General features: G+C 66.0%; 96 protein-coding genes, 1 tRNA gene, 28 pseudogenes and 1 riboswitch (2 of these 126 cut by a window edge). Of the genes and pseudogenes, 50 read left to right on the forward strand and 75 right to left on the reverse strand.

Annotated features, from left to right (window positions below; all coding sequences use genetic code 11):
- A protein-coding gene (locus tag OL239_RS15195) for an RDD family protein (protein ID WP_268909610.1) crosses the window boundary here: on the forward strand, window positions 1-174 show its 3' portion. 630 nt of this gene lie to the left of the window's left edge; only the last 174 of its 804 coding nucleotides appear in the window; its start codon lies off the left edge, out of view; the stop codon is at window positions 172-174.
- 4 nt (window positions 175-178) lie between these two features.
- Here the strand turns inward: OL239_RS15195 and OL239_RS15200 are convergent, their stop codons facing one another.
- The 4 genes from OL239_RS15200 to OL239_RS15215 all read right to left on the reverse strand — a co-directional run bounded on the left by OL239_RS15200 (window position 179) and on the right by OL239_RS15215 (window position 3,786).
- Complete coding sequence (locus OL239_RS15200) at window positions 179-1,423, reverse strand: L,D-transpeptidase (protein WP_268909611.1); 1,245 nt, start codon at window positions 1,421-1,423, stop codon at window positions 179-181.
- 199 nt (window positions 1,424-1,622) lie between these two features.
- The gene (gene ahcY, locus OL239_RS15205; protein WP_268909612.1) at window positions 1,623-3,101 is read right to left on the reverse strand and encodes an adenosylhomocysteinase; all 1,479 of its coding nucleotides are present in this window, start codon (window positions 3,099-3,101) and stop codon (window positions 1,623-1,625) included.
- An 8-nt stretch (window positions 3,102-3,109) separates the two neighbouring features.
- Entirely contained in the window at window positions 3,110-3,310 is a 201-nt protein-coding gene (locus tag OL239_RS15210; RefSeq protein ID WP_268909613.1) for a Trm112 family protein, read from the reverse strand.
- A gap of 95 nt (window positions 3,311-3,405) precedes the next feature.
- Window positions 3,406-3,786, reverse strand: coding sequence for a DUF3499 domain-containing protein (locus OL239_RS15215; protein WP_268909614.1), 381 nt, complete (start codon window positions 3,784-3,786; stop codon window positions 3,406-3,408).
- A gap of 106 nt (window positions 3,787-3,892) precedes the next feature.
- Here OL239_RS15215 and OL239_RS15220 point away from each other — a divergent pair, with 106 nt between their 5' ends.
- Both OL239_RS15220 and OL239_RS15225 read left to right on the forward strand, forming a co-directional pair.
- Window positions 3,893-4,252, forward strand: coding sequence for a hypothetical protein (locus OL239_RS15220; RefSeq protein ID WP_268909615.1), 360 nt, complete (start codon window positions 3,893-3,895; stop codon window positions 4,250-4,252).
- Window positions 4,249-4,407, forward strand: a complete 159-nt coding sequence (locus tag OL239_RS15225; protein ID WP_268909616.1) for a metallopeptidase family protein — start codon at window positions 4,249-4,251, stop codon at window positions 4,405-4,407. The genes OL239_RS15220 and OL239_RS15225 overlap by 4 nt, the downstream gene beginning before the upstream one ends.
- A gap of 49 nt (window positions 4,408-4,456) precedes the next feature.
- Here OL239_RS15225 and OL239_RS15230 read toward each other — a convergent pair whose 3' ends face one another.
- The 5 genes from OL239_RS15230 to OL239_RS15250 form a co-directional block, all read right to left on the reverse strand.
- Entirely contained in the window at window positions 4,457-5,020 is a 564-nt protein-coding gene (locus OL239_RS15230) for a DUF5719 family protein (RefSeq protein ID WP_268909617.1), read from the reverse strand.
- Window positions 4,921-6,102 carry a DUF5719 family protein gene (locus OL239_RS15235; protein ID WP_268909618.1) on the reverse strand — a complete coding sequence of 394 codons (1,182 nt, stop codon included), beginning with the start codon at window positions 6,100-6,102 and terminating at the stop codon, window positions 4,921-4,923. The genes OL239_RS15230 and OL239_RS15235 overlap by 100 nt, the downstream gene beginning before the upstream one ends.
- A 141-nt stretch (window positions 6,103-6,243) precedes the next feature.
- Window positions 6,244-8,280: a hypothetical protein gene (locus OL239_RS15240; protein ID WP_268909619.1), complete on the reverse strand. Its 2,037-nt coding sequence runs from the start codon at window positions 8,278-8,280 to the stop codon at window positions 6,244-6,246.
- Window positions 8,226-9,626 (reverse strand): glycosyltransferase family 2 protein, encoded by a 1,401-nt coding sequence (locus OL239_RS15245; protein WP_268909620.1) that lies wholly within the window; start codon window positions 9,624-9,626, stop codon window positions 8,226-8,228. The genes OL239_RS15240 and OL239_RS15245 overlap by 55 nt, the downstream gene beginning before the upstream one ends.
- 29 nt (window positions 9,627-9,655) lie before the next feature.
- Complete coding sequence (locus OL239_RS15250; RefSeq protein WP_268909621.1) at window positions 9,656-10,189, reverse strand: WhiB family transcriptional regulator; 534 nt, start codon at window positions 10,187-10,189, stop codon at window positions 9,656-9,658.
- Between the two features lie 315 nt (window positions 10,190-10,504).
- Between OL239_RS15250 and OL239_RS15255 the strand changes: the two genes are divergently transcribed.
- The gene (locus tag OL239_RS15255; RefSeq protein WP_268909622.1) at window positions 10,505-11,269 is read left to right on the forward strand and encodes a TIGR03089 family protein; all 765 of its coding nucleotides are present in this window, start codon (window positions 10,505-10,507) and stop codon (window positions 11,267-11,269) included.
- Between the two features lie 221 nt (window positions 11,270-11,490).
- Here the strand turns inward: OL239_RS15255 and OL239_RS15260 are convergent.
- Window positions 11,491-11,859: pseudogene (locus tag OL239_RS15260) on the reverse strand (GtrA family protein); the annotation flags it as partial.
- Window positions 11,860-12,091: 232 nt separating this feature from the next.
- Here OL239_RS15260 and OL239_RS20285 point away from each other — a divergent pair.
- From OL239_RS20285 to OL239_RS15305, 7 genes and pseudogenes are all read left to right on the forward strand, one after another.
- Window positions 12,092-13,214 (forward strand): annotated as a pseudogene (locus OL239_RS20285) (5-(carboxyamino)imidazole ribonucleotide synthase).
- Window positions 13,211-13,737, forward strand: a pseudogene (gene purE / locus OL239_RS15280) (5-(carboxyamino)imidazole ribonucleotide mutase). The pseudogenes OL239_RS20285 and purE overlap by 4 nt, the downstream one beginning before the upstream one ends.
- Before the next feature lie 7 nt (window positions 13,738-13,744).
- Window positions 13,745-14,293, forward strand: a complete 549-nt coding sequence (locus tag OL239_RS15285) for a hypothetical protein (RefSeq protein WP_268909626.1) — start codon at window positions 13,745-13,747, stop codon at window positions 14,291-14,293.
- A complete protein-coding gene (locus OL239_RS15290; RefSeq protein WP_268909627.1) occupies window positions 14,266-15,453 on the forward strand; it encodes an LCP family protein in 1,188 nt (395 codons plus the stop codon). The genes OL239_RS15285 and OL239_RS15290 overlap by 28 nt, the downstream gene beginning before the upstream one ends.
- Before the next feature lie 94 nt (window positions 15,454-15,547).
- Window positions 15,548-16,573: a mannose-6-phosphate isomerase, class I gene (manA, locus tag OL239_RS15295; RefSeq protein WP_268911788.1), complete on the forward strand. Its 1,026-nt coding sequence runs from the start codon at window positions 15,548-15,550 to the stop codon at window positions 16,571-16,573.
- A complete protein-coding gene (locus OL239_RS15300; protein ID WP_268909628.1) occupies window positions 16,546-16,797 on the forward strand; it encodes a hypothetical protein in 252 nt (83 codons plus the stop codon). Before manA ends, OL239_RS15300 begins: the two co-directional genes overlap by 28 nt.
- 430 nt (window positions 16,798-17,227) lie before the next feature.
- On the forward strand, window positions 17,228-18,439 hold the full coding sequence (locus OL239_RS15305) for an IS30 family transposase (protein ID WP_268908791.1): 1,212 nt from the start codon (window positions 17,228-17,230) through the stop codon (window positions 18,437-18,439).
- Window positions 18,440-18,629: 190 nt separating this feature from the next.
- Here the strand turns inward: OL239_RS15305 and OL239_RS15310 are convergent, their stop codons facing one another.
- Window positions 18,630-19,658 carry a lipid II:glycine glycyltransferase FemX gene (locus OL239_RS15310; protein WP_268909629.1) on the reverse strand — a complete coding sequence of 343 codons (1,029 nt, stop codon included), beginning with the start codon at window positions 19,656-19,658 and terminating at the stop codon, window positions 18,630-18,632.
- A gap of 77 nt (window positions 19,659-19,735) precedes the next feature.
- Here OL239_RS15310 and OL239_RS15315 point away from each other — a divergent pair, with 77 nt between their 5' ends.
- Both OL239_RS15315 and OL239_RS15320 read left to right on the forward strand, forming a co-directional pair.
- On the forward strand, window positions 19,736-20,593 hold the full coding sequence (locus tag OL239_RS15315) for a TspO/MBR family protein (protein ID WP_268909630.1): 858 nt from the start codon (window positions 19,736-19,738) through the stop codon (window positions 20,591-20,593).
- Window positions 20,594-20,642: 49 nt separating this feature from the next.
- Entirely contained in the window at window positions 20,643-20,906 is a 264-nt protein-coding gene (locus OL239_RS15320; protein ID WP_268909631.1) for a hypothetical protein, read from the forward strand.
- Between the two features lie 323 nt (window positions 20,907-21,229).
- Here the strand turns inward: OL239_RS15320 and OL239_RS15325 are convergent, their stop codons facing one another.
- Together OL239_RS15325 and glpX are read right to left on the reverse strand one after the other, a co-directional pair.
- Window positions 21,230-21,538, reverse strand: coding sequence for a hypothetical protein (locus OL239_RS15325; protein WP_268909632.1), 309 nt, complete (start codon window positions 21,536-21,538; stop codon window positions 21,230-21,232).
- Between the two features lie 294 nt (window positions 21,539-21,832).
- Window positions 21,833-22,872: pseudogene (gene glpX / locus OL239_RS15330) on the reverse strand (class II fructose-bisphosphatase).
- A 165-nt stretch (window positions 22,873-23,037) separates the two neighbouring features.
- On the opposite strand from glpX, the gene OL239_RS15335 reads away from it, so the two are divergent.
- The 5 genes and pseudogenes from OL239_RS15335 (at window position 23,038) to OL239_RS15355 (ending at window position 28,374) form a co-directional block, all read left to right on the forward strand.
- A complete protein-coding gene (locus tag OL239_RS15335) occupies window positions 23,038-23,631 on the forward strand; it encodes a DUF4245 domain-containing protein (RefSeq protein ID WP_268909634.1) in 594 nt (197 codons plus the stop codon).
- Between the two features lie 42 nt (window positions 23,632-23,673).
- Window positions 23,674-24,330, forward strand: coding sequence for a carbonic anhydrase (locus OL239_RS15340; protein ID WP_268909635.1), 657 nt, complete (start codon window positions 23,674-23,676; stop codon window positions 24,328-24,330).
- Between the two features lie 100 nt (window positions 24,331-24,430).
- A pseudogene (locus OL239_RS15345) lies at window positions 24,431-25,851 on the forward strand (class II fumarate hydratase).
- Window positions 25,852-26,002: 151 nt separating this feature from the next.
- Window positions 26,003-26,659: a TetR/AcrR family transcriptional regulator gene (locus tag OL239_RS15350; RefSeq protein WP_268909636.1), complete on the forward strand. Its 657-nt coding sequence runs from the start codon at window positions 26,003-26,005 to the stop codon at window positions 26,657-26,659.
- On the forward strand, window positions 26,656-28,374 hold the full coding sequence (locus tag OL239_RS15355; protein ID WP_268909637.1) for an MDR family MFS transporter: 1,719 nt from the start codon (window positions 26,656-26,658) through the stop codon (window positions 28,372-28,374). The genes OL239_RS15350 and OL239_RS15355 overlap by 4 nt, the downstream gene beginning before the upstream one ends.
- A 226-nt stretch (window positions 28,375-28,600) precedes the next feature.
- On the opposite strand, the gene OL239_RS15360 is transcribed toward OL239_RS15355, so the two are convergent.
- From OL239_RS15360 to OL239_RS15375, 4 genes and pseudogenes are all read right to left on the reverse strand, one after another.
- Window positions 28,601-29,071 carry an NUDIX hydrolase gene (locus OL239_RS15360; protein ID WP_268909638.1) on the reverse strand — a complete coding sequence of 157 codons (471 nt, stop codon included), beginning with the start codon at window positions 29,069-29,071 and terminating at the stop codon, window positions 28,601-28,603.
- Window positions 29,072-29,075: 4 nt separating this feature from the next.
- A complete protein-coding gene (locus tag OL239_RS15365) occupies window positions 29,076-29,537 on the reverse strand; it encodes a prepilin peptidase (protein WP_268909639.1) in 462 nt (153 codons plus the stop codon).
- A 117-nt stretch (window positions 29,538-29,654) separates the two neighbouring features.
- A pseudogene (locus OL239_RS15370) lies at window positions 29,655-31,012 on the reverse strand (PhoH family protein).
- Window positions 31,013-31,198: 186 nt separating this feature from the next.
- Window positions 31,199-31,960, reverse strand: coding sequence for an isoprenyl transferase (locus OL239_RS15375; protein WP_268909640.1), 762 nt, complete (start codon window positions 31,958-31,960; stop codon window positions 31,199-31,201).
- 286 nt (window positions 31,961-32,246) lie between these two features.
- Here OL239_RS15375 and trhA point away from each other — a divergent pair.
- A pseudogene (gene trhA / locus OL239_RS15380) lies at window positions 32,247-32,869 on the forward strand (PAQR family membrane homeostasis protein TrhA).
- A gap of 40 nt (window positions 32,870-32,909) precedes the next feature.
- Here the strand turns inward: trhA and OL239_RS15385 are convergent.
- From OL239_RS15385 to mca, 3 genes are read right to left on the reverse strand one after another with little or no spacing between them, the layout of a single operon-like run.
- Window positions 32,910-35,087: a thioredoxin domain-containing protein gene (locus OL239_RS15385; RefSeq protein WP_268909641.1), complete on the reverse strand. Its 2,178-nt coding sequence runs from the start codon at window positions 35,085-35,087 to the stop codon at window positions 32,910-32,912.
- A 9-nt stretch (window positions 35,088-35,096) separates the two neighbouring features.
- A complete protein-coding gene (locus OL239_RS15390) occupies window positions 35,097-35,474 on the reverse strand; it encodes a hypothetical protein (protein WP_268909642.1) in 378 nt (125 codons plus the stop codon).
- A gap of 48 nt (window positions 35,475-35,522) precedes the next feature.
- On the reverse strand, window positions 35,523-36,440 hold the full coding sequence (gene mca, locus OL239_RS15395; protein ID WP_268909643.1) for a mycothiol conjugate amidase Mca: 918 nt from the start codon (window positions 36,438-36,440) through the stop codon (window positions 35,523-35,525).
- A 59-nt stretch (window positions 36,441-36,499) separates the two neighbouring features.
- Between mca and OL239_RS15400 the strand changes: the two genes are divergently transcribed.
- Together OL239_RS15400 and greA are read left to right on the forward strand one after the other, a co-directional pair.
- Window positions 36,500-36,961 (forward strand): DUF4307 domain-containing protein, encoded by a 462-nt coding sequence (locus OL239_RS15400; protein ID WP_268909644.1) that lies wholly within the window; start codon window positions 36,500-36,502, stop codon window positions 36,959-36,961.
- A gap of 279 nt (window positions 36,962-37,240) precedes the next feature.
- Entirely contained in the window at window positions 37,241-37,732 is a 492-nt protein-coding gene (greA, locus tag OL239_RS15405; RefSeq protein ID WP_268909645.1) for a transcription elongation factor GreA, read from the forward strand.
- A 58-nt stretch (window positions 37,733-37,790) separates the two neighbouring features.
- Here greA and OL239_RS15410 read toward each other — a convergent pair whose 3' ends face one another.
- The 8 genes and pseudogenes from OL239_RS15410 to OL239_RS15445 form a co-directional block, all read right to left on the reverse strand.
- Window positions 37,791-38,393 (reverse strand): rhomboid family intramembrane serine protease, encoded by a 603-nt coding sequence (locus OL239_RS15410; protein ID WP_268909646.1) that lies wholly within the window; start codon window positions 38,391-38,393, stop codon window positions 37,791-37,793.
- 3 nt (window positions 38,394-38,396) lie between these two features.
- Window positions 38,397-39,638, reverse strand: coding sequence for a threonine ammonia-lyase (gene ilvA / locus OL239_RS15415; RefSeq protein ID WP_268909647.1), 1,242 nt, complete (start codon window positions 39,636-39,638; stop codon window positions 38,397-38,399).
- A 2-nt stretch (window positions 39,639-39,640) separates the two neighbouring features.
- Window positions 39,641-40,865 (reverse strand): annotated as a pseudogene (locus OL239_RS15420) (AI-2E family transporter).
- Between the two features lie 63 nt (window positions 40,866-40,928).
- The gene (locus OL239_RS15425; RefSeq protein WP_268909648.1) at window positions 40,929-41,903 is read right to left on the reverse strand and encodes an aldose 1-epimerase family protein; all 975 of its coding nucleotides are present in this window, start codon (window positions 41,901-41,903) and stop codon (window positions 40,929-40,931) included.
- Between the two features lie 19 nt (window positions 41,904-41,922).
- The gene (locus OL239_RS15430) at window positions 41,923-42,201 is read right to left on the reverse strand and encodes an ANTAR domain-containing protein (protein WP_268909649.1); all 279 of its coding nucleotides are present in this window, start codon (window positions 42,199-42,201) and stop codon (window positions 41,923-41,925) included.
- Window positions 42,202-42,882: 681 nt separating this feature from the next.
- Complete coding sequence (locus tag OL239_RS15435; protein WP_268909650.1) at window positions 42,883-43,731, reverse strand: Bax inhibitor-1/YccA family protein; 849 nt, start codon at window positions 43,729-43,731, stop codon at window positions 42,883-42,885.
- Between the two features lie 149 nt (window positions 43,732-43,880).
- Window positions 43,881-44,159, reverse strand: coding sequence for an ATP-binding cassette domain-containing protein (locus OL239_RS15440; protein WP_268909651.1), 279 nt, complete (start codon window positions 44,157-44,159; stop codon window positions 43,881-43,883).
- Complete coding sequence (locus OL239_RS15445; protein ID WP_268909652.1) at window positions 44,156-45,169, reverse strand: LacI family DNA-binding transcriptional regulator; 1,014 nt, start codon at window positions 45,167-45,169, stop codon at window positions 44,156-44,158. The genes OL239_RS15440 and OL239_RS15445 overlap by 4 nt, the downstream gene beginning before the upstream one ends.
- Before the next feature lie 150 nt (window positions 45,170-45,319).
- Here OL239_RS15445 and OL239_RS15450 point away from each other — a divergent pair, with 150 nt between their 5' ends.
- Window positions 45,320-45,607, forward strand: a complete 288-nt coding sequence (locus tag OL239_RS15450; protein ID WP_268909653.1) for a hypothetical protein — start codon at window positions 45,320-45,322, stop codon at window positions 45,605-45,607.
- A 3-nt stretch (window positions 45,608-45,610) separates the two neighbouring features.
- Here OL239_RS15450 and OL239_RS15455 read toward each other — a convergent pair.
- The 19 genes and pseudogenes from OL239_RS15455 to OL239_RS15540 all read right to left on the reverse strand — a co-directional run bounded on the left by OL239_RS15455 (window position 45,611) and on the right by OL239_RS15540 (window position 65,346).
- A tRNA-Leu gene (locus OL239_RS15455) sits at window positions 45,611-45,683 on the reverse strand.
- 111 nt (window positions 45,684-45,794) lie between these two features.
- Window positions 45,795-47,177, reverse strand: a complete 1,383-nt coding sequence (locus tag OL239_RS15460; RefSeq protein ID WP_268909654.1) for an NAD(P)/FAD-dependent oxidoreductase — start codon at window positions 47,175-47,177, stop codon at window positions 45,795-45,797.
- Between the two features lie 31 nt (window positions 47,178-47,208).
- Window positions 47,209-48,555, reverse strand: a complete 1,347-nt coding sequence (locus OL239_RS15465) for a S8 family serine peptidase (RefSeq protein ID WP_442864310.1) — start codon at window positions 48,553-48,555, stop codon at window positions 47,209-47,211.
- 56 nt (window positions 48,556-48,611) lie between these two features.
- A complete protein-coding gene (locus OL239_RS20290) occupies window positions 48,612-49,604 on the reverse strand; it encodes a Ppx/GppA phosphatase family protein (RefSeq protein ID WP_442864311.1) in 993 nt (330 codons plus the stop codon).
- 81 nt (window positions 49,605-49,685) lie between these two features.
- Window positions 49,686-50,273 (reverse strand): annotated as a pseudogene (locus tag OL239_RS20295) (DUF501 domain-containing protein); the annotation flags it as partial.
- A gap of 123 nt (window positions 50,274-50,396) precedes the next feature.
- Window positions 50,397-51,218, reverse strand: a complete 822-nt coding sequence (locus OL239_RS15480) for an FtsB family cell division protein (protein ID WP_268909656.1) — start codon at window positions 51,216-51,218, stop codon at window positions 50,397-50,399.
- A gap of 101 nt (window positions 51,219-51,319) precedes the next feature.
- Window positions 51,320-52,602 (reverse strand): annotated as a pseudogene (gene eno, locus OL239_RS15485) (phosphopyruvate hydratase).
- Between the two features lie 159 nt (window positions 52,603-52,761).
- Window positions 52,762-52,923 (reverse strand): hypothetical protein, encoded by a 162-nt coding sequence (locus OL239_RS19685; protein WP_329609428.1) that lies wholly within the window; start codon window positions 52,921-52,923, stop codon window positions 52,762-52,764.
- A gap of 245 nt (window positions 52,924-53,168) precedes the next feature.
- Window positions 53,169-53,525 (reverse strand): annotated as a pseudogene (locus OL239_RS19690) (MazG nucleotide pyrophosphohydrolase domain-containing protein); the annotation flags it as partial.
- Window positions 53,446-54,597 (reverse strand): adenosine deaminase, encoded by a 1,152-nt coding sequence (locus OL239_RS15495; RefSeq protein WP_268909657.1) that lies wholly within the window; start codon window positions 54,595-54,597, stop codon window positions 53,446-53,448. The gene OL239_RS15495 and the pseudogene OL239_RS19690, both read right to left, overlap by 80 nt.
- Window positions 54,598-54,641: 44 nt before the next feature.
- A complete protein-coding gene (locus tag OL239_RS15500) occupies window positions 54,642-55,331 on the reverse strand; it encodes a DedA family protein (RefSeq protein ID WP_268911790.1) in 690 nt (229 codons plus the stop codon).
- A gap of 118 nt (window positions 55,332-55,449) precedes the next feature.
- Window positions 55,450-56,738 (reverse strand): annotated as a pseudogene (locus tag OL239_RS15505) (thymidine phosphorylase).
- Entirely contained in the window at window positions 56,735-57,160 is a 426-nt protein-coding gene (locus tag OL239_RS15510) for a cytidine deaminase (RefSeq protein ID WP_268909658.1), read from the reverse strand. Before OL239_RS15510 ends, OL239_RS15505 begins: the two are co-directional and overlap by 4 nt.
- A 46-nt stretch (window positions 57,161-57,206) precedes the next feature.
- Window positions 57,207-58,495 (reverse strand): annotated as a pseudogene (locus tag OL239_RS15515) (ABC transporter permease).
- Entirely contained in the window at window positions 58,492-59,859 is a 1,368-nt protein-coding gene (locus OL239_RS15520) for an ABC transporter permease (RefSeq protein WP_442864157.1), read from the reverse strand. The pseudogene OL239_RS15515 and the gene OL239_RS15520 overlap by 4 nt, the downstream one beginning before the upstream one ends.
- Window positions 59,792-61,399 (reverse strand): ABC transporter ATP-binding protein, encoded by a 1,608-nt coding sequence (locus tag OL239_RS15525; RefSeq protein ID WP_268909659.1) that lies wholly within the window; start codon window positions 61,397-61,399, stop codon window positions 59,792-59,794. The genes OL239_RS15520 and OL239_RS15525 overlap by 68 nt, the downstream gene beginning before the upstream one ends.
- Before the next feature lie 135 nt (window positions 61,400-61,534).
- Complete coding sequence (locus OL239_RS15530; RefSeq protein ID WP_442864158.1) at window positions 61,535-62,647, reverse strand: BMP family lipoprotein; 1,113 nt, start codon at window positions 62,645-62,647, stop codon at window positions 61,535-61,537.
- A gap of 265 nt (window positions 62,648-62,912) precedes the next feature.
- Window positions 62,913-64,078: pseudogene (locus OL239_RS15535) on the reverse strand (amidohydrolase).
- A 128-nt stretch (window positions 64,079-64,206) separates the two neighbouring features.
- Window positions 64,207-65,346 carry a mannose-1-phosphate guanylyltransferase gene (locus OL239_RS15540; RefSeq protein WP_268909660.1) on the reverse strand — a complete coding sequence of 380 codons (1,140 nt, stop codon included), beginning with the start codon at window positions 65,344-65,346 and terminating at the stop codon, window positions 64,207-64,209.
- 214 nt (window positions 65,347-65,560) lie between these two features.
- Between OL239_RS15540 and sdhC the strand changes: the two genes are divergently transcribed.
- From sdhC to OL239_RS19700, 6 genes and pseudogenes are all read left to right on the forward strand, one after another.
- Window positions 65,561-65,941 carry a succinate dehydrogenase, cytochrome b556 subunit gene (sdhC, locus tag OL239_RS15545; protein WP_268909661.1) on the forward strand — a complete coding sequence of 127 codons (381 nt, stop codon included), beginning with the start codon at window positions 65,561-65,563 and terminating at the stop codon, window positions 65,939-65,941.
- A gap of 3 nt (window positions 65,942-65,944) precedes the next feature.
- On the forward strand, window positions 65,945-66,424 hold the full coding sequence (locus OL239_RS15550; RefSeq protein ID WP_268909662.1) for a succinate dehydrogenase hydrophobic membrane anchor subunit: 480 nt from the start codon (window positions 65,945-65,947) through the stop codon (window positions 66,422-66,424).
- Between the two features lie 74 nt (window positions 66,425-66,498).
- A complete protein-coding gene (gene sdhA / locus OL239_RS15555; RefSeq protein WP_268909663.1) occupies window positions 66,499-68,265 on the forward strand; it encodes a succinate dehydrogenase flavoprotein subunit in 1,767 nt (588 codons plus the stop codon).
- On the forward strand, window positions 68,265-69,041 hold the full coding sequence (locus OL239_RS15560) for a succinate dehydrogenase iron-sulfur subunit (protein WP_268909664.1): 777 nt from the start codon (window positions 68,265-68,267) through the stop codon (window positions 69,039-69,041). The genes sdhA and OL239_RS15560 overlap by 1 nt, the downstream gene beginning before the upstream one ends.
- 275 nt (window positions 69,042-69,316) lie before the next feature.
- Window positions 69,317-69,541, forward strand: a pseudogene (locus OL239_RS19695) (alpha/beta fold hydrolase); the annotation flags it as partial.
- A 41-nt stretch (window positions 69,542-69,582) separates the two neighbouring features.
- Window positions 69,583-69,924 (forward strand): hypothetical protein, encoded by a 342-nt coding sequence (locus OL239_RS19700; RefSeq protein ID WP_329609249.1) that lies wholly within the window; start codon window positions 69,583-69,585, stop codon window positions 69,922-69,924.
- Here OL239_RS19700 and OL239_RS15570 read toward each other — a convergent pair.
- From OL239_RS15570 to OL239_RS15595, 6 genes and pseudogenes are all read right to left on the reverse strand, one after another.
- Complete coding sequence (locus OL239_RS15570) at window positions 69,921-70,499, reverse strand: 2'-5' RNA ligase family protein (protein ID WP_268909665.1); 579 nt, start codon at window positions 70,497-70,499, stop codon at window positions 69,921-69,923. The two genes, OL239_RS19700 and OL239_RS15570, sit on opposite strands and share 4 nt — an antisense overlap.
- Window positions 70,500-70,502: 3 nt before the next feature.
- A complete protein-coding gene (trpS, locus tag OL239_RS15575; protein ID WP_268909666.1) occupies window positions 70,503-71,537 on the reverse strand; it encodes a tryptophan--tRNA ligase in 1,035 nt (344 codons plus the stop codon).
- Window positions 71,538-71,547: 10 nt separating this feature from the next.
- Window positions 71,548-72,407 (reverse strand): annotated as a pseudogene (locus OL239_RS15580) (exodeoxyribonuclease III).
- A 71-nt stretch (window positions 72,408-72,478) separates the two neighbouring features.
- Window positions 72,479-72,994 (reverse strand): hypothetical protein, encoded by a 516-nt coding sequence (locus OL239_RS15585; RefSeq protein WP_268909667.1) that lies wholly within the window; start codon window positions 72,992-72,994, stop codon window positions 72,479-72,481.
- 71 nt (window positions 72,995-73,065) lie between these two features.
- Window positions 73,066-73,428: a VOC family protein gene (locus OL239_RS15590; RefSeq protein ID WP_268909668.1), complete on the reverse strand. Its 363-nt coding sequence runs from the start codon at window positions 73,426-73,428 to the stop codon at window positions 73,066-73,068.
- Window positions 73,428-74,258: an SDR family NAD(P)-dependent oxidoreductase gene (locus tag OL239_RS15595; RefSeq protein ID WP_442864159.1), complete on the reverse strand. Its 831-nt coding sequence runs from the start codon at window positions 74,256-74,258 to the stop codon at window positions 73,428-73,430. Before OL239_RS15595 ends, OL239_RS15590 begins: the two co-directional genes overlap by 1 nt.
- A gap of 162 nt (window positions 74,259-74,420) precedes the next feature.
- Here OL239_RS15595 and OL239_RS15600 point away from each other — a divergent pair, with 162 nt between their 5' ends.
- Window positions 74,421-74,942: an O-acetyl-ADP-ribose deacetylase gene (locus OL239_RS15600; RefSeq protein WP_268909669.1), complete on the forward strand. Its 522-nt coding sequence runs from the start codon at window positions 74,421-74,423 to the stop codon at window positions 74,940-74,942.
- A gap of 30 nt (window positions 74,943-74,972) precedes the next feature.
- On the opposite strand, the gene OL239_RS15605 is transcribed toward OL239_RS15600, so the two are convergent.
- The 5 genes and pseudogenes from OL239_RS15605 to glyA all read right to left on the reverse strand — a co-directional run bounded on the left by OL239_RS15605 (window position 74,973) and on the right by glyA (window position 80,070).
- On the reverse strand, window positions 74,973-75,821 hold the full coding sequence (locus OL239_RS15605; RefSeq protein WP_268909670.1) for an ABC transporter permease: 849 nt from the start codon (window positions 75,819-75,821) through the stop codon (window positions 74,973-74,975).
- A complete protein-coding gene (locus OL239_RS15610) occupies window positions 75,818-76,717 on the reverse strand; it encodes an ABC transporter permease (RefSeq protein ID WP_268909671.1) in 900 nt (299 codons plus the stop codon). Before OL239_RS15610 ends, OL239_RS15605 begins: the two co-directional genes overlap by 4 nt.
- Window positions 76,710-77,675, reverse strand: a complete 966-nt coding sequence (locus tag OL239_RS15615) for an ABC transporter ATP-binding protein (RefSeq protein ID WP_268909672.1) — start codon at window positions 77,673-77,675, stop codon at window positions 76,710-76,712. The genes OL239_RS15610 and OL239_RS15615 overlap by 8 nt, the downstream gene beginning before the upstream one ends.
- A 176-nt stretch (window positions 77,676-77,851) precedes the next feature.
- Entirely contained in the window at window positions 77,852-78,679 is an 828-nt protein-coding gene (locus OL239_RS15620; RefSeq protein WP_442864160.1) for a bifunctional methylenetetrahydrofolate dehydrogenase/methenyltetrahydrofolate cyclohydrolase, read from the reverse strand.
- Between the two features lie 109 nt (window positions 78,680-78,788).
- A pseudogene (gene glyA / locus OL239_RS15625) lies at window positions 78,789-80,070 on the reverse strand (serine hydroxymethyltransferase).
- A 104-nt stretch (window positions 80,071-80,174) separates the two neighbouring features.
- Window positions 80,175-80,262: riboswitch (ZMP/ZTP riboswitch) on the reverse strand.
- A gap of 132 nt (window positions 80,263-80,394) precedes the next feature.
- Between glyA and OL239_RS15630 the strand changes: the two are divergent.
- A pseudogene (locus OL239_RS15630) lies at window positions 80,395-81,472 on the forward strand (NAD(P)-binding domain-containing protein).
- A gap of 18 nt (window positions 81,473-81,490) precedes the next feature.
- Here the strand turns inward: OL239_RS15630 and OL239_RS15635 are convergent.
- Window positions 81,491-82,027 (reverse strand): GNAT family N-acetyltransferase, encoded by a 537-nt coding sequence (locus tag OL239_RS15635; RefSeq protein WP_268909673.1) that lies wholly within the window; start codon window positions 82,025-82,027, stop codon window positions 81,491-81,493.
- Window positions 82,028-82,109: 82 nt separating this feature from the next.
- Here OL239_RS15635 and purU point away from each other — a divergent pair, with 82 nt between their 5' ends.
- The 4 genes from purU (at window position 82,110) to OL239_RS19710 (ending at window position 84,781) form a co-directional block, all read left to right on the forward strand.
- Window positions 82,110-82,964: a formyltetrahydrofolate deformylase gene (purU, locus tag OL239_RS15640; RefSeq protein ID WP_268911793.1), complete on the forward strand. Its 855-nt coding sequence runs from the start codon at window positions 82,110-82,112 to the stop codon at window positions 82,962-82,964.
- A gap of 48 nt (window positions 82,965-83,012) precedes the next feature.
- Window positions 83,013-83,552 (forward strand): gamma carbonic anhydrase family protein, encoded by a 540-nt coding sequence (locus tag OL239_RS15645; protein ID WP_268909674.1) that lies wholly within the window; start codon window positions 83,013-83,015, stop codon window positions 83,550-83,552.
- A gap of 132 nt (window positions 83,553-83,684) precedes the next feature.
- The gene (locus tag OL239_RS15650) at window positions 83,685-84,545 is read left to right on the forward strand and encodes a Gfo/Idh/MocA family protein (RefSeq protein ID WP_329609250.1); all 861 of its coding nucleotides are present in this window, start codon (window positions 83,685-83,687) and stop codon (window positions 84,543-84,545) included.
- Window positions 84,536-84,781: a hypothetical protein gene (locus OL239_RS19710; protein WP_329609251.1), complete on the forward strand. Its 246-nt coding sequence runs from the start codon at window positions 84,536-84,538 to the stop codon at window positions 84,779-84,781. The genes OL239_RS15650 and OL239_RS19710 overlap by 10 nt, the downstream gene beginning before the upstream one ends.
- Window positions 84,782-84,946: 165 nt before the next feature.
- Here the strand turns inward: OL239_RS19710 and OL239_RS15655 are convergent.
- The 3 genes and pseudogenes from OL239_RS15655 to OL239_RS15665 all read right to left on the reverse strand — a co-directional run bounded on the left by OL239_RS15655 (window position 84,947) and on the right by OL239_RS15665 (window position 86,749).
- Window positions 84,947-85,542: pseudogene (locus OL239_RS15655) on the reverse strand (DUF3618 domain-containing protein).
- Window positions 85,539-85,958, reverse strand: a complete 420-nt coding sequence (locus OL239_RS15660) for a phage holin family protein (protein ID WP_268909675.1) — start codon at window positions 85,956-85,958, stop codon at window positions 85,539-85,541. The pseudogene OL239_RS15655 and the gene OL239_RS15660 overlap by 4 nt, the downstream one beginning before the upstream one ends.
- The gene (locus OL239_RS15665; protein ID WP_268909676.1) at window positions 85,958-86,749 is read right to left on the reverse strand and encodes a hypothetical protein; all 792 of its coding nucleotides are present in this window, start codon (window positions 86,747-86,749) and stop codon (window positions 85,958-85,960) included. The genes OL239_RS15660 and OL239_RS15665 overlap by 1 nt, the downstream gene beginning before the upstream one ends.
- Window positions 86,750-87,028: 279 nt before the next feature.
- Here OL239_RS15665 and OL239_RS15670 point away from each other — a divergent pair, with 279 nt between their 5' ends.
- The 4 genes and pseudogenes from OL239_RS15670 to OL239_RS15680 all read left to right on the forward strand — a co-directional run.
- Complete coding sequence (locus tag OL239_RS15670) at window positions 87,029-87,568, forward strand: hypothetical protein (RefSeq protein ID WP_268909677.1); 540 nt, start codon at window positions 87,029-87,031, stop codon at window positions 87,566-87,568.
- A gap of 149 nt (window positions 87,569-87,717) precedes the next feature.
- On the forward strand, window positions 87,718-88,515 hold the full coding sequence (locus tag OL239_RS19715; RefSeq protein ID WP_329609252.1) for a hypothetical protein: 798 nt from the start codon (window positions 87,718-87,720) through the stop codon (window positions 88,513-88,515).
- Window positions 88,466-89,173 carry a hypothetical protein gene (locus OL239_RS19720; protein WP_329609253.1) on the forward strand — a complete coding sequence of 236 codons (708 nt, stop codon included), beginning with the start codon at window positions 88,466-88,468 and terminating at the stop codon, window positions 89,171-89,173. Before OL239_RS19715 ends, OL239_RS19720 begins: the two co-directional genes overlap by 50 nt.
- A 179-nt stretch (window positions 89,174-89,352) precedes the next feature.
- A pseudogene (locus OL239_RS15680) lies at window positions 89,353-89,746 on the forward strand (Hsp20/alpha crystallin family protein); the annotation flags it as partial.
- Between the two features lie 272 nt (window positions 89,747-90,018).
- Here OL239_RS15680 and OL239_RS15685 read toward each other — a convergent pair.
- From OL239_RS15685 to OL239_RS15695, 3 genes are all read right to left on the reverse strand, one after another.
- Window positions 90,019-91,239, reverse strand: a complete 1,221-nt coding sequence (locus OL239_RS15685) for an NADP-dependent isocitrate dehydrogenase (protein ID WP_268909678.1) — start codon at window positions 91,237-91,239, stop codon at window positions 90,019-90,021.
- A gap of 176 nt (window positions 91,240-91,415) precedes the next feature.
- Window positions 91,416-93,029, reverse strand: a complete 1,614-nt coding sequence (gene purH, locus OL239_RS15690) for a bifunctional phosphoribosylaminoimidazolecarboxamide formyltransferase/IMP cyclohydrolase (protein ID WP_268909679.1) — start codon at window positions 93,027-93,029, stop codon at window positions 91,416-91,418.
- Window positions 93,030-93,159: 130 nt separating this feature from the next.
- Entirely contained in the window at window positions 93,160-94,998 is a 1,839-nt protein-coding gene (locus OL239_RS15695; protein ID WP_268909680.1) for an HNH endonuclease, read from the reverse strand.
- 378 nt (window positions 94,999-95,376) lie between these two features.
- Here OL239_RS15695 and OL239_RS15700 point away from each other — a divergent pair.
- A pseudogene (locus OL239_RS15700) lies at window positions 95,377-96,727 on the forward strand (MFS transporter).
- On the opposite strand, the gene purN reads toward OL239_RS15700, so the two are convergent.
- On the reverse strand, window positions 96,724-97,302 hold the full coding sequence (gene purN / locus OL239_RS15705) for a phosphoribosylglycinamide formyltransferase (protein WP_268909681.1): 579 nt from the start codon (window positions 97,300-97,302) through the stop codon (window positions 96,724-96,726). The pseudogene OL239_RS15700 and the gene purN sit on opposite strands and share 4 nt — an antisense overlap.
- Window positions 97,303-97,341: 39 nt before the next feature.
- Here purN and OL239_RS15710 point away from each other — a divergent pair, with 39 nt between their 5' ends.
- Entirely contained in the window at window positions 97,342-97,779 is a 438-nt protein-coding gene (locus tag OL239_RS15710) for a hypothetical protein (RefSeq protein ID WP_268909682.1), read from the forward strand.
- Window positions 97,780-97,821: 42 nt separating this feature from the next.
- Here OL239_RS15710 and OL239_RS15715 read toward each other — a convergent pair whose 3' ends face one another.
- Both OL239_RS15715 and OL239_RS15720 read right to left on the reverse strand, forming a co-directional pair.
- Entirely contained in the window at window positions 97,822-99,105 is a 1,284-nt protein-coding gene (locus OL239_RS15715) for a cell division protein PerM (protein ID WP_268909683.1), read from the reverse strand.
- Window positions 99,106-99,212: 107 nt separating this feature from the next.
- A complete protein-coding gene (locus OL239_RS15720) occupies window positions 99,213-99,965 on the reverse strand; it encodes a sulfite exporter TauE/SafE family protein (RefSeq protein ID WP_268909684.1) in 753 nt (250 codons plus the stop codon).
- A gap of 23 nt (window positions 99,966-99,988) precedes the next feature.
- On the opposite strand from OL239_RS15720, the gene OL239_RS15725 reads away from it, so the two are divergent.
- The 4 genes from OL239_RS15725 to OL239_RS15740 all read left to right on the forward strand — a co-directional run bounded on the left by OL239_RS15725 (window position 99,989) and on the right by OL239_RS15740 (window position 102,042).
- The gene (locus OL239_RS15725) at window positions 99,989-100,624 is read left to right on the forward strand and encodes a DUF1684 domain-containing protein (RefSeq protein ID WP_268909685.1); all 636 of its coding nucleotides are present in this window, start codon (window positions 99,989-99,991) and stop codon (window positions 100,622-100,624) included.
- 60 nt (window positions 100,625-100,684) lie between these two features.
- Window positions 100,685-101,236 carry a GNAT family N-acetyltransferase gene (locus tag OL239_RS15730; RefSeq protein WP_268909686.1) on the forward strand — a complete coding sequence of 184 codons (552 nt, stop codon included), beginning with the start codon at window positions 100,685-100,687 and terminating at the stop codon, window positions 101,234-101,236.
- Between the two features lie 12 nt (window positions 101,237-101,248).
- A complete protein-coding gene (locus OL239_RS15735; protein ID WP_329609254.1) occupies window positions 101,249-101,698 on the forward strand; it encodes an MSMEG_6728 family protein in 450 nt (149 codons plus the stop codon).
- A 119-nt stretch (window positions 101,699-101,817) separates the two neighbouring features.
- Window positions 101,818-102,042: a hypothetical protein gene (locus OL239_RS15740; RefSeq protein WP_268911828.1), complete on the forward strand. Its 225-nt coding sequence runs from the start codon at window positions 101,818-101,820 to the stop codon at window positions 102,040-102,042.
- Window positions 102,043-102,326: 284 nt separating this feature from the next.
- On the opposite strand, the gene OL239_RS15745 is transcribed toward OL239_RS15740, so the two are convergent.
- From OL239_RS15745 to OL239_RS15760, 4 genes and pseudogenes are all read right to left on the reverse strand, one after another.
- Complete coding sequence (locus OL239_RS15745; RefSeq protein WP_268909687.1) at window positions 102,327-103,010, reverse strand: DUF6318 family protein; 684 nt, start codon at window positions 103,008-103,010, stop codon at window positions 102,327-102,329.
- A 288-nt stretch (window positions 103,011-103,298) separates the two neighbouring features.
- Window positions 103,299-103,790, reverse strand: a complete 492-nt coding sequence (locus OL239_RS15750) for a DUF6318 family protein (protein WP_442864161.1) — start codon at window positions 103,788-103,790, stop codon at window positions 103,299-103,301.
- A gap of 959 nt (window positions 103,791-104,749) precedes the next feature.
- On the reverse strand, window positions 104,750-105,085 hold the full coding sequence (locus tag OL239_RS15755; protein WP_268909688.1) for a hypothetical protein: 336 nt from the start codon (window positions 105,083-105,085) through the stop codon (window positions 104,750-104,752).
- Window positions 105,082-105,522, reverse strand: a pseudogene (locus OL239_RS15760) (DUF6318 family protein); the annotation flags it as partial. The gene OL239_RS15755 and the pseudogene OL239_RS15760, both read right to left, overlap by 4 nt.
- A gap of 1,320 nt (window positions 105,523-106,842) precedes the next feature.
- Between OL239_RS15760 and OL239_RS15765 the strand changes: the two are divergent.
- Window positions 106,843-108,352, forward strand: a pseudogene (locus tag OL239_RS15765) (stealth family protein).
- Here OL239_RS15765 and OL239_RS15770 read toward each other — a convergent pair.
- Both OL239_RS15770 and OL239_RS19725 read right to left on the reverse strand, forming a co-directional pair.
- Window positions 108,353-108,730, reverse strand: a complete 378-nt coding sequence (locus OL239_RS15770) for a FadR/GntR family transcriptional regulator (protein WP_268909689.1) — start codon at window positions 108,728-108,730, stop codon at window positions 108,353-108,355.
- A gap of 164 nt (window positions 108,731-108,894) precedes the next feature.
- Window positions 108,895-108,957 (reverse strand): annotated as a pseudogene (locus tag OL239_RS19725) (GntR family transcriptional regulator); the annotation flags it as partial.
- A 291-nt stretch (window positions 108,958-109,248) separates the two neighbouring features.
- Between OL239_RS19725 and eat the strand changes: the two are divergent.
- The 5 genes and pseudogenes from eat to OL239_RS15795 all read left to right on the forward strand — a co-directional run bounded on the left by eat (window position 109,249) and on the right by OL239_RS15795 (window position 115,024).
- Window positions 109,249-110,682, forward strand: a complete 1,434-nt coding sequence (gene eat, locus OL239_RS15775) for an ethanolamine permease (protein WP_268909690.1) — start codon at window positions 109,249-109,251, stop codon at window positions 110,680-110,682.
- A 49-nt stretch (window positions 110,683-110,731) separates the two neighbouring features.
- Window positions 110,732-112,112: pseudogene (locus tag OL239_RS15780) on the forward strand (glutamine synthetase family protein).
- A gap of 22 nt (window positions 112,113-112,134) precedes the next feature.
- Window positions 112,135-112,827 (forward strand): annotated as a pseudogene (locus tag OL239_RS15785) (gamma-glutamyl-gamma-aminobutyrate hydrolase family protein); the annotation flags it as partial.
- A pseudogene (locus tag OL239_RS15790) lies at window positions 112,824-114,223 on the forward strand (aldehyde dehydrogenase family protein). The pseudogenes OL239_RS15785 and OL239_RS15790, both read left to right, overlap by 4 nt.
- Before the next feature lie 22 nt (window positions 114,224-114,245).
- Window positions 114,246-115,024, forward strand: a pseudogene (locus tag OL239_RS15795) (3-oxoacyl-ACP reductase).
- 93 nt (window positions 115,025-115,117) lie between these two features.
- Here the strand turns inward: OL239_RS15795 and OL239_RS15800 are convergent.
- A protein-coding gene (locus tag OL239_RS15800; RefSeq protein ID WP_268909691.1) for a catalase crosses the window boundary here: on the reverse strand, window positions 115,118-115,343 show its end. It continues 1,448 nt past the right edge of the window; 226 of the gene's 1,674 nt are visible here — the last part of the coding sequence; the start codon falls outside the window, past its right edge; it ends in the stop codon at window positions 115,118-115,120.

Consider the following 115,343-nt stretch of genomic DNA (forward strand, 5'->3'; position numbering starts at 1 on the left):
GCCGAGGTTTCGGCCTTCGTGTCACCCCAGCCGCCGGCTGGAACGTTGCCGGAGGATTTCCTCTGCGCCGTGACCGCCGAACGCCGGGACCGCGACTATGCGGCTCTGTCCCGGCAGCGGGACCGTACCGAACAGCTGGGCCGGAGGCTGCACCGGCTGCCGTTCAGCCGGTAACCGGCTACTGCTTGGGCTGGCTGACCCACTGCTCCCAGGGCAGGTTCCAGTCTCCGAAGCCGTCCCAGACATACATCGGCCCGTAGCCGGTGTTGAGCACCTGCACGACGTCGCCGGCGTCGAAGTTGTCGTAGATGTATTTCGCACCCTCCGGGCTCATGCCGATGCAGCCGTGCGACACATTGGCGACGCCGAGCACCGGCTGAGCGGACGGCAGGGCCTCGTGGATGAAGGCTCCGCCGTTGGAGATCCGGGAGGCGTTCTTGGCGTCCACGGGTTCGTAATAGTGTTCGTCGCCGGGTTTCAGCCCCAGCGACTCCGCCCGGAAGGGAATGCTCTGATGCTGGTCCATGATCACGTGGTAGCCGATCGTGGAGGGCCAGTCCTGGGTGCCCAGCGTGACCGGGAAGGTCCGGGTGAGCACGCCGTCGATGTAGACGCGCATCATCTTGTCCGCATTGTCGACGACGGCCAGCCGGTTGTTGTGGGTCGTGAAGGATGCGGTGTCGTTGAAGTTACCGATCATTCCGTTGCCGAAATCCACCCCGAAGAGCTGCATGTCGACGGTGATGGTGCTTTGCGGCGCCCAGAATTCCTCGGCCCGGTAGCGGACCTGGGTGTCGCTGATCCAGTAGAAGGCCCCCACCTGCCCGGAAGTGGAAGTGACGGTGATGGCGGCTTCGACGTCAGCCTTGTTCAGCACCGGTTCGCTGAACCGCAGTTCGATCGGCTGCCCGGTGCCCACCGTCGATCCGGACGCCGGATACATCACGGCGTTGGCCTCATTGGGCGGCGTAACCGTGGTGAACCTGCTGGTCCCGGCAGTCGTTTCACCGTTGGCATCGGCCAGCGTGTAGGTCAGTTGATACGGCGTGTTGAAGGCCAGCGGGGCCGACGCCGTCCATACGGTTCCATCGGCGCTGACCTCGCCCGGAACAGGCTCGCCGCCGGCCTCGGGCGCCAGTTTGGCTGATTTCACCGTCCCCTGCTGCACGGTGAGCACGGGAAGGGACGCCGGGTTCACTTCCACCGCGTCAGCTTCCGGGGTCACCACGGCAACAGGTTTGGGCACATCCGGTTTTGATTCCGGGGACTTTGAGGCTGCGGCAGGCGCATTTGATCCGGAGCCTGTGGCCTCTCCGGCAACCACCGAACACGAGGTGAGGGCAGTGCCTCCGCCCAGTAGGATCGTTCCTGCCAGCACAGGACCAATGATCCAGCCCTTGCGCCTTTTTGTGTCCTGTGCCATGACTGCTAACCAATGCTTCCCGGTGCTCTCGACAGATGTTGGAGCGACCATAGCCCCCCCAGCGTCAGTTTACGGTACGGCTCCTGCAAAAGATGCCACATCGTTGCCTGTGCGCGCTCCGGCCGCGTTGCGGTCCGGACCGCCAAAGGGACGGCGCCCCTGCGGGGCGCCGTCCCTTGCCATGCTTCATCATGCGGCGTTAGTAGCGGTAGTGCTCGGGCTTGTACGGGCCGGCGGCGTCCACGCCGAGGTACTCTGCCTGGCTCTTGGTCAGTTCAGTCAGTTCGACGCCGAGGGCGGCCAAGTGCAGGCGGGCCACCTTCTCGTCCAGGACCTTGGGCAGCACGTACACCTGGTTGGCGTAGCCGCCGTCCTCCACCGGTTTGCCGTGCTTGGTGAACAGCTCGATCTGGGCGATGGTCTGGTTTGCGAAGGAGTTGGACATGACAAACGAGGGATGCCCGGTGGCGTTGCCCAGGTTCAGCAGCCGGCCCTCGGAGAGCACAATGATGCTGCGCTGTTCCCCGGTCCCCTCGTCGAAGATCCATTCGTGCACCTGCGGCTTGATTTCGACCCTGTGGATGCCGGGGATCTTCGCGAGCCCGGCCATGTCGATTTCGTTGTCGAAGTGTCCCACGTTGCCCACGATCGCCTGATGCTTCATCCGGGCCATGTGCTCGGCCATGATGATGTCCTTGTTGCCCGTGGTGGTGATGAACAGGTCGCCCTGTCCCAGCACCGATTCCAGCTTCGCCACCTGGTAGCCGTCCATGGCTGCCTGCAGGGCGCAGATGGGATCGATTTCGGTGACGATCACCCGGGCGCCCTGCCCGCGGAGCGCTTCGGCGGCGCCCTTGCCGACGTCGCCGTAGCCGCAGACCACAGCCACCTTGCCGCCGATCAGCGTGTCGGTGGCCCGGTTCAGGCCGTCCGGCAGGGAATGCCGGATACCGTACCTGTTGTCGAACTTGGACTTGGTCACCGAGTCGTTGACGTTAATAGCCGGGAACAGCAGCTGGCCCTCGGCAGCGAGCTGGTAGAGCCGCAGCACTCCGGTGGTGGTTTCCTCCGTGACGCCGCGGATTCCCTCGGCAATGGCGGTCCATTTGCCGGGTGTTTCCGCCAGCGAGCGGCGCAGCACGTCCAGGATGACGGTGTATTCGTAGGAGTATCCCGGATCCCCTTCCTCCGGGTTCTCCGGCACTGCGCCCGCCGCCTCGAACTCGACGCCCCTGTGCAGCAGCAAGGTCGCGTCGCCGCCGTCGTCCAGGATCATGTTCGGTCCGCCGGAGCCTTCAGGCCAGGACAGGATCTGCTGCGCGGTCCACCAGTAGTCCTCCAGGGACTCGTTCTTCCAGGCGAACACCGGCACGCCGGCAGGTTCCTCCGGGGTGCCGGTGCCGACGACGACGGCGGCCGCCGCCTCATCCTGGGTGGAAAAGATGTTGCACGAGGCCCAGCGGACCTCGGCGCCCAGCGCGGTGAGGGTTTCGATCAGGACTGCCGTCTGGACGGTCATGTGCAGGGATCCGGCAATGCGGGCGCCCTTCAGCGGCTGGGCGGGGCCGTACTCGCGGCGCAGGACCATCAGGCCGGGCATTTCGTGCTCGGCCAGGCGGATCTGGTGGCGTCCGGCCTCAGCCAGGGACAGGTCTGCTACTTTGAAGTCGAAACTCATGGCGATCCTCAGTTCGAAGTGGCGGGGGCGGACGCGTCCGTTGCGGAAGACGCCAGCAGGACCGGAATGCCCTCGTCCAGGACGTAGCGGACACGGCGTCCGGCGGCGTCAGGGGCAGTCGAAACCAGCTCGCCGTTTTCCTCTTCCAGCGGAGAACCCGTTACGGGGCAGCGCAGGACCGCCATCAGGTCGGCAGTGAGTGTGGCCATGGATAACAGCACTTCCTTGGATACGTCGATGCCGTGCTCGGTAAACGCGGCGCAGGCCCCCAGACTATCCCTTCCGGGTACCGGGTTCGCGGTGCTCAGACCTCTTCACGGAGCACCCGCAGGTGCGCACGCCGGCTTCCGGGGATCTCCGCCGGTGGTTCCAGTGCGTGCTTGCCGGCGCGTTTGGGCGCCTCAGCCGCAGGCGCCTGGGCCGCTTCCCGCACTGCATCCACGAGGGCGGACAGGTCGTCGCGGCTCGGGGTGCGGGCCTGGTCCGAGAGGTCCAGCCGGACCACTTCCCAGCCCAGGGGAACAGTCAGCCGGGCCGCGTGGCCGCTGCACAAATCGTAACAATGCGGTTCGGCGTAGGTCGCCAGCGGCCCCAGCACCGCGGTGGAGTCGGCATAGACGTAGGTCAGGGTGGCGACAGCCGCCTGCCGGCACGCTGATCTGGAGCACAGTCTTAAGGAATCCACGGAGCATCACTTTACCCGGCCCGGCGGCCGGAGCCGGGCAGGCTCGCCGAAAGGCGGCCGCCGGGAAACAGTGCCTGCGGCGGGCCCCACCGGTTACAGTGCTTATATGTCCACCGGACCAACTCTTAGGGTGATTCTCGGCCCCGGCGATGACGGCGCCCGCTCTCTTCCGGCCGGCGCCGGGCGGCAGCGCCCGTTTCACCGGCGGCGCCGCAACCGGCACGGGCGCGGCCTGCGCGGAGAGCTGATTCCGGCACATCTGGCCGGGTCCCGCTCCCGCTCGGAGCGCTTTGACGCATGGGTCCTGGAATCGGCGCAGCGTCTGGAACGGTTGTGGGGCGAGGACATCCAGACCTACCAGTTCGTGGTCCAGGACATCCCGCCCGGCCTCGAGGAGCTGGCCGCGTCCGGCGGGCACCTGCCGTTCGGTGCCGGTGCGCCCGCGGCGGGCCCCGGCCGGCGGTGATCACTGTATACCGCCATCCGGTGGAGGCGGCGGCCCGCGGCCTCGTGCCGGTCAGCGAGCTGATTCACGACGTCGTAGTGGAACAGCTGGCCAGCCTGATGGGGATGGATCCGGAAACCGTGGACCCGGCCTACGGGCGGTTCCGGCCGCTGTAGCTGCGCCGGGTCCGCCCGTAGGCCGCGCCGAACCACAGCCGCCGTTCCGCTAGTAGCCCAGGCCCACCGGTACGCTCAGCCCGCCCACGTTACCCCGGGGCAGCGGCAGCACCGAGACTCCGGGGCCGTCCGCGGACGTAACCACCTGCGCTCCGTAGACGGCGTCCCCGGTGGTGCTGACCAGCACCGCAACGAGGCCCGAACCCACGTCCGTGGCCGGCACCTCGGCCGTGGTTCCCGCAGCGACCGCCACGACCTGCTCGTCCTTGAGGGCCCCGTCCTTTCCGACGCCGGTCAGGCGGACTTCGGCAGCTCCCGACGGCGCGGCAAAGGTGAGCACCGAATTGGCGTTCGGCAGCACTGCCAGGTGTTCGCTGCCCAGCCGCTCGCCGCTGGGGGCGACGGCGATGTCCACCGGCTCGTCCACCTCGGTTCCGCGGCTGGTGACGGCTCCCGCGACCACTGAGACATCGGCGGATACCTCCACCGTGTAGGTGCCCTCGGCCAGGTCAGTCAGGGGCAGCTGGCCGACGCTGCCGGCCGGGACGGTAAAGATGCCGCCGCCCTCAATCGCTTCCTCCCCCTGCGGACCAAGGACCCGGACGGAAACCACGGCGTTGGTGCTGCCGGGAACGGCCACTTGGACAGCCGGCGCCGCGAACTCGAAACCGCGCTGCGCGGCCACCTTGTGGTGGCGGCGGGATCCTGGATACGGAGCCCGCTGATCACCTGCCGGGGCGAGGCGGCAGCGGCGGGCTGCAGCAGCTCCACACCACCGGGGGTGAGGCCGCGAAGAATGCTCTGCTGCACGAGGGCCGTGACCGGGCCGCCGGAGCTGCGCACGCGGACGGCCGCCGCCGGTTCGTTTGCGGCCAGCCCCGCCATGACAATCGATTGTGTTTCCCCGGGCGGAACCAGGATCCCCCGGGTGCCCGTGCCCTCCACTCGCCCCTTGGAACCATAGACTTCCAGGTCAACGGTGGCCGCGCTCGCGGAGGAATTGGTCAGCCGCAGGACGGCAGTGGCCCCTACGGTGGTGCGCACTCCCGTGATCCACATGTCATTGCCCGGGGCCTGGCAGTTGGCGGCAGCGAGGCCGGACAAGTCCCCGTCTCCGGCGGCGAACGTGGTCACCGCGTTGGCCGTGGCCTGCAGGGTACCCGAGGGTTCAGCGCTCAGGACGCTGACATCGGAAACATCAAAATGGCTGACGGCGCCGGCGCTGCGGACCCCCGCCAGGGGCGCAGCGTCCGGAGCGTCCTCGGCGATAGTCTTGAGGGCTGTGGTGCCGTCCGCCCCCAGCAGCGCGGACGCGGGCACCGGATTGCCGGGCCCGCTGAGCACCGCAGCACTCAGCGAGGTCCGGGCCGATGCCGACAAGGGGCTGAACTCCGGATCCGTTCCGGCGACGTCGCCGGAGAGCAGCCGCAGCGGTTCCGGGCACACCGCGGTCAGCGGGCCGGCGGGAACCTCGGCGGCCGGGACGCCGACCCTTCGGTCGGCTGCTCCGGCATCCAGCACGTGGGGTCCAACTACTGCGGCCGCAGCCGCAGCAAGGATCAGGACGCCGGCAGCGGCAGTGGCGGCCCGCTGCCGGCGCCGCTGCCGCCGGACCCGGGTTTCCGCCCGGCCGGCCGGAGCGGGCTGGGACGCAGCCGCTTCCGTGCGCTCTTTGTGTGAATCCCTGCGGCTCATCGGCGTCGTCCTTCCGCTGCGCCGGCTTCGCCGGAGGCATTGACTCTGTTGTCCGGCTCCGCCCGGAGGGCTTCTGTTCCCGAAACATTGACAGGCTGCGTTTGCCGCGGAGCTTCCGCCGGACCGGCCGGAGCGGAGCTTTCAGCCGGAGCCGGCTCCGCTGCCGCCGGCTCCGTGCGGAGCGGTCCCTGCCGGCCGGGCAGCCGGACGACGCCGGCGCGGCTGCGCGTTGGCAGGGCCAGCAGCACCGTCAGCACGATGACCAGGACCTGCAGCGTGCCCAGCCATGGTTCCCAGCCGGTGGTGTAGCCCGTTTCCAGCTCTCCTCCCCGGCCGGCAGCTCGAAGGCCTGGGCCCAGCCGTCCGCCGTCGCCGGCAGGGTGAACCGTTCAGGCTTGCGCGCCACCCGGGATCGGAGCGCTCGGCCAGGACCAGCAGGCGGCCTTCTTCGCCGGCGGGAATGGATGTCCGGACACCGGTGCGCCCCGATGGAACAACAGACTCCACGGTGCCGTCGGCCGCCACGATGCGGACCCGGCCGGTCTGCTCCGACAGGCCTTCGGTGCCCTGACCGTCCAGCTGCCCGGCAACCCGCCACAGCCAGCCGGAGCCGGTCTGCCCCACCGGGGTCAAGCCGGGAACCGAGTCAATCTTGCCGGCAAGGAGTTCGGCGGAGGTATCGGACTGCTGCAGGACGACAAAGCCGACGCCGAGGCGGGCCAGTTCCCCGCGCGGGTCCACGCCGGTTCCGGCGGTGATCACGGCGACGGCGCGGCGCAGGTCCGCGTCGGCGTCGTCGTCGTCCGCAAGTTCCTCCGCGTTGACCGGCCCGGTGACTGTGCGGGCGGCATAGACCGCGGACATGCTGTCCAGTGTGGTGCCGCCGTTGCGCATCAATGCTGCCGTGACGTCGTCGTTGGCGTCGGTGCGCAGCAACAGGGTTCGGGTGCGTTCGCCGCTGCCGCCCCGGTCCGCCGCGGTGGCGGGAAGGGTGCGTTCCGCCGCGGGGGCCACCAGGAATCCGGTGCCGTTGACACCGGCCGTGATACTGCCCGGGCCGGCGGTCGCCAGCGGAAAGCTCCACAGGGCCAGGCTCGCCGCGGGCCCGAGCGCGAGGAGCACGCCGAGCAGGACGGCGGCCGGACGCGTGGTCCGGCCGCCCGCAGCAGCGCTGCTGCCGGCGGTGCCGCTGCTGCCGGCACCCGCACGGCCCGGCCGCTTCCGGCGTGCCAGCATGGCGTCGCCGGCCAGCAGGGCCGCACACAGCTGCAGGAACACCGCAGCCGAAACCAGCGGACCGGGGAACGGCGTCACCAGGGCGCCGGCGGTGGCTCCGGTGGCCAGATACGCCGAGGCCCAGCTCAGCAGGAGCGCCAGAACGCTCAGGATCCAGGCCAGCCGCGCGAGCGCGGCCCGGCGTCCGGCAAAGAGCGATGCCGCGGACAGCGCCAGGACCGGAGCCCCGACGGTGACGGCAAGCACCAGCGGCCAGGGACCGGCGGGCAGGAAGTCCAGTGCGGGCAGCGGTCCGGTGACCTCAAAGGCCACCGGGAACCCCAGCAGCTGCTGCCACAGCGCGGCCGCATCAAAGCCAAGGGGAACCCCCGGGTCGGCGGCCAGGGCGCGCGGGCGCCCGAGCACGGAGACGGCCGGGGGAAGCAGCAGCGCCGCGGACGGCAGCAGAGACCACCACAGGGTCCGCGCACGCCGGCGCAGCCGCACGGACAGCAGGAGCACGGCCGTGCAGGCCAGGACAAAAAGCAGGGGTGCCGAGGCAGTCAGGACGGCCAGCAGCAGTCCCGCGGCAGCGGCCGCTGCCCAGCTGGGTACGCCGCCGGTTCCGGGGACGCGCGGTGCCGGAGCCGGCTGGATGTCGGAACGACCGCCGGTTCCGGTCCCGGGTTCTCCGGACCCCACCGCCCGCAGCAGAGCCAGCACGAACAGCGGCAGCAGGATATGAGCGATCAGTGCCCCGAGGCGGCCGTCGCCCAGCGCCACCTGCAGTGCCGGCGCGGCACCCCAAAACATGGCGGCCCAAAAACGCAGTCCGCGGTGCCGGGTCAGGGCTCCCGCTGCAAACCAGGCACTGAGACCGGCCAGCGGCATCGCCGTGAGCATGAGGGCTACGAGGGCCGTGTTGGTGCTGCCGAGTCCGGCAACACCGAGCAGCCACAGCACGTAATCGAACGGATCCCCGTGCCCGGGGTAACCCGAGCCGAGCTCAATCCACCATGAGGAGGCGTGGGACCAAATTTCCCCCAGCCGCCCGGACAGCGGCAGCAGGCGCCGCCGGCAAGGGCGGGGGCGCCAATAAAGCGGTGCAGCGCGGTCAGGGACGCGGCCAGCAACAGCAGTGCCGCTGCAACGGCGCCAACGCCCACCCAGGCCCGGGCCGGAGCGGCCAGGGATGCGAAATCGTCGTTGGAATCGCCGCTGGGCTCGAAGGAACCGGCGTCTGTGCCCGAGCCCAGCAGACCGGCTGTGTCCGAGGGATCTGCATTCGCCCGGCCCCAGGCCGCAGGAACATCTGCCGGTTCCGATTCGAACAGGGACCGGCGGTGTTCGCGCACCTCGCGCGCGCCGGTGCGCAGGGCGTGGACGGCGCTGCGCGGGCGGGTGCGGGTGGCCGCAGCGGCGCGCCGGGAGCGGAAGAGGTCCACCGGGCGCAGCACCCCGCCGATGCTGGCGGTCAGGGAGCCCAGAGCGTACCCGGGATCCTTGGCGAGCATTCCGAGGAAGAACCGGCCGAAACCGCCCAGGACGGCGCCGGCCATCAGGAAGGGCACCTGCCACAGCGGAGCGTGCTTGAGCCGCAGGAAAATCTCGGCCCGGCGCAGGGCGCGGGCGGAGGCAGCAGTGTTGGGCCTGCTGCCGGCATGGCGGACCTTCGCGGCCGGAACAACGACGACGCGGTGTCCGGCGAGGCGGTTGCGCCAGCACAGGTCAATGTCGTCGCCGGTGCCGGGCAGCGCCGGGTCAAAGCCACCGAGGGCTTCCCACACGTCGCGGCGCACGAGCATGCCGGCTGAGTTCACGGCAAAGATGTCGCTGCGCGCGTCGTACTGGCCCTGGTCGAGTTCGTCGGCGTCGATCAGGGTGACACGTTCGGCCCACCGGCTGATGGAGACGCCAACGTCCACGAGCTGCCGGTCGTTTTCCCAGTCCACCTGCTTGGTGCCGGCGATGGTGACCGAGGGCGCGCGTTCAACTGCGAGCAGCAGTTCCTCCAGCGCGTTCGGCGCGGGGGCGGAATCATCGTGGAGAAGCCAGAGCCAGTCCTCTGTTTGGTCTGCCGGTGCGGGCCCGGCCAGCTCCGCGAGGCCGGCACGGACGGCGGCGCCGAACCCGGCCCTGGGCGGCGCGGCCGCCACCGGGCTGCCGGCGGGCAGGAACTGCCGCAAAAGTGCGGCGGAATTATCGGTGGAGCCGGCGTCGACGCCGATGCAGACGTCGGCCGGCCGGGTTTGTCCGGCCAGCGCTGTCAGTGTTTCGGGAAGGTACTGTGCGCCGTTGTGGGCAACCACAACGGCACAAACACGAACGTGCGAAGGAATTAGACTGCCTGCTTCCGAAGCCGGCGGCGTTCGCGCTCCGACAGACCGCCCCAAATTCCAAACCGTTCGTCATTGGCGAGGGCATATTCCAGGCACTGGGAGCGCACGTTGCAGGCCGCGCAAACCTTCTTGGCGTCGCGGGTTGACCCACCCTTTTCCGGGAAGAAAGCCTCCGGGTCCGTCTGGGCGCACAGCGCGTCGGACTGCCAGCCGAGCTCGCCGTCGTCGTAGTCGCTGCCCAGTCCGGGCAGGCCGATCCAGACGGGCCGGGTGTCCTGCTCGGCGGGGGCGGGGAACAGGGCGACGGGAGGGTCGAGGAGCTCCTCGTCCTCCGTGTCCGGGGCGAGGGCTTCGTGCGCGGCCAGGAAAGCCGTGGCCTGGTCTTCCAGCCCGGCGGCGTCGCGGCGGTAGCGCTCTGCGGCGCCGGGGTCAGCTGGATCCACGTACCAGTCCACGGGCACTCCGCGGGAGCCGTAGCTGGCGGATGCCTGCGCGGCGATGGACCGATCGTGCGTGTATTCTGCCTGCCCCATGGAAGACCTCCCGGTGTTTTTGCCCTGCAGCGGATCTTTGAGCCCTGCCAGGCACAATCAGCCTGCTTGGAATGCATCTAGGTGATGGATTGCTGGAACAAATCCGATACCTAATTACACGCGTGTAATACGGCGCCGTCAAGCTGTTTCGGCATCCTATAGAGTCAAGACGTCAGATCCGGGGCACGCCACGCCCGGATTTTCGCCCCGCCGTACCGGCGCGTCGCGGTTGCGTCCCGGGCTTTCATCCCCGCCGGGCGGTTACCCGCGGCGGTTCACACCGGCCGCTCCCGCTTCCACAGGAAAGAGACCGACATGCCCGCAGGGATTTCCGTTCCCACCATACTGTCCACGCTCCGCACCCGGCAGGCAACCTCCCCTGCGCTGATTTGGTACGGCCCGGGGCCCGAGCGGATCGAGCTCTCCGGAAAGGTGCTGGACAACTGGGTCGCCAAGACCTCCAACCTCCTGGTGGATGAGCTCGACGCCGAGCCCGGCATCCGCCTGCGGCTTGATTTGCCCGCGCATTGGAAGACCTTGGTGTGGGCGCTGGCGGCCTGGCAGACCGGCTGCACCGTACTGGTGGGCCAAACGCACCGGGATGCCGCAGGCGCAGCTGACGCTTCCGCTGCAGCCGGCGGCGGCGCTGACGTAACGGTAACGGCTTCGCAGGAAGTGCTGGACACCGCTGACGGAACTGTCGTGGCGGTGGCCCAGGGAGCGCTGGAGCTCCGGTGGTCCGGAGAGCTGCCGGCTGCCGCCGTGGATTACGCGGCCGAAGTGCGCAGTTACGCGGATACCTACCTCGCCGGAGAAGAAGCGGGACCGGGTTTCACCGCCCTGCACAGCGCTCTCGGGCAGGACGGTTTGACCCTTACCTACGCCCAGCTGGCGGAGTCAGCCGGCGGAGGGACGCAGCAGACGCTGCTGATTCCGGCCGGAAAAGACCTGCCGGACGTGCTGGCCGCCTCACTCCGGACCTGGGCCGCCGGCGGCACCGTGGTGCTGGCTGCGCCGGAGGTGGAGATTTCGGAGCGGCTGCTGGCCGCCGAGAAGGTTACGGCACGGCTGGAGGAGTAGGCTCGGCTGCCATTCCGGAGGAGCGCGGGCCGGCGGCGGGCGGGCCGCCGCGGGCGTCCCGCCGGCGTCCGCAGTCTTCGCGGCACCGGGCTTCCGGGGTTCTTTTCATCGAGGAGTTGGTAATCGTCCTCGAAGCCCGGCTCATCATCCAGCTCGTTGTTGAACACCCAGAACCGGTACGCGAAGAACCGCAGAATGGTGGCTACACCGATGCCGACGACGCCGGCGAACCCGAGCCACTTGGCATCGGTAATGCCCATCGGATACTGGGCCACCCAGGTGAAGCCGCTGGAAATGACAATGCCCACGCCGTTGATGATGAGGAACAGCACCAGTTCACGGGACACGTTGTTCTGGCGGCGCCGGCGGAAGGTCCAGAAGCGGTTGGCCACCCAGGAGAAGAGTGTGGCGGTCAGGGCACTGACAATCCGGGCCTTGGTGGCGCTGCCTTCCAGGGGACCGTGGTAGAGGATCCACCACAGTCCGTTGTCCACGACGAAGGCGACAGCCCCTACCGTGCCGAACTTCGCGACTTCACGCCAAAACAGCGATGCCAGCCCTCTAATGCGCGCAGACAGTGATGAAAACATGATCCTCCGAGGCCGTTGGTGCGCCGCCGGCCGGAATTGCCGAAGCTGGACACAGTACCCGCCGCACAGAAACGCGGACGGTAAGGGCACAATATTACCCCGGAACGTGGGAGTTACCTGAGGGTGTGCAGCGAACCGCACTCCACAAAAGAGGAATTCGGTCTCTTTTCGGTAACCTAAGGTCGTGAGCTTTCCTATAATTGGCGTCGTCGGCGGTGGCCAGCTGGCCCGGATGATGGCCCCGGCCGCAGTGGCCCTCGGTTTCGAACTCCGTGTCCTGGCCGAGGGGCCTGACGTCTCCGCCGTACCCGCTGTGGCATCCGCCACAGTGGGAGACTACCGGGACCTGGAAACCCTGTCCGGCTTTGCGCGCGACGTCGACGTTCTGACGTTCGACCACGAGCACGTACCCGGAGAGCACCTGCACGCCCTGGCCGCTGCCGGAGTGAACGTGCAGCCCTCCCCGGCGCACTGATCCATGCCCAGGACAAACTGGTCATGCGCGCCGCCGTCGAACGGCTGGGCCTGCCCAACCCGCGCTGGGCGGCGGTTTCGGAAGCCGCCGATCTGGTGGACTTCGGAAAATCGGCCGGCTGGCCCGTCGTGCTCAAGACACCGCGCGGCGGCTATGACGGCAAGGGGGTCCGGATTATCCACGACGCCGCCGGGGCCGCCGCCGCCGCGGACTGGTTCACCGGAGGACCGCTGCTGGCCGAGGAAAAGGTTCCCTTCACGCGCGAGCTGTCCGCCCTGGTCGCACGGACACCGGGCGGCAGCGCCCACCCGTGGCCCGTAGTCCACTCCATCCAGGTGGAGGGCGTCTGCGACGAAGTAATCGCACCGGCGCAGGAGCTGGACCCGGACGTGGCTGCGGCGGCCCAGGACGCGGCCCTGCGGCTGGCCGCCGAACTCGGAGTCACCGGCGTCATGGCAGTGGAACTCTTTGAAACCCCGGACGCGGAGCCGGATTCCTTATCAACGAACTGGCCATGCGGCCGCACAACTCCGGACACTGGACCATGGACGGTTCCGTCACCGGCCAGTTTGAACAGCATCTTCGGGCTGTCCTGGACCTGCCGCTGGGGGCCACGGACGTCCTGGGGGCCGTCGTCGTCATGAAGAACTACCTTGGCGGTGCCAACACTGACTTGTTCAGCGGCTATGCTCAGGCACTGGCCGCCGAGCCGGCTGCCAAAATCCATAACTACGGCAAATCGGTCCGACCGGGCCGAAAGATCGGGCATGTCAATGTGGTGGGACGCAGTGCTGCGGACCTCCCGGAGGTACGGCGGAGCGCCGAACGCGCCGCGGCGATCCTCCGCGACGGCCGCGATCCGCAGAAGGAGAAATCATGACCAGCCGCGACACGCCACTGGTAGGACTCGTCATGGGTTCGGACTCCGATTGGCCCGTCATGGACGCCGCCGCGGCAGCCCTGGCCGAATTCAACATCCCCTATGAGGCCGACGTCGTGTCGGCCCACCGGATGCCCGCCGAAATGATCGAATACGGCCAGCAGGCGCACCGCCGCGGGCTGCGGGTCATCATCGCCGGAGCCGGCGGCGCCGCGCACCTGCCGGGCATGCTGGCTGCCGTCACCCCCTGCCGGTGATCGGCGTTCCCGTGCCCCTGAAATACCTGGACGGCATGGATTCGCTGCTCTCGATCGTGCAGATGCCCGCGGGCGTGCCCGTGGCCGCCGTCTCCATCGGCGGAGCCCGCAACGCCGGGCTGCTGGCCGTGCGGATGCTCGCATCCGGCACCGACCCGCTGGCCGCCAAGCTTCAGCAGCAGCTGCTCGAGTTCGCCTCCGGGCTGCGCCAAACCGCACTGGCCAAGGGCGCGAAACTGCGCACCTCCGCCGCCGTCGGCGACTAGGGCACCCGTGGACCAGAGCAACGAGTACAACGCCGGCCCCGGAACGCTCACCGATCCGGTGCGCAACCCGCAGTCGGCGCCGCCCGGCGCACGCACCAAGCGTGCCTTCATCCTGCTGCTGCTCACCCTGGTGCTGCCGGGATCGGCGCAGGTAGTAGCCGGAAACCGGATGCTGGGCCGCCGCGCCCTGCAGGTGACCTTCACCGTCTGGGCCGTTGTCCTGGCCGCCCTCGTCCTCGCCCTGACGAACCGCGCGCTGCTGGTCACAAGCCTCACCAACGGCTGGGCCTCGTTCATTCTCATGGTAATTTTGGCCCTGCTGGCGGCGGGCTGGGCGCTGCTGTTCCTGAACACGCTGCGCATCATCCGCCCGCCCCTCCTGGAACGCCGCGTCCGTCCGCTCGTCGCCGGGCTCCTGGCGGTTCTCATGGTCGGCACCAGCGGCAGCCTGGCCTACGGTGCGTACATGCTCAACGTCAGCCGCAGTGCGGTCGGCACAATCTTCTCTTCGGGCCCTCGTTCGATCCCGTGGACGGCCGGTACAACTTCATGCTGATGGGCGGCGATGCCGGCGAGGACCGCACCGGACTGCGCCCGGACAGCATGTCCGTGATCAGCGTGGACGCCAAGACCGGCAAGTCCATCACCTTCAGCCTTCCCCGCAACTTCCAGAACGCCCCCTTCCCGGACGATTCCCCGCTGGCCTCCGTGTATCCGGAGGGGTACAACTGCGGTGACGAGTGCATCCTGAACAGCCTCTACCAGACCGTGGTGGAAAATCATCCGGACCTGTACCCGGAGTCCAGCGACCCCGGCGCGGAAGCGATGATGGACGCCGCATCGGGGATTTTGGGACTGGAAGTCCAGGCCTACGTCATCGTGGACATGGAGGGCTTTTCCACCCTGATTGACGCCATGGGCGGCATCACCGTCAATGTCGAAGGCTGGGTGCCGATCACCGCCGGCGAAATCCCGGGCACCAACCGGCATTACCCGCCGGACGGCTGGATAGCTCCGGGTACACAGAAAATGGACGGCTACACGGCGCTCTGGTACGCCCGGTCCCGCGAGTTCGTGACCGACTACCACCGGATCGCGCGGCAGCAGTGCGTGCAGCAGGCCATGGTGGCGCAGCTCGATCCTGCCACCCTGCTGACCCGGTTCCAGGCCATTGCCTCGGCCGGTGAGCAGATCGTGCGGACCGACATCCCCCAGCACCAGCTCGGCAGCTTCCTCGACCTGGCCCTCAAGGCCAAGGGACAGCCCATGGAGCGCCTGACCATTGGTCCGCCTGACTTCGGCACGGCGGCAGATAACTTCGTAACCTACCCCGACTTCACCCTGATCCATGCCCGGGTTGCTGACATGATTTCCGGGCAGGTGGCGGAACCTGCCGAAGCGCCCGCCGAAGCGCCCGCGGAGGCGCCCGCGGAGGCGCCCGTCGAGGCCGGGGACGACACGGCTCCCGAGGACGGCGGCGACGCCGGGAACAGCACGGACATCGGTACGGAATCCGGCCCGGCCGACCAGGGTGCCGCGGCTGGGCAGCCTGGAAATCACCCAGGAGTATCTGCAGTACCTGGCCGAAATCCAGGACGACGCAACGCTCGGCGCCCTGCTGAACAACAATGGTGCGTGCAGTCCGGGCTAGTCCCGGCCTGCTGCGGCACCGGACCAACTCCGACGCCTTCGAAAAGAGAACCATGTACCTGCTGAACAACACCCTTCGGCCCTACGCCTGGGGTTCCTTCACCGCCATGGCCGAACTTTTCGGCAGGAGCCCTCCGGGCAGCCCGAGGCGGAACTCTGGATCGGCGCACATCCGGGGGCGCCGTCGGGCCTGGTTCCGCCCACACCGGAAGCCGAGTCGCTGGACCAGCTGATAGCTGCCGACCCCGAGCAGATGCTGGGCCGCGAAACGGCCGTTGCCTACGGAAACAGCCTTCCGTTCCTGGCCAAGGTCCTGGCCGCCGGCGCCCCGCTGTCCCTGCAGGTGCATCCCACCCGGGAACAGGCAGCGGCCGGGTTCGCCGCCGAGGAAGCCGCGGCCCTGGACCGCACTGCACCGGAGCGCAACTACCGCGACGACAACCACAAGCCGGAGATGATTTTCGCCCTGACGCCCTTCGAGGCGCTCTGCGGCTTCCGTGAGCCGGACGAGGCAGCCCGGGTCTTCCGCACCGCCGTCCGGGCCGTGCAGGCCGGCGGCGCGGAGGTGCCGGAGCTGCTGACCTGGGCGGTCAGTGAACTGTCCAGCGGCCATGACGCGGCGGACCGGCTGCAGAGCGTTTTCCGCGCCATCATCAGCGACGGCGAAGACGTACGCGAAGCAGTGCGGCTGACCGCCGGTGCGCTGGCCGGCTCCGACCCGGAAAATCTGGAGCCGTTCGCCAAGGAACTGAGCACCGCCGCGGACCTCAACGCCTATTACCCCGAAGATCCGGGCGTGCTGCTGTCCCTGCTGCTGAACCGCGCCTCGCTGCAGCCCGGTGAGGCTGTGTTCCTGCCCGCTGGCAACGTCCACGCGTACCTCAGCGGCCTCGGCATTGAGGTGATGGCATCCTCGGACAACGTCCTGCGCGGCGGACTGACCCCCAAGCACGTGGATGTGGCCGAGCTGCTGAAGACCGTTGATTTCCGTCCCGTGGACATCCCCCTGCTGTCCGCGGTGCACACGCAGATGGGCCAGGAACTCTACCGCCCGCCGTTTGGCGAGTTTCAGCTGCAGCGAATCGAACTGGAGCAGCGGGCCTCCGACGCGGGCGAGGATATTCACCCGCTGCGTCAATGTCCGGCTCCGACGTTTCGGTGCTGCAGAACGGCCCCACCATCGTGATCGTGGTCCGCGGCACCGTGGTCTTGGACTCTCCCAAGGGAGACCTGGTGCTGGAGACCGGACAGAGCGCCTTCATTCCCGCGGCCGAGGCGCCGGTGATTGCCAAGCTGTCCGCGCATTCGGCCCAGCACGACGACGGCGCACTCGCCTTCGCGGTAACGGTCGGCTCCGCGGACACCGGCCGGCCCGATCCAGATCCATCCGAGCCCCGCCTGGCCATTTAGCGTCCGGCGTCCGCCCCGGGCCGGTCCTCCCGGCCCGCACTCTGCGGCAGTGCCGCTCCACCCCGCCGAGTGTAGAGACAATGCCGCTCCGCCCCGCACCGCCCCGCCGACTGTCGAGACGATACGGCTCCGCCTCGTCTGCCGCCGCCGAGTGTAGAGACAATGCCCCTCCGCCCCACCGAGTGAAGAGACGATGCTCGAATTCGCCAACCAGTCCCGCACGAACGCGACACTGGATACGGACAAGCCGCAAGATATCTACACTCGACGCGTCCTCAGGCCGGACGCCACCCCGCCTAACCGACGGACCTCGACCGCTCGAGTGTAGGGACAATGCCCTTCCACCCCGTCGAGTGAAGAGACGATCCCGGAATCCGACAGGCAGAGTCATATGGTCAGTGCAACGCTCTGAAAATACAGGAGCGATGCGATGCCCAGCGGTTACCCCTTCAGCCAAGATTTCAAGGACCGGTTTTACGACCTGATCTGTTCCGGCGTCTCCCTGACCAGAGCGTGCGAGCTCATGGGCGTGTCAGCGATGGGAGCAAGGAACTGGTGGCGTGATGCTGGTGCAATGAAACTAGTTCAAAGACCCGGTGGTGGCGGACTGGCAAGACCTGGCCCGTCGAATAGACCCGGCGGCCCGGGACGCCGGCTAAACCTGGACGAACGGATCGAGATCATGTGCGGACTGCGGGCCGGTAAAAGCCAAGCCGAGATCGGGCGCATGATTGGCCGGGACAAATCCGTGATCTGCCGGGAAATCAGACGCAACCTCAACGCCAACGGGATCTACCACGCAGGGATGGCGCACTCCCGCGCCCATATCCGCGCCGACCGGCCCAAACCGTTCAAACTCATAGACAACCCGGGACTCTGCACCCAGATCACGCAATGGATGGATCAGGGCTGGAGCCCAAAACTCATTTCGTTGGTCCTGGCCAAGGACTTCCCCGATGATAAGAGCATGCAGGTCAGCCACGAAACGATCTACCAGTGCCTTTACGTTCAAACCCGGGGCCAGCTCCGCAAGGACCTTTACCGCACCCTGAGCCTAAAGCGGGCCCGCCGCAAACCGTTGACCACCGATCACACCACCGGGCGCGGCAAGCTCTTCTCTGACGCGTTCACGATCAGCCAGCGCCCGGCCGAGGCCGAAGACCGGGCAGTGCCGGGGCATTGGGAAGGGGACCTGATCGTCGGAACCGGCTCCCGCTCAGCGATCGGCACGCTGGTGGAACGCTCGACCAGATTCACGATCCTGCTGCACCTTCCCGAACGGCATACCTCCGAAGCGGTCGCGGAGGCCATGATCGCGGCGATGAAGCACCTGCCGGCGGACCTGCTGCGCACGGTGACCTGGGACCGGGGCTCGGAAATGGTCAAGCACAGGCAGATCACTGCAGAGCTCGGGGCGCCGGTCTATTTCTGTGATCCGCATTCGCCTTGGCAACGCGGAACGAACGAGAACACGAACCGATTACTGCGGCACTGGTTCGAGAAGGGTACGGATTTGAGCGTGTATACCAAAGCCGATCTGCGCAAGGTCCAGGACTCCTTGAACCGGCGGCCCCGCCCGACCCTCGGGCTGGCGACACCGGCTCAGAAACTTGCTGAGCTGCTGCAACCTGCAGCAGCCTAAACCCGCGTTGCACTAACCGGTTGACTTAGCCACAGCCATTCCCACACGAACCCGACACTCGAATCCGTCAGCCCTCAGCGGCGCCTGTCAGCGGCAACGGCCGTCGAGCAGCGCGCCGCCGTCCGGAAGCCGCCGTCCGGAAGCCGTCGTCCGCTCCGGGCCGGCAGCAGCGCGCCCGTCGGCAGGAAGCCTATCGGCGGATCTTGGCCTTCGCGGCGGCAGCGAGCCCGCGCAGTTTCCGCAGCCCGGTTTTGGCCAGGGGCAACACCGTCGTGAACACCGGATACAGCGGGGACAGCGGCTTGTCCCAGGTTCCGGCGAGCTGGTCCTCGTGCTTGGCCCAGCCCATCTTGAACTTGGAAACGCCGTCGTTCAGCAGCCCGTTGAAGTCGTAACGGATGACGCCGCGCTCCTTCATGGCCGTAATCGCATGCCACTTCAGCGCGTAGTTGGCGCGCAGCCGCTCGCCCTCCTCGGTCATGCCGCCGTAGAGCTCAAACGCGGTGTGGCCGCTGGTCGACAGCCAGAGGAAGGCGACGACGCCGTCCCCGCTGAAAGCCGCGTAGACCGGCGAGTCCCCGCCCAGGTTGTCGAAGATGTCCAGGTAGTAGCCGTCTTCGTGGATGCCGAACCCGGCACGCTCGGCCGTCTGCTTGTACACCGCCAGGCACTGTGGAACCTCGTCCCGGGTGACCCGCCGGTAGTCCAGCGCCTCGCGGCCGGACTTGCGGATGTACTGGCGGTGCTTCTTGGACATGTCCGCGAGCAGCTCGTCTTCGGTCCGGGACAGGTCCAGGATCAGGGTGCGGCCGATCAGGATGGTGTTGGCCGAGGGCCGGAAGCCGGCGGCGGGCAGGCTGGCAGCAGGGTCGCTGCCGGCGTCCCAATCGGGTTCGATGCTCAGCGCGACCGGACCATGTGTGCCCTTGACGTAGTCGCTGACCGCGCCGAGAACCTCAAGCTCGCGGCCGGGAACCGACTGCGGACCGCGGGGAATGTAGGCGAGCACCTTGAACGGAAACGGCAGCCGCCGCAGCAGCACCTGGGCGGCGCCCACCAGCTTGCCGCCGTCGTCCTGGATGAGCAGGCGGTCTACGGTCCAGTTGTGTTCGGCCTTGGTCTTGCCCCAGCCCCACAACTGCTGCGGATGTCCGTTGAACTCGTTGACGGCTTCGTTCCAGCGGCTGGAATCGGAGCAGGGTGTAACGCGCAGTGTCATGCGTTCCAGCCTACCGGGGGTTACCGGACCAGCCCGCGCGCTCCCCTGTGGTCCCGGCCACTTGTTAGGCTCGACTCATGACTCCTTCAACTTCCGGCACCCGTTCCGAGATTCCCGGCTCCCGGGGGTCCGACCTGCCCAGACAGCTGACAGTCACCGTTTGTTTCATCGTTTGCATCGTCGGCTCCATGATCGGTGTCGGCGTCTTCGGCGGTACGCCCATTGCCGAAGCCGCTGGCGGAGCCCTGAACGCAGATGCCACGTATCTGGCACCCGCCAGCGGTGCGTTCTCCATCTGGTCGGTCATTTACACCGGTCTCGGCGCGTACACCATTTGGCAGTGGCTGCCGTCCCAGCGCAGTTCCGCGCGCCAGCGTTCGCTGGGCTGGCTGGTCGCCGCTTCACTGGTCCTGAACGCTGCCTGGATTCTGAGCGTCCAGGCCGGCTGGGTTGCCGTCAGCGTCCTGGTCATCGTTGCCCTGCTCGCCGTGCTGGCAGCCTGCTTCGTGCGCTACTCCCGGACTCCGGCGGCCAACTGGATCGAGGCGGTCGCCGTGGACGGCACGCTGGGTCTGTACCTCGGTTGGGTCTCCGTGGCGACCTGCGCCAACACTGCCGCTGCCCTGACCGACGCCGGCTGGAACGGGTTCGGGCTCACCCCGGAGGTCTGGTCCATCACTATCCTGGCCGTGGTCGCTGCCCTGGGCGTGGCGCTGGCCGCCTACGGCCGCGGGCGGCTGGCCCCCGCCGCAGCCCTGGCGTGGGGCCTGTCCTGGATCGCCGTGTCCCGCCTCAACGGCGAACTGCTCTCCACCGGAACTGCCGTTGCCGCCATTGCCGCGGCCGCCGTTATCGCGCTAGCTGCCGTCGTCTACCGGGTCACGGGCCGCAACCGGATCCCCGCCGAAGCGGCCGCGTCCGCCGCACACCGGTAACCCGGAGCCCCTGACCGTCCCTCAGCCGCCACCACGCCGAAAGAACGCCATGCCGTCCGCCGACGAGCTCATCAGCAGCAGCACCGCCCAAACACTGGCCCGTGCCATCGGCGCCGCCGCTCCGGCGGCCGACCTCACCGCGCTGCGGGACGCCGCACGCGGGGTGGCGGGACTGGCGCTGCGCGAACGCTCCGATCTGCTGCGCGACGCGCTCCTGGCGGCCTTCCGGGCAGTTACGCCGCCCTTGCCCGCGCCGTGCGCCTGGCCCTGGACGGCACGCCGGACTTTACGGGCTGGCTCATCTGGCCCGTGACCTCCGCGGTTGCCGCCAAGGCGGTGGCTGCCAACACGACAGCCGCGTTCGACGACGCCATGGCCCTGCTGGCCGAGCTCACCGGCCGCCTCACCTCGGAATTCGCCATCCGGACGCTGCTGCGCCATGACGCGGACCGCGCCCTGGCCATCATCGCCGCCTGGACGGACTCGCCCGACGACGACGTGCGGCGGCTTGCGTCCGAGGGCACGCGCCCGTACCTGCCCTGGTCGATCCGGGTGCCGGAGCTCGTCGGCCGGCCCGGTATTACCGTTCCGCTGCTTGACGCCCTGTACCGGGACGAGAGCGCGTTTGTGCGCCGTTCAGTCGCCAACCATCTCAATGACCTCAGCCGCGAGAATGCCGGTCTGGTGCTTGAGACGGCGCGCCGCTGGCTGGCCGATCCGGCCCCGCATACGCCGGCCCTGGTCCGCCACGGGCTGCGCACGCTCGTCAAACGGGGCAACACGGAGGCGCTGGCCCTGCTGGGCTTCGCCCCGGCTGCGGTGGAAATAACCGGACCGGTGCTGCACAGCGACCGGGTTCCGTTCGGCGGCAGCGTGCGCTTCACCGCGGCCGTGCGCAACACCGGCAGCGAACCGGCGCGCCTGGCAGTGGACTACATCGTCCATCACCGCAGGGCCAACGGCAGCCAGACCGGGAAGACCTTCAAGCTGACGACGGCGACGCTGGCACCGGGGCACAGCTCGACGTCGTGCGCGAGCATTCGTTCCGGCCCATCACCACCCGGCGCTACTACCCCGGCCCGCACGCACTCACGCTGCAGGTCAACGGTGTTCCGTCGCAGCGGGCGGAGTTCGACCTCCTGGTTCCCGCCGGACAGCCGGAGCAGCCGGAGCAGCCGGAGCAGCGAAAGCCCCGGAACCAGCCGGTCCCGGGGCTTCTTCCCGCTGAGGCGCCGCGGCCTACTTCAGGCGGGCGTACGACTCCCACTTGTGCGACTGGTGCTCGCCGTCCACCACGCGGATGGTGCCGGACTTGGAGCGCATCACGATCGACTGTGTCAGCACGCGGTCTTTCTTGTAGCGCACGCCGCGGACCAGGTCGCCGTCGGTGATGCCGGTGGCGGCAAAGTAGCAGTTGTCGCTGGTGACCAGGTCGTTGGTGGTCATGACCCGGTCCAGGTCGTGGCCGGCGTCGATCGCCTTCTGCTTCTCCTCATCGGAGGTGGGCCAGAGCCGGCCCTGGATGACGCCGCCGAGGGTCTTGATGGCGCAGGCGGTGATGATGCCCTCCGGGGTTCCGCCGATGCCCATCAGGGCGTCGACGTCGGTTCCCTCCCGGGCCGCGGCGATGCCGCCGGCAACGTCACCGTCCATCAGCATCCGGGTGCGGGCTCCGGCGTCGCGGATTTCCTGCACCAGCGGCTTGTGCCGGTCCCGGTCCAGGATCATCACGTTGAGCTGGTTGATCTTCTTGCCCTTGGCCTTGGCGATCAGGTGCAGGTTCTGCTTGACCGGCAGGCGCAGGTCCACCATGTCGGCGGCTTCGGGCCCGGTGATGAGCTTTTCCATGTAGAACACGGCGGAGGGATCGAACATGGTGCCGCGTTCGGCTACGGCCAGCACCGCCAGCGCGTTGTTGATGCCCAGGGCGGTCAGGCGCGTGCCGTCAATCGGGTCCACTGCGACGTCGCAGAGGGCACCGGTGCCGTCGCCGACGTGCTCACCGTTGTAGAGCATGGGGGCTTCGTCTTTTTCGCCCTCGCCAATGACCACGACGCCGTTGAAGTGGACGGTGGAAATCAGGGACCGCATGGCGTCGACGGCGGCGCCGTCGGCCGCGTTCTTGTCGCCGAACCCGACCCAGTGGCCGCCGGCAATGGCTGCGGCCTCGGTTACCCGGACCAGTTCCAGCGCCAGGTTCCGGTCCGGCTCGTCATCACCCACCGCCAGGGCGGGGAAAGTGTGGAGTACTGAGCACCTTTGGTCACGTTTAACCTCATCTTCGAAATGTCGCTGTAAACCGTTTGTCCAAATAGCAACAAACGGTTCGGCCTTGTTCCGATCATAGTCGCCGTGGCCTGCGCCACCACTCACGATTCCTATTCCGTCCGGATCGAAAGCGGTCCGAGTAGGACTTGAGCCGCCGGATAGGCGATCATGGAAGGGTGAGTGAGCACCAGCAGGACCAAGACACGCCCGTAACCCCCGCACTGACCGGCAAGCAGGCCAAACGTGCCAACGCCACCGTCATCGGAATGCTGATCGCCACCGGACTTACGCTGGCGCTGGTCCTGGTTCCGGTGCTCCTGAATCCCGCGCCGAAGGCAACCACCCGCAACGTCGATGTGCAGCAGGTTGCCGTGCAGGCGGCCGGCGACGCCGGATACGCACCCCTGGCGCCTGACCTGCCGGAGGGCTGGAGCTCCAACTACGCCCGCTGGGAAGCCACCAACAGCAGCGGGGTTCCGCTCTGGGAAGTGGGTTATGTCACTCCCGGCACCGACTTTATTCGTCTTTCCGAGACCGACGCCGGCAACCCGACGTGGATTGCCCAGATGTCCGGCGACTCCATGGTGGCCGGTGAACGCACCGCAGGCGGCAAGACCTGGGAGCTGCGCGACTCCGCCGACGGCGAGGCCAGCATGGTCCTGGAACACGAGGGCATCACCGTCGTGCTGACCGGCGAAGCAGACCTCGCCGAGTTCGATGTCCTGGCCGAGGCCGTGGTCCGGGATCTCACCGCGGCACCGGCCCAGTAACGGATACCCGCCCACAGCGGCGCGGGGTTTACGCTAAGAGGCGTGAATGAACCCGCCGCTTCCGTAAACAGCCCGGCACAGGCATGGCAGACGCTGCACGAAGGCAACGCCCGCTTTGTCGCCGGGGAGTCCTCACACCCGAACCAGGATGCCAGCCGGCGCAGCTCGCTGATCCACGAACAGAATCCGTTCGCCGTAATCTTCGGCTGCTCGGACTCCCGCCTCGCCGCCGAAATCATCTTCGACCTCGGGCTCGGCGACGCCTTCGTGATCCGCACCGCCGGCCAGGTCATTGACGACGCCGTCCTGGGCTCCCTGGAGTACAGCGTCGCCACCCTCGGAGTACCCCTGATTGTTGTCCTCGGACACGACAGCTGCGGCGCCGTGACCGCAGCCAAGCGCACGGTGGATACCGGGGAGATGCCCGGCGGCCACATCCGCAACCTGGTGGAGCGCATTACCCCTTCCGTCCTCGCCGCCCAGCGCAACGGGTTCACCGAGGTCAACGACATGGTCGTGGAACACACCAAGCAGACCGCCGAGCAGCTGGTGGAAAGTTCACAGATCATTGCTGCCGCCGTCGAGGAGGGCCGCACCGCCGTCATCGGTGTCTCCTACAAGCTGGCCGAAGGCGCGGCGGACCTGGTCTCCGGATACGGCGCCCTGGTCCACCCCGCCGTGCAGCGCACCCGCAGCTAGATGCTGCCCCGGCAGCCGTGCCCGTCCAGGAGTCACATGCCTCCGGCGCCTGTGACGGCGCGGTTTCGGCCGAAGGCGCTGCGGATACTAGGCTGGGATCATGACTTCTGACACTCCCGAATTCCGCATCGAACATGACACCATGGGCGAGGTCCGCGTCCCGGTGAACGCCCTGTACCGCGCCCAGACGCAGCGCGCCGTCGAGAACTTCCCGATCTCCGGCAAGCCGCTGGACAGTGCACACATCGAGGCGCTCGCCCGGATCAAGAAGGCAGCCGCCACCGCGAACGCCGAACTGGGAGTGCTCGACGCCGAGCGCGCCCGGGCGATCGAGAAGGCCGCCGACATGGTGGCCGGCGGCACCCTCGACGAGCACTTCCCAATTGACGTTTTCCAGACCGGGTCCGGCACCTCCTCGAACATGAACACCAACGAGGTCCTGGCCGAACTGGCCACCCGCACGCTCAAGGACGCCGGAAGCGACACCACGGTCCACCCGAACGACCACGTCAACGCCTCACAGTCCTCCAATGACGTGTTCCCGACGTCGGTGCACGTGGCCGCCACCTCGGCCCTGATCAACACCCTCATCCCCGCCCTGGACCACCTGGCGGTGTCACTGGAGCGCAAGGCCGAGGAATTCAAGGACGTCGTCAAGTCCGGCCGCACCCACCTGATGGACGCCACTCCGGTGACCATGGGCCAGGAATTCGGCGGTTATGCCGCACAGGTCCGCTACGGCATCGAGCGCGTGCAGGCTTCTCTCCCCGCGTGGCCGAGGTCCCCCTGGGCGGCACCGCCGTCGGCACCGGCATCAACACCCCGGCCGGCTTCCCGCAGCGCGTGATCGAACTGCTCGCCGCCGACACCGGACTGCCGCTGACCGAGGCCCGCGACCACTTCGAGGCGCAGGCCAACCGCGACGCCCTCGTCGAGGTTTCCGGCATGCTGCGCACCATCGCAGTGTCCTTCTCCAAGATCGCCAACGACCTGCGCTGGATGGGTTCGGGTCCCAACACCGGCCTGGGCGAAATCGCCATCCCCGATCTGCAGCCGGGATCCTCGATCATGCCGGGCAAGGTCAACCCCGTTATCTCCGAGGCCGTCATGCAGGTTGCCGCACAGGTGGTGGGCAACGACGCCGCCATCGCCTGGGCGGGCACCTTCGGCTACTTCGAACTCAACGTCGGCATCCCCGTCATTGCCTCGAACCTGCTCGAATCCATCCGCCTGCTCGCCAACTCCTCGCGGATCATGGCGGACAAGATGATCGACGGCATCGAAGCCAACGTGGAGCGTGCCCGCTACCTGGCCGAGGCTTCCCCGTCCATCGTGACGCCGCTGAACAAGTACATCGGCTACGAAAACGCCGCCAAGATCGCCAAGTTCGCGGTTCAGGAAGGCAAGACCATCCGCCAGGCCGTCGAGGAACTGGGCTACGTGGAGCGCGGCGAACTGACCGTGGAGCAGCTCGACTCAGCCCTTGATGTGCTGTCGATGACGAAGCCGCCGCAGGCCTAGTCCCAGCTCCTTCGGGGCGTCCGGCCACGGGCCGGGCGCCCTTTGCATGTCGCCCTCCGCGGCGTCCCGTCGCTGCGCCGGACCACCCTCAGCGGGTGAATTGCACTTATTGGGGCAGGGTGCAAAACTTTACTTCGTGACGGATAGTGCATTGACTGAAGGCGGCGGCCTGCGGGAGCGAAAACGCACGGCAACCAAACTCGCCATCATTACGGCTGCCCGCATCCTGACCGCCGAGCGCGGATTTTCCGGCTACACCGTTGAGGAACTCTGCGAGGAAGTGGGCATCTCCAGACGCACGTTCTTCAACTACTTCTCCGCCAAGGAAGACGCCGTCCTGGGTTCGCCCGCGGATGAGGTCCCCGCCGATTTGGCCGAAGAGTTCATTGCCCGCGGAGCTGCCTCCGCCCCGGACGCCCTTTCGCCCACCCTGCTGTCCGACTTCGTCGATTTTGCCGCTGCCATGATGGACCGGATGGCGATGTCCCGGGACCAGATGGCCTCGTTGAAGCTGGCTGTGGCCGCCGAGCCGCGGCTCCTGGAAAAAGTACTGTACGGATCGCAGGAAGCCGAGAACACATTCGCCGTCATCCTCTCGGCGCGGGAAGGCCTGCCACCTGCGGATCCGCGGATCCAAGCCGCCCTGACGCTGTTCACCGCCCTGGCGCAGCGCGCCGGACCGGCCTTCTTCCACCCCGGCAACACCCGTCCCTACCGATCCATCCTCACTGAGGCCGTAAACGCCATGCACGAAGTGTTTACCGCCTCCTCTCCCCTGCCCCTTCCCTCTGCCAAGGACTCTTCATGACCGCCACCGCCACGCAGGGCTCCGAGCCGCTGCTGCTGACCCAGAAACGCATCTGGATCATTTTCTCCGCGCTGATCGCAGGCATGATGCTCGCGAGCCTCGACCAGACCATCGTGTCCACCGCCATGCCCACCATCGTGGGCGAGCTCGGCGGCGTCGAGCACCAGACCTGGATCACCACCGCCTACCTGCTGGCCACCACGATCGTGATGCCGATTTACGGCAAGTTCGGTGACGTGCTGGGCCGGCGCAACCTCTTCCTCTTCGCCATTGCCCTGTTCACGCTGGCTTCCGTCGGCTGCGCCTTTGCCACCGATTTCTGGGGCTTCGTGATCTTCCGCGCCATCCAGGGTCTGGGCGGCGGCGGTCTGATGATCCTGTCGCAGGCCATCATCGCCGACATTGTTCCGGCCAACGAGCGCGGCAAGTACCTCGGCCCGCTCGGCGGCATTTTCGGACTCTCCGCCGTTGCCGGTCCGCTGCTCGGCGGGTTCTTCGTGGACCACATGACCTGGCAGTGGGCGTTCTACATCAACATTCCGATCGGCATTATCGCCTTCGTGATCGCGTTCTTCACCCTGACCCTTCCGAGTAAGAAGGCCACCAAGCGCATCGACATTGGCGGCGTCGTACTGCTGTCCATTGCCACCACCTGCCTGATCTTCTTCACCGACTTTGGCGGCAGCGAGGACCACGGCTGGACGGATCCGCTGACCCTGGCCTTCGGTGCCGGCATGCTGCTTGCGGCCGTCCTCTTCGTGATGGTGGAAAAGCGGGTGGCTGACCCGATCATCCCGATGAGCCTGTTCAAGAACCCCATCTTCGTCAACAGCACCGCCATCGGCTTCACGCTGGGTATGGGAATGTTCGCGGCGCTGGCCTTCGTGCCGACGTTCCTGCAGATGTCCACCGGCACCTCAGCTGCCGTATCCGGGCTGCTGATGCTGCCGATGATGGTGGGCATGATGGGCACCTCGATCTATTCCGGCCTGGCCATTACCAAGCACGGCACCTATAAGAAGTACCCGATCATCGGTGCCTCGCTGGTCATCCTGGCCATGCTGTGGATGACCACGCTCTCCGCGGACACCCCGGTCTGGGTCATCTGCTCGCAGCTGTTCGTCTTCGGCGCCGGGCTCGGCTACATCATGCAGGTGGTGGTCCTGGTGGTGCAGAACTCCGTGCCGGTGGACCAGATCGGCACGGCCACCTCCAGCAACAACTACTTCCGCGAGGTCGGCGCATCGCTGGGCGTGGCCATCTTCGGCGCGATGTTCACCTCCCGGCTCTCCGAGAACCTGATGGAGGTCTTCACCAGGGCCGGGTTCGATCCGTCCGCCGCCGGCGAGGCCACCGCCACCCTGCAGCCGGCTGTGATGAACGACCTGCCGGAACCGGTCCGGGACGGGATCGTCACCGCCTATGCCGACTCCCTGGCACCGGTGTTCTGGTACCTCATTCCGTTCCTCGTCCTAGCCCTGGTCCTGGCCCTCTTCCTGAAGCAGATCCCGCTCTCCGACGTCGCCGGCATGGTGGCCCGCGGTGAAGCCGTGGGCGGGGCCGACGCCGACCGGCTGGAAGCCGAACGCCTCGCTGCCCTGCAGGGACGTTCCGCGGCCGGAGAAACCGGCGGCCCGGCACAGGACACGGCGCAGGAGGATTCGGCTACGGACTCGGCTACGGACTCGGGGCCGCGCCGGCCCGACGCCGGCTGATTCCATCGGAGCCGTGCCGTAGTACTGCAGTGCGGCTTCGCCCCGTCGGGCCGCCTTTTCGAGGATCGAGTGACGCATTGATGCGGCTTTGCCCCGCCGAGTGACGAGACGATGCCGCTTCCAGGCGGCCAATCCCCCACGAGCTCTACTCCCGATGCGGCGTTCCTCCACGAGCCCTACACTCGATGCGGCGTTCCGGCAAGAGCTCCACTCTCGGCGGGGCTGCTCAGCGCTGGAAGGCCGGCACGCCGTCGGCCGTCAGCGCCAGGTTCAGCAGCAGGGCGTGCCGTTCACTCAGCGGCGGCAGCCGGTCGAGCCCGAACCAGCCGGCGTCGGAGGACTCGTCGTCGTTCACCCGGGCACTGCCGCTCACATACCGGCAGCTGAACGCCACGTTGAGGAAGGAGCACTGGTCCTGGTTTGGAAACGTGACGGGACCGTGGGAGCCAACGTGGATGAGGTGTTCGATTTCGGCCCGCACACCGGTCTCTTCCTCGACTTCGCGCAGGGTTCCGGCGGCCGGTTCCTCGCCCGGTTCCAGCATCCCGGTGATCAGGGTCCAGCGGCCGTTGTCGGTGCGCCGCACCAGCAGCACCTGCCGGTCGTCATTGAGGACAACCCCGGTGATACCCGGCAGCCACAACAGGTCATGGCCGATCTTTTCGCGCAGTGACAGGACAAAGTCGGGGGTTGGCATGGTTCTACTGTAGGCCAGGCAGCACCATCGCCAGGGCGGCGCCGCCCAGCATGAACGGGCCAAAAGCGATGGCCGTCTTGGCGGTTCCGCGCCGGGACACGATCAGCCACAGGCCCCACACACCGCCCAGGAGGAACGCGGCGAACGTTCCGGCCAGGACATGCGGCCAGCCAATGAAACCCAGGTACAGGCCCAGCACCCCGGCCAGTTTCACGTCCCCGTATCCGAGCCCCGAGGGGCTGCCAAAGCGCAGCAGGAAGTAGGCTCCCCAAAGCACGACGCCGGCCAGCACCATCGCGGGGATCCTCCCGGCGTCGTCCGCGGCGAGCGCGGCCGTGCCCAGCAGCAGCGCTGACACCGGATAAGCAGGCAGCACCAGCCGGTTCGGCAGCCGGTGCGTCGCCGCATCCACCGCGGCCAGCCGCACGGCGAACACCAGGAAGTAGACCGCGGCGCCGCAAAGCACCCAAAAGCCGCGCCGCCCAGTGACCGGTATTCCCCCAGGATCCCCACCATGGGACCACCGTACGCCACCTGCCGGTTCTTCCACCGCTGGCCGCTCAGCGGTGTGGATAACGCCGGATTAGCTGATGTGTCCCTCTTCCAGGAGCTCCGTCACCAGGGCGGCGATCGGCGAGCGCTCGGATCGGGTCAGCGTGATGTGCCCAAACAGCGGATGCCCCTTCAGCGTTTCGACGACGGCGGCCACCCCGTCATGGCGTCCCACGCGCAGGTTGTCGCGCTGCGCGACGTCGTGGGTGAGGACCACCCGCGAGTTCTGGCCGATGCGGGACAGGACGGTCAGCAGCACGTTCTTTTCCAGCGACTGTGCCTCATCGACAATGACGAACGAGTCGTGCAGCGAGCGGCCGCGGATGTGCGTCAGGGGAAGGACCTCCAGCATGCCCCGGTCCAGGACTTCCTCCAGCACTTCCTTGGAGACAAGGGCTTCCAGCGTGTCGAAGACCGCCTGCCCCCACGGCCCCATCTTCTCCGCCTCCGTGCCCGGCAGGTACCCCAGTTCCTGGCCGCCGACGGCGTAGAGCGGGCGGAACACCACCACCCTGCGGTGCTCACGGCGCTCCAGCACCGCTTCCAGCCCCGCGCACAGGGCCAGCGCCGACTTGCCGGTGCCCGCCCTGCCGCCCAGCGAAACGATGCCGACGCCGGAATCCATCAGCAGGTCGATGGCGAGGCGCTGTTCGGCGGAGCGTCCGTGCAGCCCGAACACATCGCGGTCGCCGCGCACCAGGCGCACCTGCTTGTCCGGCCCCACGCGCCCCAGCGCGGACCCGCGGCTGGACAGCAGGACAACGCCGGTGTTCACCGGCTGCTCAGCGGCCGCGGAAATGAACACCGGACGGTGCTCATAGAGCGCATCGACGTCGTCATCGGCAACGTCAAGTTCAACGACGCCGGTCCAGCCGCTGTCACGGACGAGGTCGCTGCGGTATTCATCGGCGTTCAGGCCCACGGCGGACGCTTTCACCCGCATCGGCAGGTCCTTGGACACCAGGGTGATGCTCCTCCCTCGTCCGCCAGGCTCCGGGCCACGGCCAGGATCCGGCTGTCATTGTCGGTGCCGCGGATGCCGGCGGGAAGGACGTCGACCGATATGTGGTTCAGTTCCACCCGCAGGGTGCCGCCGGATTCGCCGAGGGGAACGGGGGCGCTGAGCCCCCCGTGCTTAATCCGCAGGTCATCGAGCAGGCGCAGGGCGGCGCGGGCAAAGTACCCCAGCTCCGGATCGTGGCGCTTTTTCTCGAGTTCGGTGATGACCACCAGCGGGACGATGACCTCGTGTTCGGCAAACCGCAGGACCGCTTTCGGATCCGAGAGCAGGACCGAGGTGTCCAGCACATAGGTTTCGGGGCGTCCGGCGGCGTCCGGCGCTGCGGGTGCCCGACCGGCGCCGGAAGAGGTTCGCGGGGAGGAAGGGATGGCCACGGGAACTCCAGTCAGGGGCGGTGCCCCGAATAGCGGGTCGCTGATCAATAGCACCAAGGTACGCCGGTGCGCCCCGCGCCGCAGCAGGACACGGTCCTGTTTCTGCCGTTCACCGCGAGTTTGCCGCCCGTTCGGGCGGCCGGTCAGGCCAGCGGAACAGAGAGGATCCGGAACGGGAATTCAGGATCCGAAGCGGCGCTGCCGGCTGCCGTAATCGCGCAGGGCACGCAGGAAGTCCACGCGGCGGAAGTCGGGCCAGAGCGCTTCACAGAAGTAAAACTCGCTGTACGCGCTTTGCCACATCAGGAAACCGGAGAGCCGCTGCTCACCGGAAGTGCGGATTACCAGCTCCGGGTCCGGCTGGCCGCGCGTGTACAGGTACTCGGAAATCTGTGTGTCACACAGCTCTTCGGTGATCTCCGGGATGGATTTGCCGTGCGCGGCGGCGTCGTTCAGGAGTTCCTTGACGGCGTCGACGATCTCCCGCCTGCCGCCGTAGCCGATGGCCACATTCACGTGCAGTCCGTTGGCATTGCCGGTGGAGGTGCCCAGTGCGCTGAGCTTGCCGGCTAGGTTGGGCGGCAAGATGTCCAGGGCGCCGACGGCGTTGACCCGGATGTCGCCCTTTTCGCCGAGCCGGTCCAGGGTGTTGCCAATGATGTCCAGCAACGGATCCAGCTCGTCTGCGTCCCGGTTCAGGTTGTCGGTCGAGAGCATGTACAGCGTGACCCGCCGCACACCGAGTTCCTGGCACCAGCCCAGGAACTCCAGGATCTTGTCCGCGCCGGCCTGGTGCCCGTCGCTGGTGGGCGCGCCGGCCAGTTTCGCCCAGCGGCGGTTCCCGTCCACCATGACGCCGATGTGCCCGGGGATGCGGTCTCGGGCCAGGCTGCGGCGCAGCCTGCGCTCGTAGTAGGCATACACAACGCCCGGAAACCTCATGCGGAGCCGCACCTGCCTTGTCCTGTGTACTGAAGAACGTCTCCGCGGGCGGGAGGCGCACTAAAAAGTGTATTCCCAAAAAGCGGCCCGTACTTCCCGGCCGTGCCGGTGCGGCGGAAACGGTAAGTTACCGAACAGTAACTTACCGGAACGTAGTCTAGGATTTTCCCATGGCATCTTCATCGTCCTCAGCTCCCCCGAGCGCGATCCCAGCTCCCGCAGCACGCCCGGTCCGGTGGAATCCGCCGTCGAGCAGGTAGCTGACATCCTGGACATCAAACCGAGGATGCGCGGCTGGCTGCATGCCGGCGCCACGCCGTTTGCCCTTGCCGCCGGAATCGTCCTGGTCGTCCTGGCTCCCACGACCGGCACCCGAATCGCGTCCGCCGTCTACGCGTTCACGGGAGTACTGCTTTTCGGCGTTTCCGCGGTGTACCACCGCGGAAACTGGTCCCCAAAGGTCAAGACGGTCCTCAAGCGGCTGGACCACACCAACATCATGCTGGTGATTGCCGGCTCCTACACCCCCTTGCCTGGTCGCTGTTGCCGCCGGACAAGGCCAGGGTCCTGCTCTGGTTCATTTGGGGCGGTGCGGTTGCCGGCGTCCTTTTCCGGCTTCTGTGGCTGCACGCCCCCCGCTGGCTCTATACGCCCGTCTACATTGCGCTGGGCCTGGCCGCCCTGGTCTACATTCCGGACTTCTTCAGCATCAATCCGACCGCGGCCGTCCTCGTCTGCCTGGGCGGGGCTCTGTACATTGCCGGTGCCGTGATCTATGCCCTGAAGAAGCCAAACCCGTCCCTGGCCTGGTTTGGCTTTCACGAGATTTTCCACGCCTTCACGCTGGCGGGCTTCGCCTGCCACTACGTTGCCATTCTGCTGGCGGTGCTCTCGGCCGGAACCTCCTAGGCGCCCCGGCGCTGGGCTCAGCCTTCGCGGAGCAGCGCCGTCAACTCCTCCGCCGTGCTGACCGGCCGCCGGCACACCATGCCCCGGCACAGATAGGCCGTTGCGGGTCCGGTTCCCGGACCGCGGCCTTCCAGCAGCGGCACCCGGGTCGCGCCGCCGGCTCCGTCCGCTCCCCGCCGCCGGCAGCCGACACCCGGGACGCGACCACCAGGGCCGGTCCGCCGGCGTCGCGCGCCGCGCGCAGCAGGTCCTCCACGGCCTCGGCGTCGGTGCCTGTCACGGCGAGTTCCTGCGGCCCGTCCAGCAGGATCTGCAGCACGGACATCGCCCAGCCGGCGGCCTGCGGCGCCCGCGGAGCCACCACGCGGACGTGGGCAAGCAGCGACTGCGCCAGGGCGCGGTGGCGCAGGGAGCCTGAATACGCGGAATACGTCAGCAGCACGCCGGCGAACAGGGCGGCGCCGCTGGGGGTGGGACCGTCCAGCGGATCAGCGGCAGCCTGTGCGCCCTGGGCGTTGGCCAGCTGGTTCGGGCGGATGGCGGTGTCCTGCAGCACGTCCCCCACGAGGAAACGGCCTTCCGCGGCCAGGACCAGCGACTCGGCCGCCGCATACCATTGCTCGTCGCCGCTGGCCGCATAGAGGGCAAAGAGGCCCTCGGCAACGGCGGCGTAGTCCTCCAGCAGGCCTTCGATGCCCTGCCCGCGGCCGCCGTGGGAGACCCGCAGCAGCGTGGGTCCCGTGCGGTGCACGTTCAGCAGGTAGGCGGCGGCCTCTTCGGCTGCGTTCCGCACGCGCTCCGCTGCGGCATGCCCGCCGGCATCGGCCAGCACGACGGCGGCGCGGGCCAGGGCTGCCACGGCCAGTCCGTTCCAGCCCGCAACGACCTTATCGTCGCGCTCCGGCTGCGGACGCCGGTTGCGGGCAGCCAGCAGGGCCGGGCGGCAGCCCAGCCACAGGTCCTCTTCGCCGGCAGTCAGCCGGCGGCCGAAGTGCAGGGTGCTGCCGGTGCCGCCGTCGGGGCCCGGCTTTCCGCCGTGGGCTGCCATGTGACCCGATTCCAGGTCCAGCAGCCCGGACACGGCGCCGGCAGCATCCGGCCCGAGGGCCTCCGCGAGTTCCGCCTCGGTCCAGACGTAGGTGCCGCCCTCCACCCGGTGGCCGTCCATCACGGTGTCGGCGTCCAGGGAGGACGCGAAACCGCCGCCCTCCACCTGCAGCCGGCCGATCAGCCAGTCCGCAGTTTCGCGGGTGACGCGCAGGGCCAGCCGGCGGTCATCCGGGTCCCGGGCCGTCCGCGCCCACTGCGCGTACAGCGCCAGCAGCTGCGCGTTGTCGTAGAGCATCTTCTCGAAATGCGGAACCGCCCAGCGGCGGTCCACGGTGTATCGGGCAAAGCCGCCCTCGAGCTGGTCGTAGAGGGCGCTGCGGGCCATGGCGCCCAGCGTGCGGTCGGCCAGCGATGCCGCGTCGGCGGCGGTTGTTGCCCCGCCGGCCGCGTGGGCCAGCAGGAACCGGAGCACGGTGGACGGCGGGAACTTGGGTGCGCCGCCGAAACCGCCGAATTCCCGGTCTTCAAGGTTCTCCAGCGCCTCAACCGCGGCCGACAGCGTCCGGGCGTTCTCCTCTGCTGCCGCAGCGTCGTCCGCGGTGTCCAGTGCGCCCGGTGCGCCGCCGCCGGCAGCGCGGACCGGACCGAGCAGCCGCCGGTTGCCCTGCTGTCCGGAGGCCAGGTGGGCGGCGAGCTGCGCGGCGCTCTGTTCGACCTCCTCCGGACGGTCCCGCCATGCCGCCGAGACAGCTTCCAGGACGTCACGGAAGGAAGGCATGCCCTGGACCGGGCGCGGCGGGAAATAAGTGCCCGCATAAAAGGTCCGGCCGTCCGGAAGGGTGAAGACACTCATGGGCCATCCGCCCTGGCCGGTCATCGCCTGGGTGGCTGCCATGTAGACCGCATCGACGTCGGGGCGTTCCTCACGGTCCACCTTGACGGAGACAAAATGTTCGTTCAGATACGCAGCCGTAGCCGCATCCTCAAAGGATTCGTGCGCCATGACATGGCACCAGTGGCACGCGGCATACCCCACCGACACGAACACCGGCACATTGCGCCGGCGTGCCTCGGCAAAGGGCTCGTCCCCGAACGGCCACCAGTCGACCGGATTGCCGGCATGCTGGCGCAGGTAGGCGGAAGCCTCGTTGCGGAGCCGGCCGGCCACGACGCGCTCCTAGCGCCCGGTGCCGGGGTGTCCGGCGTCGTTCCCGGCCGGTGCCGGGGCGGGAGCTGCCGGGGCGGCGTCGTTCCCCGCAGCTTGTGCCGGCGCGGCGGAACTGCCGGCGGCGGAATCCCTGGCGGCGAGGTCCTCCGTGCTGGGAATGAACACGTCGCTCCCCACCCCGGTCAGCGCCTGTTCACGGTAGCGGACCCGGCGGATGCGCTTGACCATGTCGCGAATGAGCAGCACGATCATCACCACCAGGAAGAAGGTGGCGAGGAACCCCAGCAACCCGGGGGTTACATCCTCGATTCTGAGGCCGGATTTCAACTCGCCGTCATCGGGGCCGCCGGGGTTCACGAGCTGGGGCAGGCTGTACAGGAAGTTCACTAGGGTTCTCTCTCTTGGAAGCAGGCGGCTTTACGCCGTCCCTGCCCTCTATCGTATGCCAGCAAACAGGTCGGTTTCAGGGAGCTCCGTCTGAACCCGTGACATGATCAGCGAATAGTCTTCCCACGGCCAGATTTTCCGCTGCGTGTCAGCGTCGACGGCGAAAAAGAAGCCGTCCGGATCGACCTGGGTGCGGTGGCTTTTCAGTGCCCGGTCCCGTGCCTCGAAGAAATCCCCGCACTCGATTTGCGTGGTGGTCGGATGGGTTGGCGCCGGCGGCTGGTGGCCCTCCGTGTCCGCCTCCTGCCATGCGGCGATGCGCTCGGCGTAGGGCGACGCCACGCCGGCGTCCACAAGTGCGTGGTGCAGGGCAGTGAACCGCTCCGGGTTGAATGCCCGGTCGTAGTAGAGCTTCTGCGGCTCCCAGGCGGCGCCGGTGCCGGGGTACTGTTCCGGGTCTCCGGCGGCGTTGAACGCCTCCACGGCCACCTTGTGGGCCATGATGTGGTCCGGATGCGGATATCCGCCGTTTTCGTCATAGCTGACAATGACGTGCGGGCGGAACTCGCGCACCAGCTTCACCAGCGGCGCTGCGGCCACTTCCAGCGGTTCAAGGGCAAAGCATCCGGACGGCAAATCCGGCAGCGGATCGCCCTCAGGCAGCCCGGAGTCCATGAAGCCGAGCCAGCGGTGCCGCACTCCCAGCTCGCGCTGTGCGTTGGCCATCTCACGGCGCCGCAGACCCGCGAGATCCCGCTTCGCAGCGGCATTGGCTTCCATCGAAGGATTCAACACGCTTCCGCGCTCACCCCCGGTGCAGGTGGCAACCATCACCTCGACGCCCTGTGCCGCGTAGAAGGCCATCATCGCTGCGCCCTTGCTGGCCTCGTCGTCAGGGTGTGCGTGGACGGCGAGCAGCCGCAGCGGGGCCTGGCGGCTGGAAATTTCGTTTGGCGCGGTCGACACGGGCAACTCCTGATGGGTCGGCGGATTCTTGGACGGTCAAACTCGGATAAAATGAAGAAGTGAGCACTGAGGAAGGTCCTGTTAAGCAGCCAGCCCCCGAGCAGACCCCGGATGGTTTTACGTCCGCAACAAGATTAGCCAATCGATACGGCACCCCCAAGCCGGGCCTGTCCCGCCGGAGCAAGATCATCATGGGCAGCGCCGCGGTGCTGGTCGGCTGCGCCGGAGCGGCGTGGATCGCCGCTCCCTCGCCCGAGGGTGAAGTGACTTTCAAGGATGTCGGCTTCACCATCCCCGATGCCGGTCAGGCCACTGTCGACTTTCAGCTCACCAAGGATACGGACGCCACGGTGACCTGTGCGGTGCAGGTCCTGAACGATTCCTACGCCGTGGTCGGCTGGAAGCAGGTCACCGTCGGACCGGCCGAGGAAGCGACCACCGGCCAGCGCGTGATGCTCCGCACCGATTCCCTCGGCGTGACCGGCGGAGTCAATGCCTGCTGGCTGGCAGACGAAAGCTGACACCGGCGCCGGCTTTCGCCGCTTCCCGGGCCGGGTGCGTGGCCCGTGGCCCCGGGCCCGCGGATGATCTGTCCGCCCGGGTTCTTGGGTAAACGGGCTTGGCGAACTAGTATGGAGCCTACGTTATGCCCCGCCCAGGTGATCAGCATTGCAAGATCAGCACTGCAACCGGTCACCGCCCGGCGGGGTCTTTGCTTGTCAGGCCGTTCCGGCCCGCAGAGCAAATTCAGCCTGCCGAACCAGTCCATTTGGTTCGGTCGTCATTAAAAGGAGAGACCCGTGTCCACCAACAGCGCACCTGCCGCTTGGCTCACTCAGGAGTCTTACGACCGCCTGAAGGCAGAACTGGATCATCTGTCCGGTCCCGGCCGTACGGAAATCGTGGCCCGCATTGAGCAGGCCCGGTCCGAGGGTGATTTGAAGGAGAACGGCGGGTATCACGCAGCCAAGGAGGAGCAGGGCAAGGCCGAGGCGCGCATCCGCCAACTGACCCACCTGCTGCAGACCGCCCATGTGGGCGAGGCCCCGGCGGACGACGGCGTAGTGGAGCCCGGCATGCTGGTCGAAGCTCTGATTGCCGGCGACCCCGAGACATTCCTGCTCGGAAGCCGCGAGATTGCCGGCGACTCGGACATCGACGTCTACAGCGAGAAGTCTCCTCTCGGCGCTGCTATCCAGGGCATGAAGGCCGGCGACACAGCCGCTTACACGGCCCCGAACGGCAAGAGCATTTCGGTGGAGATCATTTCCGCCAAGCCGTACGCAGGCTGATCACCGCGCATCCGCCGTGCGCGGATCGTTCCGTTTTTCAGCTTCATGACGTCGTGCGTCACAGCGGGCCTTCCCACCGGGAGGGCCCGCTTTTGCTTGTGCGCCGGCTTGGGTTCCGCCGGCTGAGCAGCACCGCCGCCAGCACTCCCCCGGCAGCTCCGAAGAGGTGCGCCTGCCAGGAAACCCCGATCGAGACGGGCAGCACACCCCACAGCAGGGAGCCGTACACGAGGAACAGGGCGCCGCCAAGCAGCAGCTGGACGATATCCCGGTTATAGATGCCGCGGACCATCAGATAGGCAAAAAGACCGAAAACGACGCCGGAAATCCCCACTGTGAGGCCGCCGCCAAAGAGCCATACTCCGAGGCCCGAGGCCAGCCACGAGGCCGCCAGCACCACCAGGTAGCGCCGTATTCCCTCCAGCAGGGTCAGGAACGAGAACAGCACGAGCGGCAGCGTGTTTCCCAGCAAATGGTTAATGCCCGCATGCAGCAGCGGGCCGAAGAGGATGCCGTCCAGCCCGTCCACCCGCCGCGGCAGGATGCCCAGCTCGCGCAGCGCGGCCGGGCCGGCGAACATCGAGAGGAAATAGCACACCCAGATCAGGGCGGCCAGGCCGAGCGAAACGTACAGGGCCGTCCGGGCCCGCTTGGCAAGCACGGCCTATCCGTGCAGCACGATGGGCTGGAATCCGGAAGCCCGAAGGTTGTTCAAAACGTGTTCACAGTGTTCGTGCCCCTTGGTTTCCATGTTGATGGTGATCGCCACGTCGCCCATGCTGATCGATCCTCCGACGCGCGTGTGATCGACGCCGGTGACGTTGGCATCCGACTCGGCAATGATCCGGGAGATGGTGGCCAGGGACCCCGGGCGGTCGTCCAGCAGGATGCGCACCACCAGGTAGCGGCCGGCGGCAGCGAGGCCGCGCTGGATGACTTTCAGCATGAGCATGGGGTCGATGTTGCCGCCGGAGAGGACGACGGCGGTGGTGCCCGGATTCTCGATCTTGCCGTCCATCAGCGCCGCCACCCCTACCGCGCCGGCCGGTTCGACCACCATTTTGGACCGTTCCAGCAGGAAGATCAGGGCACGCGCCAGCGAGTCCTCGCTGACCGTGACGACGTCGTCCACCAGTTCCTTGATGATGGAGAACGGCAGCTGGCCCGGCCGGCCCACGGCGATGCCGTCCGCTATGGTGGACACCCTGGTCAGCGGCACCAGGGCATCAGCGGCGAGCGACGGCGGGTAGGCCGCGGCGTTTTCGGCCTGCACCCCGATGATCCGCACTTCCCGGCCGAGTTCCTTGGCCCGCGCCTTGACCGCCACGGCGACGCCGGCCAGGAGCCCGCCGCCGCCCACGCCCATGAGGACTGTGTCCAGCTGCGGGATCTGGTCCAGCAGTTCCAGGCCGATGGTCCCCTGCCCGGCCACCACGTCGACGTTGTCGAACGGATGCACGAACACGGCGCCCGTCTCGTTCGAATAGCGCTGGGCTTCGGCAAGGGCTTCGTCCACGTTGTGGCCGTGCAGCACAACCTCCGCTCCGTGGCCCTGCGTGGCGGTCAGTTTGGGCAGCGCCACTCCCAGGGGCATGAAGATCCGGGCCTTGATGCCCAGCCGGGCCGCCGCCACGGCCACGCCCTGCGCATGATTCCCGGCGGACGCCGCTACGACTCCGCGGCCGCGTTCCGACGGGGAGAGCTTGGCCATCCGGACGTAGGCCCCGCGAACCTTGAAGGAGCCGGCCCGCTGCAGGTTTTCACACTTCAAGTACACGTTGGAGCCGGTCAGCCGGCCCAGGGCCCGCGACTGCTCAATGGGCGTCAGGGCAATCACGCCGTCCAACAGCTTGGCGGCTGCCTCAACGTCGTCGAGGGTCACTGGCAGTTGGGAAAGGTCGGTCACGGTTATTTCTCGTCTTCTGTGGTGTCGTCCAACGTGTTATCGGCTTCAGCTGCTGCAGGCGGCGCTCCTCCGGCGGCGGCGAAGACGGGGTCCCGGGCCAGGGCGGGGTCCCGCTCCCAGCCCCTCGAGGCGATGTACCGCACGACCGTGTTCAGGATAGCCAGCAGCGGAACGGAGAACAGGGCGCCTGGAATGCCGGCGGCCAGCGTTCCGCCCGTGACGGCCAGGATCACGGCCAGCGGATGCAGGGCCACTGCCCGGCCCATGATGAGGGGCTGCAGGATGTGGGATTCCAGCTGCTGGACGAGGAGGACGATGCCCAGCATGATCAGGGCGTTCACCCAGCCGTTTGCCACGAGGGCAAGCAGCACGGCGACAAAACCGGTGACGACGGCTCCGATCAGCGGAACGAACGATCCCAGGAACACCAGGACCGCCAGTGGCAGGGCCAGGGGCACGCCGATAATGGCGGTCTCCGGCTCCGATGCCGACGGCATCGATGAAGGCGACCAGCAGCTGTACCCTGACGTAGTTCACCATGGAGTCCCAGCCGTGGATGCCGGCGCCGTAGCCGCCCGGCCGGGCGCGGCGGGGCAGCAGTCCCGCGGTGAAGCGCCAAATCCGGCGCCCGTCCAGCAGGAAAAACACGAGGGCAAAAAGGGTCAGCAGGACCCCGGCGGCGAAGTGCCCGGCACCGGTGCCAACGGAGAGCGCCCCGGACAGGATATTGGCGGAATTCTCCTGCAGGGTGGTGGTGGCTTCCTGCAGCAGCGAGTCCATCTGGGTGGTGGTGATGTGCAGCGGACCATCCGCCAGCCACGTTTGGACCTGCTCCACCCCGGCGAGGGTTTCGTCCCAGAGGTCCCGGAATCCCATGGCCAGCTGGCGTCCCACCAGGGTCAGGGCGGCAACGATCACGCCCAGGAACGTCACGATCGTGACGGCAACCGCCAGTCCCCCGGGCACCTTGTTCCGGCGCAGCCAGCTGGAAACGGGTGAAAGCAGTCCCGCCAGCAGGGCCGCGATCATCAGGGGGATGATCAGCAGCGAAAAATTGCGCAGCAGCCACACGATACCGGCGGCAACCACCAGCACGACGCCGAGCCGCCAGGCCCAGGCCGCGCTGACGCGCAGGGCGTACGGCACGTCGTCGTTCCCCCTGCCGGAACGGACAGCCGCAGCCTGCACCGCTTTGGGCGCGGCGATGCTGCGTGCGTGAGGTCTCATGGGCTCATCTTTCCACACTCAACGGGTGCGCTTCCCACCTTTACGCCGTGGTTCGGACCGGCGTCAGCCGGTGTGTTCGGGCCGGATTCCCCATTCCGCGGTAAACCGGTCCCCGGGTTCCAGCCACCGCAGTCCCTCCCCGGAATTGAAGGCATTGGCAGGAGCCGTCATTGGTTCCAGAGCGACCGCACGGGAGCGCCCGGGAAACTGGTCGGTCACGAAGACCTGGACGTAACCGAACTCGGGACTGCTCCAGAGCACGACGCCGTTTCCTTCCGGTGCCCGCAGGCGGTGCTGGAACGTGCCGGTTTCCGGGTCCGGGTGCAGGTCCGTGTAGGCGGCGTCCAAAGCCATCTTTCCGAGGCGGCGGCCGGCCCTCAGATCCCAGGGCCCGGCCGCCGGTTCGCTGCCCACGGGAATCATGCGCTCATCAGCGGTTAGCCGGGTGCTTCCGGCGACGGTGAGCGTGAGCTCTTCCGTTGGAACGGAGCCCACCCGAAGAAACGGATGCGCACCGAGCGCGAAGGGTGCCCGGTTCCCGCCCACATTGGTGAGGGTTTGCCGCACGCGGAGGCCGCCGTCGTCGTCCAGGCTGTAGGTGACTCCGTGGACGAGGTGAAACGGATACCCGTGCTGCGGGAAGATCTCGGCCGCCAGGGAAACCCGGCTGGCGGCCGGGCCGCTGCCGGCGGCCCCTGCCTCAGCCTGCCGGTATCCGGTGTTCCGCAGCAGACCGTGGCTGGCATTGCCGCGGGACGGTTCGGTGATGTCCAGCTGCTGCGTGCGCCCGTCGAGCGTCCATTTTCCGCCGGCCACGCGGTTGGGCCACGGCGCCAGCAGAATGCCGCAGGCCGAGGGCGGCAGCTCATCGTCCGGGTAGGTTTCCACGAACCCGGTCCCGTTTAGGGAGTAGCTCCGCAGGGCACCGGCCAGGGCGGCGATCTGCGCTTCCGCGGGGCCGCCGGGGGTGCTGCGGCTGATCCGGAACTGGGCGCCGGTGGCGGGGGCAGCCGGCGAGACCGGCCCGGATGTCGTCATTGTTCCAGCCTACCGCCGCCTACTCCTCAAAGTGAGTGCTCACCCGGTCCGAGACCACGGCGACCACCCCTGCCGCCACCTCACGAACCTTGACGTTGCGGCTGTTGGACACACTGCGCAGGATTTCGACTGCGCTCTGCTGGCTGCAGTTGTTCTGCGCCATGATAATTCCGGCCGCCAAATCCACGACGGTCCTCGACTCGAGGGCGGCCTGCAGGTTTCGGGCCCGGTGCGTCTGCGCGTCCAGCCGCAGCGCCAGTGCCAGTGGAGCCGCCAGTGCCGCCGCAGCGGATGCCACCGCGTGCATCCCCCGGGACCGAACGCCCCTGCGCTGGAGGAGTAACAGGTGAGCACGGCATCAGCCGGGTCCGCCGGCGGCACCGGAACCGGCACCGCCGCAGCGGCGGCCACGCCCTGTCCGTTCAATCCATCCCAGTACCTGGACGGGGTTCCCGGCAGGCCGGGACTCCGGACCACCGCCGGCGCCCGTTTCCCAGGACAAGCCGGGCCGGGTCTTCCGCATGCAGATCCTGCTGCAGGTCCGTAAAGCCGGGAGTACTGGCCACCACCAAGGGCCGGCGCCGCGGCCGCACCACCATCAAGGATGCGGCCGACACGTGCGAACGGCCCAGCCGTTCCGCTAACAGGACGGCGAGTGAGGCCAAAAATCTTCCAGGTCCGGAGTCTCCAGCAGCAGCTCCTGAATCCGGACGGGCAGCAGGACGGTTTCCGCCGGCTGATCCATACCGTGTATCCCCTTCCCGCAGGCATTCCGGTCCGGTTCCCCCTGCAGCTATGGCAGCGGACCCCTGTCCGTCCGGATCCTACGGTTCGACTCCCCGGATGCACAGGGTGTTCGGGCTGCTGCACGGCCATCCGTCCCGAACCGTAAGCCGGCGTTAACGGCAAAAGAGGCCGGCAGGCGCGATGCCTGCCGACCTCTGTACAGTTCCACGGCGAACCGGGAACCTTTCAGAAGCTAGTCGTCGCCGCGGAGAATGGCGAGGATGCGGAGAATTTCCACGTACAGCCAGACCAGCGTGACGGTGAGGCCAAAGGCCGCGGTCCAGGAGTAGCGCTGCGGAGCCCCGGCCTTGACGCCCTGCTCGATGGATGTGAAGTCCATGATCAGGGAGAAAGCGGCCAGGCCAACTGCCAGGAGCCCGATCAGAACACCCAGCGGGATCCCCATAATCGTCACCGAGTCACGGACACCGAACATGCTGTCGGTGGCGCCAAAGATCATCAGGCCCACGTTGACCAGCGAGAACACGGCGTAGCCGATCATGGCAATCATGAAGAACCGCATGGCCTTGGGCGTTGCACGGACCTTGCCGCTGCGGAACAGGACCAGTGTTACGGCAAAGACGGACAGCGTGCCCAGCACGGCCTGCAGACCGATGCCCGGGTAGAGGTTGTCCAGTACCAGGGTCAGGCCGCCCAGGAACATTCCCTCGAGCGCAGCGTAGGCCAGGATCAGCGCGGGAGCGGGCTCGCGCTTGAAAGAGTTGACGAGGCCGAGAACGAAACCACCCAGGGCACCGACAATCATCAGCGGCGCCGCGGCGCCCGGGATCAGGATCATCGGAACGGCTGCACCGACCAGCACGACTGCCAGGCAGGCGAGGGTCTTCATGATGACGTCGTCATACGTCATCCGGCCGGTCATCGCCGGACCGGCGGAGGGAGCTGTGTACAGCTCCTGCAGCTGCTGGGGGGTCATCGACGTCTGGTCCTGGGTGGCCAGGGATCCCTGGTTCACCTGCCCGCCGCGAACCTGGGAGTTGAAATTCTTGCTGTTAAAGACCGGATTACCACCGATTGCCATTAAATGTCCTCCATCTGGGGGCCTGTTTACCTAGAGCCTACCAATGACAACGGACAACAGGGCAGGGAGATTCCCGGGCGGGACTTGTAGCGGGTAACAGTTTGGCATAGCGTGCCCCTCCCGCCCGCCTACGCTGGCGAAGCAAGTCGTTACCTGATCGCGACATCCCGCCATGGAAAATGGCCACTGCCTGAAACATTCAGTGGGTAGCATGATCCCCATTCGGTGACACGAGTCACATTTGATCCGCTAAAGGTCCGATTTTTCTCCGACATCATCTTGATCAGCGTGGACTTGCCGGCGCCGTTTTCGCCCAGGAGCACCTGGACCTTCCCCGGCCGCACGTTCACGGTGACGCCGTCGATCACCGTCACCGGGCCGAAGGACTTGGTGACGCCCTCGAGCGTCAGGATGGGAGTCTCGCTCATGCTGGGTTACCTCCTGGAAGGGACGGGGTGGAGCCGCGGACGATGAGCCTGCTCGGGAGCACCACGGATTCGGGTGATTCACCGGCGATTTCCGCAATCAGCAGGTCCACGGCCAGCCGTCCCATGGCGTGGACATCGTGGGCAATAACCGTCAGCGCCGGGTTGAGCAGCGTGAAGGCTTCAATGTCGTCATAGGCAACAAACGCGATGTCGGTGCCGATGGCCAGGCCGCGCTCGTTGCAGACACCCACGGCTCCGATGCTCATCAGGCTGTCGGCGGCAAGCAGCGCGGTGGGCGGCACAGGAAGGTCCAGCAGCTGCCGCGCCCCGGCAGCGCCGCTGGCGGACTGGAAGTCGCCAAGGAAGACAAGGTCGGCGTCATCGTCAGCGCCGGTTTCGGCAACGGCCGCGCGGAAGGACTGCAGCCGCTCGCGGCCGGTGGACGTGGACTGCGGACCGGCGATGTAGCCGATGCGCCGGTGGCCCCCGGCGGTGAGATGGCGGACGGCGTCCGCAATTCCGCCGGCGTTGTCGGCCGTAACGCCGGGGACGGCGGCGCCGTCGACGACGCGGTCCACGAACACCGTGGGCACTTCGCCGGCCAGGAGACCCACCAGGCTGCGGGCCTCGCCCTGCGGCGCGGCGATCAGGCCGTCCACGCGCTGGGAGAGCATGACGTCGAGGTATCGTTCCTGCTGATCCTGGCTTTCGTTCGCATTTCCGAAAAGCGTCAGGTACCCGAATTCGCTGGCACGCTGTTCAACGGCATGGGCGAGGTCTGCAAAGAAGGGGTTGCGGATGTCGGGCAGCAGCAGGCCGATGGTCTGGGTGCTGGTCTTGCGCAGCGAACGGGCCTGGGCGTTGGGCCGGAAGCCGAGCTCAGCGGCAGCCTCGCGGACCGCTTTGCGGGCGTCTTCGGAGGTCGCGGAGTGTCCGGAGAGCACCCGCGATGCCGTGGCTGCCGAGACGCCGGCCTTCTTCGCCACGTCCTTGATCGTCGTTGACCGCACTCTGCTCCCTACACCGTTGTGGAATCGATTCCATGGAATCGATTCCAAGTATGGGGCAGATCATGCTGTGGCGTCAAACACGGCCGGGGCGGGCCGCGGACAACCGTGCTGCGGACCCATCCCCGGCGCCCCGTGGACCGAATAGAAAGCATGATTGAGCAGAGCTTTCACCAGCAGCCGGACAATCCGCTCTGCGAGTTCTCCGGCACCTACGGCGGCTTCTACCTGCTGCCCGGGGAGGCGTGGGGTGTCTCGGTGGCCGAGGACGGCACACCGCGTGCCCGCTGCTGTTCCTGCAGCTGGGAGTATGACGCCGCCACTGAGGAGGAAGCGGCACGGCTGGTGTCTTCACACCTGCGGGTGGCGCATCCCGACGGGCAGGGCCACGTAAATCCAGCGGGCAGAGCGGGAGGCCAAACAGGGCCAACCGGGAACTGACGGTACCCCAGGTCGGACTCGAACCGACAACACGCAGATTTTAAGTCTGTTGCCTCTGCCATTGGGCTACTGGGGCCGAAGCGAAAGCTTCTGCTCAAGCGTACTGGATTGGCGCACCGGTGCCGAAAACAGCGGCGGCGGCCCTCCCAAAGGAGGAGCCGCCGCCGAAGAGGAAATACACGAAACGCTAGCTGGCAGCTTCCTTCTTCTTGGGAGGCGTGGCGGCAGCGACGAACGACTGGCGCGGGTTCTTCAGGTTGCGCAGGTCGGTCAGGTCGCGGCCGTAGGTGACGTTCATGAGCCAGCCCAGGATAACGCGGAACTTGCGCTCGAACATCGGCATGGCCAGGCCGTGGTAGCCGCGGTGCGCCAGCCAGGCCGGGAAGCCCTTCATGCCGAAGCCCATGATGTTGGCGACGCCCTTGTACTGGCCCAGGCCTGCGACGGCACCGAGGCTCTTGTGGTTGTATTCCTCGACGCTGCCCTCGCCGTAGCGGGCGGCCAGGATGTTCTTGGCCAGCTGCTTCGCCTGGCGCACGGCGTGCTGCGCATTCGGCACGCAGAAGCCGCCGACCCCGCCACCGGAGAGATCGGGAACAGCCGAGATGTCGCCCGCGGCCCAGGCACCTTCGATGGGGCCGTCGTCGCCGGTGATGCGCAGTTCGGCGTTGGCGCGGACGCGGCCGCGGTCATCGATCGGGAAGTCGGTGGCGCGGACCATCGGGTTGGCCTGCACGCCGGCGGTCCAGATCAGGGTGTCGGTGGCGAATTCGCCGGCCGGGGACTTGTCCGCCATGTTGATCAGCTTGAGGACACCGTTTTCGGCGGAGGCCAGGGAAGTGTTCAGCAGGACCTCGATGCCTCGCTCGCGCATGCTCGAGACAACCCACTCGGCCTGGTCGGGCTTGACCTCGGGCATGACGCGGCCCATGGCTTCGATCAGGACAAAGCGGAGGTCCTCGCGGCGAAGCCGGTTGTTGTTGCGGACGGCGTCGCGGGCCATGTCTTCGAGCTCGGTCAGCGTTTCAATGCCGGCGAAACCGCCGCCGACGACGACGAACGTCAGGGCGCGCTCGCGCTCCGGGCCTTCGGGCATTAGGGACGCGGTCTCGATGCGCTCGAGCACCTGGTTGCGGGTGCCGACGGCCTCTTCGATGGACTTCATGCCGATGCCGGCCTCGGCCAGGCCGGGGATCGGGAAGGTGCGGGTGATCGAGCCTGCGGCCAGGACCACGTCCTGGTACGGAAGCTCAACCGACTCGCCGTCCGACAACTCGATGACGGCCGTGCGGGCGGCGTGGTTGATGGAAGTGACCTTGCCGGTGATCAGCTCGGTGTTCTTCAGGTGCATGCGGTGCGATACGACGGCGTCGCGCGGCTCAATGGTGCCGGCGGCAACTTCGGGAAGGAAAGGCTGGTACGTCATGTACGGCAGCGGATCGACAACCGTGACGATCCCGCCCTCGTCCTTGACCTTCTTCTGGAGGTTCTTCGCTACGTAGAGACCTACGTAGCCACCGCCAACCACCAGGACGCGGGGACGGTCTGAAAACTTTGTCGTAGATGCCATGCCTTTATCCTACCCGAGTTTGTGAAAACCTTCACGAGATTTCCGAGTATTTTAGCTGACCTGTTTCCGTGTCCTCGTCCACAGGATTGCCGGTGCTGCGGCGGCGTGCACGGGTCACCGCCACGGCACCTGCCGCCGTCACTGCACCCAGCAGTCCACCGAACCCCAGAACCAGTGCCGCGGGCAGCGGATCGGTCTCCGCATCCGGCGGAAGCGCCACCGGAACAGTCGGCTCCGGCAGGTCCGGCACCACAGGCTCCACCGCCACGGGAGCGTCCGTGGCCGGCACCGCGGGGGTGTCCCGGCGGTGGATGCGGATCCAGTCGGCAATGTTGCCCAGCGGATTGGCCGATACCGACGGAACGTCGGCCGCCAGGGCCGCTCCGGCGTCCAGGATGCCATAGCCGTAGATGGTGTCCTGCCCCGGGGTGCCCGCGTCCCGGGCAGTGCTGATGATCCGGTTAATGACATCCGCTGCACTGAGCTCTGGATAGGCGGAGCGGATCAGCGCAGCTGTTCCGGCCACCAGCGGTGCGGCGCCGGATGTTCCGCTCCAGTCCGCGTACCGGGCCGGGCCAACAGGCAGCCCACCCACGAGGTTTTCCGCCGGCGCGGCAACGCCAATGCTGATGCCCTCGGAGGAGGAATCCCGGCTCGCTTCGCCGTTCCGGTCCAGGCCGGCCACGGTCAGCACGCCCGGAATGGTGGCGGGAGCCCCCACCTGAACCATTCCAACACCGCGGTTTCCGGCGGCCACGACAACCACGACGTCCTGCTGCTCGGCATACAGGAAGGCGTCATCCCAGCTTTCGGGCCAGGACGTGGATGAGCTTCCCAGGGACATGTTGATCACCCGGGCACCGTTGTCGACGGACCAGCGGATGGCGGCCGGGATTTGGTCTTCGATGGGGATGCCGGCGGGATTGTCCGGCCCGATCCAGGCGGAGACGGCCAGCAGCTCCGCTTTGGGGGCCACACCAATGATCCCGTCGGTTTTGGCGGGAGGTGCGGGATTCTTCGTTTCTTCGGTGCCGCCGTCCTTATCCTCGTCCGGCTCCGGTTCAGGCGGCGGCGCATGGCCGCGGCCGGCAAGCAGTGTGGCCACGAGTGTTCCGTGGGACGGGTTGTTGCCCAGCCCTCTGCTGCCGGCGGGATCACCGGCACCGGAGACATCGGTTCCTCCTGTTACTGCGCCTGCCAGATCAGGGTGGGTGGGATCAATGCCGGTATCGATCACCGCCACCTTGACGCCTTCGCCCTGGCTTACTTTCCAGGCGGCGTCAAAGCCGGAGTCAGCGAGCCAGTACTGCTTGTCACGCCACTCGTCGGCGGAAGCCGGAGCACCCGGAAGCAGGGTCAGCGCCAGCAGCGACGCCAGCAGCACGGTGCGGGCTCCCCGTCCCCTCCGCGGTCCGGGCGCAGCGCAGGAACGCGTCACCGCGCAGCGCTCAGGGCTATGCCGTCCAGGATGTCATGTTCACTGCTCACCGCGGAGGAGACTTTGCCGTCGGTCAGTTCCGCCACCCGGTCCACGATGGTCTGCCAGATCAACGCACCGGCGCCAATGACGTCCACGCGGCCCGGATGCATGTACGGCAGGGCGGTCCGGGCGCCGCGGTCCATGTGCAGCAGCTCCGAGGCGGCGTGGTCAATACGGGCAACGTCCAGTTCCGCTCCGTGAATGGCTTCAGGCGAGTACTCCGGCAGCCCGAGCGCGTGGGCGGTCACCGTGGTGATAGTGCCTGCCACTCCCACCAGGCGGTCGGCCTCGGCCAGCGGCACAGTGGCCAGGACCTGGGCAATGATGTCCAGGATGTCACCGCGTGCGACGGCGATTTCCGCCTCCGTGGGCGGGTTCGACGTGAGGTGCCGCTCGGTGAAGCGGACGCAGCCCATGTCGGTGCTCTTCGCGGCAAGCACGCCCTCGGAGGTGCCAAGGACAAACTCGGTGCTGCCGCCGCCCAAATCCACCACCAGGGTCTTGGTGCCGCTGCTGCTGCCCAGGACACTGGTGGCCCCTGCGAAGGACAGCGCGGCCTCCTCGTCCCCGCTGATGACTTCCGGTTCAACGCCAAGGCGGGCGCGGATGCCGTCCACAAACTCCGCACGGTTTTCCGCGTCGCGGCTGGCCGAGGTGGCAACAAACCGGACCCGGCGGGCACCGTGTTCACGGATCAGCGCCGCATATTCGTCAGCGGCTTCGAAGGTCCGCTCCAGTGCCTCCGGTGCCAGGCGGCCAGTGGCGTCCACGCCCTGTCCCAGCCGGTTGACCCGCATAGTGCGGACGACATCGGTCAGTGTGGGCACGCCGCCGTCGTTATAGGCAACGTCGGCAATGAGCAGGCGGATGGAGTTGGTTCCGCAGTCGACCGCGGCAACGCGCTCCGCCGAAACTTCCTGCTTCGTCACTTCACTTTTTTCCGGCACAACATCCCCCTGCTGTTCGGTGTTGGCGGTCTCGACGCCCTCGCGGCGGGCGGCACGCTTGGCCTCCAGTTCCTCCGTGGAGAGCCCCTGGGTCTTGGTGTGCCGGCTCAAGTCGCGGCTCGGGGCCGGGGCCGTGGTGTCCCACGCGCCCTCACAATAGCAGCGATCACGCGTCCACCACGGGGAAATCAGTTCCAGGGCCTCATCCCCGAGCGGATTGACGCCGGGGCCGGCCGCCAGGGCGTGGCCGACCAGGACGTGGAGGCACTTGACGCGCGTGGGCATCCCGCCGGCGGAAACGCCGTCGATCTCGGGGACGGGGCCGACGCCGGTGCGGGCACCAATGTCATTCCGCACCTGCAGGTACGCTTCGTGCGCGGCGCGGTAGCGGGCGGCGAGCTCCGAGTCCTGCTCCAGCCGCTCGGTCATCTCGGTCATGACGCCGGCGGCTTCCAGCCGGGATACGGCGGCCGTGATGACCGGGTGCGCCAGGTAGTAGGTGGTGGGAAACGGGATGCCGTTGCTGAGGCGCGGAGCCGTGGTGGCCACCAGGGGGTTGCCGCAGACGCAGCGCGCCCCGATTTCCACGACGTCGCGTGCCGGCCTGCCGAGCTGCCGGCTCAGGGTCTCCAAGTCATCGGAGGTGGGGGTGAGCTGCTGCTGGGTCATGCCGGAGGTTCCTTCCTGGGGGCCTCGACGAGACCCGGACTAAGTAATGTCTGCGCTTCTAAGATTACTGTGCGCAGAACGGCGCCGGGGGCGAAGTGCTGCCGCGGGCGATGTACAGCGCTTCTACGGCGCCGTTGCGGCCCGCTTGACGGAGTCCCACAGCGAGTCGACCCACTGCAGGTCTTCCGCTTCTTCCTCGGCCTGCTGCTCGGCCTCCTCCACGCCGTGCTCGCCCTTCACCAGGTAGCGGGTCTCCCCCGGCATGACCAGGAAGATGCGTTCCCTGGCCTGCTGCTTGATGTAGTTGGGGTCTTCCCAGCGGGCCAGCTCCGATTCGAGGTTCCGGGAGGTCTCCTTCTCGGCGGCGATCTCCGCCTCCAGGGCAGCGATGTCGGACCGCTGGTGCAGATAGGTGTTGACCGACGGTGCGAGCAGGACAGTGATGACCAGAGTCACCATCGCCAGGACCAGGAGCCGGCCGGAAAAGGCCTTGGCCGGAACGGGGCGCAGGTCGTCAGCATCATCGCCTCCGGCGGTGCTGCCGGGAGCAGCGGAAGCCCCGGGAGCCTGTGCCTGTAAGCGGCGCCGGAACCTTCCGGCGGCCGCTGCGGAGTCATCGTCCTTACGTCCGGCGGGGGCCTTGGCGGCTTTTGCGGGGGTTTTGGCCGCCGGAGCTGCTTTCGCTCTTGTCTTTGCCGCCTTCGCCGGAGCCGCCTTGCCCGCCGCCGCCTTGGGAGCTGCCTTGCCGGCCTTGCCCGCCGCCGCCTTGGCCGCCGGCTTGGCGCCCGTCTCGCCGGCCGTGCCGTCCACCGGCTTTGTCGCGCTGATCGTGTCCGGACCTGCCGCGGGGCTGCGCCGGCGCACGGGTTTGGTCCCGCTGCGGCCGGCGGAAGTCCCGTCCCCCGTTGAACCGGCCTTGGGGACTTTCGGACGTCGGGTGGGCATGGAACTCCTTGGTCAACGAACTAACGGCGGCGAAACGGCAAGCGGGTTAGAACACAACCGGCGGGCACCCCCACTAACGAGGGTACCCACCGGCAGCATTCTTACTCGGCCGTGAAACGCGGGAACGCGCTGCGTCCTGCGTAACGTGCGGCGTCGTCGAGCTCTTCTTCAATGCGCAGCAGCTGGTTGTACTTCGCTACGCGCTCGGACCGGGCCGGGGCACCGGTCTTGATCTGGCCCGCGTTCGTCGCGACGCAGATATCTGCGATCGTGGTGTCCTCGGTTTCACCGGAACGGTGCGAGGTGATCGTGGTGTAGCCGGCGCGCTGGGCCATGGTGATGGCGTCCAGGGTTTCGGACAGAGTGCCGATCTGGTTGACCTTAACCAGCAGGGAGTTGGCGGCGTGGCGCTTGATGCCGGTCTCCAGGCGGGTGGGGTTGGTGACGAACAGGTCGTCACCCACGATCTGCACCTTGTCGCCGATCGAGGCGGTCAGCGTCTTCCAGCCGTCCCAGTCCTCCTCGTCCAGCGGGTCCTCGATGGACACGAGCGGGTAGTCCCGGACGAGTTCCTCGTAGTAGGCGGACATTTCCTCGGCAGTGCGGTTGGTGCCTTCGAAGAGGTAGGAGCCGTCCTTGTAGAACTCGGAGGCTGCAACATCGAGGGCGAGGGCGATGTCGGTGCCCGGAGTGTAGCCGGCGCGCGTGATGGCTTCAAGGATCAGGTCCAGTGCCGCGCGGTTGGACGGCAGGTTGGGGGCGAAACCGCCTTCGTCGCCGAGGCCGGTGGACAGGTTCTTTTCCTTCAGCACGGACTTGAGGTTGTGGTAGACCTCCACACCCCAGCGCAGGCCCTCGGAGTAGGTCTGGGCACCCAGGGGAACAATCATGAATTCCTGGATGTCGACGTCGGAATCGGCGTGCGATCCGCCGTTGAGGATGTTCATCAGCGGCACGGGCAGGATGTGTGCGTTGGGGCCGCCCAGGTAGCGGTACAGCGGCAGCGCTGCCGACTCGGCGGCGGCACGCGCCACGGCCAGGGAGACGCCGAGCATGGCGTTGGCGCCCAGGTTGGACTTGTTGTCGGTGCCGTCCAGGTCGATCATCGTCTGGTCGATGGCCCGCTGGTCAGCGGCGTCGAAGCCCAGCAGCGCCGGCTGGATCTGCTCGATAACGGCCTCCACGGCCTGCAGTACACCCTTGCCCTGGTAACGGGTCTTTTCGCCGTCGCGGCGTTCGTTGGCTTCGAAGGCACCCGTCGAGGCGCCGGAGGGACCGCGGCGCGGCCAAACGTGTCATCATCAAGCAGAACCTCCACCTCAATGGTGGGGTTTCCGCGGGAATCCAGGATTTCGCGGGCGTGAATGGCATCGATGATTGCCATGGGAATGCTCCTGTTCGTTGGAACGCTAGGGGTAAGTACAGCTGGGGCTATGAAACGGGCCACGCTGTCTGCTTCCAGCCTAGTTGAAACCGGCGCGGTAGTAAGGCCCCGGATCGCCATATTGCTGCTTTACCGGGTCCGGACCGGTGCCCGGGGGCCTTAGCTGCCGCGGGTGAACCGGGCGACGGCGGCGCGGAGCGCGGCTTCGGCGTCCATTCCCCCGGCCCGGGCCAGGCGCACGACGTCGAACAGGTGCTCCCCCAGTTCCTCCTCGCTTTTCCAGGGCGGCGCGGCCGGACTGTCCGGAGTCTCAGACGGCACCGGAACCCCGGCACGCCGGGCGCGGTCCTGCACCTTTGCGGCCAGCAGGAGGGCCGGCAGTCCGGCGGGAATGCCGTCGTAGGGAGAGGTCCGCTCCGGCTTCTCCTGCTGCTTGACCCGGTCCCATGCCCGCTCGATTTCGGCGGGATTCCCGGTGGTGGTACTCGAAGCGTGCCGTCCGGAGCGAACACATGGGGGTTGCGGCGGATCATCTTGGCTGTGAGCGAATCCACGACGTCGCCTATCCCGAAGTGGCCCGCTTCTTCCTGCAGCCGGGCGTGCAGCAGGACCTGGAACAGCACGTCGCCCAGTTCGCCGGCCAGTTCCGGTGCATGTTCCGGCCCGGTGTGGCCGGATTCCACGGCCTCCACCACTTCGTAGGACTCTTCAATGAGGTACTCCAGCAATGACTGATGCGTCAGGGCGGCCGTCCAGGGACAGCGCTCCCGCAGCACGGCGATGACCTCCGCCAGGCGGGCGAACCGCCGGCCGAGATCGCCGCCGGTCATGCCGGAAACCGAATCAGCCACGGGCCTGGTTGAATCCTTCAGTAACGTAGGCGGCCAGCGCATCGCGCTCTTCCAGGGGAAGGAAGGCCGCATCGACAGCGTTCATGGTCAGTTCCAGGATGTCATCGAGGTCGTAGTCGAAGGTCTGAACCAGCAGCTCAAACTCGCCGGTGAGCGTCACCCCGCTCATGAGGCGGTTGTCAGTGTTCACCGTGACCTGGAATCCGGTCTGGTACAGCAGGTCGATCGGGTGCGATTCGATGTCCCCGCCGAAGGAGTCAACGGCACCGGTCTGCAGGTTGGATGAAGGGCAGATCTCCAGCGGAATGCCGCGGTCGCGGACCCATCCGGCCACCTGTCCGATGCTCACCATCCCCACCGCGGTGTCGTTTCCGGCGTCGACGCTGTCATCGGCGTCGAACTCGACGTCGATGTCCTCGGCGATGCGCACGCCGTGTCCGAGCCGCAGGGCGCGCCCGTGCACGAGCGCGTCGCGGATGCTCGCCACACCGGCGGCTTCTCCGGCGTGCACGGTAACCGGGAACTGGTTTTCGGCCAGATAGGTGAAGGCCTCGGCAAACCGCGAGGGCGGGAAGCCGTCTTCTGCGCCGGCAATGTCAAAACCCACGGCACCGCTGTTGCGGTGCCGAACGGCGAGCTCGGCGATTTCCATTCCGCGGTCGGCGTGGCGCATGGCGGTGATGAGCTGCCCCACCTGGATCAGGCGGCCGCCGGCTTCAACGGCATCCACGCCCTCGTTCAACCCCTCCTGCACCGCGTCCACGGCTTCGTCCAGGGTCAGTCCGCCGCGCACGTGCTGCTCCGGCGCCCAGCGGATTTCGGCGTAGACAACCCCGTCCTCCGCCAGGTCCTCCACGAACTCCCGGGCTACCCGGGAGAGATTTTCGCGGGTCTGCATCACGGCGATGGTGTGGTCAAACGTTTCCAGGTAGCGCGGCAGCGAACCCGAGTCCGCGGCCTCGCGGAACCATACGCCGAGGGCCACCGGGTCCGTGGAGGGAAGCTCATGGCCGGCGGCACCGGCAAGCTCGATGATGGTGGCGGGGCGCAGCCCGCCGTCGAGGTGGTCATGCAGCGAAACCTTTGGCAGGCTTCGGATGTCGAGGTGCGGGTCGGAAGCAGGAAGCAGAATAGGCTCAGTCACGCTGCCAACTCTACGTGAGCTGCGGCACGCTTCGGTGCGCCGGGTCAGGGCGTTTCGGCGGAGTTGCGTCCCTGGGCAGCTTCTGCGGCCGGAACCGGCTCCTCCTCAGCTGCGCCTGCGGCTTTGGGTGTCTTCAACGGGGTCGGGCCGCGAAGCTTGGTGATGATCCGGTCGATGATCAGTCCGAGGACCATGGCGACGGCGATGGCCACCACAACGCCCAGCAGGTGGTGATCCTTGAACCAAGCACCGGCCAGGGCTCCGATGGCTACGCTGTATCCCGCCCAGACCACCGCGGACAGCGCCGTCAGGCTCACGAAGAGCCGGCGCGGAAACCCGGTTCCTCCGGCCGTGAGGTTGACGACCACACGCCCGATCGGGATAAACCGTGCCACCAGGATCAGGGAGACCGCTCGCTTGTCCAACTCCTTGCGTGCCCAGACGAAACCCCGCTGCATCCGCGGTCCGCGCATCCAGCGGAACCGCTCGGTGCCGATCTTTCGGCCCATCAGATACGCCAGGTTGTCACCCAGGAACGCTCCGCAGGCCGCGGCTGCCGCCACCAGCCACAGGTTGGGACCCGCGCCCGTGGCCACCAGTGCGGCAAGTCCCACCACGATGGATTCGCTGGGGACCGGCGGAAAGAAGCCGTCGATCAGGCAAAACGCGAACAATGCCAGATAGACCCACCAGGCATCGGCGGAGGTCAGGATGAAGTTGTTGATACTGTCCACTGCGGCGCTCAGCACGTCCAGTCGGCTCCCTAGGATTGGTCTCTGGTATCTACAACGATGCCACCAACGCATTGGTGCCCGCCAACCGGGGATGCCCGCGGCGGGCACCCCCGCTTGGTCAGCTTATGCGGTCGATGATCAGCTTCTGAGCAGGGCGCGATCCCTCAGGAGCGATAATCACGGCGTGCTCCAGGGCCTCGCGGGCCCGGTCAAACTTCTCCGGCGTATCCGTGAGCAGGGTCATCAGCGGCTGTCCCGCCCGGACAGGGGCTCCGGGCTTGGCGTGCATCCGGACACCGGCTCCCGCCTGGACCTGGTCTTCCTTGCGCGCCCGCCCGGCACCCAGCCGCCATGCGGCAACACCAACCGACAGGGCGTCCAGTTCCATGAGCACCCCGTCGGCGGGTGCGTAAATGGTTTCGGATTCCCGCGCCTGCGGCAGCGAAGCGTCGGGATCTCCGCCCTGGGCCGAAATCATGCGGCGCCATACGTCCATGGCACGGCCGTCACGGAGCGCGGCGGCCGGGTCGGCGTCCGGCTGGCCCGCCGCAGCGAGCATTTCTTCGGCCAGGCGGACCGTCAGCTCCACGACGTCGGCGGGTCCACCGCCGGCGAGGACCTCAACGGATTCCTCCACCTCAATGGCGTTGCCGGCGGTGAGGCCCAGCGGCGTGGACATGTTGGTCAGCAGCGCGACGGTGTTCACTCCGGCGTCCTGGCCCAGGGCCACCATGGTTTCGGCCAGTTCGCGGGCGTTGGCCTCATCCTTCATGAACGCGCCCGAGCCCACCTTCACGTCAAGCACCAGTGAGCCGGTGCCTTCGGCAATCTTCTTGCTCATGATGGAGGACGCGATCAGCGGAATAGCCTCCACCGTCCCCGTCACGTCGCGCAGCGCGTACAGCTTCTTGTCCGCCGGAGCCAGTCCCGTGCCGGCGGCACAGATGACGGCGCCGACGTCGGCAAGCTGGGCCATGATTTCCTCGTTGGACAGGTTGGCCCGCCACCCCGGAATTGCCTCAAGCTTGTCCAGGGTGCCGCCGGTGTGTCCGAGGCCGCGGCCGGAAAGCTGCGGTACGGCAACGCCGAAGACGGCCACCAGGGCGCCAGCGGCAGGGTGATCTTGTCCCCCACTCCTCCGGTGGAGTGCTTGTCCGTGGTCGGCTTCCCCAGCGAGGAGAAGTCCATCCGGATCCCCGAGGCGATCATGGCCGCGGTCCAGCGGGAAATTTCCTGCCGGCTCATGCCGTTGAGCAGGATCGCCATGTTCAGCGCGGCCATCTGTTCGTCAGCGATGGCACCGCGGGTGTAGGCGTCGATGGTCCAGTCAATCTGCTCCGGTGACAGGGTTCCCCGGTCCCGCTTGATTCCGATGATGTCGACGGCGTCGAACTGTTCGCTGCTCATGCGTTCTCCTGCCCTTCCAGGTGCTGCGGTCCAAAGGCATCCGGCAGGACCTCGTCCATGGTGCGGATGCCGCTGACGGTCATTAACTGCATATTCGGTGCACGGAATTCGTAGAGCAGCTGCCGGCACCGTCCGCACGGCATCAGGATCTCCCCGGCGCCGTCCACGCACACAAAGGCCGCCAGCAGTCCGCCTCCCGTCATGTGCAGCGAGCTCACCAACGCGCACTCGGCGCACAGCGTCAGTCCGTAGGAGGCGTTCTCCACGTTGCAGCCGGAAATGATCCGCCCGTCGTCGGTCAGGGCCGCCGCTCCCACGGGATACTTCGAATACGGCACATAGGCATGGGTCAGGGCGGCACGGGCGGCGTCAGTGAGGCCCGCCCAGTCAACGGCCGGGGAAGCTGTGGCCTTCTCTGTCATTGTTCTCCTTGTTTTCTGCGCGGTTCGCTGGGTCACCTGGCTCCGGCTAACCCTTGATGTACGGTATGCCGCCCGCAGCGGGACCGCGCGACTTCCCCACCACGCCGGCAACGGCGAAGATGGTCACGACGTAGGGCAGCATGGCCAGGAACTGGTTCGGGACCGGGGTGCCGAGCAGGCTCAGCACCGACTGCAGGTTGGACGCGAAGCCGAAGAGCAGCGCGGCGAAGAGCGCCCCGATCGGATTCCACCGTCCCAGGATGAGCGCCGCCAGGGCGATGTACCCCTGCCCGGAGGTCATGTCCCGGTTGAAGGAGGAGACCGCCACCAGGGTGAAGAACGCCCCGCCGACACCGGCTACCGAACCGGCGAGCAGGACATTCAGGAACCGGGTGCGGTTCACGTTCACTCCGAGGGTGTCAGCTGCCTTGGGGTGTTCGCCGACGGCGCGCGTGCGCAGGCCCCACTTGGTGTGGAACAGGCCGAAGTAGATGGCCGCCACGGCGATGTACATCAGGTACCCGATCACGGACTGGTTGAAGAGGATCGGCCCAACAATGGGAATGTCCGCCAGGAGCGGGATCCGGATGGACGGCAGGCGCGGCGGGGCGTTCCATTTGGCCGCGTCCGTGGCCAGGACCGTGGAGAACAGGAACCCCGTCAGGCCGGACACCAGGACATTGAGGACGACGCCGACAATCACCTGGTTCACGATGTATTTGATGCTGAAGACGGCCAGCACCAGGGACACCAGCACACCGGCGACGGCCGCGGCAAAGAGTCCCACAAACGCGTTGCCGGACAATGATCCGGCAACGGCGGCGGCAAACGCTCGAAGAGCAGCTGCCCCTCGATGGCGATGTTCACCACGCCCGAGCGTTCGCAGAGCACCCCGGACAGTGAACCGAAGATCAGCGGGAAGGCCAGGGTGAAGGACCCGGCCAGCAGCCCGTAAAGGGCGACGCTGGGGCTGCGGGCGCTGCCGATGGACCAGGTGAGGAAGGCGGCAATGAAGAACACCGCGAACACGGCGATGAGCCAGGCGGGGATCCGCTGGTACCGGTTGACCAGGATTGCCGCATAGGCCGCGGAGGCCAGCAGGACCACCGAGGCGATCCAGCCCAGGACGGGCGCCGAGACCACGAGGCTGGGCAGCTGGATGGCTGCGTTGTCCTCCGTGAGCCGGAAGGTGACGTCGGAGGACGGCGCTTGCAGGCCGAAGAGGAAGAAGCCGAGGATCGCCAGGACCCCCAGGATAATCGGAGTCTTCCAGCTGCGGATGGCCTTGACCCCGGCCGGGTGGCCGGTGGAGGCGGGTACGGTTGCGGTGCTCATGCTGCTCCTCCGGCTGCGTCGGCTTTTTTGGTGCTGCGTTTGCCGGCCGTCTTGAATGCGCCGGGCGGCGGAATGCGGAAGATGGAACGGACCAGCGGCGGTGCGGCGATAAACAGGACGATCAGCGACTGGACCACCAGCACAATGTCAATGTTGGTGCCCGTGCTCGTCTGCATGGTGACACCGCCGGCGCGGAAAGCACCGAACAGGAGGCCCGCGGCGAACGTTCCCCATGGAGAGGACCGGCCGAGCAGGGCCACGGTGATGGCGTCGAAGCCGAAGCTTGCGGCTACCCCGGAGGTCAGCACCTTCTCGGTGCCGGAGACCTGCGCGACGCCGGCGAGCCCGGCCAGCGCACCGGCTATAAGCATCACGATGACGTAACCCTTGGTGGTGCTGATGCCGGCGTTCCGGGCAGCCGCGGGGTTGGCGCCCACCGCGCGCAGCTCAAAGCCGACGGTGGAGCGGTTCAGCAGCCACCAGATGAAGATGGTGGCCGCGATGGCCATGATGAAACCCCAGTGCAGCCGGAAGCCGGCGCCCAGCAGGGACGGGAACATGGCCGTGTCATCCAGCTGCGGGCTGATCGGGTTGGTGGATCCCGGGCGCTGGAAGCCCGGGGTGGTCAGCAGGAAAAGCACCAGCTGAATGGCGATGTAGTTGAGCATGATCGTCACGATGACCTCATGCGCGCCGGTCCGCGCCTTCAGCAGGCCGGCAATACCGCCCCAGACTGCGCCGCCGACTGCACCGGCAAGGATGACCACAATCAGGTGCAGGCCAACCGGCAGGTGCCAGCTGAAGCCAACCCATGCGGCCAGGGTGGCACCGATGATGATCTGGCCCTGCGCTCCGATGTTGAACAGACCGGCCCGGAAGGCCAGCGCCACACCGAGGCCGGCACAGATCAGCGGTGTTGCAACCGTCAGCGTCTGGGTCAGCGGATAGATCATCCGGGAGAAGGTCTCGGCTTCAAAATTGAAGATCGACCCCTGGAACAGGGCAACATACGCTCCGGAGGCGGCCGACCAGGCAGCCCCCAGCAGATCCCCGGGCCGGCTGAAGAAGTATCCCGCGCTTTCGGCGACCTCTTCATCGGTGACGACGATAAGGAGGCCGCCCACAATCAGCGCCATCACGACGGCCAGCACCGAGACCAGGGCATCGCCAGTGACGATCCGGCGCAGGACCGAGGCCTGCTGTTCCTCCGGGTGCAGCTCCGCCGCCGGGACGGGAACAGGCGGAGGCGGCAATGCCCCGCCCGCGGTTTCGGCAGCAGTCAGCAGCCGCGTGTCTTCAGCCGCCGCTTCCTCTTTCCGGTGGGCTGGTTCGCCCGGCTGCCTGTTTGCTTCCTCCGGGCTCACTGCGCCCCTCCTTATTCTCGCGTTCGTGCGAAAGTGCTTCGTCAGCGCGCATCCCGGCCATCATGAGGCCAAGGACATCGCGTGAGGTGTTGCCCGGGACAATTCCCATGACTTTGCCGCCGTACAGGACGGCGATGCGGTCGGCCAGTTCCAGGACCTCGTCGAGTTCCGTGGAGACAATCAAAACCGGGGTTCCGCCGTCGCGCTCGGCCACGATCCGCTTGTGCAGGAACTCAATGGATCCGACGTCGACGCCGCGGGTCGGCTGGGAGGCAATGAACAGCGACAGCGGACGCGAAAGTTCGCGTGCCATCACCACCTTCTGCTGGTTACCGCCGGAGAGCGTTCCCGCCGCCGCCTCGGCGGACTGGGTGCGGATGTCGAACTCCTCGATCTTTTCGGCTGCGTTGGCTGCCACGACCGCCGGCCGCATGGACAGCCCGCGCGCAAACGGAGACTTCTTGTAGCGGTTGAGGATCAGGTTCTCGGCGACGGTGAAGGGCCCGACGAGGCCGTCCACGCTGCGGTCTTCGGGAACAAAACCCACACCGGCGTCGATGACCTGCTCAACCCGGCGTCCCACCAGTTCCTGGCCGTCCAGCATGATGGAGCCCGTGACGTGGTCCTGCAGGCCCATGATGGCCTCGGTCAGTTCAGTCTGCCCGTTGCCCTGGACACCGGCGACGGCGAGGATCTCGCCCTTCGCAATGTCAAAGCTCACGTGGTCGACAACTGCCTGACCGGTGTCTGCCAGCACCACCAGATCGCGGACGGAGAAGGTGTTGGTCCCCGGCTGAGCGGGCTCCTTGTTGAGGTTCAGGCTGACGGAGCGGCCCACCATCATGGATGCCAGCTCAGTGGTTGAAGCGCTGGGAGGCGCATCGCCCACCACCTTGCCGCGACGGATGACGGTGATAACGTCGGAAACCGCCTTGACTTCCCGCAGCTTGTGCGAGATGAAGACCACCGATTTACCGTCGTTGCAGAGCTGGCGCATGATGGCCAGCAGTTCGTCGGTTTCACGCGGCGTGAGCACTGCAGTGGGCTCGTCGAGGATCAGGACTTCAGCGTCCCGGATCAGTGCCTTGATGATTTCCACGCGCTGCTGCACGCCCACGGGGAGGTCCTCCACCACGGCATCGGGATCAACATCGAACCCGTACTGATCGGAAATCTGGCGAATGCGTGCGCGGGTGGTATCAAGATTCAGCGTGCCGGCAAACTTGGTACTTTCATGTCCCAGCGCCACGTTTTCAGCGACGGTGAAGACCGGCACCAGCATAAAGTGCTGGTGGACCATGCCGATCCCGGATTCCATGGCGTCGCCGGGGCCGGAGAAGACAACGGGTTTGCCGTTGATCAGAATCTGGCCCTCAGTGGGTTCGTAAAGACCGTAGAGGACGTTCATCAGCGTTGACTTGCCCGCCCCGTTCTCCCCGAGCAGGCTGTGAACCTGCCCCGGTTCGATCACCAAGTCTATGTGGTCGTTGGCAACCAAGGTGCCGAAGCGCTTGGTGATGCCCTTGAGTTCGAGTTTCACAACCCCAACCAATCTGTTTGTGTCTGAAGTATGTAGGCGCCCCAAAAGGAGACTACCCGGAACAGAATGAACCGCCGTCCCCCAGCTGCAACGCAGCCGGACGAACGGCGGTTCAGGTGCCGCTTACCCCCCTGGTTACTGGGGGCTTGCTGCAGATTCCACGGTGATTTCACCGTCAATGATCTGGGCCTTGATCTCGTCCACGGCCGACTTCACGTCGGCCGGAACGGCGTCTTCCTGGTCATGGTACGGGGCCAGTGCAACGCCGCCGTTTTCCAGGGTGCCGATGTACGGGGTGGCGTCGAAGTTGCCTTCAACGTCTGTGGTGATGACGTCTTCAACAGCCTGGCCCATGAGCTTCATGACCGAGGTCAGGATGTACTCAGTGCCCTTGTCATTGGTCTCGAAACCGTCGGAGTCAACCCAGACAACCAGGTTGTTGCCGCCGTTGGCGTTCGCTTCAACAACGGCGTCCAGCGTGCCGCCGCCCACGGGTCCGGCGACCGGCATGATGATGTCAGCGCCCTCGTTCAGGAAGCTCTCGGTGGTGGTCTTGCCGGCCACGGTGTCCGTGAAGTTGCCAACGAAGGAGCCGGTCTGCTCCTCCTTGTTCCAGCCAAGCAGTTCAACGCTGGCGTCGTTCTGCTCGTTGAAGTACTCCACACCGTCAGCGAAGCCGTCCATGAAGATGGTCACGGTGGGAATGTTGATGCCGCCGTAGGTGGCAACCTTGCCGGTTTCGGAGGTGCCCGCTGCTACGTAGCCCGCCAGGAAAGCGGCCTCTGCGGTGTCGTAGATAATCGGCTTGACGTTGTCGAGTTCAATACTGTTGTCATCGACAATGGCGAAGTTCCGGTCCGGGTTCGCCTCGGCAACAGACTGCGTGGCGTCAGCCAGCAGGAAGCCAACCGTCACCGTGATGTTGCAGCCTTCGCTGATCATGGAGTCGAGGTTCGGGAGGAAGTCCGTCTCCGACTGCGACTGGGCTTCCCGGATGTTGATGCCCAGGTCCGTCTCGGCAGCCTTCAGACCCTCATAGCTGGACTGGTTGAACGAGCGGTCATCAAAGCCGCCCTCGTCGGACACAATGCAGGCGGTGAAGTCACTGTTCGCGCTGCCCGCTGCCTCGGAGGATCCATCCTCTTCTTCAGGTGCGGCGCCACAGCCGGAGAGCAGGAGCGCCGAAACGCCGAGCATGGCGGCGGAAACGCCTGCATTGCGCTTGAAGCTGCGCGGGAAGTTCTTCAATTTTCCTCCAGGAATGAAAATGGGTGCCACACGCAGAAATACTCTGTTCCTGCAGGTCCCGGGAAGGGCCGCGGTCGCGTGGTGCAGCGTTCCGTCCATCGGTGGATCGCGGCATGCCTATCCTATGGGCTGCAACACACCCTGTGATCCACATAACCGTACGGAGGGGACATTGTTTACATGTTGTTATTATTCGCAAGCAAATGACACGGATTGTCTCTGTATTACTTGCGGTTAAGCCGCAGCCTGGTACCGGGACCAGGGACTAGTGCCGGAGGCCCCGGGCGGCACGCACGGCAGCGGCGGCCATGACGCTCACACCGCAGCTGATGGACAGCTCATCGGGATTGTAGTCCCCGCGGTGCAGGTCATAGGTTTCACCACCGGGGGTCCGCGTGCCCAGCCGCATCAGGGCGCCGGGAACGGCCTGCGTCATCCAGGCGAAGTCCTCCCTCCCATCGACTGCGGGGCCAGGACTATGGAGTCCTCCCCCAGCTCGGCACGGGCCGCGGCTTCGAGCAGGCTGGTCTCTGCGTCGGTATTGATGACCGGCGGCACGCCCCGGGTATGCTCCAGGCTGACCTCAACACCGAAGGGTGCCGCAGTCTGCCGCACGACGTCGTCCAGCAGTTCCCCTGCCGAGTACCAGGCCTCCGCATCGAGGCAGCGCATCGTGCCGGACATGAACCCGTGGCCCGGAATGGCGTTGGGGGCGGAACCGGCGTGCATTTGCCCCCAAACCACCGAAACGCCGCTGCGCACGTCGATGCGGCGGGACAGCACCGCGGGGACGCTGACGGCGATCTCCGCCAGCGCAAACACCAGATCCTCGGTGAGGTGAGGCCGGGAAGTGTGCCCGCCCCGGCCTGTCAGTTCAATCCGGATGGTGTCCGAGGCGGAGGTGATGGCCCCGATTCGGGTGCCCACCGAGCCGGCGTCAATCCGGGGATCGCAGTGCAGGGCCACAATTCTCGGCAACCCCTCCAGCACGCCCTGCCGGATGACTCCCAGCGCTCCGCCGGGCATGACTTCCTCCGCCGGCTGGAAAATGATCCGGACGCGTCCGCCGAGGTTTCCCGCCGCGTGCAGCTTGGCAAGGACCAGCGCCGATCCCACCATGACGGTGGTGTGGATGTCGTGGCCGCACGCGTGGGTAATGCCTGTATTAACGGAGGCATAGGGAAGGTTCGTTTCTTCAAGCACCGGCAGCGCGTCAATGTCCGCGCGCAGCCCGATCCGAAGCGGCCCCTCACCGATGTCGACATAGGCACCGGTGCCCTCCAGGCGGACGGGGTGCAGTCCGGCCCCTTCGAGGGCTTCCACGATCCTGTCAGTGGTCCTGAACTCCTTCGTCGACAGCTCCGGGTGCCGGTGCAGGTCCCGCCGGAAGGCAATCAGCTCCCCCAGCAGCGGAGCAACGCTGCCGCGCATTGACGGAACCGGGGAACTGTTGAGTGGGATCGTAGGCACAAATTCAAGATTAGCCACTGAGGCTGCTGTTGCGGGAACCGTGTGACGATCTTCAGCGCCAACGGCACCGGGTTGGCGCTGTTCAGCGGTTACAGGACGTCGGTGTCACCGCTGGCCTTGAGGTGCTCCACAGCCTTCTTGACCTCCTGCGCGTGCTCCTTCGTGGTGACCAGCAGGGCGTCCAGGGTGTCGACAATGACCACGTCCTCAATGCCGATCAGCGCGATGACCCGCTTGGTGTCGGAGACAACGATGCCGGAGGCGTTTTCCGAATACACCCGCGCGCCTTCACCCATGACGGTAAGGTCGCTGTTCTCCGCCGCGGGGTTGAGCCGTCCGATGGCAGCAAAGTCGCCGACGTCGTCCCAGCTGAAGATGCCCGGGATCATGGCAACGTCCCCGGCCGCCGCTGCGGGCTCCGCGACCGCGTAGTCGATGGCGGTCTTGGGCAGCGTGGGCCAAACCCGGCGCACCACGTCACGCCGCGACGGGGTGTCCCAGGCATCGGCGATTTCCATCAGGCCGCTGTGAAGTTCGGGTTCGTTGGCTCTCAGGTGCTTGAGCATGAGGGCCACGGGAGCGACAAACATTCCGGCGTTCCAGCTGTAGCGGCCGTTCGCCAGGTAGGTGCGGGCAACGTCCGCGGAGGGCTTTTCGACGAATTCCACCACGGCGTGCGCGCTGGGGGCGCCGGCGATATCCAGGGTGTCTCCCGCGCGGATGTATCCGAAACCGGTGGCAGCGTGCGTGGGGTGGATTCCGATGGTGACGATGTATCCCTGCGCCGCCGTATGGATAGCTTCCCGGACGGCGTCCTGGAACACGTCGACCGGTGCGATGACCTGGTCCGCGGCGAAGGATCCCATAATGATGTCCGGGTCCCGCTTGTAAAGGATGGCTGCCGCCAGGCCGATGGCCGCCGCCGAGTCCTTGGGCTCCAGCTCCAGGACCAGGTTTTCGCTGGTGATTTCCGGAAGCTGCTTCCGTACCGCCTGCCGGTGCAGGGTTCCCGTGACAACCATGACGCGGTCCCCGCTGAGCGGGCGCAGCCGGTCGTAGGTGGCCCGGATGAGCGTGGAGCCGGAGCCCGTCAGGTCATGCAGGAACTTCGGAGCGGCCGCACGGGACAGCGGCCACAGCCGTGTTCCTACGCCGCCGGCGGGAATGACGCCGTAAAAGCGGTTCAAATCCGCGGAGGGAAGGTTGGGTTCTACCGGTTCTGTACTCATCAGAGCCAAGATTAGCCGACGCGGCCGGGCGCCGGCCGGAGGCAGGTCCGCCAGCACTGCCTGAATGTAACGAGCGTCACAGGATAGGGCCGCCTAAATTGAAAGCGCTCAGCGGGGCACCTAGATTATGCTTGAGCTTATATTGCTGTCGCACCGGCGTCATCACTGCGTGGAAGACACGCCAGCGCCGCTGCGTCGCAGGGAGGAAAATTCAGTGTCGAAGTTACCAGCAGGCACTCTCTACCGCGGCCGCGAAGGCCAGTGGTCGTGGGTTGCACACCGCATTACCGGCGTGGTGATTTTCTTCTTCCTTTTGGTCCACGTGTTGGATACCTCGCTGGTGCGGGTGTCGCCGGAGGCCTACAACGTCGTGATCGGCGCATACAAGAACCCCATCATGGGCCTCGGCGAGCTCGGTCTCGTCGCCGCCATCGTGTTCCACGCCTTCAACGGCGTGCGTGTGATCCTGATCGATTTCTGGAAGAAGGGCCCCAAGTACCAGCGCCAGATGCTGTGGAGCGTTGTCGGACTTTGGGCTATCACCATGATCGGCTTCTCCATTCGCCACCTTCCCATCGTTTTCGGGGGTCACTAAGCCATGAGCACCACAACCAATGACGCCGCCTCCATCGAGGCTCCCCGCTCCGGCCGCATCGCCCCGAGATACGCCCGCACGCCGGGCGGCAAAGGCAACTTCGAGATGTTGGCATGGCTGTTCATGCGCATCTCCGGTGCCATCCTGATTGTCCTGATCTTTACGCACCTCTTCGTGAACCTCATGGTCGGCGACGGCATCCAGGCCGTCGACTTCGGTTTCGTAGCCGGCAAGTGGGCCAGCCCGCTCTGGCAGGTCTGGGACCTGGTCATGCTGTGGCTAGCAATGCTGCACGGCACCAACGGCGTCCGCGTCATCATTAACGACTACGCGGACAAGAACACCACCCGGATGACGCTCAAGAGCATCCTCTACATTGCTTCGCTCGTGATAATCGTGCTCGGCACCCTGGTGATCTTCACCTTCGATCCCTGCCCCGCCGGAGCTCCCGCAGATCTCCTCGCGGACTTCTGCAACGCCTAGCCGCAGCGTCCGCGTCCACCCGGGCGCGGACCACCACGAACGTTTTCCACGTAACAACAGAAAGAGCATCTGGTATGCAGGTCCATAAGTACGACGTCGTAATTGTCGGCGCCGGCGGCGCCGGTATGCGTGCCGCCATCGAATCCGGCCAGCGCGCACGTACGGCGGTACTGACCAAGCTGTACCCCACCCGCTCGCACACCGGTGCAGCACAGGGCGGCATGTGCGCAGCACTGGCCAACGTCGAAGAAGACAACTGGGAGTGGCACACCTTTGACACGGTCAAGGGCGGCGACTACCTCGTAGACCAGGACGCAGCGGAGGTTATGGCCAAGGAGGCCATCGACGCGGTCCTGGATCTGGAAAAGATGGGCCTGCCGTTCAACCGCACGCCCGAAGGCCGGATCGATCAGCGCCGCTTTGGCGGCCACACCCGCGACCATGGCAAGGCGCCGGTCCGCCGGGCGTGCTACGCAGCTGACCGCACCGGCCACATGATCCTGCAGACGCTGTACCAAAACTGCGTCAAGCACAACGTGGAGTTCTACAACGAGTACTACGTGCTCGACCTGCTGACCGTCGAGGACAGCTTTGGCCAGAAGCGCGTTGCCGGTGTCGTGTCCTACGACCTGGCCAGCGGAGAACTGCACGTTTTCCAGGCCAAGTCCGTTGTGTTCGCCTCCGGTGGCGCCGGAAAAGTCTTCAAGACCACATCCAATGCCCAAACCCTCACCGGTGACGGCATGGCCATCGCGTTCCGCCGCGGCATCCCCCTGGAAGACATGGAGTTCTTCCAGTTCCACCCGACCGGCCTCGCCGGCCTGGGCATCCTGCTTTCCGAAGCAGCACGCGGCGAAGGTGCCATCCTGCGCAATTCGGAGGGTGAGCGCTTCATGGAGCGTTACGCCCCGACCATCAAGGATCTGGCCCCGCGTGACATTGTTGCCCGTTCCATGGCCAACGAAGTCCGTGAAGGCCGCGGCTGCGGCCCGAACAAGGACTATGTCCTGCTGGACCTGACACACCTGGAGCCGGCACACATTGATGCCAAGCTCCCGGACATCACCGAGTTCGCCCGCACGTACCTCGGCGTGGAGCCCTACACCGAGCCGGTACCGGTCTTCCCGACGGCCCACTACGCCATGGGCGGCATCCCCACCAACATCAAGGCCGAGGTTCTGCAGGACAATGACACCGTTGTCCCGGGGCTTTACGCGGCTGGAGAAGTTGCCTGCGTGTCGGTGCACGGCTCCAACCGCCTGGGCACCAATTCGCTGCTGGACATCAACGTGTTCGGCAAGCGCGCCGGTATCCAGGCCGCCGAGTACGCCCTGACCGCTGATTTCGTGGACCTGCCGGAGAATCCGGAAGCCACCACCATCGGGATGCTGGACCTGGTCCGTAATTCCGAGGGCACCGAGCGGGTTGCCGAAATCCGCCGGGACCTGCAGAACACCATGGATGCCAACATGCAGGTGTTCCGCTCCGCAGAAACCCTGAACCAGGTGCTGACTGACATTGCCTCGCTCGAAGAGCGGTACAAGAAGATCAGCGTCCAGGACAAGGGCAAGCGCTTCAACCTGGACCTGCTGGAAGCCGTGGAGCTGGGCTTCCTGCTGGAACTGGCCAAGGTGATGACCGTGGCAGCCCTGCACCGTGAAGAATCACGCGGCGGACACTTCCGCGAGGACTTCCCCGAGCGGGACGACGAGAATTTCATGAAGCATTCGATGGCGTACAAGGTTGATGAAGCTGCCAATGACGAGCACACCGCCGGCATTCGGCTGGACACCAAGCCGGTCATCTTCACGCGCTACGAGCCAATGGTGAGGAAGTACTAATGACAACGGAAATCGCGGAGCCAGCCTCCAAGATCGAACTCCCGGAATCTGTGGGCGGGGACATCCCCTCCTTTGAAATCACGCTCAAGGTCCGCCGCTACAATCCCGAGGTTTCCGACGAAGCCTACTGGGATGAGTGGAAGCTGACCATGTACGGCACCGACCGTGTGCTGGACGCGCTGCACAAGGTCAAGTGGGAGCACGACGGTTCCGTGACCTTCCGGCGCTCCTGCGGCCACGGCGTCTGCGGCTCCGATGCCATGCGCATCAACGGACGCAACCGTCTGGCCTGCAAGACCCTCCTGAAGGACCTGGACACCTCCAAGCCGATCCTCGTCGAACCCATCAAGGGCCTGCCGGTGGAAAAGGACCTGATCGTGGACATGGAGCCGTTCTTCCAGTCCTACCGGGAGATCATGCCGTTCCTCATCAGCAAGGGCCACGAGCCCACGAAGGAGCGCCTGCAGTCCGCCGAGGACCGTGAGCGCTTTGACGACACCACCAAGTGCATCCTGTGCGCCGCGTGCACGTCCTCGTGCCCGGTGTTCTGGACTGACGGCCAGTACTTTGGTCCGGCCGCCATCGTGAACGCGCACCGCTTCATCTTCGACTCGCGCGATGATGCCGGAGACATGCGCCTGGAAATCCTGAACGACAAGGAAGGCGTGTGGCGCTGCCGCACCACCTTCAACTGTTCCGAAGCATGCCCCCGCGGCATCCAGGTCACCAAGGCCATTGCCGAGGTCAAGCAGGCCATCCTGAGCCGCTCGGTCTAGCAGCGCCTAACACCGCGCGGGAGGCGGCGTCTCCAGTCCGTTACGGCTGGGGACGCCGCCTTTCCGCTGCCCACCCGCATTCCCCGTTTAAGGTACGTTCCCATGCCATCCTTTGAATCCGTTTCGTTTCCCGGCACCAACAACACCACGCTGGCCGGCACTGTCGACGTGCCCGACGGCGAGCCGCGGGGCTGGGCGGTTTTCTGCCACGGATTCACGCTGGGCAAGAACAGTGCAGCCGCATCGCGGATCTCCAGGCCCTCGCCGGGCACGGCATCGGTGTCCTGCGCTACGACGCGGCCGGCCTCGGCGGCTCCAGCGGAGCGTGGGAAGACGGCACGTTCAGCACCAAAGTGGCTGACATCCGCAGCGCCGTCGAGTTCCTGCGCGGACAGGGCCACAGCGTGTCCCTGCTGATCGGTCACTCTCTCGGGGGCGCGGCAGCCCTCGCCGCGGCTTCGGGCATTCCGGACCTTGAGGCCGTGGTGACGATCGGTGCCCTTTCCGCCCCGCCCACGTGCTGCACCTGTTCGAAGACGACATGCCAGCCATCCGGGAGCAGGGATCCGCACAGGTGGAGCTGGGCGGGCGGAGCCTGCAGATCCGGGAGCAGCTGCTCAACGACCTGTCGGCGCATGATCTGTCCGGGTGTATCAGCGGCCTGCACCTGCCCCTGCTCGTCATGCACTCCCCCACCGACACCACCGTGGGCATCGACAATGCCAGTGAGATCTTTTCGCTGGCGAAACACCCGCGGAATTTTATTTCCCTGGAAGGCAGCGATCATCTGATGGTGGACAAGGCCCAAACCAGCCGTGCGGCCGACATCATCGCCGCCTGGGCCGGTGTTTACCTCTCCGCTGCCGGAAACAAGCCAAACTAGGCCCGGAGCGCGACTTCTTCACGGAGCTTCCACAGCCCGGTGGCATCATGCTCGAACAGTCCAATGGTGTTCACGGTGAAGCGGGCATCATAGTGGCGCAGCTGGTTCATGGCGGCATCCATGCCGGCTTCACTTACGTCGTGGGCCACCGTGACGTGGGGGTGATAGGGAAAGGGCAGATCCCGTGCCAGCGGCCCGCTCTGCATTTCCTTGTGCAGGGCCGTGCACTCGTCGTAGCCGTCCTCCAGCTGGAGGTACACGACCGGCGATACGGGACGGAACGTCGCGGTGCCGCGCAGGGAGATGTCGAACGGGGAATGGTTGGCCGCTACCCGGCGCACGTGCTCCGCGGAGGCTTCCCAATCGTTTGTTTCCGTGGTCGTGACCAGCGTGATATGCGCCGGAATGACCGCGGCCATGGGATCACCGAAGGACGCCCTCGCGCGGCGCAGTTCCGTAGCCATCGGCTCGGGAACCCCAATGACGATCCCCACGCAGGTGCACACGGGCTCGTCCAAGGCGCCGTCGACGCCGTCGGCGGTATCTGCACGGATCAGTGGATTCCAAAGACTCATGGATCAGACCGCGGTGGAACCCAAAGGTAGGAAGCCTACTTTGTTGTACACATCGGCCAGTGTAACCGATGCCGTTTCCCGGGCCTTGGAGGCCCCCACAGCCAGCAGCCGGTCAAGCTCCGCCGGATCTTCGAGCAGGTACAGCGCACGCTCGCGGATCGGGCGGACGTGCTCGGTGACGGCCTCGGCCAGGTCCACCTTGAGGTGGCCGTACATTTTCCCCTCGTACTCCTTTACCAGCGTGTCCACGCTCCGCCCCGTGACCAGGGAGAAGATGGACAGCAGGTTGGAGATCCCGGGCTTGGCTTCACGGTCGAACCTGATCTCGGTGCCGTCATCGGTGACGGCGGACTTGATCCGTTTGGCTATCACCTTGTCCGGATCCAGCAGGTTAATGAGCCCTGCAGGTGACGCGGCGGACTTGGACATCTTCGCTGCGGGATTCTGCAGGTCGTAGATTTTTGCCGCAGCCTTCTGCACAAAGACTTCGGGAATGGTGAAGGTCTCGCCGTAGCGGGAGTTGAACCGCTTGGCCAGGTCCCGGCTGAGCTCCACGTGCTGGCGCTGGTCCTCGCCCACCGGCACGCCCTGGGGGTTGTACAGCAAAATGTCGGCAACCTGGAGGATCGGATACGTGAACAAGCCAACGGACGCGGCGTCGGCGCCGAACCGCTGCTGCTTGTCCTTGAACTGGGTCATCCGGGAGGCTTCGCCGAAACCGGTCAGGCAGTTCAGGACCCAGGCGAGCTGCGCGTGCTCGGGAACCTGGGACTGCACGAAGAGGGTGGCTTTGTCGACGTCGACGCCGCCGGCAATGTACTGGGCTGCGGTGACCCGCGTCCGCTGACGCAGATCGGCGGGGTCCTGGGGGACGGTGATCGCGTGCAGGTCCGGAATGAAGAAGTAGGCGTCGTATTCTTCCTGCAGCCGGACCCAGTTCACCAGCGCGCCGAGGTAGTTGCCCAGGTGCAGCGAGTCTGCGGAGGGCTGCATCCCCGAAAGGATGCGCTGGCGGCGGGTTGTTGTGGATGTGCTCATGTTGTGGCCCTTAGAACTGGTAGTCGACCACTACGGGGGCGTGGTCCGAGAAGCGGCTGTCGTAGGTGGCGGCACGGTCGACGACGGCGGAAACGGCGCGTTCGGCCAATTCGGGCGTCGCCAGCTGGTAGTCAATGCGCCAACCGCTGTCGTTGTCGAAGGCCTGGCCGCGCCAGGACCACCAGGTGTAGGGGCCGGGAACCTCGCCCGCCAGCTTGCGGGCGACATCCGTGTAGCCGATCTCATCGCTGAAGAACCGGTCAAAGTAGGCGCGCTCATCGGGCAGGAACCCGGCCCGCTTGACGTTGCCCTTCCAGTTCTTGATGTCCAGCGTGGTGTGCCCGACGTTCAGGTCTCCGACCACCACGACATAGTCGCTCTGCTGCCTCAGCGCGGGCAGCCGTTCGGTCATGACGTCCAGGAAGCGGTACTTGTCCGTCTGCTTGGGGGTGTCCACCTCGCCGGAGTGAACGTAGGCGCTGACCACGGTCAGCAGCTTCTCCGCGCCGTCCACCGGAATCTTGAAGTCGGCCTCGACCCAGCGTCCGGACTGCGCAAAGTACTCGTCGCCGATGTGTTCGCGGGTGGCCGCGGGGGCGGTCCGGGAAGCAATGGCCACGCCGGCGCGGCCCTTGCCTCCGCCTCGGCGTGCAGGATGTGCCACTCATCGCCGAGAAGTTCGCGCACCACGGCGTCGGGGGCGCGGACCTCCTGCAGGCAAAGGATGTCCACCCCGCGCTCTGCCAGCCAGTCGGCCATACCGCGCTTGTACGCGGCACGGATGCCGTTCACGTTCACTGTCGCAATGCGCAGTGCCGTTGCCGGACCGGTGGATTCTCCTGCTGATGCCAAACTCACGCGAATAACCATACTCCTCAGTAGCAATGCGGTTCATCTTGGACCGCGGACTGCAGCGCGGCGCGGGGACGCCGGTGGACGTCCTAGTCCACCAGGGTGCCCTCAACCGGGCCGCCGTCGTCCTTCTTGATCATGGAACGCGCGTTGTGGGACGTGATTTCGATCGTCTCCAGAGCGCGGCTGACCTGGTCTTCGTCCTTGCCGAGGTTGTCACGGATGACGCGGGCCTGCACCTGGACAATCTTGAAGCTGTGATCGAGCTTCTGGTCACGGATGGTGGTCGCTTCGTCTACAACCTGCACCGAGGGGGATCCCCCGGCGGCCCTGGTCAGCGTGTCCTGCGCTTCGGCCAGCTTCGCGCCGGCCTTGCGGGCCGCGCCGCGGACGCTGAACACCACAAAGGCAAACAGGCACAGCCACCCCAGCGAAATAATGACGACGAGCCACCCGACGACGTCGTTCTCGTTTGCCGCGAACACCACGGCAACCAGGAAGACGAGCAGCATGAGGGTCATGCCGTAGGTTGCCATTTTCTGGCTCACCCCGCGGCGGGCTTTGGACTTGGGCTGCGGCTTGTTGCCGTTGGGGAGCGACTGCATGGCTTCATTGTCTCAAACTCGGAGCCCAGCCGTTAAACCGTCCTCCCGGGGCGAAATCGGAGTGTCTTCGGCTACCAGGCCACAAGGCAGAACGGGTGGCCTGCGGGGTCAAGGAAAACCCGGAAGGACTCGGTGCCGCTGTCCATGCCGGTGGCTCCCAGCGCCAGGACCTGCGCTTCGGCGAGGTCCAGGTCGGCCACCTTTACGTCCAGGTGCAGCTGCTGCGGGATTTCCTGTCCGGGCCACTGCGGCGGCGTGTAACCGGAGACCTGCTGGAAGGCGAGCGCCGGCCGGTCCGGGGCGTCGCCAATGGTGATCCAGGATCCGTCGGCCTCATGCTCCACCCGGATCATGCCCAGGAGGTCCTCGTAAAAGGACGCGAGGGAATCCGGGTCCGGGCAGTCAAAGACTGTGGCATGCCAGGATCCGATCATCAGCCTTCTCCTTTACTCCAGTCTGTATCCAGCGAAGGACCTCCGCAGCTGCCTGCGTGCGGCGGGCGCGTCGGCAGCTTACTGCGTGGTGTACGCCCCGTCCACGGCGTACTGCGCCCCGGTGACGAAGGCCGCCCGCTCGGAGAGCAGGAACAGGACAACCTGCGCCACCTCGCCGGCAGTGCCCAGTCTCCTGCGGGGTGCATCCCCACCAGCGACGCGTAGGCCTCCTCCGGGAGTGCTTCGAGCAGCGGGGTGTCGATGTAGCCGGGATGCACCGAGTTGATGCGGATGCCCTGGCTGGCGTAGCCGAGCGCCGCGGCGCGCGTCATTCCGGTCACGCCGTGCTTGGCGGTGACGTAGGGGACGGCGGTTGCGGATCCCACCAGCCCCAGGATGGAGGACATATTGACGATGGCTCCCCCGCCCGCCTTCTGCATTTCCGGAATTTGGTAGTACATCCCGTAGAACACCGAGTTCAGGTTGACGTCGATCACCCGGCGGTAGCCCTCCAGGTCAATCTCCGTCACCAGTCCCAGCGGACCGCTGATGCCGGCATTGTTGAAGGCCAGGTGCAGTCCGCCGAATTCGCTGACCGCGGTGTCCACGGCACCCTTGACGTCCTCCGCCCGGCCGACGTCCCCCACGGACGGAACCGCGGTTCCGCCGGCCTCGGAAATCTGGTGTACCACGGCCTGTGCCGCTTCCAGATCGAGGTCATTGACGACGACGCTGGCGCCCTCTGCCGCCAGCGCCACCGCGGCGGCCCGGCCGATTCCCGACCCCGCACCCGTTACCAGGGCGGTTTTTCCCGTGAACTGGTCAGCCATTGGAACTCCTCAAGGTTGGTGCGGTTCACACGGCACCGGCACAGGTCCCGCTTCCGTTTCCATGATTCCGTGCCTCCGTCCGAAGCGGAAGGGACGGGGCAGGGGTGGGCACCGGGAGCACCGGAACTGGCGGGCCGGGCCTGGCGGTGCCAGACTGGCCCGATGCAAATCGTCATTTCCAGCGGGGACATCACGGCCAACACCTCCGATGTCATCGTGAACGCAGCGAATTCCTCCCTGCTGGGCGGCGGAGGCGTGGACGGCGCCATCCACCGGGCAGCGGGGCCGGAACTCCTGGCGGCCTGCCGGGAACTGCGCTCCACGGACCTGCCGGCCGGGCTGCCCACCGGCCAGTCCGTGGCAACGGAGGCCTTTGCGCTGCCGGCGCGCTGGGTGGTGCACACCGTGGGGCCCAACGCGCACGCCGGCGAGACAGACCCCGAGCTGCTGCGCTCCTGTTTTCGCACCGCTCTGGCCACCGCTGAGGAGCTGGGGGCGGAGAGCATCGCCTTTCCGGCCGTCAGCGCCGGCGTGTACGGGTGGGACCCGGAGACGGTTGCCGACACCGCATTCCAGGAACTCCTGGCCCACGAGCCGCAGACCCTGCAGCGCGCCGAAATGGTGCTGTTCAATGACCGGCTCGCGGACCTCTTCCGGCGCCGGCTGAGGAAGCTGGCAGGGTAGAACCTAACGCTGCTACTTCAGGAACAGCTGTTACTTCAGGAACAGGGCACGCAGGCGCCGGGTGGTCACCACCAGGCCCAGGGCGATCATCACCAGGAAGTACAGCAGGTGCCCGGCCGTCCCCCAGCTGATCATGCCCACGCTGATCTGCCGCATCATCTCCACCCCGTGCCAGAGCGGCAGCGCCTGGATAAACCACTGGACGCCCTCCGGGTACACGCTGAGCGGATAGAACGTCGCGGAGAACAGGAACATGGGGAGCATCACGAAGCTCACCCAGTCCAGCTGTTGAAAGGTCTTCATGTAGCTGGTGACCGCCATGCCGAAGGACGCAAACCCGAAGGCCACCACCACGGCGGCTGGAATCATGAGCAGCGCCCAGGGCGAGGTGATCAACCCCATGGCACCCATCACGGCCGTGAACCCGGTGGCGTACATGGCACCGCGGAGCAGGGCCAGCAGAATTTCCCCGAGCGCGACGTCGAGCGGTCCCAGCGAGGTCGCCAGCATGCCTTCGTAGAGCTTGGCGAAGTTGAGCTTGAAGAACACGTTCATGGTGGAGTCGTAGACCGCGCCGTTCATGGCGGAGACCGCCAGCAGCGCCGGGGCAATGTAGTTGGCATAGCCAATCTGCTCGCCGCCCGGCCCGGCCACGGTGCCGATCAGGGAGCCGAGCCCGATGCCCATGGCCACCAGGTAGAGCACCGGCTCCACGAAGCCGCTGATCATCACGGCCCAGTTGCTGCCCCAGGTGGCCTTTAGCCCGCGGGCGAACACGGAACGGATGTTCCGGGCATAGAGGGACCCCAGAAAACGGTCCTTCGGGTCCAGCTGGGCGGGTGCCAGGCGCGGCGGCGACACCGTGTGTTCTGCGGTCATTTTCCCAGCCTCCGGGTGAAGTTCCGGCGCGCCAGGGCCCAGCCTGCCAGGGCGAGCAGCACCAGGTACGCCACGTGGACTGCAGTCAGGGCTGCCGGCTCCGTGTGGCCGTAGCTCAGGATCCGGCCCAGTTCAGTGGAGTGCCACAGGGGAGAAATCCAGCCGATCCAGCGAATGGCTCCGGGCAGCGATTCCAGCGGGAAGAAGGTGCCGGAGAACAGGAACAGCGGCATGACGATGAAGCGCTGCACCATGGCGAACTGGCCTTTGTCCTCTTCCAGCTTGGCGCTGAAAGCCATCAGCGGCAGTCCGAAGGCCATGCCGCCCAGGATCGCGCTGAAGATCATCAGCCAGCCGGTGCCTGGTTGCTCCACGGCTCCGAAGATCAGCAGGAAGGCGAAGTACGTGCCGGTGGTGATCAGCAGACGCACGCCGAACCCGAGAACGTGCCCGTCCACCAGCTGCGCGCTGGACAGCGGGGAGGCGTTGGGACCGTAGTACGTCCGGTGCCATTTGAACCCGCCCATCACCGTGTAGGTGTTTTCCTCGCTGGCCACCATGATGGCCGCCGTGGCCAGCAGTGCCGGTGCCACGAAGACCAGGTAGGACACGGTGGTGCCGTCCCCGGCGTCAAACGCCGCTCCGTTGGTGTCCACCAGCGAAGCCAGGCCCACGCCCATACCGAAGAGATACACCAGGGGTGTTCCCACAGCGGTCATGAGCACGGTCCAGCCGTACCCGCGCATCCGCCGGATCCACATATCGGCGTAGTAGAAGGCGCCGAAGCGGCGTACTCTCACGGCGGTCTGCTCCGGGGTCAGCGGAGAGCGCAGCCCCAGGACGGCATGATGGGCATCGGCCGCAGGGGTGCCGCCGGAAAGCTGCTGCTCAGTCAACGAGGCTCCGTCCGGTGAGCCGGAGGAACACGTCTTCCAGCGAGGAGCGGCGCACCAGTGAGGTGATGGGATGCAGCCCGCGGGAGCTGACCGCCTCCAGTGCCGCCTCGCCGTCGTTCGCGTAGATCAGAACCCGGTCCGGCAGCGTCTCGAGCCGTTCGCCGATGCCTTCCAGCTCACGCGCCACCGTGGTGTTGCGCTCGGAGCCGAAGCGCAGCTCCACCACCTCGCGGGTGGAATGTTCGCGGATCAGCGCGGCCGGCGACCCTTCAGCCATGATCGCGCCCTTGTCCACCACGATCAGCCGGTCACACAGCTGCTCGGCCTCATCCATGTAGTGCGTGGTGAGGATCAGCGTTACGCCCGCTTCCTTGAGGCGGAACAGCCGGTCCCAGAGAATGTGCCGGGCCTGCGGATCGAGCCCGGTGGTCGGTTCGTCCAGCAGGAGGATCTTGGGATCGTTGATGAGGGACCGGGCGATGGTCAGCCGCCGCTTCATGCCCCCGGAGAGGGAATCCACCCGGGCCCCGGCCTTGTCCGCGAGCTGGGCAAACTCCAGCAGTTCATCGGCCTTGGGCTGCAGGTAGCTCTTGGGCAGGCCGAAGTACCGGCCGTAGGCCAGCAGGTTGTCCCGCACCCGCAGGTCCTCATCCAGGTTGTCCTGCTGCGGCACCACGCCCAGGTGTGCCCGGACCTCGGGGCCGTACCGGTCGGGGTCCAGGCCCATGATGCTGAGGTCACCGGAGGTGCGCGAGGACACGCCGCCGATCATTTTCATGGTGGTGGATTTGCCGGCGCCGTTGGGGCCGAGAAGCCCAAAGGACTCGCCGGCGGGTACTTCGAAACTGATGCCGTCCACGGCATTAAAAGTGCCGTAGGTCTTGCGTAGGTTCCGGGCGGAAATGACGGTGGAGGAGGCGGTCCGGGGGACAGTCGGGGTTGATGTGATCTGCGGCACTCGAACAGCGTAATGCACCCGCGTGCCGCTGCGGAACAGGCACGGCCGGGCGGGGCGGGAAACTGGGTTCCCGTCCTGCCCGGCCGCAGTATGGCTGGCGGTGGTGCCCGCCTAGGCGAGGACCCCTGCCGCGCGTTCCGCAGCCTCCACCACGTTGGAGAGCAGCATGGCACGGGTCATCGGCCCCACTCCCCCGGGGTTGGGGAAATCCAGGACGCGACGTCGGCCGCGGCCTTCTCCACGTCACCGGTGAGGGTGGTCTTGCCGGTCTCCGGGTCGGTAACGCGGGTGACCCCCACATCCAGCACGATCGCGCCGGGCTTGAGATCCTCGGCCTTGATCATTTCCGGGAATCCGGCTGCGGCCACCACCACGTCAGCTTCGCGCAGGTGCTCGAAGAGGTCCACGGTTCCGGTGTGCGCCAGGGTTACCGTGGCGTTGATCGGACGGCGGGTCAGCAGCAGCCCCAGCGGGCGGCCCACGGTGACGCCGCGCCCCACCACCAGGACGTTCTTGCCGTTCAGGGAAATGCCGTTGCGCACCAGCAGCTGCACAATTCCGTGCGGAGTGCACGGCAGCGGCGAGGTCATGGAATCGCTGACGTTCAGGACCAGCCGGCCCAGGTTCACCGGGTGCAGCCCGTCCGCGTCCTTTTCCGGAGCAATCCGTTCCAGGATGGCGTTGGTGTCGATGTGCGCCGGCAGGGGCAGCTGCACGATGTATCCGGTGGTGGCGGGATCCGCGTTCAGCTCGTCGATGACCTTTTCCAGGTCTTCCTGGCTGATGTCTTCCGGCAGGTCGCGGCGGATGGAATTGATGCCCACCTGTGCGCAGTCCTTGTGCTTGCCGCCCACGTAGGAGTGGCTGGCGGGATCGTCGCCCACCAGTACCGTTCCCAGTCCGGGCGTGACGCCGTATTCGTCCTTCAGGACCCGCACGCGCTCGGCAAGTTCGTCCTTAATGTCCCGGGCGGCCTTGCGCCCGTCCAGGATTTGCGCCGCCACCGGAGTTCCGAAGGCAGTTTTTCCTTCTTTTCCCAGCCCAGGTTGACGCTGTCATTTTCCGTGGTTTCCGTGACGGAACCTTCCATGTTGTTGCCCTTCTCCATGCTTGTTACCACTCTTCCTGTCCCGGATACAGCGGGAAATTCCCGGCGAGGGCGGTGACCCGCGCCCGCAGTGCCTCGACGTCCGGGGACGGTTTCAGAGCCGCGGCGATGATCTCGGCCACCTCGGTGAACTCCGCGGCACCGAATCCACGGGTGGCCAGGGCCGGCGTGCCGATCCGCAGGCCCGAGGTCACCATCGGCGGCCGCGGATCAAGGGAACCGAATTGCGGTTTACCGTGATGCCCACGGAGTGCAGCAGGTCTTCGGCCTGCTTGCCGTCCAGCGCAGAGTGGCGCAGGTCCACCAGGATCAAATGGACGTCCGTGCCGCCGGTGAGCACCGAGACGCCGTGTTCGGCGACGTCGAGCGCCGTGAGGCGGCCGGCGATGATCCGTGCGCCCTCGAGGACGCGGTCCTGCCGTTCGCGGAATTCCCCGGAACCGGCAATTTTGAAGGCAACGGCCTTGGCCGCGATGACGTGCATCAGCGGCCCGCCCTGCTGGCCGGGGAAAACACTGGAGTTCAGCTTTTCCCGTACTGCTCCTTCGCCAGGATCACGCCCGACCGGGGGCCGGCCAGGGTCTTGTGCACGGTGGAGGTGACGACGTCGGACGCAGGCACGGGATTCGGATGCAGTCCGGCGGCCACCAGGCCGGCGAAATGCGCCATATCGGTCCACAGGTAGGCTCCCACCTCGTCGGCGATGGAGCGGAAGGCCTCGAAATCCAGCTGCCGGGGATAGGCGGACCAGCCGGCAACGATTACCTGCGGGCGTTCGGCGAGCGCCTGTTCCCGGACCTTGTCCATGTCCACGCGGTGCGTCTGCCCGTCCACCCCGTAGGCGGCCACCTCATAGAGCTTGCCGGAGAAGTTCAGCTTCATGCCGTGGGTCAGGTGCCCGCCGTGCGCCAGGTTCAGGCCCATCAGCTTGTCCCCGGGCTGGATCAGCGCGGCCAGCGCCGCAGCATTGGCGGAGGCCCCGGAATGCGGTTGAACGTTGGCGAATTCGGCGCCGTACAGGGCCTTGACCCGCTCGATTGCCAGGTTCTCGGCGACGTCCACGTGTTCACAGCCGCCGTAGTAACGGCGGCCGGGGTATCCCTCAGCGTACTTGTTGGTCAGTACGGAGCCCTGGGCTTCGAGGACGGACCGCGGAGCAAAGTTCTCCGACGCGATCATTTCCAGGGTGCCGCGCTGGCGGGCCAGCTCGTCGTTGAGGACGGCGGCAATTTCCGGGTCGACGTCGGACAGCTTGGCGTCGGTCACGGGCTGGGTGGACAGTCTCACAAGGATCTCCTGGGAAAGGGGTGCTATGGGTCAGGCTACCTGCCGGCACCCCCGTGCTCAGAGAACAAGTGAGCGTGCGGGCATGGCCAACAGACGGTGGCTTGACCTCCGGCCCAGGCGTGCGATCCGTGGTCTGTAGTACTTGGCCGCTCCCTGGTGGTGGCCCACCTAACGCCAGTTGCGACTTTTTCATCGTACCGGATCAGGTTCGCGTGCCGCCCAAATGCGTCGAAGTTGGTTCACCGAAAATCCGCCCCCGGAATAGGGGGCAGGGGCCCGCGGGTTGAAGGATGCAGAAACGGACCTTGATGAAAGGGCAGGCACATGGTGCAGGAGCGGACGGTCGACGCGGCGGTCATTGGCGCAGGGCAGGCGGGGCTCAGCGCCGCCTATTACCTGCAGCGCCGCGGACTGGTTCCGGGGCCCGGATTCGTGGTGCTGGATGCCAATGAAGGACCGGGCGGGGCGTGGCGGCACCGCTGGGATTCGCTGACCCTCGGCTCGGTCCACGGGATCCACGACCTTCCGCGGTCCGCCCTGGGCACGCCGGATCCCCTGGAACCGGCGTCGTCGGTGGTCACACGGTACTACGGCAGCTATGAAGCGGAATTTGGGCTGCAGGTGCAGCGGCCGGTCCGGGTGCTAAAGGTCTTCAACCCGGAAGGGACCGGACTGCTCCGCATCGATACCGGCAGCGGGCCGTGGCATGCACGCGCCGTCATCAACGCCACCGGAACCTGGGACAAGCCGCACTGGCCCCGTTATCCGGGGCAGGAGGAATTCCGCGGAACGCAGCTGCACACCCATGACTTCCGCAGTGCTGCGGACTTCGCCGGCCGCAGGGTCCTCGTGGTTGGCGGCGGGACCTCGGCAGTTCAGTTCCTGCTGCAGCTGCGTGAGGCCGGTGCGCATACCGTCTGGTCCACCCGGCGCCCGCCCGAGTTCACCGCCGCGCCTTTTGACACTCAGTGGGGCCGCAGCGTCGAACACCGGGTCAGCGAGCGCACCCGGGCCGGCCTTCCCCGCTGAGCGTCGTGGCCGCCACCAAACTGCCGCTGACACCGCAGTACCGGAAGGGGATCGACGACGGCATCCTCGTCTCCCGCGGCCCGCTGGCCCGGATCACTGCCGGCGGGGCGGTCTTCACCGACGGCAGCACCGCGGAGGCGGACGTTATTCTCTGGGCCACGGGCTTCCGGGCGGCCCTGGACCACTTGGCGCCCTGCAGCTGCGCGAACCCGGAGGCGGCATCCGCATGAACGGCCCGCAGGTGCGGAAACTGCCGAACCTGTTCCTGGTGGGGTACGGGGAATCGTCGTCGACCCTTGGCGCGACGCGGGCCGGACGGGCCGCCGCGACTGCTGCCCTGGAGCTGCTGGAACCGGATTTCCAGACCGGCTGAACCGTCCGGGCACAGCCGCTATTCCACGTCCTCCCAGGAGAATTCCGTCGGACTCCCCTGCTCCCAGTCACGGCGGAGCACCGCATAGGTGACCGAAGCGATCCGGCCGCCGTCCTCCAGCAGCCAGTCCTCCCGGTAGTGAGCTTCCTTGAGGAACCCGGACCGGAGGAAGGTCTTGCGCATGGCAATGTTGTCCTCCCGGGTTCGGCCCGCAAACCGGTGTGCCTCCGGATGTTCGGTGAAGACCAATGAGGTCAGGGCCTGCAGCACGGGAACCCCTGTTCCCTGGCCCCGGACTTCCTCCACCAGGCGCAGGTCAAAAACGGGACACCGGGTCCCCAGCCGCTCCACGATCGCCAGACCCAGCCGCTGGTTGTCTCCGTACACCCAATAGGTACAGACGCCGTCGGCCTCAAAGCGCCCGTCCACAATCAGCCGGCGCACCAGTTCCTCGGACGGCGCAGTGATCCGGTGGTAGGGAAAACTGTTGGTGGTCAGGAACTTGACCAGCTCCTCGACGTCCTTGTCCGAAAGCAGCATGAAGGTTACGTCCATTTCCTTAGCCTAAGCGAGCCCTCCGGGGGCAGGTAACCTTGAAAGGGTGACTGACTTTCCCGTTTCCCCTGCCACCGCAGCCATGGCCCCGGTTCCTTCCGCCTACACCCTGACCCTGTCCTGCCCGGACCAGCCGGGAATCGTCCATGCCGTCTCCGGCGGCCTCGTTGCCGCCCGGGGAAACATCACCGAATCCCAGCAGTACGGCAGCCCGGAAACGGGCACGTTCTTCATGCGCGTCGATTTCACTGCCCCGGGGTCCCACACCGAGGTCCGCGAAACCCTGGCGCCCGTGGCCCGCAAGTTCGGGATGGACTGGCAGCTGCACGCTGCCGGCACCCCGGTGCGCACCCTCATCATGGCATCCAAGTCCGGGCACTGCCTGAACGACCTCCTCTTCCGCCAGCGTGCCGGCACCCTGCCCGTGGAGATCCCGGCCATCGTGTCCAACCATCAGGACCTCGCCGGACTGGCCTCGTTCTACGGCATTCCGTTCCACCACATCCCGGTGGAACCAGGCGGCAAGGAAGCGGCGGAAGACCAGCTGCGCGCCCTGATGCAGGATTTGGACATCGAACTCGTGGTGCTCGCCCGTTACATGCAGATCCTCAGCGACGGGCTGTGCCGTGACCTCTCCGGCCGGGCCATCAACATCCATCACTCCTTCCTGCCCTCGTTCAAGGGCGCCCGGCCCTACCACCAGGCGCATGCCCGGGGCGTGAAGCTTATCGGCGCAACCGCCCACTATGTCACCTCGGATCTGGATGAGGGTCCGATCATCGAACAGGAAGTGATCCGCGTGGACCACGCCCGTTCCGCGCCCCAGCTGGTGGCACTGGGCAGCGACGTCGAGGGCCGGACACTGTCCAAGGCCGTGCAGTGGCACGCCGAACACCGGGTGCTGCTGGACGGAAAGCGGACCATCGTCTTTAACTGAGGCGGGTTCCTTCGGTGCTGTGGAGCCTGCTCCCGCTAGGCTGACCGCATGGCTTACCTTATTCCGCTCCGGGGCCGGACCCCGGACATCGACCCGTCCGTTTTTCTTGCTCCCACTGCTTCGCTGATCGGCGACGTCGTCATGGCCCCGGGATCCAGCGCCTTCTACGGCGTTTGCGTCCGCGGGGATTCAAACTCGATTCGGGTTGGTGCCGGCAGCAACCTGCAGGACAACGTGGTGCTGCACGCCGATCCCGGTTTCCCTACGACTGTGGGCGAACGCGTCAGCATCGGGCACAACGCCGTCGTCCACGGCTGCACCGTCGAGGACGACTGTCTCATCGGAATGAGCGCGACCGTCATGAACGGCGCCGTAGTGGGAACCGGCTCCCTGGTGGCGGCCGGCGCCGTGGTCCTGGAGGGCACCGTCATTCCGCCCCGCTCCCTGGTCGCCGGTGTGCCCGCAAAGGTGCGGCGCCAGCTGACCGAGGAGGAATTTGCCGGAGTGCAGGCCAACGCCGCCACGTACCTCGTGACAGCGGCGGCGCACCGTGAGGCGCTGCAGGAGGACGCTGCCGGCAGGCAATAGCAGGGTGCACGCCTCCGGCTGCGTTCGGACATTGACGGCGGGCCTGGGCGGGAGTTTAGCTGTAGCCAAACACCGCGGCAGCGACAACGAAGTCACCGGGGAGGCACCTGTGCCGGCTCAGAGAAGAGGACCATGTACGTCCCGCATATTCCCCCGCCGCCATGCGCAGCTCCGGGCGCTCCAAACCCGGTGCGGAAAACGGGACGAACCCTGCGGTGGGGAGTGGTCTCGACGGGCGATATTGCCTCCAAGGTCACTGAGGATATCGCCCGTCTGGAGGACGCGGTCCTGCAGGCCGTCAGCTCCCGGCAGGAAGCATCCGCGGTGGAGTTTGCGGACCGGTTCGGTATTGCGCGTGCCTGCTTCGACAACGAACAGGGGAAGGGACACCGGCAACTGATCGATGATCCGGAGGTCGACGTCGTCTACGTGGCTGCTCCGCACGCCCAGCACTACGAAATTTCCCGGGCTGCCCTGCTGGCCGGAAAGCATGTGCTTTGCGAAAAGTCGCTGACCGTCAATGCCCGGGAAGCGGAAGACCTCATCGCCATTGCGTCCACCCGCGGGCTTTTCCTCATGGAAGCTGTGTGGACCCGGTTCCTGCCCTGCGTGAACCGGATCTGGGAAATCCTGGCCAGCGGGGAGCTGGGCGAGGTGCAGTGGGTTCAGGCGGATTTAGGGTTCCGGGCTCCGCCCGGCCCCGACAGCCGGCTCTGGGATCAGCGGGCAGGAGGCGGAGCCCTGCTGGACCTCGCGGTGTATCCACTCACCCTCGCCGTGGGGGCCCTGGGATTTCCAGCCGGTGTGTCAGCTGCGGGCACCCTCACCGACGGCGGCGTCGACCGGCAGAATGCCCTGCTGCTGACCTATCCGTCCGGCGCCGCAGCCCAGCTGATTTCCTCGCTGGTCTCCCGGGGAACCCGCACCGCGACGATTGCCGGATCCGAAGGTTGGCTGCGGACGGGGCGCCGCTGCACAATCCCGTGGAACTGACGGTTAGTCCGGAGGCCGGCGACCAGCGGGTGGAACGGTTTCCGCAAATCGGCAACGGCTACACGTACGAGCTGCGGGAAGCGACCCGATGCATCCAGTCCGGGCTGCCCGAGTCCCCCACCATGAGCTGGGACCACTCACTGCGGACACTGCGCCTTTTCGACGGCGTCCGCGTCCAACTGGGCGTGCACTACGCGAACGACGGCGCGGCAGCGGTTCCGGGGCGCCGCAGCTAGGCGCAGCGCGCCGTCGTTCTCCAGGAAACCGTCGACAGCGCAGGAGCGACGAAGGCAGTCCCCGACTGTGCGGGGACCGCCTTCATTGCTGGCACTGACCTGTGTTGGTCCGGCCCGGGTATTTCAGGATGGGCTTTTCAGGACCGCCGGGCTGCCGGGCCGAGCTCACACGTTGCGGACGTTGTCCTGTGCGTCAGCCGCTTTGCCCTTAACGTCGCCGGCAGCGCCCTGACCCTCCTGCTTGACGGTCTGTGCGGCCTCGGTTGCCGTCGCCTTGACGTTCTCCATGGCTTCCTGCGCGGGCTCCTTGAGGCCCTGTGCCATTTCCTTCGCCGTATCGGTGACCTGCGTCGTCAGGGGCTCGGCCGCGGTCTTGATGTTGTCTGCGGCAACGCGTTCCTTGTCAGTGGCCGGAAGGAGGAAGCCGCAAGGAGCCCCGCGCCAAAGGCGATGAGCCCGGCAGCGATGGGATTTCCCTGAGCCTTGGCCGTAAGCTTCTGCGGGGCCTCGCCGACCGCGGATCCGGCGTGCGAAATTCCGTCAGATGCTGAACCCGTACCGGCCTGAACCTTGTCGGTCATAGAATCTGCAGCTCCCATCACTTTGTCCTTAACGCCAAACACGGCGTCCTTCACCTTGTCGGTCTGCCGCTGAACGATGTGGGACGGGGTGACCTTGTCAGCTACGGCGTCCACATTGCTTCCAAGCCGGCGGCGGGTTTCTTCAATGTCTGCTCGTATTGCGTCGGGATTTTCGCTCATCGTGGGTCCTCATTCGGTTTCAGGGTTCCGGGGATTTCCTGCAGGGTCTCCGATGTTTGGGGCATGCCCTTGATCTTCCGCATTTCAGTGCGGCCGCGCACCGCAAACACTGCGGCAACAATTGCCCAGATCACAGCAACCACGAGTCCCGACCAGCCCAGGCCGATCAGGTGCCCGAGAGCCTGCCAGAGCGCGATGGAGAGGAACAGGAGGACAAAGTAGCCAGCCAGTGCGGCGCCGGCGAACATGCCCGCACCTTTGCCCGCACGGGTGGCGGACTGCTTCAGCTCAACCTTGGCCAGCTCCACTTCCTGACGCATAAGCGTGGACATGTCCTGCGTTACCTGGCCGAGCAGGTCTCCCAGGGAGGTACTCTCGGCCTTCGTGGGCGGCGGTTCGGGAATCTCGGTGCTCATCAGTGCCGGCCACCGCTAAATGGATCGCTGGCGCGGGTCCCCGATGCCGGCAGCTGGTCGTCCGATGCCGGGGGCTGCCCGGCGGGATGCGTGGGTTCCGTGGTAAACGGATCCTCAGCCGCTCCCCCTGCACTAACGGTCTCCGCGGCGGCGTACGTGGGCTGCACCGGAGGCTCAGGAGGGTAAATCGTTTCGGGTGTTGTTACCGTTCCGGTTCCCGTGGCTGCCCGCCGGCCTGCAGCGGGTGCGCTTTCCGGCACGCCCGCGCTCAAGCCCTTGTTCAACCTGCCCGCCAGGAACCCTGCACCGGCAGCGATCGCCAGGAAAGCAACCGGACGTTGCCTGGCAAAGGACTTTACCTCGTCAACCAGTGAGCCGGGATCGCGGTTATCAAGCCACGAGGCAACGGACGATGAGCGTTCGGCTGCCTGCCGGACCAGATCCGAGGCAACACCGGGCTGATCAGAGTTGTCAGCCATCGACTGCAGTTCACCTGCCACCGAACGAAGACCTTCAGCAACCTTCTGCTGCTGAACACCCGCCTGGCTCGTGAGGTCGCTGCGGGCCTGGTCAAACAGGTCCCGCGCATTGGCCGTGACCTCCGAGGCGACGCCGGCAGCCTCTGACTTCGCGGTTTCCGCTACGTGCTGCGCGCTTCCGGCAGCATCCTGTGCGAGTCCGGCAGCCTGTTCCTTAGCTGCGCCCGCTTTCGCAGACGTGGCATCGGATGGATTGTTCCGGCCCGTGGTTGCGGCATGACTTCCATCTCTGGGCCACTCGTTTTCCGTCATCGTCACTCTCTTTCCTGAATCGTTGCGGATGAAGAATCAGAATCTTTGCGGTGAAGATCAGCTACACCGAGCACACATCGATAATAAGCACACTTAGTAGCCCCGCGTAAGGCCGAGGTAAGTACACTTACCAACGACCCCTCCAGGTACGCCAGAGTAAAGCCTGTTACTCACAGCAGAGGGACGGGCACCCTTGTGCAGGTTTAGACGGGCGTGATTTGCTTGCCGCCTGTTCGCCGTCCCGGGCGTCGGATTCCCGATCGAAATGAGGAGATTTCAGTGGCAGGAAATTTGTTTGCCCGGTCTGTGCACGACCTCACCGCGGCCGCCTGGTTCGGAGGCTCACTGATGGGGGCCGTGGGCCTCAACGGTGCCGCGGCCGAGGCCAGGGACCCGGCGGAGCGCACCCGGCTCTCCAGCCTGGGGTGGAAAAAATGGGCACCGGTCCAATCGGCCGCGATACTTTCACACTTCGTGGCCGGCCTGGCAATTGCCGGGGACAACAAGGGCCGGGTCGCCAAGCAGGAGGGAGTCGGTTCACAAACCGTCTACAAGACCGGCGTCACCGTGCTGGGGGCGCTCGTGACGCTCTATGCAGGCGTGGTGGGGCGGAAAGTGGAGAAGTACTCCGAAGAGGGTGCGGTGGGCGCAACTGAGCCGCATCCGGCCGCTTCGAAGGAACTGCAGGCTGCGCAGCGGCAGTTGAAGCTGCTGCAGTGGTGTATCCCGGTCCTCTCGGGCGCCGTCATAGTCATGGGCGCCCAGCAGGGTGAGATGCAGCGGGCCAGCAACGTCCTGAAGGGCCTCATTCGGTCCTAAGCTCCCCCGCTGCCGAGCCGGCGGCCCGGTTGGGAGCGCCTCCCAGCCGGGTCACCTTCGCCGGCGGCGCCGTCATTTTCGGAGCTGGCCGCCCTTCACGCTATACATCCTCCGGCACCCATGGATATCTTCAGATAATGGGCGCCGAAGTGAACAGCAAAACGTACAGCCGCGAGCAGCGCACGCGCTACCGCCAGCGGCTCCTCGAAAACCTCGACCGCTTCGCCGGTTTTCTTTCCACCGCGAAGTTTGCCGACACCGCCAGCATCGGGCTGGAGCTGGAGCTGAACCTGACAAACCAGGACTTCACTCCCGCTCTGCGGAACACAGCAGTTCTGGAGGAGATCGCGGATCCTGCTTTCCAGACCGAGATCGGTGCGTTCAACATTGAGATGAACCACCCGGCCCTGTCCATCAATGGATCCGGCCTCAGAGACCTCGAAGACTCACTGCGCTACCAGCTGAACCGGGCCGACACGCGCGCCGCGGAGCTGAAGACGGAGATCCTCATGGTGGGGATCCTGCCAACCTTTCAGCCGGCCGTGCTTGAGGACCGGGAATGGCTAAGCGCGGGCAAGCGCTATGCCGCGCTGAACACGTCGGTCCTCCAGGCGCGCGGCGAAGACGTGCACGTGGATCTGCGGGCTGCCGAAGCACTGTCCTTCTACGCCAAGAACATTGCCCCGGAAGCGGCCTGCACCTCGGTGCAGCTCCATTTGGAGGTCAGCCCCGAGGACTTTGCTCCGGCCTGGAACGCCGCTCAGATCATCGCCGCACCCCAGGTGGCGCTGGCCGCCAACTCCCCCGTCTTCCTGGAACACGTGCTGTGGCACGAGACCCGGATAGAACTTTTCAAGCAGGCCATCGATACCCGCCCTCCCGAGATGAGGAACCAGGGTGCGGCCGCGTGTCTGGTTCGGGGAGCGGTGGATCACCTCGATTTTTGACCTCTTTGAAGAAAACGTCCGCTACTTCCCCGCGCTTCTGCCGGAGCTGTCGCGCAGCAGCGGAGGCTCCACTCCTGCCGGGGCTCCCCTGCTCCCGGAACTTCGGCTGCACAACGGAACGGTGTACCGCTGGAACCGCCCCATCTACGACCCCGGAGAGCAGACCCCCAACCTCCGGCTGGAAAACCGGGTACTCCCGGCCGGCCCCACCGTGCTGGACGTCGTAGCCAACGCCGCGTTCTTCTACGGTCTGGTCCATCATCTGCGTACGGCCGACCGCCCGCTGTGGAGCCGGCTGGCGTTCAAAAGCGCGGCGGACAACTTCCTGGCCTGCGCACGCTCCGGACTGGAGGCCACTGTCTACTGGCCCGGCATTGGCGAGATCCCTGTCGCCGAACTGATTCTCCGGCACCTTGTTCCGCAGGCAGCTGCCGGACTGCGGGACTTGGGGGTGGAGGACCATCTGATTAGCCGGTACCTTGACGTCATCCGCGAACGTGCCCGGACTGAACAAACCGGGGCAGCCTGGCAGATTGCCTACCTGCAGCGGCTCGAGCGCCAGGGAATGGAGCGCCGGCCTGCACTGGCGGAAATGACCCGCCGGTACTGGGAAAACATGCACACCAATGCGCCGGTGCATGAGTGGCCGGTGGACTGAGGGGGACCGCCGGAAAATTTGCCCCCGGGGATCAAAAACTGCGCCGGGTTCTGGCACTCCCCCTTGCAGAGTGCTAGCCTATTTTCATTCTTGAGTCCATGTGACTCAAGTTATCGACCCTTCTGAAGTTCTAAATCGAGTCGCCTGCCGTGCAGGTGGGCGTAAGGAGTTGATGACAGATGGCCATGAAGTTTGATCCATTCCGTGAGCTCGACCGGGTTGCAGGAGCCCTGCTGGATCCCAGGCAGAGGCTGCGGCTGATGCCCATTGACCTCTATCGAGAGGGCGACCATTACATCCTCAATGCCGACCTGCCAGGCATTGACCCGGGTTCGGTCGATGTGGATGTGGACGGCCAGCTGCTGACCATCCGGGCAGAGCGCACCATCCAGGCCGCCGAAACCGTGACATGGCTGACCCGGGAACGTGAGTCCGGTTCGTTCCTGCGCCAGCTGAACCTCGGCCAGGGCATCAACATTGAGGGTATTTCCGCCAAGTACGAGAACGGTGTCCTCAGCGTGCTGATTCCAGTCAGCGAAAGGGCAAAACCGCGCAAGATCGAGGTGTCGTCCTCCTATAAGGATTCGAACACCATCAGCGGCCAGTCCAGCTCGGAGCCGGTCAGTTCGTCGGCCTCGAGCAGCTCCGGATCCATGGAATCAGGGTCCGGATCAGGGTCCGGATCGTCCGGTTCGGGGTCGGGCTCCGGCTCTTCCGGATCGGGCTCATCGGGTGACCTGGGTTCGGGCATCTAGGAACCCCGCCCCACAGCCCCAGCAACGACGGCGGCGCCCCACCCGCAAAGGTGAGGCGCCGCCGTCGTCGTGCGCTGAAGGGTTGGGGGCTTAGCCCAGGCGGGTCTTCAGGTTGGCATCAAGCTCAGCGAGGAATTCCTCGGTGGTCAGGTATGCCTGGTCCGGGCCGACCAGGGCCGCGAGGTCCTTGGTCATCTTGCCGGATTCGACCGTCTTGATGACAACGTCTTCAAGCGTCTGGGCGAAGTTGGTGACCTCGGGGGTGTTGTCCAGCTTGCCGCGGTGCATCAGGCCACGGGTCCACGCGAAGATCGAGGCGATCGGGTTCGTGGAGGTGGGCTTGCCCTGCTGGTGCTGGCGGTAGTGACGGGTCACGGTGCCGTGTGCGGCTTCAGCCTCGACGGTCTTGCCGTCCGGGGTCATCAGCACGGAGGTCATCAGGCCCAGCGAGCCAAAGCCCTGTGCCACGGTGTCGGACTGGACGTCGCCGTCGTAGTTCTTGCAGGCCCAGACGTAGCCGCCTTCCCACTTCATCGCGGAGGCAACCATGTCATCAATCAGGCGGTGCTCGTAGGTGAGGCCGGCTGCTTCGAACTGGTCCTTGAACTCCGCGTCGAAGACTTCCTGGAACAGGTCCTTGAACTGGCCGTCGTAGGCCTTCAGGATCGTGTTTTTGGTGGAGAGGTACACCGGATAGTTGCGCTGCAGGCCGTAGGCGAAGGAAGCGCGCGCGAAGTCCTTGATGGAATCGTTGAAGTTGTACATACCCATGGCGACGCCGCCATCTTCGTTGTACGTAACAACCTGCTGCTTGATTTCTTCGCTGCCGTCGGCCGGGGTGTAGGTCAGCGTCAGGGTGCCGGCACCGGGAACCTTGAAGTTCGTGGCCTTGTACTGGTCGCCGTGGGCGTGGCGGCCGATGATGATCGGCTTGTTCCAGCCCGGGACCAGGCGCGGGATGTTGGAAATGATGATCGGCTCGCGGAAGACGACGCCGCCGAGGATGTTGCGGATGGTCCCGTTCGGGGAAACCCACATCTTCTTCAGTCCGAATTCCTCGACACGTGCTTCGTCGGGGGTGATGGTGGCGCACTTGACGCCCACGCCGTGCTCCTTGATGGCGTTGGCGGCGTCGATGGTTACCTGGTCATCAGTAGCATCGCGGTTCTGGATGGAGAGGTCGTAGTACTTCAGGTCTACGTCCAGGTACGGGTTGATCAGGCGGTCCTTGATGAACTGCCAGATGATACGGGTCATCTCGTCGCCGTCGAGTTCTACAACAGAACCCACAACCTTGATTTTCTCAGCCACACGGTCTCCTTGTGTGTTGGTGGGCACCGGAGCATGACTTGTGGCATGACGGAGCCCGTCTTTTTGGTCTGTATTTGTGTCCAACTATGCCACAGCCCACTCACGGCGCCCTAAACTCCGGGACGGCAGATTACTGGTGCTGTCCCGGAGTCCGGCGGCAGGCCGGGCAGGCGCTCCTAGTGGAAGAAGTGCCGGGCGCCGGTGAAGTACATGGTCACGCCCGCGTCGTTGGCCGCTTCGATGACTTCATTGTCGCGAATGGAACCGCCGGGCTGGACGACGGCGCGGACGCCGGCGTCGATCAGGATCTGCAGGCCGTCAGCGAAGGGGAAAAACGCATCCGACGCAGCAACAGAGCCGCGGGCCCGATCCTCGTCCGGCCCGCCGAGAGTGTTGGCCCGTTCAACGGCCAGGCGGCAGGAATCCACGCGGTTGACCTGCCCCATACCGACTCCCACCGAGGCGCCGTTGTGCGCCAGCAGGATGGCGTTGGACTTGGCCGCCCGGACGGCGGTCCAAGCGAAGGCCAGATCGGACAGCGTTTCGTCATCGGCGGCAGCACCGGACACAAGCGTCCAGTTCTCCGGGTTGTCCCCCTCCGCCTGCATTTTGTCCGACTTCTGGATCAGCATGCCCCCCGATACCTGCCGGAACTCCGCCGCGCTGCGCCCATACCCTTCGGGCAGGGTCAACAGGCGGATGTTCTTCTTGGCGCTGAGGATTTCTACAGCGCTGGGCTCGAAGGCCGGGGCGATGACCACCTCGGTGAAAATATCCTTGACGGTTTCGGCCATGGCTTCAGTCACCATCCGATTTGCAGCGATGACGCCGCCGAAGGCAGACACCGGGTCGCAGGCATGCGCTTTTGCGTGTGCATCCGCGATGGGATCCGCGGCGTCCGCCGAGGCCACCGCGACTCCGCAGGGATTGGCGTGCTTAACGACGGCGACGGCCGGCTCATCAAAGTCAAAGGCGGCGCGCAACGCGGCGTCGGCGTCGACGTAGTTGTTGTAGGACATCGCCTTGCCGTGCAGCTGGTCCGCCTGGGCAACTCCGGGAAGGGCACTCTTGTCGACGTAGAGGGCAGCGTCCTGATGCGGATTTTCGCCGTAGCGCAGCACCTCGGAACGCTCCAGGGCCAGGCCGGTGTAGGCGGGCCAGTGGGTTCCTTCGGCGGTGCCGTCGCCGAACTGTTCAGCCGTCCAAGCGGCAACGGCAGTGTCGTAGGCTGCAGTGGAGGCGAACGCTTCGGCGGCCAGACGGCGCCGCTGGTTCAGGTCGAACCCGCCCTCAGCTGCGGCAGTCACGACGTCCGCGTACTTGTCCGGGTCCACTACGACGGCGACCGAGGGATGATTCTTCGCTGCGGCCCGGACCATCGATGGGCCACCAATGTCGATCTGCTCAACAACCTCGTCCTGGGTGGCCCCGGACTTCACTGTCTGCACAAACGGGTACAGGTTCACGACCACCAGGTCGAAGGGCTCAATTTCCATTTCCTCCAACTGCGCCACGTGGTCCTGGCGGCGGCGGTCCGCAAGAATCCCGGCATGAATGCGGGGATGGAGGGTCTTGACCCGGCCGTCGAGGCATTCGGCGAACCCCGTGACGTCGGCAACTTCGGTTACCTCAACGCCGGCAGCAGCAATCTGTTTGGCGGTGGATCCGGTGGACACGATGCTGACTCCGGCGGCGGCCAGGCCCTGCGCAAGCTCGCTCAGCCCCGTCTTGTCGTAGACCGAGATCAGGGCCCGGCGGATGGGAACACGGTTCAGCGGCTGTGAGCTCACGCAAATCTCCAAGATAAGGGGGTGTCGGTGGCTTCAGTTTAGGTCACCTGTCCTTACCGGGCAGAGTATGAAGCGCGGCTGGAAAGCAGCTGCCGTAATGCGGTACGTACGCCGCTTCCCCGACACGCCTCTACCGATGCTGTGCCGGGAGCGGCGGCGCCGTGGACCGGTAGACGTGTCCGGTTGGTGTCCTGGTAACTACGGTGTGCCGCTCCCGAGGACGCTCTGGAAGTGAATCTGTGCCACCACGCGGCGGCAGTTCCTCCGCACCCGTCGCGAGCACCTCCGTCCGTGCTTCCCAGCCGGGTGCTTCCTTGGCCTGGTTGCAGGCCTGGCAGAGTCCCTGGATGTTGTCCAAGGTGGTGGGTCCGCCTTCGCGGGCGGGCTGGATGTGGTCGTAGTGCCGGATCGGTGCTCCGCACCACGGGGTCCGGCAGATCTGGTCCCGGGCCGCGATCAGCCGGGCCAGCCCGTGGGGCACCAGCCGGGCACGGGAATCCATCGCCGTGAGGGCCCCCGTGTCCGGGGCCACGTAGAGCCGGCGGAGCCAGGTCTCAGTCTGTGGGTCCGGCCGGCGCGGCGGGGCTGCACCCCAGGCTGGCCCGACACGTCCGGTTCCGGCCCAGCCGGAAGGACCTTGTGAATGGTCGGGACGTCCTGCCTGATCACCGGACCTGCCCTGAGCATCGAACCGGTCGTCGGGGTGAGAATCCGGGTAAGTGCCGCTTGAAGGAGGATCATCTGGTTGTGGGTCATCCGGTTCCGGTTCCGGGTTTGGTCCGCGGATCAGGTCCCTAGCCCACTGCGCCGGAACCATCCCGTACCCGGCCAGAACCGCCGGCTCCGCCCCGTCAGGCACGAAGGACTCGGCTACGTCTGTTGGGATCCGGTCCTGCCCCTGCTCCTGGCTCTTATCTGTGTCTCTAACCTTGTCCTGGCCCCGATCCTTTACCTGGCCCGGGCCGTGGCCGTGGCCGTGGCCGTGGCCCGGTTCGTGTTCCGGTTCGTGTTTCCGGGGCAGGATGCCGTGGAGTAGGGCCTGGTCCGTCATGATCAGCTGCACCTCGATCCGGGCGTCTTCGGCCCGGGCCTGACCGGTAGCCCGCTCCACGAACGTGTCCGCCATGATCTGCCCCTTCGTCCGGGGATCCCCGGCAGCCCGCAACCGGTCCGCTTCCCGGGTCAACGCCGCATACACGCCCACCCCCTGCGCCACCGGCAGCAGAGCCGTCAGATACGTCATGGTGTCCGGAGCCGGACGGCAGGACACAAACCGTTCCGACACCGCATGCGCGGCCCGCTTGACCACCGCATGCGGATCCAACCCGTACGACAACGACTTGATCCGGGCGATCAGCTTCCGGTCCCCGAGCTGCTCCAGCTCCGCCAGGTTCCCCGCGACCACCTCGTCGACTTTTTGCCGGTCCGCCAGGGTCAGGCACGCTGTTTCCCGGACCAGGAGCATCGCCCGCCACTCACTAATCACCCCCAGGGTCAGGGCGTGCAGGGTGTGGGGCATTTCCGTGGTCAGGATCCGCGCCAACCCCAGCAACCGCGTCCCGTGATGCGGGGATTCCCGCCTCGCCAGCGCGATCTGCGCCGCGACACCGCGGCCCAACTGCTCCTTCTTCACCCCGGCAGCAGCCTGCGCCCGGCGGGTGGAGGCATCAAAGGCTGCCGCGGCCCGGGCCTGCACCGCGGTAATGGCGCCCTTCAAGTCCTCCAGGGCACGGATCTCCTCGATCAACCGTGTCCGCTCCGCAGCCTCCAACACCGCCAAAGCCCCGGACGGAGCCGTTCCTATGGCCGCAGAACCTGCGGCGGGAATACTAAGACCGCACGCACCAGTGGCGGCGGAAGTGCTGTTACTGACCGTCTTTTCCTTGCCGGAAGCAGACTCCCGTGCAGCATTCAGCTCCCCGCGAGCACCGGAGGTGGAGCTGTCATCGAAGGCTGAGGAGTAGTACATATCTTCTATTCTAGTAATTCAGCTCACATTTACTCCGCTTGGAGTTACTGGTGCCCTACCCGAGATTCGCCGTAAAACTACCTATGGATCGGCTGCAGAGGACAGGATCCGTGATCCGAGCTGCCGGGTTTCATCGTCGCCCGCCCCGCCGTCGTGCGTTGCCATCTCCTCCGGCCACCTGCTGCGGCTCGCCCCGCCATGCTCCGCCCCTGCCCCGGCCGCCCGACGTCGCCCGCCGCGGCCGGACCCGCCAGGCCCCGGTTCGTGGTTCCTTTTGGAGGCGTTCCCGGATCGTCCGATCCGCGTTATACAGTTTCCTCGGGCCCGCCGCGAGGGCTGGGCCCAATCCCGAAGCCTCACGGAAGGCCACTGGCACCCATGACAACCACTGACACCCTGCCCACCGGCGACCAGGTGGTCCAGGACCTGCCCTGGAAGTGGAAGGTGCAGGGGCGCATTTTCATTGTTGGCGGTTTGGGATTCATGTTCGATGCCTGGGACGTCACCCTGAACGGCGTCCTGATTCCGCTCCTGTCCCAGCACTGGGCGCTGGAGCCGGCCCAGGCCGCGTGGATTGGTACCGCAAACCTGCTGGGCATGGCCATCGGAGCCTTTGTCTGGGGTTCCATTGCCGATGCCATTGGCCGCAAGACGGCCTTCACGGCTACCCTGCTCATCTTTTCCCTGTTCACGGTTCTGGGCGCGTTCTCCCCCGACATTGTGTGGTTCTGCATTTTCCGCTTCATGGCAGGCTTCGGTCTGGGCGGTTGCGTGCCGGTGGATTATGCCCTGGTGGGTGAGTTCACGCCCCGTAAACAGCGCGGGCGGGTCCTCACCGCCATGGACGGCTGGTGGCCCGTGGGCGCAGCGCTGTGCGGAGCGACGTCGGCCCTCATCATGGCAACGCTGGCCGACTGGCGGTACACCATGCTGATTATGGTGCTGCCGGCACTGCTCGTTTTCTGGGTCCGCCGGTCGGTTCCGGAATCTCCCTGTTCCTGGTCCGCAAGGGGCGCACCGCCGAGGCGGAAACCGTCATTAATGATCTGATCAAGCGCACCGGCTCCGACGTGACCGAGTGGCGCCTCCCGGCACCGGCGGCACCGTCCGGTTTCTCGCTGCGGGCGGTCGGAGCCCGGATGAGCGACCTGTGGCGGTACAGCTGGAAAATCACCGTGGCAGCGTGGTCGCTGTTCTTTACCATCCTGCTGGTCTATTACCTGGCCCTGACCTGGATGCCGAAAATCCTCGTGGACGCAGGCTTTAGGAGTACGCGGCGTTCCTCACCACGTCGGGCATGGCCGCCGTCGGACTCCTGGGCGTCATTGCGGCCGCGTTGCTCGTGGAACGCGTTGGCCGCAAGTGGATCCTTGCGGTGACGGGGCCGCTGTCGGCCGGCACGCTGATCGTCGTCGCCCTGGTTCTTGATGTTCCCGCTGCTGCCACGGCTTGGCTTCTCGTCTACGGTTTCGTTGTCCAGGTGGCGATTCCGGTGCTCTACGCCTACGTGTCCGAGCTGTACCCCACGGAACTTCGCGCCAGCGGGTTCGGCTGGGCATCGACCGTCTCGAGGATCGGTGCGGGGCTGGGCCCGCTCATCTTCGTGTCCGTGATGTGGCCCTACCTCGGCTTGCCGCTCTCCTTCGCACTGGCCGGAGTCCTGGTGATTCTGGCCGTGATGTGGATGCTGCGGTTCGCGCCGGAGACGAAAGGCGCCGCGCTGGACTAAGCCGCCGGAAGCCCCTTGGCACTGATCCGGCCCAGGGTTTCCAGCAGCAGCCGGCGTTCCTGGATCTTGATTCTCTCGTGCAGGGTTTCTTCGGTGTCTGTGTCGAGCACCTCGACGGCGGCCTGCGCCAGGATGGGGCCGGTATCCACGCCGGCGTCGGCAATGTGAACGGTGCAGCCGGTGACCTTCACCCCGTAGGCGAGTGCGTCGCGGACGCCGTGGGCGCCCGGAAAGGAGGGCAGCAGCGCCGGATGGGTGTTGATGTACCGGCCCTCGAAGGTGTTGATGAAATGCTCGTCGACGATGCGCATGAAGCCCGAGGACAGCACGATGTCCGGAGAGTACGAGGCCACTTTGTCGGTCAGGGCCCTATTCCAGTCGGAACGCCGGTCGTACGCCCGGAAGTCCACGACGAAGGTCTCATATCCCGCGTCAGCCGCGCGCTGCACCCCGTAGGCGCCGGGACGGTCCGCACCCACGGCGGCGATTTCGACGTCGAGCGTGCCTTCCGCCACCGCATCGAGAACAGCCTGAAGGTTGGAGCCGGTGCCGGACACGAGAACAACAATGCGCATGCGTCAACCTTAGGCTCAGGCGTCCCCTAGGGTTAAACCATGAACAACGACGGCCGTACCCCTAAACAGACTCCTTTGCCGTTGCAGCCGGCACCGCAGAAAACACCCGCCACCGACGAGCAGAAGCAGAGCACCCGCAGCTACCTGCGGATTTTCGTGGCCCTCGTCGTCGCCGTCCTGCTCACGTCCGGGCTGGCACTCCCGTGGAAGCTCGTGCCGCTCGCCCTGGCCCTCGCCGCCGTCGTCGTTGGAATCCTTACCCTCATCAAAGTGGTGCGCTACGGCATCGGCGCCCCGCAGATGTTCATCACTTCCCTGGGCCTGGCGGCCTCGGCCGTGATGGCGCTCGGTCTCGGTCTCGCCGTCGCGACCTGGGATAACACGGAAAAACTGGAAAACTGCATGGGCAGGGCGCTGACAGTGCAGGCCCAGGACGAGTGCCAGTCCGAGTTCACGAACGGGCTCCTGCCGCGCTAACCCCGCCGCTCACCCGGCGTTGAGCGAGCGCCGTTCAACCTGTCAGCGCTCCTCGCGTTCAAGCCACGGGCCGACGGCGTAGCCAACGACGACGCCGGCCGCCACCTCTGCGGCGATCCAGAGCCCCGTCCACAGCGGATCCGCGCCGATGTCGACAAAGCGGCCGATGCCGGCTGAACCGCCGGTAATGAGCACGACGCCGGCAGCCAGGATTCCGGTGACCAGCCCGACGAAAACACCCAGCAGGAGTGTGGACACGGGTGCAGTGAACCAGCGGGCCCGAATTTTGAGGGACAGCCATTCATCGAAGTGGTTCTCGCCCTCGCGCAGGAACCACCAGCCGGCCAGGATGCCGGCGGCGACGGGCAGCATCAGCGCCGCAACGGCGTATTCCATGCCCCCTGCCGGCAGGGCCGCCAGCACCGGTACGGCCGGCAGCGGTCCGACGGTCGTTTCCAGGGGGCTGATGAGGCTGCCGGTTCCGAGGGCGAATCCGGCGCCCGAGGTCCAGCCCAGGGCCCAGCCGAGGAAGTTGGGCATCAGCCCCAGCTCCACCACGGTCAGCACCGCGCCGCCGATGAGGCCGGCGTCCAGATGCTGGTACACGGCAACAATTTCCGCCCAGCTCATGACGAGTGCTGCGGTGAGAAGCAGGGCGGAGAAGCCCAGCGCAGCCGTGATGCCGACGGCTCCGGCACGGATCACCGCCCAGACGTAGGACCCGGCCCAGCGTGAATGCTGGCTCGTCCGGGAGATCCAGTCGGTGAGGTCCACGCCAATCAGGCGCACCCACGATCCGGCCTCCCGGCGGGCGCCAATCACCAGTCCCAGCCCCGCCGCGATCAGCGGCACCAAGGCGCCCGCAGTCACCGAGACGGCGACGTCGTCGTTGGCCGAGAAGTAGGCGGCTGCCCCGCCGAGCACGGCGTAGATGCCCAGTGCCCCCAACAGCGCCTGCCAGAGCTGGTCCGTGTACGACGCCTTCGCCAGCCGCCGGCCGGCCCGCCAGGACAGGAAGAACGGAATGAGTGTCAGGCCCAGCGGAAACAGGCTGAGCACGCCTGTGGTTTCGGCCGGCCCCACCGTTCCGGCAGGAAAAGTCAGGTTCAGCGGAACGCCGTGGATCAGGAGCCAGCCCTGCCCGCCCAGCCGGGCCAGCGATGCAAAGTCGCGGTCGGTAAAGCCGTCGGCAAACCAGACGCCGATAAGCGGCAGGAAGATCATCAGGGCGGAGAGGACTGCAGCTTGGCCGAGCTCGACCACTCCCTGCAGCCACAGGGGCATCGGTAGGACACCCGGGGACTTCGGGCGGGTAAAGAGTTTCATCTTCTCTATCGTCCCATTCGCCGAAGCGCGGGCAGCTCAGGAGCGGCCGTGTCGATTCCGGCGGCGGTCCGGGAAGATGCGCTCGGGAAGGCTGCCGGCGGCGACATTCAGGCGGCGAGGTCGAAGATGCCCTTGGTCAGCGCAGCTGCAGCCCCGAAGAACGCAAAGATGACGACGGCGGCACGCGCCTGGTCGTCGCGGATGAAACGCTGCAGCTTCTCCCCCGCATAAATGCCACCCACGATCATGAGGGCGATCAGTGCCCAGGCCCAGGCGGCGAACGGCGGCATCTGTCCGGGGTCCAGAGACAACTTGGTGGTGAGGGTGACGATGGCGATGGTGACGAAGAACGGCTGAAGGGTGGCCGCGAACGGGCGCTGCGGCCAGCGGGCCATCAGCGCGTAGGCGCTCACCGACGGGCCGCCGACACCTGCAACCGCGTTGGTGACACCGGCGATGAAGCCGGCAGCAGCCTTGGGGCCGTTACCGGTGACCGTCACGGAGGTCCGCTGCATGAGCAGCGAAACAGTCAGGGCCACCAGGACGATGGCACCCACGGCCACGGCCATCGGTGCCGAGGGCAAATTCACCGCAGCGATTGACGCGGGAATGCTGCCGATAACCGCCGGGATGGCCAGCCACCGGTACATTTGCCAGTCGATGTCCTTCCGGACCCGCAGCATAATCAGGGACGAGGAAACCAGCCCGCACACGTTGACCATCAGCACGCCCCCGTGGGAGCCCAGGATGATCACCAGGAACGGGGAAATGAGCAGTGCGAAGCCGAGACCGGCAATCCGCTGCGCGATGGCGCCGATGAAAACGGCCACGAGTACGACGATGAGGAGTCCGGTAGTCACCACGCACACATTACGCTGAACCTATGGTCTCTCCCGTCACGGTCCTTCAGACAGCCGATTGGCGCCGGCGCGTGTTCGGGCTGTACGCCCAGGTGCGGCTCACGGCGCAGGAGGTGTCGCCGTCGTACGCCCATGGCCTGTGGCGCGCCGAACGCGACAGGCTCTTCGCCGAGCACCCGGCGTCCCCGCTGAAAGCGCGTGCCCGGAAGCGCTTCCGCGGCCTGGACGTCGCCGCCTACGACCCCGGCCTGCGTTGTGACGCGCTGATCGACGATGACGGCGCCGGCCAGGAAATGCACGTTCCCACCGGAACCGACGGCGTGGTGCCCTTTGTCCGGCTCGGCACCGTGGAGGCCGACGGCGTGGGCCGGCTCGCGGTGTGGCGGGTGGCGTCGTACGGGGGCGGGATCTTCCTGCCGGTCCGTGACGGGCTGTCCGGCGTTGACGGCGGAAGCTATGGCGGCGGGCGGTACCTGCTGGACACCATCAAGGGCGCTGACCTTGGTGCCGGCGCGGCTCCGGCCAGCGTGATCCTGGACTTCAACTTTCTGTACAACCCGTCCTGCGCCTATGACGAGGCGTGGGCGTGTCCGCTCCCCGGGCCGGATAACCGGACGGACGCGCCGCTGCGCGTGGGGGAAATGTACGCGGAGTACTAGCGGCTGGGGCGGCCGGGGCCGTTTCCCACCCTAAGCGGTTCCCGTGACTAGGCTGGAAGTGTGTCCCTTTCCGTCACCGCAGCCACCTCCGCCGATGCGCCCGAACTCGCCGCCCTGGCCGCGCTGACCTTTCCCCTCGCCTGTCCCCCGGAAGTCACGGCGGCGGACAGCGCCGAATTCATTGCTGCGCACCTGTCCGAAGACGCCTTCGCGCAGTACCTGGCTGACGATTCGAAGCGGGTCCTGGTAGCCCGACGAGGCGGAAACCTCATCGGTTATGCCTTGCTGGTCTTTTCCCCGCCAAGTGATCCGGAGGTTGCCGAAGCCCTGCGGCATCTGCCGGGTCCGGCGGCGGAGCTGTCCAAGTGCTACGTCCATCCAGCCGCCCACGGCACCGGGGCGGCGGCCGCTTTGATGCAGGCAGCCGTGGACGCCGTCGTCCTATCCGGTTGCCGAACGTTGTGGCTGGGCGTGAATGACCTGAACCTCCGGGCTCAGTCCTTCTACCGAAAATCCGGATTCGTTGAGGCCGGCCGACGCAGTTTTACGGTCGGCGGGCAGGTGTTTCGGGACTTCATCCTCTCCCTCCCGCTCTCCCCCCACGGCAAATGACACACTGAGTCCGTGCAGACCTTCCTCCCCTATGACAGCTTCAGCCGCAGTGCCGGAGTCCTCGACCAGGCCCGGCTCGGCAAGCAGCGGGTGGAGACCCTGCAGGTGCTGCGGGCCCTGGTCATTCCGGATTACGGCTGGCAAAGCCATCCGGCAATGCGGATGTGGATGGGGTACATACCGGCGCTCACCGCCTACGGACTCGCCATGACCCGCGAATGGGTTGCCCGCGGCCATGCCGACACTGTTTTGGAGCAGATTCTGGAGTTTGCTCCGGAGGCTGTGGACACCGAGGTCACGCTGCCGCCGTGGTTTGGTGACGCTGCCCTGCACGAGAGCCACCGGTCAAACCTCATCACAAAGTCGCCCGACTTTTACGTGCCGCGCTTCCCCGGGACCAGCGGCGGCCTGCCGTATGTGTGGCCGGAACCGGAGCACCCGGCGCTCCCTCCGAACCCGTAGGCGACGCCCTGTGGGCTGCCCGGCCGACGCGTGATCCCAAGAGTGGGGATCCGGTGATCGAACTGCCGATGCTATCCGCGAAGGGCACTCCGGTAACGGGGAAGAAGGGTCGTCAGCTCGTGCGGTTCCTGGAGGACATGGACGACGGCGACGAGGTGGTGCTGCCGGGCGCCGACCGTTCCGTATTGAGTGTCGGCACCGTGGGGCCGGTCTCGCTGACCAACGACACCGCCAGGCGGACCGTGGCAATCAGCGGCACCATTGACCGTGCTGCTTTTCAGTACCCGGCCCTGCTGCAGGATCCCCGGACGCTGTTTAAGGTGGAGCGCCCTGCTGCTGGCTAACGGACGCCGGGATAGCGCCTCAAGTTGCCCATAGACATTGTTATTACTGAAATGGGCTCTCGCACGGTCGAGGGCAGAAGTTCTCAATCAGTACTGAAGACCCGCTGACCGTAATCATTAGGAAAGCAGTCACCCTAATGCCTGGTCCAAGTGCCCGTAATTCCCCTTGTCCCATGCCCCCACCAGTTCGCATATCCTCCCAATGTTAGGGAACTCCATAAATGAAAAATCAGGTAAAACACTGAGACATGAGCAGACCTGAGAACCCTAGGGGCGGTTTGGTTTTAGATATTTTCGACTCGCACAGCACGCCAAGACATACCATCATGTGACGCCTCAATGAGCTGCACTATAGGTAACTGGAGACCTTCCATGGGACCATAATCAACCCCGTTAGGCCCGTAATACTCTAAATCTTTTTGACTTATTTGAATTAAGACTTGATAGTAACCCTCTGGCGTTAGGGCGAAATCTGAATGGAGATCCCTGACTTTAACCATGGAGCCAGCCATCCAATCCTCGTTTTTGAACCCTAGCCCGACGGTCGAGTAGTACACGTCGCAGACCGAACAAGGCGAAGAGCTAACAGTTCGTACCGGCCCTACATCGCCTGTTTCATATCCATAGTTGATAAGCGAATACCAGTACTCTGCGAAGGCTTCCAAACCTTCTTTGGACTCTTGCTTCGCGAGTTCCGGCATCACGGGTAACGGCACATTCTCCGCTGGGCCCTCGGCAGTTGCCGGCTTGTAAACAGCAGTAGGCGTTGGTGTCGGTGTCGCAGTGGCAGAAGTCGTTGCGCTGGGACTGGCGCTCCCCGTCGGCGAAGCGCTGGAGCTGGCCTCAGCAGCGTCGGCCCCAGGCTCACCGGAGCCGGAGCACCCGCCCAGAATCAGAACAGCGGCGATCCCGGCAGCACTTAGGCGAACGGAAACGGGAATGGCAGACAAGGCGCGAGAACGGAACATCGAAGAACCCCCAGGGCAAAATGGTGGCGGACTGGACGTGACGCCAATAGTACGAGGCTGCGCCACAGCATACGGAGTTATCCACAGCACGCAGAACCCGTTAACTGTCAGGACGAGTAGATTCAGACGTGCGCAGCCCGCGCCCTCTAGCGGCTACAAAGCCAACCGAAGCCATGAACTCTGCAATTAGTCGTCCCCCGCAGAGAAATCACAATTCTTATATTTAATACGTATGAGTCGGCGCGTCACCCACTGCACCGCCGAACATTTGTAAACATAATCGTCTTTCTATATATTCTCGACAAGCATGGCATGCCAATAATTATTCTGATATGACGCTTCGATTAACTGTACTATCGGTGACTGAATTCCATCTGATGGCCCATAATCAACACCTCCCGGTCCGTAGTACTCCAACTCCTCTTGGGTGATCTGGATAAGTACTTGGTAGGACCCGCTCGGTGTCAATATAAAGTCCGAGTGAACATCCCGCACGTCGACAAAGGATCCTGCCATCCAATCTTGGTCATCGAAACCGGATTCCAATAACGAATAAAAATGTTCACCAACAGAACAACCGCTGCCGCTAATCGCTTTAAGCGGCTCAGGATCCCCTGTTTCGTACCCATAATCGACCAGCGCATACCAGTACTCCGCGAATGCCTCCAGGCCTTCCTTCGACTTCTCTTTCGCTACCACTGGCATCACAGGCAAAGGAACATTCTCCGCAGGGGCTTCCGCAGTTGCCTGCTTATAAACAGCAGTAGGCGTAGGCGCCACAGTGGGGGAAGCCGTGGGGGAAGCCGTGGGGAAGCCGTGGGGGAAGCCGACTCGCTGAGGCTGGCGCTCCCGGCCGGCGAAGCACTGGAAGATCGATTTTCCGCAGCAGCCGCGTCAGGCTCACCGGAACCCGAACACCCGCCCATCACCAGAACAGCCGCGACCCCGGCGGCACTGAGGCGAACGGAATTGCGAACGGCAGACAAGACGCTCGAACTGATCATCGAGATACTCCCCCGGGGCAGAAATGGAGCGGGAAAGGATGTGACGCCAATAGTACGTAACTACGCCACCGGATACGGAGTTATCCACAGCACGCCAGAGGTAATCGTAAACCGTCTGGAATAAGTGGGCTCAGACGAGTCCACTCATTCGCCTATCGCCACCGGCACTAACAACCGAAGCCAGCGGGATTCACGAGGCAGTCGTCCGCGACATTGCGTGATTCTGACTTCCAGACTCGAATACTGACCGGCTCAGATGGAATCGATGCACGACCATCGATGGGCACCATTGGGCCCCCATTTATGGAGTACTCCCCGAGAAGTAAACGATTACAGACGCCTGGTAATCACCTGTTGCTTGGTATTGATGACTCGTGTCAGTCCTCTCACCCCAGCGCTCTTGCGGCAAGGGGGCACCAGGGAAAGGTGCGGGACCGTATGCGATCCCGTCGCCATAAATCCATTCAAATTCTGTAGGTCTAGCGACAATTGTAATATTTTGCTCAAAGAGGACAAAGTCGAAGACTTGGTCGGCAGCGTCAACATAGAAATTTGTGTGCGTCCCGATTAGAGTATGAGGACTAGGCTGCAACTCGAGCAAGCTTGGAGCTATTGGCCGGGATTGGAATTCCGATAGAATAGAATCCCTTATCTGATCACCAATGTCGACCGGTTTTTCAGCATAAATGCAAGAAAGTGGCGGATCCATTGGTCGCCACTGTTCACCACTGTTCTTTAAACGCAAGAACCAGTAGACAAGCCTGCCTCTTTCTCCTGCGGTACATTTCCCTCATTTTCTGCAAGGCATGCAATATCTCCAGCGTCGTCGGACCAACATTTGTATTCAAACATATATTCGTTGGGATCATCTGGAATTCCAATATTAATCGGACCCCAAGCTCCGGACCCAGGGATCTGGTAATATCCGCCAACATATACATCGTCGTCGTCAAACCCGCCACCGCCTTCGCCGCCACCATCTTTGGCTGAAGCCAGTGGAACATTTATAAATACTAGAATAAAAGCTAGCGTCGATACAATCCAACTGCGGCGTATACCCTTGTTGTTCATTTCATAGTCACCACACGAGTCGCCTGCCAACGATCCCCCAAATACGACGCCTCAATCATTTGGACAGTAATGTCTTCAATTCCGTCATCTACACTATAGACTACATTAGCGGGACCACGATATTCGAGGCGATCTTGCCGTATATTCGCAAGAACTTGGTAGAGTCCATCCGCTGTCAGAATAAAGTCAGAGTGGTTCGTAAGAACCTCAATCTTCCCCCCAACGATCCAATCTTCATCGGCGTATCCATTACCCACCATACGGTAGAAACTTCTACAAACGACGCAGTCAGATCCACTAATTTCTTCTATCGGTTGAGTATTTCCCGTTTCGAAACCATAGTTGATTAGCGCATACCAATAGTTTAGGAATGCCTCCAGGCCTTCCTTTGACTTCTCCTTCGCAAGCTCCGGCATCACCGGCAGCGGCACATTCTCCGCGGGCCCTCGGCAGTGGCCGGCTTGTAGACAGCAGTAGGCGTTGGTGTCGGCGTTGCCGTGGGACTAGGCGTCGCACTGGGGATGGCGCTCCCGCTCGACGAAGCACTGACAGAGCTGTTCTCGGCAGCCTCAGCCTCAGGCTCGCCACCGGAGCCGGAACACCCGCCCAACACCAGAACAGCGGCGACCCCGGCAGCACTGAGGTGAACGGAAACAGGTACGGAAGACAAGGCGCGAGAACGGAACATCGAAGAACCCCAGGGCAAAATGGTGCGGGACTGGACGTGACGCCAATAGTACGAGGCTGCGCCACAGCATACGGAGTTATCCACAGCACGCCAGAGGAACCGCGAAAAGAGCCTCACAACGGTGCGGCTCCCCGCAGTCAGTCCACATCCCGCAGGGACACCAGCATCCGCTTTATGTCGCGGAATTCGTCGCTGTTCCCGTAGGCCTCAGCCCCATCAAGATAGGACTGCCCGGAGGCAACTTCCTCCGACGGGTACTCCCCGGCGAAACGGCCGCCGCTGGATTCCGTAAAGGTGAAGAAATCGAAAAGGCCGCACTGGCCCCGGTCGCCGGTCTCGCTGATGACGGCATAGGTGGCAACGGGCCCGCCCCGCTCCGGAGTGGAGGGGCAACGGAATGGTACACAAAGCGCTGCTCGGTGCCCTGCACCGAGTCCAGTTCGGGCATCGGCTCACTGTCATATTCCGTGTACTGGACAGCTTCATCGGGGTCCGAGCACACGAGATCGGCAATGATTCCGGTATCCAGCTGGGCGATCAGCTCTCCCCCGGCGTCGTGCACCTGGAGGGAGACACCTCCGGCGGGATCGTTGGCCAGCGGCTCGACCGTCTCAACCGTCCAGTCCCCGCGGTGCTCAAAGGCCAGGGAACCGTCCGGGGTTATGTAGGAAGCCCAGGATTCCGGGGCATTGGAGCTGTCACCGGTGCCCGAGGGACCGGCGCAGGATGTCATACTGAGCACAAGCAGCGTCGCCGCCGCCAGCGTGGTGTTACGGTATCTCACATCAGCTCCCGGAGACGTCCGCGCTAGCATCCAATGCTACTCAGCAGCGGCACCCGCGCCCAGAGCATCCGGTTTATCCGGGAAGCGGCCCTCATATTCGGACCGTAGGCAGGCCAGCAGTACCCCTATAGTGCAGCGCCGCACGAGCCGCGCACTTTCGCCGCGGCCTCCGTCCCCGCACACGACTTACTGGAGGTTCCGATTACAGATATAGCAGCAGAACACGATGTCTACTTCGGCACCCCCGAACCCGAGCATGAGAGCGAAGACCTCCAAACCGCTTCGCTGGCCGTCATCCAGCGGGTGGAACACCGGCCCGACGTCGTTAAGGTCAAGGGCCGCCTGACCCTGATGGACACAGGCCTGACCCCCAACCAGGCCATGGTCGAGGATCTGCTGTTTGTCCGAAAAGTGCTGGAAAACGCCGGTATCGCGTATCTGCTGGTGCGCGGCAACGACCAGCGCCCGGTCATCGCCGTCGATCTGGCCCACCGGAACGAACTGCGCCGCGCCATGGTGGAGGCCTGCCGGGAGGAACCCTTCTACGCCCGCAGCGTGGATACAAAGAAGACCCGGACGCTGCTGATTGCCGACGGCGAACTCGCCCTCGGACAGGTCCCGGATCATCCGGGTGTACCGGCCCCGGGCGGTCAGCGGCACAAACCTGACTTTCGGCCCGTCGGCCGGTGTCCAGCTGGAACTCTGGGACCTGACCGGCCCGGAAATCACGCTTCCCGTGGAGAACTCGCTGACGCGCCGCACCCTTCCGGCCAGCGAGGTAGTGCGCGGCACGGTGGAAAAGCACGGACTGACCTGGCCGACCATCGAGAACATGTTCGCCGACCACGCCACGGACATCGACTTTGACGTTGACCTCGTCTTTTCCTGGGTGGACGGCAGCTCGGCCGAGTATCAGGCCGCCCGGGCGGCACGGATGAAGGACGCCGTCGTCGGCGAGGGAGACGACCACGAGGCCCGCTTCCGCCACATCAACGAACTCAAGTACGCCCTGCGCTCGGTGTACATGTTCGCACCGTGGATCCGCCGGATTTTTATCGCCACGGATTCTGCGCGTCCGGATTGGCTGGCCGACCATCCCTCGGTGACCTTTGTGCGCGCCGAGGAGCACTTCAAGGACCCCTCCGTCCTGCCCACGCACAACTCGCAGGCCGTGGAGTCCCAGCTCCAGCACATCCCCGGTCTGGCGGAGCATTTCCTGTATTCCAACGACGATATGTTCTTCGGCCGGCCGGTGGCTCCGGACCTGTTCTTCTCCCCCGGCGGGATTACCAAGTTCATCGAGGCCAGCACCCGGATTGGCCTCGGCGCCAACGATTCGGAGCGCAGCGGTTTCGAGAACGCCGCCCGGGTGAACCGCCGCCTGCTGTGGGAACGGTTCGGCCGGATCACCACGCGGCACCTCGAGCATGCGGCAGCGCCGCTGCGCCGGAGCGTGCTGCTGGAAATGGAAAACGAGTTCCCGAACGAATTCGCCGCCACGGCGGCGAGCCGGTTCCGGGCTAAGGACAACATCTCGGTCACCAACTCGCTCTACCACTACTACGCGCTGCTCACGGGGCGGGCCGTGACGCAGGAAACAGCGAAAGTGAAGTATGTGGACACCACGTCCTACGCGGGTCTGAAGATAATGGACAAGCTGCTGGCCAAACGGAACATGGACCTGTTCTGCCTCAACGACGGCAGCTTCCCGGAAGTCCCCGCAGAGGAGCGTGCCGAACGCGTTACCGCTTTCCTGGAGAAGTTCTTTCCGATCAAGGCCCCTTGGGAGAAGTAGCTAGGTCAGGAATCCGCGCAGCAGCCGCGCGGTTCCTTCCAAATGCACGACGGCGGCGGCCTCCGCCCCGGGCCCGTCACCGCGCAGCACGGCCTCGGCGAGCTCCCGGTGCTGGGCCTGCGAATGGTCCAGATTCGTTTGGAGCAGGGGAATCCGGTCCAGCAGGTCACTGATCCGTGACCGGGTGTCCGCGACGGCGGCGATCAGGCTTGGCGAGCCGGTCAGCTCCGCGACGGCAATGTGGAACCGGGAATCCTTGGGCCGGAAGGTCTCGGTGCCGGCGTCGTCCACTTCCGCCAGCATGGCAAGGAGGTGGGCCCGGGCCGCGGGAGCCAGCGTCGCTTCGGCCGCCAGCCTTGCCGCCGCCGGTTCGACCACCTGCCGGAACAGCAGGACGTCTTCGACGTCCCGGACAAAGGTGTCCTGTTCCGGGTCCCGGTCCTGGGCAGGGGTTCCGGTAATACGGGCGCCGCGAACGTTCCCCCGTACCGGCCCCGCCGCGACAGGAGATATCCGGCGCCCTGCAGTTCCGCGAGCGCATCGCGCAGCGTGGCCCGTGAAACCCCAAGCTGTCCGGCCAGCTCCCGCTCGGCCGGCAGCTTGATCCGGCCGAATAGATGCCCAGCTTAAGCCCCTGGAGCAGACGCTCCACGGTCTCTTCGAAGGCGTTCCCCGTACGGACCGGCGGCACCAGCGCCACCGGGTCGAAGTGCTGCGGTTTCATGGCGCGAGTCTAGCCCTGAATGTCCTGGAATCAGACCAGTCAAACTTTGCTTTGCGCAGGCTCTTGACCACTGATCCGTGGAGCGTCAGACTAAGCCGCAAAATCATGGACTAAAAACAGTCCATTGGCCTCTCCCATTGCTCCCGCTCCCCTTCCACAAAAGGAAACCGGCATGGCAAAAAGCAGGGTTGACTACACCAAGGTAGACGCGCATTACATGGACCACCGCCAGCTCAAGCGGGGTGCAGCCGGCTGGATCCTGCTGGCGGGCCTGGGCGTGGCCTATGTCATTTCCGGGGATTTCTCCGGCTGGAACCTCGGACTGGCGCAGGGCGGCTGGGGCGGCCTGCTCATTGCCTTTGTCCTGATGGGGATCATGTACACCTGCATGGTCTTTGGCCTCGCGGAGCTCTCCTCCACGCTGCCGACGGCGGGAGCCGGCTACGGATTTGCCCGCCGTGCGCTCGGACCCCTGGGCGGCTTCGCCACCGGCATGGCGGTCCTGATCGAATACGCCGTAGCCCCGGCGGCTATCGCCACCTTCATCGGCGGGTACATCGAGGCCCTTGGCTTGTTCGGGCTGACCAACTCCTGGCCGGTGTACCTGGCGACTTACGCCCTCTTCATCGGCATCCACATCCGCGGCGTGGGAGAAGCACTGAAACTGATGTTCGTCATCACGGCCATTGCCGTCCTGGCCCTGATCGCCACGGTGGTTGGCCTGATCCCCAAATTCGATGCCGCCAACCTCTTCGATATTGTCCCGGCCGGAGCCGCAGGCGCCAGCGCCTTCCTGCCCATGGGGTACGCGGGCGCCCTGGCCGCCCTGGTCTACGGCATCTGGTTCTTTCTGGCCATCGAGGGGGTCCCGCTGGCGGCCGAGGAAACCTCCGATCCGAAGAAGGACATGCCCCGCGGGATTATTGCTGCCATGGCCATCCTGCTGGTCTTCGGCGCCCTGATGCTGATCCTGGTCCCCGGGGCCGCCGGGGCGGAAGCGATGAGCACTTCGGACAACCCGCTGCCGGAGGCCCTGCGCATCGCTTACGGCGGCAACACGCTGCTGGCGGACTTCGTCAACTACGCGGGGCTTGCCGGGCTGGTCGCCAGCTTCTTCTCGATTGTCTACGCCTACTCACGGCAGCTGTTCGCCCTGTCCCGCGCCGGCTACCTCCCGCGGTGGATGTCGCTGACCACCCGGTGGCGCACCCCCTACATGGCCCTGATCGTCCCCGGCACCATCGGCTTCCTGCTGGCTGCCTTCACCCGCGACGGCGGGCTGCTGATCAACATTGCCGTCTTCGGCGCCACCGTGTCCTACGTACTGCTGAACCTCTCGCACATCGTGCTGCGCCGGAAGGAACCGGCCCTGCCGCGCAGCTACCGGACACCCGGCGGAGTGTTCACCACCGGCGTCGCGCTGGTCCTGGCCGTGGTGGCCGTGGTCGCCACCTTCGTGGTGGACGTGTTCGCAGCCTCCATCACGGCCGGCATCTTCCTTGCAGCACTGGCGTACTTCTGGTTCTACAGCCGGCACCACCTGGTCGCGAGCGCACCGGAGGAGGAGTTCGCCCAGATCAGCCAGGCCGAATCCGAAATCCGCTAGCCCGGTCAGCGGATCCAGTCACCACGGGTCACAACAGGAGCGATAAGGCATGAGTGAGCAAGCCCAAAAAACCGGCAACACCAACAACGTGAGCATGGACCAGCTGCGCGAGCTCGTCGCTGCGGGCAGCATCGATACTGTTATCGTGGCCATCACCGACCATCTGGGCCGGCTGCAGGGCAAACGCTGCGGCGCCAGGTCCTTCCTGGAGGACGTGTATCCGCACGGGGCCGAGGGCTGTAATTATCTGCTGGCCGTGGACGTGGAAATGAACACCATCGACGGGTATGAGTCCTCGTCCTGGGCCAACGGCTACGGCGACCTGATTATGCGCCCGGACCCCGCCACGCTGCGCCTGGTGCCCTGGCTACCCGGCACGGCAATGATCCAGTGCGATGTCCTGAGCACGGACGAAACCCCGCTGGCGCCGTCCCCGCGCCAAATCCTGCGCCGGCAAATCGACCGGCTGGAGGCCCTGGGCTACCGCGCGTACATCGGCACCGAGCTGGAGTTCCTGCTGTTCGACGACAGCTTCTCCGCGGCCTGGGACCGGGAGTACACGGGGATGCGGGAAGCCAGCCGGTACAACGTGGACTATTCCCTCCTGGCCACGTCCCGCCTGGAACCGGTGCTGCGGGCCATCCGCACCGGCATGGAGGGTGCCGGAATGGTGGTCGAATCCTCGAAGGGTGAGTGCAACTTCGGACAGCAGGAAGTCACGTTCCGTTTCGACGAGGTGCTGCGCACGTGCGACAACCACGCCTTCTACAAGAACGGCGCCAAGGAGATCGCGGATTTGCAGGGCAAGAGCGTCACCTTCATGGCCAAGTTCAATGAACGCGAGGAAATTCCTGCCACATCCACTTCAGCCTGCGGGACCTCAACGGCGAACCGGTCCTTGCCGGGGACCGGGACCACGGCTTCAGCGGGCTGATGGAACATTTCATGGCCGGACAGCTCGCAGCATTGAAGGAGATGACCTATTTCCTGGCACCCAATGTGAACTCGTACAAGCGCTTCGTGGAAGGCAGCTTCGCGCCCACCGCCGTCGCCTGGGGGCTGGACAACCGCAGCTGCGCCCTGCGCGTAGTGGGCCGCGGTGCCGGGCTGCGCACCGAGAACCGGGTGGGCGGCGGTGACCTCAACCCGTACCTCGCCGCGGCGGCGCTGATTGCCGGCGCCATCCACGGCATTGAAAACCGTCTACCCCTGGAACCCGTGACGGCAGGCAACGCCTACGCCACGGATGCAGACCGGCTGCCCACGACGCTGCGCGACTCCGTGAGCTGCTGGCGGGCAGCGAGATTGCCCGCAAGGCCTTCGGCGACGAGGTGGTGGCGCACTATGTCCACGCGGCCGACGTCGAACTGGCAGCCTTCGAAGCCGCCGTCACCGACTGGGAGCGCAAGCGTGGATTTGAACGGCTCTGACCGGCCCCGCCCGCTGATCGGTATCACCACCTACTACCAGCCCGCGGCGTGGGGAGTGTGGGAAGGCCCAGCCGCCCTCCTTCCGGGCACCTATGTGGAGGCCGTCGCGGCAGCCGGCGGCAGTCCCGTGCTGCTGCCCCCGGTGGGAACGGACGTTCGGGTCCTTGACGGGCTCGATGGGCTCGTCACCGCGGGCGGAACCGACGTCGATCCCGCGTTGTACGGCCACGACCCGCATCCGCTGACGCTCAGCCAGCCGCTGCGGGACACCCACGACCTGGCACTCACCAGGGCAGCGCTCGATTCCGAACTGCCCCTGCTCGCCGTTTGCCGCGGCGCCCAGGTCCTGAATGTTGCCCTCGGCGGCACCCTCATCCAGCACCTTCCCGACATTCGGGCTGCAGCCACCTACCAGCCGTCCCCGGGGGTCTTCGGTGAAGTCCGGTTCAGCACCGCCCCGGACAGCATCATCGGCAGCCTGCTCGGGGAGACCGCCGGCGCACCCTGTTACCACCACCAGGGCATAGCGGAGCTCGGCCACGGCCTGCGGGTAACGGCCGTTGCCCCGGAAGGCACCATCGAGGCGATCGAAACCGCCGGCCCCGGCTGGGTCCTGGGGGTGCAGTTCCACCCCGAACAAAATCCCGCCGACCTGCGGCTCTTCACCGGCCTGGTCACGGAAGCTACCCGCTACCGGGAGAGGATTCCGCAATGACCGCCTTCGACCGGACCGCCGCCGGCCGGGCTGATCCCGGCAGGGCCACACCCATCCTGAACCCGGCGACCGGGGACATCATCACCTCCGTGGCTTCCATGTCCGTGGAGGACACAGACGCAGCGGTCGCGGCAGCCAGTGCCGCCTTCGAGTCGTGGCGCCACACCGCGCCCAGCCACCGGGCTCTGCTGCTGCGCCGCTTTGCCGCAGCCGTGGACGCGGACCTGGAGAACCTCGCGGCACTCGAAGTCGCCAACGCGGGGCACACCCTGGGCAACGCCCGCTGGGAAGCCGGCAACGTCCGGGACGTCCTGAACTACTATTCCGGCGCCCCGGAACGGCACACCGGAGCACAAATCCCCGTGGCCGGCGGCATCGACATCACCTTCCATGAACCCCTGGGCGTGGTGGGCGTGATCGTGCCCTGGAACTTCCCCATGCCGATCGCGGCCTGGGGCTTCGCGCCCGCACTGGCCGCCGGCAACACCGTGCTGCTTAAACCCGCGGAGCTTACCCCGCTGACCGCCCTGCGGCTGGGCGAACTTGCCCTCGAAGCGGGGCTCCCCGAAGGCATCCTGCAGGTCCTGCCCGGACAGGGGGCGGTCATCGGCGAACGGTTCGTGACCCATCCGGCGGTCCGCAAAGTGGTCTTCACCGGATCCACGGAGGTGGGCCAACGAATCATGGCCGGCTGCGCGGACCAGATCAAGCGCCTCACCCTGGAACTGGGCGGCAAGAGCGCCAACATCGTCTTCGACGACACCGACCTCGACGCCGTGGCCGCCGCCGCCCGGCCGGAGCGTTCGACAATGCCGGCCAGGACTGCTGCGCCCGCTCCCGGGTGCTGGTACAGGCCACCGTCTTCGACCGGTTCCTGGACCTGCTGGAACCGCATGTTGCCGCACTGCAGGTGGGCGACCCGCAGCAGGAATCGGTGCACATGGGACCGCTGATCTCCGCGGCACAGCAGCACCGGGTGGCCGGCTACGTGCAGGAGTCCGAGGTCGCCTTCCGCGGCAAGGCTCCGGACGGGCCGGGTTTCTGGTTCCCGCCGACCGTCCTGACTCCCGAGCCGGGCAGCCGGGTCCTGCGGGAGGAGATTTTCGGTCCGGTGCTTGCCGTCGTTCCGTTCCAGGATGAAGCAGACGCCGTCCGCATCGCCAACGATTCCGACTACGGGCTGTCCGGCTCCATCTGGACGAATGACCTGGGCCGCGCCCTGCGGGTGGCCCGCGGAGTGGAGGCGGGCAACCTGTCAGTGAACTCGCATGCGTCAGTGCGTTATTCCACGCCCTTCGGCGGGTTCAAACACTCCGGGCTGGGCCGCGAACTGGGACCGGACGCGCTCGATGCCTTCACCGAAACCAAGAACGTTTTTATCGCCACCGGCCGGTAACGGCTCCATCGGAAGGAACCCCATGCCCGACGTCGTATCGAACCGGCTCGCCGGACGCACCGCGGTGATTACCGGCGGCGGCAGCGGCATCGGGCTGGCGAGCGCCCGGCGCCTTGCCGCTGAAGGAGCCCTCGTGGTGGTGGCGGACAACGATCCGGCCGCCGGCAAGGCCGCCGCGGAGGAGGTGGGTGGGCTGTTTGTGCCGGCGGACGTCACGAATGAAGAAGATGTTCGAAACCTCTATGACCTCACCCGCCGGACGTACGGGCGGGTGGACATTGCCTTCAACAACGCGGGAATCTCACCGCCGGAGGACGCTTCCATCCTCACTACCGGTCTTGAGGCGTGGCGCAGGGTCCAGGACGTTAACCTGACCTCCGTCTATTACTGCTGCAAGTACGCGCTGCCGCACATGCTCGAGGCGGGCAAGGGCTCAATCATCAACACGGCGTCGTTCGTGGCGGTTATGGGCGCCGCCACCTCGCAAATTTCCTACAGTGCGTCCAAGGGCGGGGTGCTGGCCATGAGCCGGGAACTCGGCGTCGAGTTCGCCCGCCGGGGTGTCCGGGTCAACGCGCTGTGTCCGGGCCCGGTTAACACTCCCTGCTCCGGGACCTCTTTGCCGAGGATCCGGACCGCGCCGCCCGCAGGCTGGTGCATATTCCGCTGGGGCGCTTTGCGGAACCCGAGGAAATCGCCGCTGCGGTCGCTTTCCTGGCCAGCGACGATTCCTCCTTCATGACCGCGGCCACCTTCCTGGTGGACGGCGGCATCTCCGGCGCCTATGTCACCCCGGCCTAACCGCGGGTGCTGCCCGAAGCACGGCTGCTTACCCGAAGCACGACGGCGGCGGGGCCCCTCAGGTGCGCCCCGCCGCCGTCGCCGCTCGCTGAACTACCGGCTGACCACCACGTGCTCGTTGGGCACGCAGTGCGTCATGGTGAGGCCCTCAACGTTCCGCGGTCCGTTGGAGCCCAGGTTCTTCATCCATTCCTTTTCCGCATCGGACAGGGTCTGTGTGGCCAGCGGGCCCAGGTCGCGGACCTCCTCCAGTCCGATGCCGAGGCCGTCGCCCACGCGCGAGCCGAGTTCGTCGTCGCACATGTAGAAGTGCCACAGC

This window comes from Arthrobacter sp. ATA002 (genome assembly GCF_026898095.1).
Lineage (GTDB): Bacteria > Actinomycetota > Actinomycetes > Actinomycetales > Micrococcaceae > Arthrobacter_B.

Bases quoted from the DNA above. Each gene is read 5' to 3' on its own strand.
- OL239_RS15440 (WP_268909651.1), bottom strand. From the start codon at position 44,159: ATGAGCGAGACTCCCATCCTGACGCTCGAGGGCGTCACCAAGTCCTTC.
- OL239_RS15360 (WP_268909638.1), bottom strand. From the start codon at position 29,071: ATGCCAACCCCCGACTTTGTCCTGTCACTGCGCGAAAAGATCGGCCAT.
- OL239_RS15570 (WP_268909665.1), bottom strand. From the start codon at position 70,499: ATGAGTCTTTGGAATCCACTGATCCGTGCAGATACCGCCGACGGCGTC.
- OL239_RS15590 (WP_268909668.1), bottom strand. From the start codon at position 73,428: ATGATCGGATCCTGGCATGCCACAGTCTTTGACTGCCCGGACCCGGAT.
- purU (WP_268911793.1), top strand. From the start codon at position 82,110: ATGGCCCCGGTTCCTTCCGCCTACACCCTGACCCTGTCCTGCCCGGAC.
- sdhA (WP_268909663.1), top strand. From the start codon at position 66,499: ATGCAGGTCCATAAGTACGACGTCGTAATTGTCGGCGCCGGCGGCGCC.
- OL239_RS19700 (WP_329609249.1), top strand. From the start codon at position 69,583: ATGCCAGCCATCCGGGAGCAGGGATCCGCACAGGTGGAGCTGGGCGGG.
- OL239_RS15550 (WP_268909662.1), top strand. From the start codon at position 65,945: ATGAGCACCACAACCAATGACGCCGCCTCCATCGAGGCTCCCCGCTCC.
- OL239_RS15540 (WP_268909660.1), bottom strand. From the start codon at position 65,346: ATGAGTACAGAACCGGTAGAACCCAACCTTCCCTCCGCGGATTTGAAC.
- OL239_RS15220 (WP_268909615.1), top strand. From the start codon at position 3,893: ATGTCCACCGGACCAACTCTTAGGGTGATTCTCGGCCCCGGCGATGAC.
- OL239_RS15425 (WP_268909648.1), bottom strand. From the start codon at position 41,903: ATGACGACATCCGGGCCGGTCTCGCCGGCTGCCCCCGCCACCGGCGCC.
- OL239_RS15375 (WP_268909640.1), bottom strand. From the start codon at position 31,960: ATGAGGTTTCCGGGCGTTGTGTATGCCTACTACGAGCGCAGGCTGCGC.
- ahcY (WP_268909612.1), bottom strand. From the start codon at position 3,101: ATGAGTTTCGACTTCAAAGTAGCAGACCTGTCCCTGGCTGAGGCCGGA.
- OL239_RS15635 (WP_268909673.1), bottom strand. From the start codon at position 82,027: ATGGACGTAACCTTCATGCTGCTTTCGGACAAGGACGTCGAGGAGCTG.
- trpS (WP_268909666.1), bottom strand. From the start codon at position 71,537: ATGAGCACATCCACAACAACCCGCCGCCAGCGCATCCTTTCGGGGATG.
- OL239_RS15235 (WP_268909618.1), bottom strand. From the start codon at position 6,102: ATGAGCCGCAGGGATTCACACAAAGAGCGCACGGAAGCGGCTGCGTCC.
- OL239_RS15305 (WP_268908791.1), top strand. From the start codon at position 17,228: ATGCCCAGCGGTTACCCCTTCAGCCAAGATTTCAAGGACCGGTTTTAC.
- OL239_RS15480 (WP_268909656.1), bottom strand. From the start codon at position 51,218: ATGCCCACCCGACGTCCGAAAGTCCCCAAGGCCGGTTCAACGGGGGAC.
- OL239_RS15560 (WP_268909664.1), top strand. From the start codon at position 68,265: ATGACAACGGAAATCGCGGAGCCAGCCTCCAAGATCGAACTCCCGGAA.
- OL239_RS15725 (WP_268909685.1), top strand. From the start codon at position 99,989: ATGGTCTCTCCCGTCACGGTCCTTCAGACAGCCGATTGGCGCCGGCGC.
- OL239_RS15695 (WP_268909680.1), bottom strand. From the start codon at position 94,998: ATGTACTACTCCTCAGCCTTCGATGACAGCTCCACCTCCGGTGCTCGC.
- OL239_RS15315 (WP_268909630.1), top strand. From the start codon at position 19,736: ATGACTCCTTCAACTTCCGGCACCCGTTCCGAGATTCCCGGCTCCCGG.
- OL239_RS15585 (WP_268909667.1), bottom strand. From the start codon at position 72,994: ATGCAGTCGCTCCCCAACGGCAACAAGCCGCAGCCCAAGTCCAAAGCC.
- OL239_RS15600 (WP_268909669.1), top strand. From the start codon at position 74,421: ATGCAAATCGTCATTTCCAGCGGGGACATCACGGCCAACACCTCCGAT.
- OL239_RS15255 (WP_268909622.1), top strand. From the start codon at position 10,505: ATGCCCGCAGGGATTTCCGTTCCCACCATACTGTCCACGCTCCGCACC.
- OL239_RS15715 (WP_268909683.1), bottom strand. From the start codon at position 99,105: ATGAAACTCTTTACCCGCCCGAAGTCCCCGGGTGTCCTACCGATGCCC.
- OL239_RS15200 (WP_268909611.1), bottom strand. From the start codon at position 1,423: ATGGCACAGGACACAAAAAGGCGCAAGGGCTGGATCATTGGTCCTGTG.
- OL239_RS15510 (WP_268909658.1), bottom strand. From the start codon at position 57,160: ATGACAGAGAAGGCCACAGCTTCCCCGGCCGTTGACTGGGCGGGCCTC.
- OL239_RS15660 (WP_268909675.1), bottom strand. From the start codon at position 85,958: ATGAGCACCGAGATTCCCGAACCGCCGCCCACGAAGGCCGAGAGTACC.
- OL239_RS15450 (WP_268909653.1), top strand. From the start codon at position 45,320: ATGATTGAGCAGAGCTTTCACCAGCAGCCGGACAATCCGCTCTGCGAG.
- OL239_RS15250 (WP_268909621.1), bottom strand. From the start codon at position 10,189: ATGGGGCAGGCAGAATACACGCACGATCGGTCCATCGCCGCGCAGGCA.
- OL239_RS15595 (WP_442864159.1), bottom strand. From the start codon at position 74,258: ATGGCTGACCAGTTCACGGGAAAAACCGCCCTGGTAACGGGTGCGGGG.
- OL239_RS15605 (WP_268909670.1), bottom strand. From the start codon at position 75,821: ATGACCGCAGAACACACGGTGTCGCCGCCGCGCCTGGCACCCGCCCAG.
- OL239_RS15650 (WP_329609250.1), top strand. From the start codon at position 83,685: ATGTACGTCCCGCATATTCCCCCGCCGCCATGCGCAGCTCCGGGCGCT.
- OL239_RS15210 (WP_268909613.1), bottom strand. From the start codon at position 3,310: ATGGCCACACTCACTGCCGACCTGATGGCGGTCCTGCGCTGCCCCGTA.
- OL239_RS15710 (WP_268909682.1), top strand. From the start codon at position 97,342: ATGAACAACGACGGCCGTACCCCTAAACAGACTCCTTTGCCGTTGCAG.
- OL239_RS15320 (WP_268909631.1), top strand. From the start codon at position 20,643: ATGCCGTCCGCCGACGAGCTCATCAGCAGCAGCACCGCCCAAACACTG.
- OL239_RS15665 (WP_268909676.1), bottom strand. From the start codon at position 86,749: ATGACGGAAAACGAGTGGCCCAGAGATGGAAGTCATGCCGCAACCACG.
- OL239_RS15310 (WP_268909629.1), bottom strand. From the start codon at position 19,658: ATGACACTGCGCGTTACACCCTGCTCCGATTCCAGCCGCTGGAACGAA.
- OL239_RS15435 (WP_268909650.1), bottom strand. From the start codon at position 43,731: ATGGCAATCGGTGGTAATCCGGTCTTTAACAGCAAGAATTTCAACTCC.
- OL239_RS15645 (WP_268909674.1), top strand. From the start codon at position 83,013: ATGGCTTACCTTATTCCGCTCCGGGGCCGGACCCCGGACATCGACCCG.
- OL239_RS15755 (WP_268909688.1), bottom strand. From the start codon at position 105,085: ATGAACAACAAGGGTATACGCCGCAGTTGGATTGTATCGACGCTAGCT.
- purN (WP_268909681.1), bottom strand. From the start codon at position 97,302: ATGCGCATTGTTGTTCTCGTGTCCGGCACCGGCTCCAACCTTCAGGCT.
- OL239_RS15355 (WP_268909637.1), top strand. From the start codon at position 26,656: ATGACCGCCACCGCCACGCAGGGCTCCGAGCCGCTGCTGCTGACCCAG.
- eat (WP_268909690.1), top strand. From the start codon at position 109,249: ATGGCAAAAAGCAGGGTTGACTACACCAAGGTAGACGCGCATTACATG.
- OL239_RS15745 (WP_268909687.1), bottom strand. From the start codon at position 103,010: ATGTTCCGTTCTCGCGCCTTGTCTGCCATTCCCGTTTCCGTTCGCCTA.
- OL239_RS15325 (WP_268909632.1), bottom strand. From the start codon at position 21,538: ATGGACGATGTAGTCCACTGCCAGGCGCGCCGGTTCGCTGCCGGTGTT.
- OL239_RS15460 (WP_268909654.1), bottom strand. From the start codon at position 47,177: ATGGCATCTACGACAAAGTTTTCAGACCGTCCCCGCGTCCTGGTGGTT.